Here is a 113,640-nt window from a genome sequence, read left to right as displayed (position 1 = left end):
GCCGATCGTCGTCGAGCCCATAGAGCCGGCGGAACAATCCGCCCAGCACCGCGCGGTAATCGTTCAGTACCGGGTAGTCGCGATTCTGGTTCAGCGTCGACGGGCCGATGGCTACCTGCTCGCCGACGATGCGGCCGCCCCGCACGTTGCCACCGGCCACCCAGTAGACGGTGCCATGCCCATGATCGGTGCCACGCGTGCCGTTTTCGCGGAACGTGCGGCCGAATTCGGAAATCGCCACGACCGTGGTGCTGGACCACGCCGGCCCCATTTCCTCGGCAAACCCGGCGATGCCGCGCCCGAGGTTGTCCAGCAGGTTGGCCAGTTGCCCCTGCGCGCCGCCCTGGTTGACGTGCGTATCCCAGCCGCCCACGTCGATAAAGCCGACGTTGAATTTCTCGCGCATCAGGCCGGCCATGCGGCGCGCCTCCTGCTCGAATCCGCGCGCCGTCAGCGCCCGCCGGTTGGCGGCCTGCATCTCCTGCATGCGGCCCGACATGGTGTCGCCACCGTCGGCGCGCATCGCCGCTTCATGGCGCCGCATGGCCTCGGCCTGCTCCGCCACGGTCTGGCGCAGGTCGAAACCCTCGGCAATCAGTGACTCGAAACGCGTGCCCTTGTACATCTGCGCCAGCACCTGCGTCTGGCGCGCATCGAACGGCGTGCGGCCGTTGCCCTTGAGCGAGACATTGGGCACGTTGGCCGCCCCGGCCAGCACCATCGGCAGCCCATCGGTGAATGCCACCGGTGCGGCCTGCCCGCCCATGGCCTGCGTGAGCCGGTTCAGGAATCCGCTGCCCTTCGGCACGCCGGCATCATGGCCGTCGCCGCCCTGCCCGGCCTCGATACCGTCCTGCGTCTCGAAGTGGCTGCGCGACATATCGGCGGTGCCCGCGAACGGCACGAACGCCAGTTGCTGACGCTGCCACATCGGCAGCATCGTCGTACCCAACGCCGGATGCAGCGCCCAGCCATCGACCGACAGCGCCAGCGACGCGGCCGGGTCCGGGGCGCCTCCCGGCGCCACGGGCGGGCGGATGGCGATGTTCGGGCGCGACGCACGGTAGAAATCGTTGCCGGCCGGCACCAGCACGTTGGCGGCATCGTAGCCGCCGCGCAGGAATACCAGCAGGAAGCGCGCGTCGGCCTGCGCCGGCAGCGCGAACACGCGCGAGGTCATGGCCGGCAGCGTCGCGGCCAGGCCGGCGCCGCCCATCATCCGCATCCAGTGTCGTCGATTCATCATGGCCTCCAGCGTTTTACCGTTGCATCCATTCGGGCGAACTCAGCAGCACCGAATTCCATTCCTGCTGCGAAGCGGCCTGCGCCAGCGCCTGGCGCGTGGCCGTGCCCAATGTGCCCTCGATGGTGTCGTAGAACATGCGGTTGTTCGGCATCGGAAAACCGCGCTGCGCCGCCGGCTGCCCGCCTTCGTCCGAGAACAGCCCGGCCGGCCCGCTACCGATGGCACGCGCGATCTCGAAGCGCCTGACCAGTTGACCGGAACTGGCCCACGCCGTCTCCGTCAGCGGATAGCCGTCGGGCGCCACGTGGCCGTACAGCGGCTCGCCAAGCTGGTTCAGCCAGTTGATCATGGGACGCAGGTTGGATACCGGGCGCCCGTCATAGGCCAACCGCATCGACGACACCACGAAGACCATCGGGTCCTTGAACTTGCGCGCGCCGTCCGCCACCGACCGGTCGAACCATGGCGACAGGAACAGCGTGCGCAGGACCGCGCCGATGTCGCCATCAGTCCGAGTGAAAGTGGCTGCCATCTGCGCCACCAGTTGCGGCGGCGGGTTATCGGAGACGAAGTACGTGGCAAGCCTGGACGAGACAAAGCGCGCGGTGGCCGGATCGCGGGCCAGGATCGACACCGCCTGCTCCACCTCGGCAAACCCGGCCGGCGCGATGGTATGGCCCAGCAGCGTCTTGGCGCCGAAGTCGTGGCGATTCGGATTGAATTCGAACAGGCCGTCGCTGCGGTACAACCCGGCGCGGGCGGGCCCCAGCCGTGGCGGCTCGCCGCGCACGTTGATGCCGAGCCCGGTCAGCACGCGCGCCAGTTCCTGCACGTCCTGCTGCGTGTATTGCGACCCGCTCGGGCCGCCCGCCACGCCAAGCGTATGCAGCTCCATCAGCTCGCGCGCGTAGTTTTCATTGAGGCGATTCGCGGCGCTCTGGGCGTTGTCCAGATACTCCAGCATGGCCGGCGCCGTGACCGTGGCCATCAGCAAATCGCGGAACTTGCCCAGCGCGTGGGGGCGGATCACCCGTTCCTCGAAATCGGCCAGCGCGTAGCGCACCTGGCCCTTGCCCGCATAGACGCTGAAGTGGTTCAGCCAAAACCACGTCATCTGCTCGCGCAACTGCGCGGGCGAATACAGCGCGCGCATCAGGTGGCGGCGCGTGGTGTCGACGACCAGTTCGCGGCCCTGCCGGTTCAGCGCCTCGCGGGCCTGCTGCTTCGCGGTGTCGTCGGTCAGCGCCTGGATACGCTGCCGCTCGGTTCGCAGCGCCTGCGTACGCTGCAGCGCGTCGCCCTGGCTCACCGGCAATGCGGCGATGGCTTCGGCCAGTTGCGGCGGATCGGCCAGCGGCATTTTCAGCTGCTCGTCCAGGTAGCGCTGCCGTCCGATGGTCTGCAGCCGCTGCACGCTGGCCTGGTCGGCGCCAAAGCTGACCGTGTTGAGCCAGCGCAGGTCGGTGGCCGACAGCGCGCCTTGCGGCGGCGCACCATCGGGGCGCGTCGACGCGCACGCAGCCAGCAACGTCACCCCGGCCAACAGGGCCAGCAGCCACCGCGAACCCGCCCGCCACCGCCGTATGTCGAACCGTTGGTCTGCCATGAGCGCCGTCTCCTCCCTTGCATTGCATGCCGGAATGCCGGTTTGACGTCCGACGCGCCACTTGGTTGACCGGCGCGCCGCCGATCCTGTTACGAAAACTTTCCCGAGGACTTGCACCTCCCACATTCCCGGTCTTTTTTGCATACAATTTACGGATACAATGATTGCCCATCCAACAGGATTCCGGAGACAACCCATGACCGCGAACACCGCCCAGCAAGCCATTCCCGCCCTCGAACCGCTCCAGCAATACCTGGAAGCCCATCGCACCGGCCGCGCGGAATTCATCTTCCAGGCGTTCCATGCCGATGCCCGCATCATTTCGTTCCGCGACGGCGCCCTGCACTCGCTGACGGTGGACGAATTCTCGAAGCGCTTCCAGGGCCAGCCGCAGCCGGACGAAGCGCAGCGCCGCCGCCATATCGCCAGCTTCGACGTGGTGGGCAATGCCGCCACGGCCAAGATCGTGCTCGATTACCCGGAAGTGGTGTTCACCGACTACATGAACCTGCTGCAGATCGACGGCGTCTGGAAGATCGCCAACAAGACGTTCAGCGCGGCCCCCAAGGCCCCGAAGTAACTCCGAAGTAACTCCGAAATAAAGCGGCCCTCCCGCCGTCCTCCCCGCCTGTCATCGTCGTGTCACGCAGCGTCGTGACAATGCGCAGCCATGACAGGCGCGGGAGCGTGCATGCCGTTTTGCGGCGGTGCAACGTAGATATTCCTTGACGCCTGATTTTTCGGCGCTTCAATGAAAACGTTTTCATCTGCAGCGCCCGACCGGAGAGGAATGCATGGCACCACCCCGCCGCGCCGCCCTGGCGCCCCGCCTGGCTAGCGCCGAACCCGGCCAGGGCGTGACGCTTGCCGACGTGGCGCTGGCCGCCAAGGTATCGCTGGCCACGGCGTCGCGAGTGTTCAGCCATCCGCAACTGGTACGCGAGGCCACGGCCCAGCGCGTGCACGAAGCGGCGCAGCGGCTGTCGTTCCGCCCCAACCTGCTGGGTGCCAAGCTGCGCGCCCAGCGCACACGCATCCTGGGCGTGATGCTGCCCACGCTGGACAACGCGGTGTTCGCCGAATGCTGGCGCGGCATCGAAGAGTCCGCCATGGCCGCAGGCTACTCCCTGATGCTGGTCACCAGCAACTACGATCCGTCGCGCGAACGCGAGCGCATCGAATACCTGTTGCGCCACCGCGTCGACGGCATGGTGCTGACCGTGGCCGACGCCTGCGACAGCACTGTGCTCGACCAGCTCGACCGCGAATCGGTGCCCTATGTGCTGGCCTACAACCAGGTATCGCCCGACAGCGCGCGACAGGGCCGGCATTCGGTCTCGGTGGACAACCACACCAGCGCCCGCGAGGGCGTCAACGCGCTGATTGGCGCCGGACACCGGCGCATCGTCGTGATCTCGGGTGCCTTCACCGCATCGGACCGCGCGCGCCAGCGCTTTGCCGGCTATGCCGACGCCATGCGCGCCCACGGCCTGCCGGTGCTCGATCCGGTCAACCTGCCATCACATACCGCCAGCAACGCGGCACAGATCAGCGCGCTGATGGCCGGAGCCGATGCGCCCACCGCGTTCTTCTGCACCAACGACCTGCTTGCCATCGGCGTGATCTCGGACCTCAAGCGGCTGGGCCTGCGCGTGCCGCGCGACGTCTCGGTGCTGGGCTACGACGGCATCGCGCTGGGCGCGCTCGTCGAGCCGCCGCTGGCCACCGTGGTGCAACCCAATGCCGATATCGGCACGCAAGCGATTGCCCAGTTGCTGCAGCGCCTGGCCGAAGGATCGGCCGGCGCGGATGGCAACGCCACGCTGTTGCCGCACGCGCTGCGCATCGAGGGCACCGTAGGCGCCCCCGCCACCGCAGGCTGATCCAACGCAGTCACCAACCGATTTACCGACCCGCTTCACCGACCGACCTCAACCAGGGAGCCTTACATGTCGACGCAATCCTTCTGGCGCCGTCCGCTGCGCTGGCTGGCCATCACCGCCGCCTTTGCCGCTGTCAGCCAGGGCGCTGCCGCGCAAACCGCGATCTGCTACAACTGCCCGCCCGAATGGGCCGACTGGGCCGCGCAGATTCGCGCGATCAAGGAAAAGACCGGCGTCACCGTGCCGTTCGACAACAAGAACTCGGGCCAGTCGCTGGCGCAGTTGGTAGCTGAAAAAGCCGCCCCGGTGGCCGACGTGACCTACCTGGGCGTGACCTTCGGCATCCAGGCGAAGGCCGATGGCGTGACGCAGGGGTACAAGCCCGCTCACTGGAACGATATTCCCGATGGCCTGAAGGACCCGCAGGGCAACTGGTTTGCCATCCACTCGGGCACGCTCGGCTTCATGGTCAACGTGGATGCACTGCGCGGCAAGCCGGTGCCGCAGTCGTGGGCCGACCTGCTCAAGCCCGAATACAAGGGCCTGGTGGGCTACCTTGATCCGGCCAGCGCATTCGTTGGCTACGTGGGCGCAGTGGCCGTGAACCAGGCGCTGGGCGGCACGCTGGACAACTTCGGCCCGGCCTTCAAGTACTTCCGCGACCTGCAGAAGAACCAGCCGATCGTGCCCAAGCAGACCGCCTACGCGCGCGTGCTGTCCGGCGAGATTCCCATCCTGCTCGACTACGACTTCAACGCCTACCGCGCCAAGTACAAGGACCGCGCCAACGTGGCGTTCGTGATTCCGAAGGAAGGCTCGCTGGTGGTGCCGTACGTGATGAGCCTGGTCAACAACGCCCCGCACGCCGCCGACGGCCGCAAGGTGCTCGATTTCGTGCTGTCCGACCAGGGCCAGGCGCTGTGGGCCAACGCCTACCTGCGCCCGGTACGTAACGTGCCGATGCCGGCCGAGGTGCAGTCGCGCTTCCTGCCCGCCGCCGACTACGCACGCGCCAAGCCGGTTGACTTCGGCAAGATGGCCCAGGTGCAGAAGGCGTTCAGCGACCAGTACCTGAAGGAAGTCCGCTAAGCCACCCGGCCGGCCCCGCACGATGACCCAACGATCCCCCACCCTGTTCCTGTTCGCGCTACCCGCGCTGGTCGTGTTCCTGGCCTTCTTCTGCCTGCCGATGGCACGGCTGATCGAGGTCAGCCTGACCGGCAGGGACGGCCCGGGGGTCTACTGGACCGTGCTGACCAGCGCGCGCTACCTGCACAGCCTGATGGTGACGGTGGTGCTCTCCGCGCTGGTAACGCTGGCCACGCTGGTGATCGCCGGCATTTCGGGCACGTTCCTGCAGCGCCATCGCGTGCCGGGCAAACCGGTGCTGGTGGCCATGCTGACGTTTCCGCTGGCCTTTCCGGGCGTGGTGATCGGCTTCATGGTCATCATGCTCGGTGGCCGCAACGGCCTGCTGGCCAGCATCGGCGATGTGCTGGCTGGCGAGCGCTGGACCTTTGCCTACGGGCTGGCCGGCCTGTTCGTCGGCTATCTCTATTTCTCGATTCCGCGCGTGATCCTGACCGTGATGGCCGCCGTGGAAAAGCTCGACCCCTCGCTGGAAGAAGCAGCACGGTCCCTGGGCGCCAGCCCGTGGCGCGTGGTGCGCGACGTGATGCTGCCCGCGCTGATGCCGGCCATGCTGTCCAGCGGCGCCATCTGCTTTGCCACCAGCATGGGCGCGTTCGGCACGGCCTTCACGCTGGCCACGCAGCTCGATGTGCTGCCGCTGACGATCTACAACGAGTTCACCAACTACGCCAACTTTGGCATGGCCGCCGCGCTGTCGATCCTGCTCGGCGTGGTCACGTGGGCCCTGCTGGCGCTGGCGCGCTGGTACTCCGGCGACGCGGTCGCCGCCACGGCCTGAGGATTGCCCCCAATGCGCCCATCCCAACCCCGCCGCGCCGGCTACTGGCTGCAACTCGCGCTGACGCTGCTGGTCTGCGCATTCATGACCGTGCCCGTGGTGCTGTCGGTGCTGGCCGGACTGACCAACAACATCTTCGTGGGCCTGTCCAGCGGACTGACCACGCGCTGGCTCGTGGAAGTCTGGTCGCTCTATCGCAACACCATCTTCCTGTCGCTGGGCATCGCCCTGGCCTGCCTGGCCTGCACGCTCGTGATCGGCGTGCCGGCTGCCTATTACATGGCGCTGCGCCGCAACCGCATGACGCGTCTGATCGAAGAACTGCTGATGCTGCCCGTGGCAGTGCCCGGACTGGCCACGGCGCTGGGCCTGATCCTGCTCTACGGCAGTTGGCAGGGCCTGCGCACAAGCTGGCTGTTCATCCTGATCGGCCACGTGCTGTTCACGCTGCCGTTCATGGTGCGCTCAGTGCTGGCCATCCTGTCCGCCATCGACATCCGCACACTTGAAGACGCCGCCGCCAGCCTGGGCGCCCGCCGTATGACGCGCTTCTTCACCGTGGTGCTGCCGAACTGCCGCCAGGGCATCCTGGCCGGCGCGCTGATGGTGGTCACGCTGTCGGTGGGCGAATTCAACCTGACCTGGATGCTGCACACGCCCACCACGCAGACGCTGCCCGTGGGCCTGGCCGACAGCTATGCGTCGATGCGGCTCGAAATCGGGTCGGCCTACACCATCGTTTTCTTCGTGATGATCATTCCGATGCTGGTCTTCATGCAGGCCGTCAGCGCACTGGGCGCACGCGCACGGCGCCACGCGCCCGTGGCCGAGGCCGCGCATGACGAGCCCGCCGCCCTGCCCCAGGGCACCCTGTCACCCACTGTTGCCGAGCGCCGCCATGCATGAGCCCACTCCCATCCGCCTGCGCCAGTGCGCCAAGACGTTTGCCGACGGCACGCTGGCGCTGCAACCGCTGGACCTCGATATCGGCGCCGCCGAGACCGTGGTGCTGCTGGGCCCGTCGGGCTGCGGCAAGACCACCACGCTGCGCATCATTGCCGGGCTGGAGCAGCCCGATGCCGGCGGCGAAGTTTATTTTGGCGATACGCGCGTGACCGCCCAGCCGATCGAGCAGCGCGGCGTGGGCATGGTGTTCCAGAACTACGCGCTGTTCCCGAACATGACCGTGGCCGAGAACATCGCCTACGGGCTGCGCGTGCGGCGCGTGGATGCCGCCGCGCGCAAGCGCCGCGTGGACGAGATGCTGGGCATGATGCACCTGGAGGCGTTTGCGGATCGCCGCGTCGACCAGTTGTCCGGCGGACAGCGCCAGCGCGTGGCCCTGGCCCGCGCCATCGCCGTGCAGCCGCGCGTGCTGCTGCTGGACGAACCGCTGACCGCGCTCGACGCCAAGCTGCGCGATGCGCTGCGCGCCGACATCAACCAGCTGCTGCGCAGCCTGCATATCACCGCCGTCTATGTCACGCACGACCAGGCCGAGGCGATGGCACTGGGCGACCGCATCATCGTGATGGATCGCGGCCGCATCGCGCAATCCGGCACGCCGCAGGACATCTACCGCGCCCCGGCCAATGCGTTCGTGGCCGACTTCATTGGCACCATGAATCACCTGCCCGCCACGGCCGAGGCCGGGCGCTGGCGCGTGCCCGGCGGCACGGTGCCGATGGGCCCACCCGACGATGCGCCGGTAACACCCACCGTGCGCCTGATGTTCCGTCCCGAAGACGTCGCGCTGGTGCATGCCGATGACGCGCATGTCGAAGGCACGGTGGTCACGGCGCTGTTCCTGGGCAACCACACGCGCCTGCTGGTGGACGTGGGCGCCACCGCGCCGCTGATCGTCGACACGGCGCGCCGCGACGCGTGGGGCCCCGGCACGCGCGTGGGGCTGCGCATCGATACCAATCACCTGATCACGCTCGCAGAAGCCGCATGACCCCAGCATCCTCCGCACCGTACCTGGTGGCGCAACTTACCGACCTGCATATCAAGGCCGGCGGCAAACTGTCGTACCGCATGGTGGACACCGCCGGCGCGCTGCACGCCGCCATCGACACGCTGCTGGCCGCCCCTCAACTGCCCGATATCGTGGTGGTTACCGGCGACCTGGTCGACTTTGGCGACGAACACGAATACCGCTTCCTGCGCGATATCCTGCAACGCCTGCCGATGCCCGTGAAGCTGCTGCCCGGCAACCACGACCGCCGCAGCACATTGCGCACGGTGTTTCCCGATCACGACTACCTGTTTGCCCATGGCGACGCCGAGGCGCCGGTGCACTACGCCATCGACGCCGGCCCGCTGCGGCTGGTTGGCTTCGACTGCACCGTGCCCGGCAAACCCGGCGGACGCGCCGAGCCCGACGGCCTGGCCTGGCTCGACGCCACGCTGTCGGCAGAGCCCGCGCGGCCGACGCTGGTCATGCTGCACCATCCGCCGTTCCACACCGGCATCGGCCATATGGACGTACAGGGCCTGGAAAACGCCGCCGGGCTGGAAGCGGTGATCGCCCGGCACCACCACGTGGAGCGCGTGATCTGCGGCCACCTGCACCGGCAGATCACACGCCGCTTTGGCGGCACCATCGCCATGACGGCGCCGGGACCCGCGCACCAGGTGGCACTGGATCTCGATCCGCAGGCGCGCTCGTGCTTCCGCATGGAGCCGCCCGGCTACCTGCTGCACTGGTGGCACCCGTCGCACGGCCTGGTCACCCATCTGGCAGCGATTGGCGACTACGGCGCGCGGCATCCGTTCTTTGACGCCAATGGCAAGCTGATCGACTGAGGTGATCGATTGAGACTCGGGGTCCGGTCGTCAAAACCCGGCGCCGGGCCGGTGGCATTCGGGTACCATCCTCGCTTTCGTCAAATCCGTCGGTTCCGGACCTTGGTTCCGTCAGGCGGAACCACGCTGCACCCCGACATGGACCTGCTTCTACTCAGCAATTCGACCTCGGACGACGGTTACCTCGTCCACGCCGCCTCCGCCATTACCGAACTGGCCGATGGCCGCACCCGTGCCCTCTTTGTCCCGTACGCGGGCGTGACGCGCGACTGGGACAGCTACGCCGAACAGGTGCGCGAAGCCTTCGCACCCATCGGCATCGCGGTCGATTCGCTGCACCAGCAGGCCGACCCGGTGGCTGCCGCCAACGCCGCCACGCTGTTCGTGGTGGGTGGCGGCAATACGTTCCGCCTGCTGCAGGTGCTGCGCCAGCAGGGCCTGCTCGACGTCATCGCCGGCCGGGTGCGCAGCGGCGATGCGCGCTACATCGGCTGGAGCGCCGGCTCGAACCTGGCCACGCCGACGATCCGCACGACCAACGACATGCCGGTGGTAGACCCGGGCGGTTTCGATGCGCTGAACCTCGTGCCGTTCCAGATCAATCCGCACTACTACAACCTGGAAATCGAAGGGTTCCGCGGTGAAACGCGCGACCAGCGGCTGGCCGAGTTCACCACGCTGTCGCCGGACACGCCCGTGCTGGGCCTGCCCGAGGGCGACTGGGTGCGTGTGTCGGGAAATCGCTACACGTTGCACGGCGAGCACGCCGCGCGCTGGTTCCTGGGCGCCCGCACCTGGGACGTCACGGCCGGCCCGCTCGCGCAGCCGGCCTGATCGGCCCCGATCGGTCTGATCGTCCGCGATACCGGCCCATCCCCCGGTATCGCGGACAAAAAAATACCCGCAGCCGGGAGGAGCGGGTATGAGAAGTGGTATGGACAAGTCGCGGAAATCGTCCACGGGAAAATGCTGGCACCGGCCCACTACGCTGCCAATAATCTTTCCGGACTACTCCAGACGAAGCCTCAACGGTTTCCGCGGCCTGGCCGATAACGGTGGTAAGCGCCCGATTCCACGCCCGATGCCCCCATTGGTGGCGATGGACAACGCGAACCGAATCCAGTCCAATCGACTTCATGCCGTCCCCTGCACTTTGTGCCTGCCCCCAATGTCGCGTGCCCGACTCCTGCTGATCGATGACCACACCCTGTTCCGCACCGGCCTGAAGCTGCTGCTGGCAGACAGCCCGAGCGTGGCGTCGATCATCGAGGCCGGATCGGTCATGGAAGCCGTGCAGGCGCACGCCAGCCAGCCCGTGGATATCCTGCTGCTCGATATCCAGATGCCGGGCCTGAACGGCATCGAGGGCATCAAGGTCTTGCGCCGGCACTTTGCCGCCGCGCGCATCCTGATCGTCTCCGGCACGTCCCATATCGATGCGATTCCGGCCGATGCCCGCCGCGAGATCGCCGGTTTCCTGCCCAAGTCGGCCGATGCGCTCGATATCGAAAAAGCCATTGCCTGCTGCCTGGCGGGCGGCACGCATTTCCCGGTAACTGACTGCGCCGGCCTGGGCGTCGTGGGCACCGCCCCGGCCTACGAGCCCAGCCAGCTCACGCCGCGCCAGCTTGAAGTGCTGACGCAACTGAACCTGGGGCGATCCAACAAGGTCATCGCCTATCACCTGGGGCTCTCCGAGAACACCGTGCGCGTGCATGTGGCCGCCATCCTGGAACACCTGGGCGTGGTCAGCCGCGTCGAGGCCATCCTGGAAGCGCAGCGGCGCGGCCTGGTGCAGACCCAACGCTGACCCCCACACGCCCAGCCGCGTCGACCATGGCGTTGCCTTTCTTCCCGCGCTACGACGAACCCCGCCTGCTGTCGGCGCAGATGGAGCTGATCGACCAGAGCTTTGGCATGGCCATGCTGGGGTGCGCGCTGGCGGCGATCATCCTGGGTACGGGGCTGGCGCTGACTGATGGCCATCCGGGCGGGCTGCCATGGGCTGCCGCGATGACGGTGCTCTGCGCCATCGCGCACTTCGGCCGGCTGGCCGTGCCCGACCGGCTGACCGAAGCGGGCTCGGGCCGCTACGCACGCGGCATGACGGCAATGCTGGTGCTGATTGGCGCGCTGTGGGGCCTGGCGGGCTGGCTCTATCTCGATATCCGCTCGCCGGCCGTGGTGATCTGCGTGCTGTCGCTGATCGCAGGCATGAGCGCGGCGGCGCTGGCCGTGTTCTCGGCCTGCTTGCCTGTGGCGGTGGGCTTCTTCATCCCGGCCATCGTGCCGGTCTGGGCGGTCTTCATCGTCACGCACGATATCGCCTACCTGCCGATGTTCCTGGGCACCCCGCTCTACCTGTTCGTGCTGATCGTGTTCGCACGCAACTATTCGCGCATGGCGCGCCATTCGCTGGCGCTGCGGTTCGAGAACGTGGAGCTGATTTCGCAATTGCGCGACCAGACCGCGCGCGCCGGCCAGGCCCAACGCGAGGCCGAGGACGCCAACCGCGCCAAGTCGGTGTTCCTGGCGTCGGCCAGCCACGACCTGCGCCAGCCGCTGCATGCGCTGGGGCTGTTCCTGGTGTCGCTGGGCCGCACGCCGCTGGACGAGCGCCAGCGGCAATTGCTGGACCACATCGAGGCATCGTCGGGCGCCGCGCGTGAAATGCTGAACACGCTGCTGGATTTCTCGAAGCTCGATGCGGGCGTGGTCACCCCCCGGCCCCGGCCATTTCAGCTCCAGGCGCTGCTGCACAAGCTGGAGAACGAATTCGCACCGCAGGCCAATGCGCGCGGGCTGTTCTATCGCACCCGCGACACCACGGTCACGCTGTTCGGCGACCCCACGCTGACCGAACTGATCCTGCGCAACCTGATTGCCAACGCCATCCGCTACACGCATGCGGGCGGCCTGCTGGTGGCGTGCCGCACGCGGCGCTTCCATGCATCGGTGGAAGTCTGGGATACCGGCATCGGCATCCCGGCCACGCAGCATCGCGAGATCTTTCGGGAATTCCACCAGTTGGGCAATCCCGAGCGCGACCAGCGCAAGGGGCTCGGGCTGGGGCTGGCCATCGTGGACGGCCTGGCGCGCACCATGCAGACGTCGGTGACGCTGGCGTCCACACCGGACCAGGGCTCGGTGTTCCGCCTGCGGCTGCCGCTGGCGTGGACCGCGCCCGAGGAATCGGTCCAGCCGGGCGTGGCGATGCGCCTGGATGGCCTGCGCGTGCTGGTGATCGACGACGATCCCGCCATTCGCGAAGCCATGGCCGGTCTGCTGACGGTCTGGAACTGCCCGAGCCGCACGGCCGAAACCGAGGAAGAAGCGCTGGCGCTGACCCGCGATTTCACCCCCGACCTGATCCTGGCTGACTACCGCCTGCGTGGCAATCGCACGGGACTGGAAGCCATCGCGGCCATTCGCGAGCGCACCGCACGCGACCTGCCAGCCATCCTGATCACGGGCGACACCGCCGCCGACCGCCTGCGCAACCTGCACGCGGGCGGCACCGCGCTGCTGCACAAGCCCGTGGTGCCGGGCAAACTCCACGCGGCCATCAGCACCCTGCTGCACGCCGAATGCCTGGGCGTGCAGTGCGACACCTCCGAATGGAAGCGGGCCGAACGATAAGTCCGGCCCTCATTCATGCATGTACCGTATGAATGGATCATTCCTATTAATTGGACTTAGGTCTGAGGCCCGCCCACACTGCGAGGCAGAGCGGGCCTGATTTCCGGCCACCGCGCCCCGTCCCATGACTGAAGCGAGGAGCCCCCCATGACCGCAACACATGCCGACTTGCCCAGGCACGACCTGCTGATCGGCGGCCAGCGCGTGCCGCCCGGCACGGGCCAATACTCGACCGACATCAACCCCGCCACCGAGGCGCCGATTGCGCTGGTGGCCCAGGGCAGCGCGGCCGACGTGGACAGCGCGGTCAGGGCCGCACGCGCGGCGCTGAAGCCCTGGAGCGGCATGCGCGCCGCCGATCGCGGACGCATCCTGTACCGCTTTGCGGACCTGCTGGAAGCCCACGCCGAGGAACTGGTGGCGCTGGAAAGCCAGGACGCCGGCAAGCCGCTGGCGTCGGTGCGGCGGCAAGACATGCCGGCCGTGATCGACACCGTGCGCTACTACGCGGGCTGGTGCGACAAGATCCATGGCGCCGTGATCCCGGCCCGGCCCGATGCACTGACCTATACCGTGCGCGAGCCGGTGGGCGTGGTGGCGGCCATCGTTCCGTGGAATTTCCCGCTGATGATCGGCATGTGGAAAATCGCCCCGGCGCTGGCCTGCGGTTGCACGCTGATCGTCAAACCCGCCGAGATCACGCCGCTGACCGCACTGCGCGTGGCCGAACTGGCGCTGGAAGCCGGCGTGCCGCCGGGCGTGTTCAACGTGGTCACCGGCAAGGGCAGCGTGGTGGGCAACGCCATGGTGGCGCACCCCGGCATCGACAAGGTGACCTTCACCGGATCGCCCGGCGTGGGGCGCGGCATCATGCAGGGCGCCGCCGCCAACTTCAAGCGCGTGACGCTGGAACTGGGCGGCAAGTCGGCCAACGTGATCTTTGCCGATGCCAACCTCGACGCCGCCACGCGTGCCGCGGCCTCGGGCGTCTTCTTCAACGCGGGCCAGGTATGTTCGGCCGGCTCACGCATCCTGGTGCAGCGGCAGGTGTACGACGAAGTGGTGGAACGGTTGGCCGCACGGGCCCGTGCGATCCGCGTGGGTGACCCGGCCGCGCCCGATACGACGATGGGCCCGGTGGTATCGGCCGCGCAGATGAAGACCGTGCTCGACTACGTGGACATCGGCAAGCAGGAAGGCGCCAGTGCCGTGACCGGCGGCGTGCGCGTGGGCGAGCGCGGGTTCTTTGTCGAACCCACGGTGTTCGCCAATGTGGCGCACGAGATGCGCATCTCGCAGGAGGAGATCTTCGGGCCGGTGGCCAGCGTGATTCCGTTCGACGACGAAGCCGACGCCGTGCGCATCGCCAACGGCACCGCGTTCAGCCTGGCCGCCGGCGTGTGGAGCGCCGATATCCAGCGCGTGCACCAAGTGGCGGGCGAGCTGCGCGCCGGCACCGTGTGGATCAACACCTACGGCTACACGGACGTGCGCCTGCCCTGGGGCGGCGCGGGCGATTCGGGCCTGGGCCGCGAACATGGCGACGCCGCCATCGAGAACTTCACGGAACCGAAGGCGATCTGGCTGTCGCTGCGCTAGGCCGCCAATGAAAGCGGACATACCCCGCCATGGCCTGGCGGGGTTTTTGTTTGCGGCGTGCGACTGTGCGGCTAGCTGATGAATCGCATCGGCAGCAGCGCGTAGACGAGCGTCAACACGCCTACGATGGCTGGCGATACGTACTTCAGCGCAAGACTCTGCGACTGCACGCCCAGATAGGCGTACATGCAGATAAGGATCATGGCGCAGGCAAATACGAGCCCGTCATAGACTTGCATGGATGTCTCCCAGAGTGCGTTCTTCGACTACTTCTGTGATGACGGGCGTGCTTTTGGGGCGCCCGGGTACTGCCCACTGCAATCTATTGCGCCGATGGTCGCGCCATCAGTGCGGCGCGGCAATCATGGTAATCCCTTCGTTATTGCCGTTTGAACGATGCTGCGGCGCGGCACAAACGCAACGCAAATCGCGCCGCAGCCCGAGGTGTCAGCGCTGGCCGAAATGCGCGCTGCGGAACAGCTTTTCCAGACCGCGCTGCTGCGAGCGCCAGTATTGCCTGGGCGCATCGACCTGGCCCCCAAGCTTGGCGGCGGCATGCCACGGCCAGCGTGCGTCATACAGCATCGCGCGCGCGAGCGAAATCATGTCGGCCTCGTTGTTGGCGATGATCGCGTCGGCCTGCTCGGGTTCGGTGATCAGCCCAACTGCCAGCGTCGGCAAGCCCACCTCCGCCTTCACGCGCTGCGCGTATGGCACCTGATAGCCCGGACCAAGCTTGATGGCCTGCTGCGGCGACACGCCACCGGTGCTGACGTGCACGGCCGCGCACCCGCGTGCCTTCAGTGCATGCGACAGCGCAATCGTGCCTTCGATATCCCAGCCGTTCGGCACCCAGTCGGTGGCCGACACGCGCATCCATACGGGACGCTCGGCCGGAAACGCCTCGCGCACCGCGTCGAACACTTCCAGCGGAAAGCGCATGCGGTTTTCCAGGCTGCCGCCGTACTCGTCGGTACGGTGGTTGGCGATGGGCGACAGGAACTGGTGCAGCAGGTAGCCATGGGCGCCGTGCACCTCGATGCCGTCGATGCCGAGCCGTGCCGCGCGTTTGGCGGCCGCCACGAAGTCATCGCGAATCTTGTTCATGCCCGCGCGGTCGAGCGCCGTCGGCGCAACCTCCTCCACCGCGTGCGGAACGGCCGAGGGGGCCACGGTCTGCCATCCACCGGCTTCGTCGGGACGAATCTGCGCACCGCCTTCCCACGGCGCGCGGCTCGATGCCTTGCGGCCCGCATGACTGATCTGCATCGCCACGGCAATCGGCGAATACTTGCGCACCGCGTCCAGCACGCGGCCCAGCGCGGCTTCGTTGGCATCGTTGTACAGGCCCAGGTCGGCCGGCGAGATACGGCCCTCCGGCGACACCGCCGTGGCCTCCACAATCATCAGGCCCGCGCCAGACAGCGCCATGCTGCCCAGGTGAATCATGTGCCAGTCGGTGGCCGAACCCTCTTCCGCCGAGTACTGGCACATGGGTGCGATAACGATGCGGTTGGCGAGCGAAAGATTGCCGATCTGGTACGGATCGAAGAGATGGGACATGGGGAATTTCCTTGTGGTCTGCGTGGACCCTGCCCCACGGGGCAGGCAACATCCCGGCCGATTGTAGACGTCGCCGGAAAACCGTGTTGACCCCAACCCCATCATGGAAAATCCCCGCGCTGTGGCGGGGATTCGGTGCACCTGAACGGTGTCTCAGAACTTCGGAATACGCAGCGTCTTGCTGATCATCAGGCTGCCGCTCAACACGAACAACAGTGCCATCGGATGGAACGTGCCCGCGCCGAGTTCGATCGCGCCGCCGGGCAGCGCATCGCCGATCAGCCCGCGCGACGCGCACCACGCCAGCACGCCGGTCAGCACCACGCTGGTGGGAATCGGCGTGCCCTCGAAGTACTTGACCTTGCCCTGCACCGAGCCCTCGGCCAGCGTCTCGGCCGTGACATTGAAGCGCGCCAGGCGGCTGACGCCGCAGCAGACAAAGTAGATCAGCGCCGCCAGATCCCAGCCGCCGCGCATGCCGGCCGCGAAGGCCAGCGTGGCCGGGCCGACGCCGAACGAGATGATGTCGGACAGCGAATCGAGTTCGCGGCCCAGTGCCGAATGGGCGTGGCGCCAGCGCGCGATACGGCCGTCCAGCACATCGAAAATGAACGCAGCAGGCGCCAGCGCCGCCGCGATATAGAAATGCGTGAGCGAAGGGTCGGCGACGAAATACATCGCGTAGAACACCGACCCCATGCCGCATGCCGCGTTGGCCAGCGTGAAGAAATCCGCCAGCTGCAGGTCGCGCAGCATCGAGAAATGCCGTGGGCGCTGCTGAGGGGTGGACATGCGGCGGGCTCCTTTGGCGCGTGGGCGCCAGCGTCAGGTGCGTTGGCCGGTCAAATCACGGTGTTGACGTGATGCACGGCCGGCGGCGCGGCAAAGCTGTCGCTGACCAGCTTGCGCCATTCCTGGAATTCGTCCGATTCGCGGAAATGAACCATGTGGTCTTCCACGGTTTCCCAGGCCACCACCAGCGTGTAGTGCGACGGCTGCTCGATCGAGCGCTGCAGGTTCAGTCCGTGGCAGCCGCGCGAACGCAGGAACAGCGGCTTGGCCTTGGCCACGCCGGCTTCGAACTGGGCTTCCATGCCGGGCTTGATCGTGATCTGTGCAATTTCGTGAATCATGAGGGGTCTCGATGGCGGTTGATATCGGTGCCTGTCTGACAATGTGGCGCGTTCTACCTTAGCAGATTTGCGACGCGTGGCTGCCCTGGCAGCTATTTGACCGTATGGCGCGCGAGGCTTTGCACCAGGTAGAGCACCACGAGCGCGTTGGCCACCGCCAGGCCGACATGCAGCCAGGTCGGGTGCCGCACGGCCTCGTAGATTTCCACCGGGATATAGATGCCGCCCGACCACACGCCGATCCAGTTGCCCCAGGCGCGGCCGTTCCACAGGCCATAGGCCTCGGCAAAGCGCATCAGTGCATACACGGCAGCCGAACCGCCGATGGCCCATAGCCGGCCATCGCTCGGGTTGGACATCAGCGCCAGGAAAATCTTGGGATAGTGACCGGCCGGATTCAGGTGCAGGCGGCCGACGATGGTCTCAGCCAGCGCCTGGGCGTCGGTATGCAGCAAGGCGACCAGGCCCAGCCCGGCCAAGATCACCAGCGCGCCCTTGGCGGCTTCGAACAGGGCAATGCTCTTGAGCCCCAGTGCGGGACTGTTGTGCGCCATGGCGAGTTCGTGAGAGTCAGCGAAGTCGCCATTGTGCAACATCACCGTGCCTGGCGCTCCACCATCGGCCCGCTGGCATCGATGCCGCCGCCCGCCTCCAGCGGCCCGTTCACCGTGAGCGGCCCGTCGACGTACAGATCGCCGTGCACCACCATCGACCCTTGCACGGTCAGCGGCCCATGAAAGACCTTGAGCAGTGAGCGCTCCTGCGCCGGCGGATAGCCGCGCCCCGTCGACGCAAACCACGCCGCCGTCAGCGGACCATTGGCATAGACGTGGCCATCCACGCTCAGCGTGCCATTCACGGTGGCCGGTCCTTTCACGCGTGCCGAGCCACCCACCGCGATGGAACCGGTGACCGACTGGGCCAAGGCAACGGCGGGCGCCAACACCAGCACCACCGCCGCGATCGTCGCGATCCTGCGCATTGCGGCCTCCTGAAACGAAAACTGGCGCGATGTGTCCAGTGTAGAAGCCTGGAAACATCGCGCCAGCGAAGTTTGGTGACGGATTGTTTTTTTGCTCCCCTCTCCCTCCGGGCGAGGGGCCGGGGGGTGAGGGCTGGCGGCTCAAGATGCGATGTTGGCAATTTGAACCGCTGGCCCTCTCCCCCAACCCCTCTCCCATTCATGGGAGAGGGGAGCAACCACCGAGCATGGATGCGGCTTAATTCTTCGCCACCGCTTCCGGCAGCGGGCCCCAGCCGCCGCCCAGGCTGCGCACCAGCGACACCGTCGCTGCCGCGCGCAGTCCGGCCACGGCGTTGGCGTCGCGCTGCGATTGCAGCACGGTGCGGTCCGCGTCGATCACGGTCAGGTAGTCGACTGCGCCGGCGTCGTAGCGGCTGCGCGAAATGCGTTGCGCGCGACGCGCGCCGTTCAGCGCGCCGTCGAGCGCCGTGGCCTGCTGGCTGAGCCAGCGTACATCGGCCAGGCTGTCTTCCACCTCGCGGAACGCCACGAGCACGGTCTGCTGGTAGCGCGCCACGCTTTCCTCGTGGGCGGCGCGGGCGCCGGCCAGATTCGAGCTGTTGCGGCCGCCGTCGAACACGGTCTGTGCCACCGTCGTGCCCACCAGCGGGCCGAGCATCCAGGTGCGCGACGACCACTTGAACAGGTTCGAAAGGTCCGCCGACTCGAAGCCGAACAGCGCCGTCAGCGAGATACGCGGGAAGAACGCTGCCTTGGCGATGCCGATACGCGCATTGGCCGCCGCCATCTGGCGCTCGGCCGCCGCGATATCGGGGCGACGTTCCAGCAGGTCCGACGGCAGGCCCGCCGGCACGGCCACCGGTGCCGTATCGAACGGCTTGGCGGCCAGCCCGAACTGCGACGGTGCCACACCGGTCAGCACGGCCAGTGCGTGCTCCTGGTTGGCACGGCGACGCTCGATGCCGGCCAGGTCAGCACGCGCGGTGCCCAGTTCCGACTCGGCACGGGCCGGGTCCAGGTCCGTGGTTTCGCCCGCCTCGTAGCGCTTGCGCAGCAGTGACAGCGAATCCTCACGCAACTTGATCGTTGCGTTGAGCAGTTCGCGGTCGCTGTCGAGCGTACGCAGTGCGAAGTACGCTTGCGCCGTATCGGCCTGCAGAGCGAGCTGCACTGAACGATACAGGTCTTCGGCGCCCTTCTCTTCCGCACGGGCAGCGTTCACGCTGCTGGCCACGCGCCCGAACAGGTCAAGCTCGTAGTTGGCGAACAGGCGCGCCTTGTACACGGTCTGCGGCGACACGCGCGTGCCGTCGGGCAGGCCCTGCGACGCGGCCGACGACTGCGTGCGGGTCGGGTCGAAGCCCGCCGACAGCTGCGGATACATATCGGCCTCGGTCGCGCCCGTGAACGCACGCGCCTGCTTCAGGCGGGCCGCCGCGGCGGCCAGGTCCTGGTTGTGAGCGCCAGCCGCGTCGATCAGGCGGTCGAGTTCGGCGTCGCCGAACACCTTCCACCAGTCGCCGCGCTGCTGACCCTCGGCCGGCGTGGCGGTCTTCCACTGCGCGCCCTCGGTGGCGGCCGCGTCGGCCTCCTTGAAGGTGGCGGCCGTGGGCGTCTCTGGCACCTTGTAGGTCGGTGCCAGCGAGCAACCAGCCAGCACCAGCGCGGCAGCCAGCGTTGCGAGCTTGGGCAGGTACTGCTTCATCACGATGTTGTTCATGTCTTTCACCATCACTCTGCGGATGCCACGGCGTGCGATGCCGATGCATCCGTCGCTGCCGCCTCGCGGCGTTGCTTGCGGGTTGCCAGCAGGCGCAGCGCCACATAGAACACCGGCGTCAGGAACAGGCCGAAGAACGTCACGCCCAGCATGCCCGCGAACACGGCCACGCCCATGGCATGGCGCATTTCAGAGCCGGCGCCCGAGGAGACCACCAGCGGCACCACACCCATGATGAACGCGAACGACGTCATCAGGATGGGGCGCAGACGCAGGCGGCTGGCCTCGATCGCGGCCTGCACCACGGTGCGACCCTGGTGCTCCAGTTCCCGGGCGAACTCCACGATCAGGATCGCGTTCTTCGCTGACAACCCCACCAGCACGATGAAGCCGATCTGCGTGAAGATGTTGTTGTCACCACGCGTCAGCCAGACACCGGTCATGGCGGCCAGCAGGCTCATCGGCACGATCAGGATCACCGCCAGCGGCAGCGTCAGGCTTTCGTACTGGGCGGCCAGCACCAGGAACACCAGCAGCACGCACAGCGGGAAGATCCACACACCCGCATTGCCGGCCAGGATGTCCTGGTACGTCAGTTCCGTCCATTCGAAGCCGATGCCCTTGGGCAGCGTCTCGGCCGCGATGCGCTCGGCAGCCGCCTGGGCCTGGCCCGACGAGAAGCCCGGGGCCGGGCCGCCGTTCATGTCGGCAGCGGTAAAGCCGTTGTAGCGCGTCACGCTATCGGGACCAAAGCTCTGCTTGACCTTCACCAGCGACGACAGCGGCACCATTTCGCCGGTGCTGCTGCGTGCCTTGAGCTGCAGGATGTCCTCGGCATGCTGGCGGAACTGCGCATCCGCCTGCACCTTCACCTGGTATGTACGGCCGAACTTGTTGAAGTCATTCACGTACGACGAGCCCAGGTACGTCTGCAGCGTCTCGAACACGTCGGTCACCGGCACGCCAAGCTGCTTGGCCTTGGTACGGTCAAGCTGCACGTCGAGCTGCGGCACGTTCACCTGGTAGTTGCTGAAGATGCCGGCCAGTTCAGGCGTGGCACGTGCCTTGGCCATGAACGCGCTGGTCGCGCCAAACAGCTCGTCATACCCAAGCGCGGCACGGTCCTCGATCATCATCTTGAACCCGCCGATGGTGCCCAGGCCCTGTACCGGCGGCGGCGGGAACACGGCGATGAACGCGTCCTGGATCGACCCGTACTGTTTGTTCAGGTCGGCCGCGATGGCGTTACCCGACAGCTCTGCGCTCTTGCGCTTGTCGAACGAATCCAGCGTGACGAACACGATGCCGGCGCTCGGGCTGTTGGTGAAGCCATTGATCGACAGGCCCGGGAAGGCCACGGCCGATTCCACGCCCGGATGCTTGAGGGCGATGTCCGACATGCGGCGGATCACGTCTTCCGTACGGTCCAGCGTGGCGCCGTCAGGCAGCTTGGCAAAGCTCACCAGGTACTGCTTGTCCTGCGCGGGCACAAAGCCCTTGGGCACCATCTGGAACACGCCCCAGGTCGCCACCAGCATCACGGCGTACACGCCGAACACCGAGCCCTTGCGGCGGATCACGCCCTTCACGCCACGGCCATAGCTGTCCGAGCTGCGGCCGAAGAAGCGGTTGAAGCGCGCGAAGAAGCCGCCGAAGACACGGTCCATGCCACGCGTGAGCCAGTCCTTGGGTGCGTCATGACCCTTGAGCAGCAGCGCGGACAAGGCCGGCGACAGCGTCAGCGAGTTGAACGCCGAGATGATCGTCGAGATCGAGATCGTCAGCGCGAACTGCTTGTAGAACTGGCCGGTCAGGCCCGTCATGAACGCCAGCGGCACGAACACGGCGATCAGCGTCAGCGCGATGGCGATGATCGGACCGCTCACCTCGCGCATGGCCTTGTACGTGGCCTCCTTCGGCGACAGTCCTTCCTCGATGTTCCGCTCGACGTTTTCCACCACCACGATCGCATCGTCCACCACGATACCGATCGCCAGCACCAGCCCGAACAGGCTCAGCGCATTGATCGAGAAGCCGAACGCATGCATCAGGCCGAACGTACCGACGATCGACACCGGCACCGCCAGCAGCGGGATGATCGACGCACGCCAGGTCTGCAGGAACAGGATCACCACCAGCACCACCAGCGCGATGGCCTCGAACAGCGTGTGGACCACGGCCTCGATCGAGTGACGCACGAACTGCGTGGGGTCATAGACGATGCTGTATTCCACGCCTTCCGGCATGTTCTTCTGCAGCTCGGCCATGGTGGCGCGCACGTCGTTCGAGATCTGGATCGCGTTGGAACCCGGCGACTGGAAGATCGGCAGCGCCACGGCGGACTTGTTGTCCAGCAGCGAACGCAGCGCGTATTCCGATGCACCCAGCTCAATACGGGCGATGTCCTTCAGGTACGTGACCGCACCGTCCGGCGACGTCTTGACGATGATGTCGCCAAACTCCTCCACGGTCTGCAGACGGCCCTGGGCGTTCACCGACAGTTGCAGGTCGGTGCCGGGCAGCGACGGCGACTGGCCGATCACACCGGCCGCCACCTGCACGTTCTGCTCGCGAATGGCGCGCACCACGTCAGACGCGGCCAGGCCGCGCTCGGCGATCTTCTCGGGATTGACCCAGACGCGCATCGAGTAGTCGCCGGAACCGAACATCTGTACCTGGCCCACGCCCTGGATGCGCGCCAGGCGATCCTTCACGTTGATCAGCGCGTAGTTGCGCAGGTACGTCATGTCGTAGCGGTCGTTCGGCGACTTCAGGTGCACCACCATGGTCAGGTCAGGCGAGCTCTTGACCGTGGTGATACCCAGCCGGCGCACGTCCTCGGGCAGGCGCGGCTCGGCTTGCGAGACGCGGTTCTGCACCAGCTGCTGTGCCTTGTCCGGGTCGGTGCCCAGCTTGAAGGTCACCGTCAGCGTGAGGTTGCCGTCGCTGTTGGCCTGCGAGTTCATGTAGAGCATGTCCTCGACGCCGTTGATCTGCTCTTCAAGCGGCGTGGCCACGGTCTCGGCGATCACCTTCGGGTTGGCGCCCGGGAACTGCGCGCGCACTACCACCGACGGCGGTACCACTTCCGGGTACTCCGAGATCGGTAACTTGAACATCGAGATGGCGCCGATCAGGAAGATCAGCACCGACAGCACGCCCGCAAAAATCGGGCGATCGATAAAGAATTTCGAGAGATTCATCTTGGTCTCGGCGAAAGCACTCCCCCTGGCCGTCCGCCGGAGCGGACGCCATGTACAACTTCAGGGGGAAAAGATCGGTTCGGTCTGCTGGCGCGGGGGCTCAGCTCACCTTGGCCTTGTCAGCCTTGTCGGACTTCCCGTCGTCCGCGGCCTGCTTGCGGTCGGGCGTGGTGCCGCGCGGCTCCAGCTCGCTGCGATACGCCATGGCCACGGCCTTCGGTGCAACGGTGTCGCCGGGGCGCACACGCATCAGGCCGTTCACGACGATGTTCTCGCCCGGTTGCAGACCCTTGCGGATCACGCGCAGCCCTTCGTACGTCGGCCCGAGTTCCACCTCGCGGTAGACCAGCTTGTTGGTCTTGTCCACCACCAGCACGAACTTCTTGCCCTGGTCGGTACCGATGGCGCGGTCGTTGACCAGCACGGCCGGGTGCGGCGAGCCGCCACCGAGCTTGACCTTGGCGTACAGGCCCGGCAGCAGGCGTCCGTCCTCGTTGTCGAACACGGCACGCACGCGGATGGTGCCGCTGCGCGTATCAAGCCGGTTGTCGATCGAGTGGATCTTGCCCTTGTGCGGGTTGCCGTCCTCGTTGGCCAGGCCCAGGAACACCGGCAGGTCGTTCTTCGCGCCGCCAGCGCCCGGCGCCGTGTAGCGCAGGTAGCTCTGCTCGTCGACGTCGAAGCTCGCATATACCGGCGAGACCGATACCACCGAGGTCAGCGGCGGCGACGCGGCGCCAGCGGCCACCAGGTTGCCCACCGTGATTTCGGCACGCGACACCTTGCCCGAGACCGGTGCAACGATGCGCGTGTAGCCCAGGTTCAGCTTGGCCACTTCCAGCGCCGCCTGCGCGCCGCGCACGTCGGCCACCGTTTCGCTGGCGGCGTTGATGCGTTCGTCGAACTCGCGCTTGGAGATGGCGTTGTCGTCCAGCAGACGCTGCGCACGCGCCTTTTCGGTCTGCGCATGCGAGGCACGCACCTGCGCGGCTGCCACGGCTGCATCGGCACGCGCCACTTCGGCGGCGTACGGACGCGGATCGATCGTGAACAGCGGGTCGCCCTTCTTCACAATCGAGCCTTCGCGGAAATGCACCGTTTCGATGGTGCCGGAAACGCGCGGGCGAATTTCCACGCGGTCCACGGCCTCGATGCGGCCCGAGAATTCATCCCATTCGGTGATGGTCTGGCCCACTGCCGCGGAGACTTCCACCGCCGGTGCCGGGGGCGGGGTATTGGCCTGTGCTTCCCCGCCGTGCCAGGGACGCAGTACCGAGGTTGCCACGCCCGCCCCAAGGATTGCCACGATGGCAAAGGCGATCAGCGTGCGTCGAGACTTGTCATTCATCTTTCTTCACTCCGTGTTTTCGTCGGATTTCTTCAACTGGAAAAGCAAAACTCTGGGCCGAACGCCTCCCGCCAGCCTGGATGGGCCGGAAAAACGGGAACAACAAGGGATCCTTCGCCCTGGAACGGACGAAAGCCAAGCTACTACAGGGGTGCCAGCCTCAAAGGGCGCTGGCGGGAGAATCCGGCACCGTCACTGCATTTACGGCGCCGGCCGGCGTTCGGACCGGATTACGAGGCGTCGTCGGCCTTCGCGAAACTGTCGCGCAGGAACCGCGCACCTTCTTTGACCCATGCCTGACACATCTCATGGGACTGTTCCACCCCGTCGCCACAGGCTCCGGGCATGATCAGGGCCCTGGCCGGAATCCCGGCCTTGGCCAACTTTGCGGCAAACGCTTCGCCTTCGGCGCGCAGCGCATCTTTTTCCGCTACCTGCACCAGCGTGGGCGGTAGACCCGTCAACCGCGACGCCAGCGCCGGCGCCGCATACGGGTGCACGCTCGCGGCCGGGGTCGGCAGGTAATCGCGATAGTTGCAGGCCAGCTTGCGCAGCATTTCCATCGGCACCTGGCCGCCCGACGACGCGTGCTGCAGGCACGGATCGGTCACGGGGCGGATCAGCCACTGGCCCGCCGGCTGCGGCAGGCCACGGTCACGCAGCATCTGCGCGGTGGCAATCGCCAGGTTGCCGCCGGCTTCCTCGCCGACCAGCGCAAAGCGCACTTTGTCGACCTTGAGCTTCTTGGCCTGCTTCAACACCCACGCCACGGTATTCACCGCGTCTTCGGGCGCCGCCGGGAACGGGTTTTCCGGCGCCAGCGAGTAATCTGGCGTCACCACCACGGCCGGGACCGACTCCGCCAGATCCCGCGCCAGTTCCTTGGCGGCTTCCACGCCACCGTCCACAAAGCCACCCGCGTGCAGGTACAGCATCCATGGCAACAATGGCGCACCGGCGCTCACCGGCCAATAACCTGCGGGGTAACACACGCAGACCTTCATCTCGCGATCGCCGCTGGTCACCACGTGCTGGAACACGATAGCCTCGCCCTGTTCTGCGGCCGGTTGCGCGGCGGAACTACGGGGAGTCGTGGTCTTGGTCATGGTTGTCCGGGCGACCGGCAAGGGCCGTCGATACTGTATTGCGATGCAGCGAATTATGGTGATTGACAACGATGGGATAAAGCAAGCTATTGCCAATGCACTGTTTCTGCGTTGGAATAATCATCGAAGTGAACCCACACCGCTTGAAATGGATACCCGAAATGTGATTCACTCCGGTCCTTCGGCATCTGCGCACTTGGGGAAACAGCGCAAACGCCGACGCCCCAACCCTCCACCCGTCCCCGCTCCGGCCGCCACTGGCGGACCGCCGGCAGCAAATCCAGGCCGCGCACTTGACATGCAGCGGACCAAGTCCCGCCAGACATCCTTCGGAACGTAGCCGTCTTACTCCTTTCGAAAGCAACATCATGGATCGTCTTGTCTCAATGCAGGCATTCACTCGGGTGGTGGATGTCGGCAGCTTTGCGCGTGCGGCGGAGTCGTTAGACCTCCCCAAGGCCACGCTAACCCGCCTGATACAGAACCTGGAGACCCATCTCGGCGTCAAGCTGCTGCACCGGACCACGCGCCGCATCAGCGTCACCACCGACGGCGCCGCCTATTACGAACGCTGCGTACGGATTCTTGCCGACGTCGAGGAAGCGGAGCAGTCGCTGACGCGCCACAACAACTCGCCGCGCGGCACGCTGGCCGTGGATACCACGAGCGGTCTGGCGCAAATGGTATTGATGCCTCAACTGCACGACTTCTTCAACGCCTATCCCGAACTGAAGCTGGAGCTGACCATCAACGGCAAGCCCATCGACCTGCTCAAGGAAGGCGTGGACGTGGTGCTGCGCGTGGGCGCGCTGGATGAAGCCATGGTGGCGCGCCGCATCGGCCAGGTGAAACTGGCGTTCTATGCGTCGCCGATCTACCTGCGCCGCTTTGGCACGCCGCACGACCTGACCGAACTGTCGCAGCACAAGGCCATCAACTTCCTGTCGAACCGCACCGGCCGTGAAACGCCGTGGACGCTGAGTCGTGGCGGCGAGCGCAGCGAGGTGCTGCTGCCTTCGGTGATTTCCACCAACGACGCCGACGTCTACCTGGGATGCACGCTCGAAGGGCACGGCATCGCACGGATTTCGCGCGCCATGGCTGAGCCGTACATCAACAGCGGACGGCTCGTGGAGGTCATGACCGAGTGGCAGACCGACGAATTGCCGATTTCTGCGATGTATCCGCAGAACCGGCATTTGTCCGCCAAGGTACGGGTGTTCGTGAACTGGGCCGCGGAGATTTTTTCGCGGCATCCGCACTTTGGAGCCGCGCCGCAGCAGTTGGCGGCTTGAGGGGTATCGTCTTTTCGCTCCCTGCCTTGCTTTGCCCCCCTCTCCTGCACGGCGGGAGAGGGGCCGGGGGTGAGGGCGCAGCGGTTCAAATTGCCGACATCGCAGCTTGATACGCCGGCCCTCACCCCCAACCCCTCTCCCACTTTGTGGGAGAGGGGAGCAAAACCTAGGCGGGGCGCCCCCCTCAATTCTTCCCAATCTCCTGCAAGATCCGCGTCATCAGGTAAAGCCGCGGCACGATCGAGTCGAGTTCCACGTACTCGTCGCGCGCGTGGTAGCCGAAGCCGGACAGGCCGAAGCTTTCCAGCACCACGGCCTTGCCCGAGCGTCCCGCAAAACCCGCGTCGGTGCCACCACCGGTACCCGGAATCAGGTTCAGCGGGCGGCCGTCCATCTCTGCATAGATCTGCTGCGCGCGTGCAGCCAGTTCCTTCGACCTGGCGTCGGCGACAAACGCCGGGCGCCCTTCTTCCATTGCCACCGTGGTCTGGGTTTCCGGCACCAGATGGCTGCCGTTGACCTTTTCCTGCAGCGCAGTCTGCAGCTTCTGCGCCGCGCCGCTGGCGGTGATGCGCACGTCGCCCACTGCCGTGGCGGTCTCGGGAATCTGGTTCAGCGGACCGGCTGCCTTGGCCTGCGTCCAGTTCATCTGCGATCCCGGCACGGACTTCGCCACGTCGCGCGTCTGCTGCATCTGGTAGGCCAGTTCCAGCAGCGCATTGCGGCCCAGCTCCGGCGCGGCGCCCGCGTGCGAGGCACGGCCCTTGACCTGCATCGTGGCCGTGGCGGTGCCGGCTGCCGCCAGCAGCAGCGATTCGGACTTGGCCACCGACTTCGCCACGTTGGGTTCGCACGACAGCACGAAGTCATGCAGCGCGCCATGCGCGGCGATGGTCTCGCCCGAGCCCTGCGAGCCGATTTCCTCGTCCGGGTTCAGCAGCACCGTGATCTGTGCGTAGTCTTTCCAGCCTTGCGCCTTGAGGATTTCCAGCGAGTGCAGGATTACGGCCAGGCCGCCCTTGTCGTCGGCGATGCCGGGGCCATACAGCCGGTTGCCGTCCTCGCGGATCGGCTGCGAAGCCAGGATGCCCGCCGGGTACACGGTATCCATATGGCCGATCAGCAGGATCTTGCGCTTGCCAGTGCCGGTGAACGTGGCCTTGACCATCGGCGCGGCGCTGGTCGTCATGGACAGGCGTTCGACCTTGGCACCCATCGCCTGCAGCCGTTGCGACGTGTAGTCGGCCATGCGCGTCAGGCCCTGGATATTGGCACTGCCCGATTCGATCGTCACCATGTCCTTGAGCGACTGCACCACGGCGGGCTGCGCGGCGCGCGCGGCGTCGAGCAGGGCCTTGTCCGGGCCAGCGGCCAGCGCGCCGCCGCAGATCAGTGCGGCAGCAGCGGCCGTGGCAAGGCGGCGAAGGGAAAGCGGCATGTGGTCTCCATTTTTCTTTGTATTGGGAGCTCAAATGTACCGCATGCGCTATCCCGCGGCGAGGGCCTCGCCCCGCCGCCATGAGGTCACCCTCGGGGGATCAACTGCTCAGGGTGATGTGGTTGACCACGTCCTCCACGCCTAGCACGTACCAGGCGTCGCGTTCCACCTGCTTGCGCGCGCCTTCGCTCGACGCATAGCCATCGAGCGTGACCACCCGCCCCGTGGTGCGCACGCGAATCCGCGCGGCATCGACGAACGGATCGGTTTCCAGCACGAGCTGCAGCGCCTCGCTGAGTTCCTCGTCGCTGTCGGCTTCGGCGGGCGCCACCACGATGTCGTTGATCACGTTGCGACAGCCGCGCGACCACCACGCCAGCACGCCGGCCAGCCGCATGTGAGACAGGCTGATGACCTGCCCACTGAGCATCACGGCACCGTCGTGCACCGCCACCTCGATCCATCCGCTGCGCTCGCCCACGGCTTCGCGCACGGATTCCAGCTGTCCCTTTACCTTCGCGCAGATCTTGCAATTACGGAAATCGATCGCACTCAACAGCCGCTCGCATACGGCGGCGCGCACGTCGCCATCGCCCACCATGGGTCCGGCATGCGCGATGCGCAGGTGATCGATCACGGTGGAGACGCCTTCCACGCGACGCAACCGCGCCACGGCACGGGTCTTGTCCATGACGTCGGGCACCTCGCCTTCCAGAATCAAGGCGCCGTCGGACAGCCGCAGGTGAATGGTGGGATGAAGTTGATGGCCCTGATATGGCACATGCGCCAACGCGGCTCGCGCCTGCGTCAGCACCGCTTCGCTACTCAGCATGATGTGTGTCTCCCCATTTGATGTGGAGATGGGTGGGAAGCGCGCCTCTGCCTGCAAGCACGCGTGGCGCAGCGCGGCATGACGCCGCACCACAACCGCATTATAGGAAGGGGGCCGGGCAATGTTGGCCGTGGCGCGCCGTCGGGTCGCGAGACCGTTGACGTTTCAAACGTCCGTTGCGCCCGATCCGCCCCTGGACCGGCGCGCCGCAAGTGCGCGCCAATATCCCGCAACGCCAGACAGGACGCGGGTTTCGGGCGGTTTGACTGAATTCAACATTATTCATGTCACTGCCTCTGCGCATTAAGCATTACTGAACATCGTAAATGCGACTGCCAAGTGATGCGGCCATCGCTATGATCGAGGCGTCGGTAGCAACGGAGATGCCCATGACGACGTCTTGCCGCTTTCGCGCACCGCAATGGTTCAGGCTTGCGGTCCTTGCCGCATTGAGCACCGTACCCCTGGGGCTGGGCGCAGCCACCAAGACCACCACCTTCGCGGTGCGACTGACGCTGACCGCCGACTGCACCATCAGCGCCAGCGACCTCGACTTCGGGTCACAGGGCGTATTGGCCGCCAACGTGGACCAGACTTCTTCTCTCTCGGTCACCTGCAGCAACAGCGCGCCCTACCAGGTGGGCCTGGATGGCGGCACGGCCGCGGGCAGCAGCATCGCCAACCGGCTGATGGCCGGGACCGGGGCGGCCACCGTGCAGTACCAGATCTATCGCGACAGCAACCGCACCCAGGTCTGGGGCAACACGCCGGGCACCGATACGGTGGGTGGCACTGGCAATGGCGCCGCCCAGGCCATCACGATGTACGGCCGCGTGCCACCACAGACCACGCCCGCCGCTGGCGCCTACACCACCACCGTCACCGCCACCGTCAATTTCTGATGCCGATCGCCGCCCCCAGGTGGCGGCCGGCGTCCCCTGCATGGCCAGCCCTGCTGCTTGCCGTGCAGGGCTTTTGTTCGCCGGTGCTTGCCACTTCGCTGCAGATTTCGCCCGTGCGCGTGGACCTTCCCGCTGGCCCGGGTGCCGCTGCGCTGAACCTGCGCAATGCCGCGGGCACGCCGATCCACGCGCAGGTGCGCGTCTTCCGCTGGACCCAGGCCCATGGCAACGACGTGCTGGCGCCCACCGACGACGTGGTGGCCAGCCCACCCATCGTGCGCATCGGCGTCAATGACGAACAGATGATTCGCGTGGTGCGGCCGGGCAAGGATGTCGCCCCGGCCGAGACCGCCTACCGCCTGCTGATCGATGAACTGCCCCAGCGCGACGCCCCGGCCGACCAGTCCGGCGTGCGCGTGCAGTTGCGCTATTCGGTACCGGTCTTCACGGGCACCCCGGCGGAAGCAGCCATGCCACGGTTGACGCTGTCGCTCTGGCGCGACCAGGGCGAATGGCGGCTCGCCGCGCGCAACGACGGCACGCGCCACGCCCGGCTCAGTGGCGTCACGCTGGTCAGCGGCGGCCAGCGCGCGGCCGTGGCCAATGGCCTGCTGGGCTATGCGTTGCCGGGCGCCACCCGGATCTGGACCATCCGCCTGCCCGCCGGCTTCATGGCAGCCGGCGCGCTTCGGCTGGATGCGGCCGTCAATGGCGAGTCGCAGTCGCTGCCGGTGGCAACCGGTCAACCCGATGCGGGCCCATGACATGGTTGCCCTGCGCAACGCACCCCCGCTCCCGCGCGCTCTCGCGGCTCGCCCTGATCGCCTTGACGCTGACCGCCGCACTGGAGAGCACCGCGCTCCGTGCGCAGGCCATCGACAAGGTACCCGGCCACACCGCCTACCTGGAAGTCATGGTCAACGGCGAATCGACCGGCAGCGTCGCCCGCTTCGCGGACCGCGACGGCGCACTGCTGACGCCCATCGACGAACTGCACGACCTGGGCCTGCGCGCCGACCCGGCACTGGCCGATGCCCAGGGCATGGTCGCGCTGGACCGCCTGCCCGGCGTGACCTGGCGCTATGACCGGACCATGCAGCGCGTGTACCTGACCGTGGCCGACAGCCAGCGCATGCCGGCCCAACTGGGCACACGGGCACGCGCCCGTCCGCCGGTCACGCCCGGCCTGGGCTTCGTGCTGAACTACGATGCCTACGCCCAGCCCGATACCGCGCAGCAACTGGGCCTGTACAGCGAGCAGCGGTTCTTTCATCCCGGCGGCGTGTTCAGCAATACCGGCGTGGCCACGGTCTACGACGGCAGCACCCGCTACGTGCGGCTCGATACCAACTGGACGCATGCCGACCCCACCGGCATGCAGTCCGTACTGGTGGGCGACATGATCACCGGCGCCCTGCCCTGGTCGCGCCCGGTGCGGCTCGGTGGATTCCAGGTGCGCCGCAATTTCGGGCTCAGGCCGGACCTGATCACCTATCCGATGCCCGCGCTGTCCGGTTCGTCGGCAGTGCCGGGCGCGGTCGACCTGTACATCAACAACGTGCGCCAGTACTCGGGGCAGGTGCCGAGCGGCCCGTTCGTCATCAACAATGCCCCGGCCTTGAGCGGCGCGGGCCAGGCCACCATCGTCGTGCGCGACGCGTTGGGGCGCGATGTCAGCACCACGGTGCCGCTCTACGTGGATGCGCGGCTGCTGGCGCCGGGGCTGTTCGACTACTCGATGGAGGTGGGCTTCCTGCGCACGCAGTACGGCGTGGATTCGTTCCGCTATGACTCCGCGCCGGCCGCCAACGGTTCGATGCGGTACGGGCTCAACGACATCGTGACGCTGGAAGGCCATGGCGAGGTATCGCGCGGCGTCGGCATCGCGGGCGGCGGCGTGCTGTTCAAGCTGCCGGTGACCGGCGTGCTCAACCTGTCGACCAGCGGCAGCGCATCGGGCGGCGCGCAGATTGGCATTGGCTACCAGTGGCGCACGCCGCGTTTCAGCGTGGACCTGCAAGGCACGCGCACCTTTGGCGACTACGAGGACCTGGCCGCGCGATCCGGCGCACCGATGCCGCATGCGCTCTACCGCGCCACGGTGTCGGTGCCCGTGCAGCGCAATGGCAATATCGCGGCCAGCTTCGTCAACCTGTCGGACGCCGTGTACGGCACGTCGCGCATCGGCTCGCTCTCCTGGACGGCCCAATGGAACCGGCGCACATCGATCACGGCCAGCGCCTACCGCGACTTCGCGGCCGGGTCGTCGTACGGCGCCTCGCTGACGCTGACCTACCTGATCGACAGCGAGACCACCGCATCGGCCACTGTGGGGCGCGACAGCGGCAACCCGACCATGATCGGCACGGTCGGCCATGCCACGCCCTACGAAGGCGGCTGGGGCTGGCAGGTGGCGGGCCAGAAAGGCGCCAACACCTGGCGGGGCTTTGCGCAGGCCAATTTCCGTGGCCGCTATGGCGATGTCTATGGCGCGGTGCAGGATCTGCAGGGCCGCGTCAGTACGCAGTTCGGCGCCAGCGGGTCGGTGGTGGCCATGGACGGCACCGTCATGGCCGGGCGGCGTATCGACCAGAGCTTTGCGCTGGTCTCCACCGGCGGCGTAGCCAACCTGCCCGTGCTCGTGGAAAACCGCCGCATCGGCAATACCAACGACTCCGGCCATATCCTCGTACCCAACCTGCTGGCCTACGACGCCAACCGCGTCGAGATCGATGCGCTGGCCCTGCCAGCCAATACGCGGCTCAGCTCCACGCGCCTTTCCATCGCCCCGGCGCTGCAGTCCGGCGCGCTGGCATCGTTCCACATCGAATCGTTTCGCGGCGCGCAGGTGGTACTGGTGGATGCACAGGACACACCGCTGCCGCCCGGCACGGTGATCATCCATCTGGAAAGCGGCGGCCGGACCGTGGTGGGCTACGACGGGCTCGCGTTCTTCGACGCCCTCGATGACCACAACACGTTCCATGCCGAGACCACGGCCGGCATCTGCACCGCGCGGCTCGACTACCAGGCCAGCGCCGACCCGCTGCCCCGGCTCGGCCCGATCCGTTGCGAGCAGGACCCGCCATGATGCGCGCCTGGCTAGCGTTGTGGCTGCTGCTGATGGCGCCGGGTGCCTGGGCAGTGTGTACCGCCACCGCGCCGTCGGTCGCGTTCGGCAACTACAGCCCGGTCAGCGGCAGCCCCAGCGACATCCAGGGCTCCATCACCGTGAGCTGCTCCGGCCTGGCCGTGTCCGTCCGCGTGCGCGCTTGCATCAATATCGGCACCGGCACGGCCGGCACATCGGTGTCCCCGCGTGTGCTGGCCAACGGCACGCGCAACCTGAGCTTCAATCTCTACACGGACAGCGGGCGCACGCAGGTCTGGGGCTCGCGCAGCACAGGTGCGACAGCATTGCCCGTCATGGTCGATTTCGGCGCACTGCTCGGCAACGGCAGCGCCACCGTCAATTTCTACGGCCGCGTGCTCGCCAACCAGACCGCCGCCGTCGCCGGCCCGTACTCATCTCAGTTCACGGGACTCAACGCCGAAGTGACCTACATCGAATACCTGCTGGCGCCGCCCGATTGCAGCACGCTGGCCACCAACAGCCAGCCCATCACCTTCACGGCCACCGCCACGGTGATCAACGATTGCAATATCTCCGCCACGCCACTCGATTTCGGCACCGTCGGGCTGCTCACGGCCAACGTCGATGCCTCCAGCACACTGACCGTGCAATGCACCGCTAGCGCCCCCTATTCGATTGCCCTCAACGCGGGCATCGGCAACGGCGCCAATGTCTCCGTACGCCGCATGACGCGATCCGGCGGCCAGCAGACCGTCAACTACCAGCTGTTCTCCGATGCCGGCCGCACCGTGCCATGGGGCGACGGCACAGGCGGAACCTCGACCGTCGGCGGCACGGGCACCGGCACCGCGCAGACGATTCGCGTCTATGGGCGCGTGCCGCCGCAGACGACGCCGTTGGCGGGCGCTTACGTGGATACGGTGACGGCGACGATTACGTATTGAGGGCGACTGGCCAGAGTGACGTCAGGGCCATAGCGTCTTTCGCTAGTCGTCGACCCGTTGCACCACCGATTGACGCGCCACCGCGACACCGCCGACGATAGCGGCATCCGACCCGCAAACAAGGCATAGCCCCCATGTGCGTCAACTACGCCCCCGTCCAGCGGCGCATCCTGCGCGAGATCTTTGGCGTGGAACCCCCGCCCGGCCTCTTTCCCGAGGAAACCTGGCCCGACTATGCCGCGCCCATCGTCCGCAAGAAGACCGACGCCGATGCCTGGGAGAGCGTGCTGGCATCGTTCAGCATGGTGCCAAAGCGCACGATCCCGCCGGGCACGCGTTACTACCCCACCGCCAATGCGCGGGTCGAAACCATCGGCAAGCTGTCGTCGTTTGCCCGATTCTGGAAGTCATGCCAACTCGCGCTGATTCCCGCGACGGCATTCTTCGAGCCGAACTATGAAAGCGGCAAGGCAGTACGCTGGAAAATCGGCCTGCCCGGCGGCGAACCGTTTGCGATAGCGGGCCTATGGCGCGCATGGCCCGATGGAGGCGTGTCGTTCACGATGCCGACCGTGAACGCCGACCACCATCCGCTGATGCAGCGGTTTCACAAACCCGGCGACGAGAAGCGCAGCGTCGTCCTGCTTCCTCGCGCCGAGTGGGGCGATTGGCTTGGCTGTAGCGATCCGGAGCAGGCCCGCACGTTCCTGCGCCTTTACCCTGCTGATTTGCTGGTGGCCGAGCCTGCGCCACTGCCGCCGCGAACGCGTAAGCCAGCGGAGGATGCGGAGGGGGAATAGGTGGCGTCCGACGGGATCTACCTGTCCAGCGCGTCGTGGCGGAACACTCGAAAGGCTCGCCACATCTCTCTTGCGAAGATTTCGGGCTCTTCGAACGCAGCAAAGTGCCCGCCCGCCTCCACCCGATTCCAATAGAAGATGTTGCTCCAAGCCTGTTCGGCCCAGCGGCGCGGAGGATTGAATGTTTCGGCGGGAAACAGGCTGGCACCCATTGGGATCTCGATCTTTCCGCCTCCGGAGCGCCCTGGCGAGAAGAACTCATGGCTGCCGATCGTGTGCCCCACACCTTCCCAGTACTGGCGTGAAGCAGATGTGCCAGTGCCGGTGAACCAATACAGCGAGATGTCATCCAGCATCTGATCGCGCGTCAGCGCGTCCTCCGGATTGCCTGCGTTATCGGACCAGTCCCAAAATTTCTCGTAGATCCACATCGCCAGAGCCAGAGGGGAATCGTTCAGCGCGTAGCCGATGGTCTGGGGCCGGGTGTTCATCTGGTCCGCGTAGCCGGTGCCCTTGGTAACGAAATAGTCGATGCCGGCCAGGGCCTTCAGTTTTCGTGGGCTGGGTCCTGTACGTAGCTACCCAATGATACGGCGCTAGTTCCCGACGCATTGAATATGGCGCGCCCGTCGTAGTGACGGGCACGCCAACAGGCTATGCGATGCTTTGGGAATGACTGAGATGGTCCCGTCTGAGAGCGAAGGTGAACGCTGACGCGCTTTCGCCTAGGCGCGTTGCAACTCGGTGTAGCCCTCTGCCCCACCACCAAAGAACGTGGCCGCCGGTGCATCGAACAACGGAGCGTTCGATTCCAGTCGCTCGACAAGATCCGGATTCCCGATAAACGCCTTGCCGAAGGCGATCATGTCAGCGTGGCCCGAAGCCGTAGCGCTGAGTGCGCGGGGACGGTCGTAGCCATTGTTGGCGATGTAGGCGCCCCCAAACGCAGCGCGAAGGCCCTGGACGTCGAAGGTTGCAGCACCGTTGCCGCCGTGGAGCTGTCCTTCGACGACATGCAGGTAGGCCAGCCCCATCTCGCCGAGACGGCGAACCAGGTAGCTGTGCGTTTCCATCGGCGTGCTGTCCAGCGGTGTATCTCCGACTGCCGTCGACAGCGGCGACAGGCGCAGGCCAACGCGATCGGCTCCCCAAACTTCGGCGACGGCGTCCACCACTTCCAGCGTCAGGCGTGCGCGATTCTCGATCGAGCCGCCGTAGCGGTCGTCGCGATGATTCGTGCTGTCGCGCAGGAATTGCTCGAGCAGGTAGCCGTTGGCGGCATGTACTTCCACGCCATCGAACCCCGCCTCCTTTGCCCGGCGCGCGGCATTCCGGTAGTCATCCACGATGCCGGCGATCTCCTCGATGGCCAGCGCACGCGGCATCGACGGCGGCAGGTGACCGGCTTCGGTGAAGACGCTGCCACCAGCCTGGATCGCGGACGGCGCCACCGGTGCGGCACCGTCTTCCTGAAGACTGACGTGCGACATGCGACCCACATGCCAGAGTTGCATCACGATGCGGCCACCGGCTGCGTGAACGGCATCCGTCACTTGCGACCATGCGGCCACATGCTCGTCGGTGTAGATGCCGGGCGTGTAAGCGTAACCACGGCCCTGGCGCGAGATGTTCGTGGCTTCAGTGATGATCAGGCCGGCCGAGGCGCGCTGTGCGTAGTACTCGACAGCCAGCGGCGTCTGCACGCCATCCATGCCGGCACGCGACCGCGTCAGCGGCGCCATGGCAACACGATTGCGGACATCGATAGCGCCCAGGCGGAAAGCAGAGAAAAGCGGTTCGGTAGACATAATGGCGACTCCATTTGCTGTGTGCGAGGGAGAGGTTTCGTTTCCGTGCCAGGCTTGGAAGGCAACCCCTTGGTGCATCGCAGTATGGAAGGCGCGAGATCATTCATCCAATTTACTTACTGGATTTTAGTTATATGGTTAGCGATATATGTGGACGGGCAGCGGGTTGAACCTGCGAAAGACTTCGACTCGGAATATCGCGGCGGGCACGGTCCAACCCCTGGCCCGGCGCTTCAGGCACGCATTGCCGGATTCTCTGTGCTGACACCGGGCGGTGGCCCGAGCCGGGCGGCGAACACATTCCGACAGATATCGAGGAAATCGCGACTCAGGACATTGCCTTCGGCCTGCAGCGCCGTGGCCGCGATGATGGGTAGCCGTACATCTGGCAACAGCGGAACGGCGCGCAACCCCATGGCCTCCGCACCCAGTGCGGTGGCCGCTTCGACGATGCCGACCCGCTGGCAGCGTGCGGCGAGCGCCATCACCGAGTGATAGGACAGCGCCTGCACGCTCGACTTCACGTCGATGCCGAGATCGCGGCAGGTTTGCGCAAGCAGTCGGCCGATTGGATCGCCCGGGTCCGGACCGACCAGCGCATGCTCGCCGAGAAAGGCCAGATCAATGGCATTGACCGGTGGCACGACGCTGGGCGGGCCGATGCACATGAGCCGGCTCATTGCCAGCAGTTCCTCACGCACGGCAGGATGCGGCGCGTTGTGGAACAGGATGCCGATGTCCGCGTCCAGCAGCGCGAGGTCCGCCGCCGCTTGATCGGAGTAGATGGCGCGCACGGTGATGTGCGCGTTCGGATAGCGCAGCGTCATCTCGGCAACAGCATCCGCCACGAGTGTCTCGGCGAGCGCCGGCGCCGCGATGATGCGAAGGGCATCCGAGCGCTCGCCACGCAGGTTTTCGGCCAGCTTGCGAATCGCACCGAGCTGCGCGTCGAGCTTCTCCATCTCCGGATAAAGCTGCAGCGCCTCCCGAGTGGCCACCAGACGCCCGCGCACGCGCTGGAACAACGCGTAGCCAAGCTGTCGCTCAGCGCTATGCAGAATCTGCGTGACGGCCGGCTGGCTCAGGTTTAGCAGCTCGGCCGCCGCACTGAGCGTGCCGGTGACACGAATGGCATTGATGACCTCGATATGGCGCAATCTCATCGGCACGTCTCCCCGTAGCGGCTTGGATGACCATTATGCGCCTGCGCCACCTATGCCTTGTTGGGTAGCGCGCCCGCGGTGTCATCCGCCGTATCGGCCGAATATGCGGCACGCTGCCGGCGGAAGTAGACCAGACAGACAAGCGCCAGCGCTACGGTTGCCATCACGTAGTAGGCCGGAATCATCTTGCTCCCCGTCGCTTTCGACAGCCATGCGCACGCCAGCAACGACAGCCCACCCACCACCGTGAAGTTGAGGTTGTGGACCAGCGCGAGGCCTGTGGTACGCGTACCGGGCGGGAACAGCTCCGCGAGAAAGGCCGGCATCGCACCCTGGAACACCATCACGCAGGCAGTCAGCCCCGTCACGCAGATCACGTAGACAGGCACCGTCGGCATGTTCACCATCCAGAGGAACGCTGGCACGGTAAGTACCGCGGTCAGAAGCGTACCGAGCGTGATCATGGCAAGGCGGCCATGACGATCGGACAGCGCGCCGAACACCGGTGGCAGGAGGATCTGCACCAGCGCGTAGCCCATGGCGCCATACATCGAGTCCGCGACAGACAAGCCCAGCTCCTTCTGGGCGTACAGCGGGATATAGACGCCGAGCAGATAGTTGGTCGACGCCGCCAGCGAGTACACGCCGATCGCGCATGCGATGCGCGCCTTCGCGGTGGCCAGCGTCGCACGAACAGGACTCGCCTCATGGCGTCCGTGCTTGAACTCCGGCGTCTCGTCGACGCGGCGACGTAGCCAATAGCCGAACGGCACGATCGCGAGGCCAAGAATGAACGGCAGCCGCCAAGCCCATTCAACGATCTGCTCGCTTGGCACGGAAGCCGTCAGCGCGTACGTCACCACGCTGGCCAAGCCCGTGGCCAGTCCGATGCCAACCACCTGAAAGCTGGCAAAGTACCCACGCCTGTGCCGGGGAGCATGCTCTGTGACAAACGACACCGATGTCCCGAACTCGCCGCCCGCGGAAAAGCCCTGCAGGAACTTCCCGGCCACAAGCACGACTGTGCCCGCGACGCCCCACGCCGCGTACGACGGCGCGAACGCGATCATTGCGGTACCGACGCCCATGGCCCAGATGGTCAGCATCATGCCGGCCTTGCGCCCATGGCGATCGGCATAGCCACCGATGACGAGCGCGCCCAGCGGCCGGACGAAGTAGCTCACGCCGAAGGTGGCAAGCGTAACCAGCAGTGAAGTGTAGGGATCGCCCGTGGGAAAGAACACCCTGGCTATATAGACGGCAAGAAAGCCGTAGATGAAGAGGTCGTAGAACTCCAGCATGTTGCCGACGAGCGCCGAACCGATGACGCGGCGAAAGCGGCTGCGGGTAGCCTGATCGAGTGCATGTGTTTGCGGCATGACGGACTCCGGTGTGTTCGGCGGGGCCGCCATCAAGCGGTCAGGAAATCGAAACCGGCCAGCGCAAAGGCTTCCGCCAGCGCGCGCAACTCGGCAATCGACACGTGCTCGTCGGGCGCGCCCATGTTGCGCGGCGTGAGCCCGCAAACGACGGTCGGCACGCCCGCGCGGCGGTACAGCCGCGCATCGGAAGCGCCAACGCGCATGTTCACCACCGACGGAACGCCCGAGACCTCCTCGCAACAGCGCTGCAATGTCGTGATCACGGCATGCTCCGGCGACGTCCAGCTTGGTTCGTAGCGACGGTCGATGATGGCTTCGACGCCAGGACAACGCTGCAGGATCTGCGCCAGCTCGTGCTCGACATCCGCCACACTTGTCCCCACGGGCAACCGCAGGTCCACGGTCGCCTCGGCTTCGTCCGCGACCAGATTGGGCAATCGACCGCCGCGAATCGTGCCGATGGTCATCGTGATCCGACGCAGCACATCGCTCTCGCCAGTCCCGGACAACGCTTCGGAAACGGCGCCCGCCTCACGGATCGCGGCCAGCACTGCCGGCGGTGCCGCCACTGGCATGTCACGCAGCCCCGTCATTGCATCGAGCGCGCGAAGCAGTTTCTCGATCGCGCTATCGCCCTTGTGGACATGCGCTGCGTGCGCGGACGTGCCGCGTGCACGCAGCGTCAGCCAGACCATGCCCTTCTCGCCAAAGCGCAGCACGCGCATCGAGCCGGTGTCCGCGCTGATCATCGCGTCGCCGCGTGCGTGCGGCACGTGGTCAAGGAGGTACTGCGTGCCGTCGACGCCCATGGTCTCCTCATCGCCCACGAACGTGGCCACCACCTCGCCTCGCCACGCGTGCCGGCAGTTGGCGAGCTGTCGCATCGCAACAAGAATGGCCGCGATGCCGCCCTTCATATCCGACACCCCCAGACCGAAGAGATCGCCGCCGCGCACCTCGCCCGCGGGGTCTGCGCTCCACGCCTCGGCATTGACGAGCGGAAACGTATCCATATGGCCGTTGAGGACCAGCGTACGGCCCGGACCGTTACCCTTGAGCCGCAGCACAAGGTTCATCACGTGCGGCAAGGTGCCGTAACGCTCCACGTCCACGCCGGGTATGTCTGCGGCAATGGTCGCGATGGCAGCGGCCATGGCGTGCGTGTCGCCAGGCGGGCACGCGCTGGGAACCGCCACGAGTCGGCGGGCAATGTCGATTGCGTCGGCCGAAGCCGCTCGTGTGCTAGATGCTAGCCGCGCACGTGCATCGTGCGGGCCCCCTGCTGCCGGGTTGGCCGAAGCGGTGGTATCGAGGGTGTCTTGCATGGCAATTGGACGGAGTCGAAAGGGGGATCGGTATGTGCCGCATCTCGTCGATGACGATTGCGTGAACCCATCTTCGACGCCGCAAGGTGCGCCGTCCAATTAGCAAGTCATGCGTGCCTATAAGAGAAATTGCACTCCGGCACCCTCCTGGCGCATGCCGCACCGCAATAATGATTTGCGTGCGCCACAACAGGGAAAGCAAATCTCCCCCTGCCACGAGCATTCATTTCCGCGACAACCTGAATACAGTCAGATCATCCCTCGCTCTAAACCGGATACACCTTGCCCGCCCCACCAACCGCAGCAGGCTTGCGCGAGATCTGCAGGAACAGCACCAGACCGGCCAGCGTCAGGAAGAATCCTGCCCACACTGCTGACAGCAGTCCATTGCCGTGTGTAATGGCCTGGCCGCCCGCCCAGGCGCCGATGGCGTTTGCCACGTTGAGGGCAGCCAGGTTCATGGCGCCCATCAGGGTCGGCGCATCGGGAGCGGCCTGGGTCAGCCGGACCTGGATGGTCGGGATTGCGACCATCATCGTTGCGCCTACCACGAACAGGCCAGCCATGAGGACACCGGCGTTCTGACCGCCCATTGCCAGCAGCGCCATGGCGACCAGCGCGCTGCCGAAGCCGGCGACCAGACCCCGCGTGGGGTGACGATCTGCAAGCCAGCCGCCGAGGACGTTGCCCACCGTCATGCCGACACCGAAAATGCCCAGCGCAACCGGAATCCAGCCTTCGCCGAGCCGAGCGCCGTCGGTGACGAGGGGGCCGACGAAGGTATAGACCGCGAAGATGCTGGCCACGCCTAGGGCGGCCACAACCACCATCGACCAGACTGCGGGACGGTTCAGGGCGCGAAGCTCCTGCAGCACCGGCCCGCCATCCAGCGCGCTGGAGCGGGGTACCCAGGCCAAGAGCGCCACCAGCGACAACAGGCCCAGTGCCGACACGGCCAGATACGCATTGCGCCAGCCGAGGGTCTGGCCCATCAGCGTGGCCAGCGGCGATCCCACGATGGTGGCAACGGTCAAGCCCGTCATCACCAGCGCAAAGGCCCGCCCACCCTGCCCCGGCCCGACGATGTACGACGCCACCACTGCGCCGGCGCCGAAGTAGGCCCCTTGCGGAATGCCGCTCAGAAAGCGCGCCAGCGTGAAGCTGACCAGGCCGGTCGCCATCGACGACAGCACGTTACCCAGCACGAAGACCCCCATCAACGCCAGCAACAGGTGCTTGCGGTTCAGCTTGGCGGCCAGGATCGTGACGGCGGGACCACCGAGCACCACGCCCAGCGCGTAAGCCTCGATGGCGTGCGTGGCAGTGGTCAGCTCCAGGTCCAGGCCCGAGGCAAACTGCTGGAGCAGGCCCATGCTGGCGAATTCGGACGTGCCGATCGAGAAGGTGCCGAGCGCCAGTGCCAGCAACGTCATCGTCTTGCGGTTGATCTGGCGGGCGTCGTCGGTGCGGTCCGATGTCGTAGTGGCGGGCCGGGTTGCGTGGGCTTGGTCGAGCATGACGGTTTTCCTGGGTGGTGGTTCAGGTCGGGGTTCAGATGCCATTCGGCAGCGGTGCGTCCGGATGCACCAGGCCGGCCTGGCGCACTTCGCGCCAGAAGTCGACCGGCACCTTCGCCTCCAGGGCAGCGCGGTCTTCCGCGATGCGTTCCGGCCGGCTGGCGCGCGGGATCACGGCTGCCACGGCCGGATGGGCCAGCGAGAACTGCAGGCCCGCCGCCTTCATGGTCACGTCGTGGCGATCGGCGATCGTCTTGATCGCCTGCACCCGCTCAAGAATGGCTGGCGTCGCCGGGGCGTACTCGAAGTTGGGGCCACCGACCAGTGCGCCCGAGCTGTAGGGCCCGCCCACCACGATGCCCAGGCCGCGGTCGGCCACTTGCGGCATCACCCGTTGCAGTGCCCGCGAATGGTCCAGCAGCGTGTAGCGGCCGGCCAGCAGGAAGCCGTCCGGCTGCGGGCCCTGCAGGTCGAGCAGCAGTTCGATGGGCTCGACGCGGTTCACGCCAAGTCCCCAGGCGCCGATCACGCCTTCGTCACGCAGACGGTCCAGCACCTTGAAGGCTCCCTTGCGCGCGCTCTCGAACACGCCGAGCCATTCGTCACCGTAGAAGTCCTGCGCAACGTCGTGTACCCACACGATGTCGAGCCGATCGGTCTTCAGTCGCTTCAGGCTGTCCTCGATCGAGCGCAGCGTCGCGGCCTCGGAATAGTCGTTGACGATCCGGTTGGCGCGGCCGTGGCGGAACACGTCGCCCTTCTCGCCCAGATCCCGGGCGGTGACGTCCTCCACCTCATCCAGGACCAGGCGGCCAACCTTGGTGGCCAGCACCACGCTGTCGCGGTCGCGGCCGGCCAGCACGTCGCCCAGGCGCGCTTCCGCCAGACCGGCACCGTAGAACGGCGCGGTATCGAAGAAGCGGATGCCGTCCTGCCATGCGGCGTCGACGGTTGCCTGCGCCTCGGCTTCGGGAATTGCGCGGAACATGTTGCCCAGCGGTGCGGTGCCAAAGCCCAGGCGGCCAGGGATGAGGTTCTTGAGGGACATGGTGCTCTCCGTTCGTGTTCGGTGGTGGTGTGACCGAATGATGGGCGCCGGACAGAGATTCATCCAATTTATTTCCTATAATTCAGTTTTATTGCTGACGATATATATTCAGATGCGATACGACATGAACCTGCTGCCGATCTTCGTGGCGCTGATGGAGGAACGCAGCGTGACCCGCGCCGCTGACCGCCTGGGCATGACGCAAGCGGCACTATCGAACGCGCTGTCGCGCCTGCGCATCGTGCTGCAGGACCCACTGTTCATCCGCGAGCGCTATGGCATGCGGCCCACCGCGAAGGCCGAGCAACTGGCCCCTGCACTGACCCAGGCGTTGGCTGCGATGGACATGGTGGTGCTCGGACAGCAGGACTTCGACCCGTCGCGCGCCGATCAGATCTTCACGATCGCGCCGAACAGCTACGTGGAATTCGTGTTGGTGCCAGCGCTGGTCGCCCGGCTGAGCGCACTCGCGCCGGGCATTCAGCTTCGGATGCTGCCGTTCGGCACCGACCTCGCCGAGACTGGCGTGAGCTCGGGCACCACCGCGATGGTGCTGGGCCGGCTCAGCGATGCACCCGACAACCTCGTCGTGCAACACATCGCGGACGACGGCCTGGCCTGCGTCGTGCGCACCGATCATCCGACGATCGGCAACCGGATCACGAAGTCACAGTACGAACGACTGAAGCACGTCAACGTGCTGCCCCCGGGCCGCCTGCGCGCCGGGCTGTTCCAGGCGCTGGACCGTCAGGGACTCAAGCGGGACGTGGTGGTGTCGGTCACGCATTTCGCGACCATCTCCGAGATCATCGCGGCCACCGACTATTGCGCCACGCTCCCGCAACTGATTTGCCGGCGCCTGGCCTTCGACCCGCGCCTGAAGGTAGTGCCGGCGCCAGTAGACCTGGGTACCTTTCCGCTACACATGGCATGGCACGTGCGCTATCGGCAGGACCCGGCGCATATCTGGCTGCGGTCCCTGGTCGCCGAGGTGGCCGGTTCGCTTTGATGGTGGCTCGCGACTTAGTTCACAGGCAACGCAATGCCCGCCTCCGCGAATACCTCTCGTACGGCGGACAATCCGTTCAACGCTGCCGGGAATCCCGCATAGACCGCCATTTGCATGACCACTTCCACGATCTCCGCCGGCTTGCAGCCGACATGCAATGCGGCGTGGATATGCACACGAAGCTGCGGCGCTGCATTGCCCAGCGCGCAAAGCGCCGCCACGGTAGCCAGTTCTCGTTCCCGCAAGCCGAGTCCGCCCCGGGCATAGATGTCGCCAAACGGGAACTCGACCACATACCGCGCGAAGGCCGGAAACGTCTTTGCCAGCGTTTCGACGACGTTGACACCCGTCTCGCCATCGACAGCTGCCAGCATCTGCAAACCACGTTCGTATCGTTCGGCGCTCATTGTTGTTCTCCATGAAGTGTTGGTACGGCGACTGTATGGCACGCTTCGAACATGCGGAATGACCAATCTCGTGATACCTTTTTGATATGTCTGAACGCCTCGATTCCCGATCCCTTTCCCTGTTCCTTGCGCTTGCGGACGCGCTGAGCTTCCGCCAGGCAGCGGAACGGCTGCACCTTTCCCAGCCGCCACTAAGCCGGGCGATTCGTGAGCTTGAGGAGCGATTGGGTACGCGGCTGTTCGACCGGAACACGAAAGGCGTCACGCTGACCGCAGAGGGAGAGAAGCTTGTCCCCTACGCACGCAGCGTCGCGAAGATACTGCGCGAGGCAGAACTCGCGCTCGCGGCCGAAGGGGTGCCGGCCAAGCTCAGGGTTGGCGTCACAAGCGCCGTGGAGCCGGCCTGGTTTCGTGGTCTGGCTCAACGGGTGCAAGCCGCTCACCCCGGCACGGTCGTGTCGACGTTCTCCGATACCTCGCCACGACTCGTCCGTCAGCTCCGGGCGGGCAAGCTGGACGCCGCCTTTATCGCGTTGCCGACGGAGGCGCAGGGGCTGGACGTACAGGAGCTCGACCGGCTGCCAATGATTGTCGCGATGCCTTCAGCCCACCCTCTTGCCAAGCGCAGGATCGTTGGCCTCGCGGACCTGCAGCGTGAGAAGGTCTTCTGGTTCGAGCGTGCGCGGCAGCCGGCGTTCTATGACCACTGCGAGGCGGTTTTTTCGCGGCACGGGTTCGCGCCGTCAAAGCTGAGGGAGCCGGCGGACCAACATGTCCTGCTAGGCGAGGTCGCGAATGGGCGGGGTATCGCGCTGCTGCCTCAATCGTTCACCACATTGAGGCGGGCGGGCGTCGTCTACAGGAAGCTGGTCGAAGGCGAGCAACTATCGGTTGGCATCGGACTCGCTTCGCCCACGGATCGGCCGGGCGTACGGGACCTGCTGGCAACAGCGGCCGAAGTAGATCGACATACCTGATGCCGCCATGCCCGATGCCCGATGCCGACGCGTCATCCTCTTGGCTCGATAGCGCGGAACTGGGCACACAGCCTGAACACATCTTCCGACAGCGCCTTCTGCTTCGCCTTGCCATAGCGGGTGGCCAGCTTCATCAGCTCCTTGATGTCGCGTCCGCTCGCCTTCGGATAGGCTGCGGTCAGCACATCCACCAGATCCTCGTCCAGCGTCGCGCCGCACAGCTCGGCTTGCAGGTGCCATAGGCGCGACGCATCCGTCTTGTCCGGCGTCTCATACTGGATGGTGGCAATACAGCGCGACAGGATGGCGTCATCGACATCACCGGTACGGTTGGTGGTCATGAATAGCAGGCCGCTGAAGTACTCCAGCGTACGCAGGAACTCCGCGACGATGGCGTTGTGCTCCAGGTCGTTGTCGCGGCGGCGGATGTAGACATCGGCCTCGTCCAGCAACAGCACGGCATTCCAGCGCATGGCCCGACGCAATATCTCCATGAGGCTCGCGCCCACCGATGCGGCGGTCGTACCCAACTGCCCGGAATGCACGCGATAGAGCGGCCTGCGCACGACTTCCGCGTACACCTCGGCGGTCAAGGTCTTGCCAAGGCCGGGCGCACCCTGGCAGAGGATGGTGGTGCCGCCCGATTTGCCCGGCACGAAATCCTGGACCAGCACGTCCATGTGCGAAGTCAGGATGTCGATCAGGTCGCGATGGTGGTCTGGCAGCACCAGCTTGTCGCGCAGCTCGGGCCGGTACCGGTATTCGCTCAGGTGCTGCACATGCACCCAGATGTTCCGGTGCCATTCCAGATGGAACAGATGCACGTAGCCGTGTAGCGGCATCTTTTCAAAGGCGGTGGCAACGCCGGCCTTGCGCCAGAACTCGGCGTCGCAGGTCACTTCGAAGCGGCGTTCGAGCCGTTCCTCGTCATTGATGCAGCGAGCCGCCACGCCGTCTCCAAGGCGCGCCAGCGCGACGGCGCCCTTGCCTTCCACGGTGAAGGCAGACCCCGTCGCAATGTACTGGGAACCGAAGCTGCGCTGGTAGCGCAAGAAGAGTTGCGCGTGCCGCTCGTATTCCTGGCGGAATTCCGCGCATTCCTTGAAGAATCCGAAATCGGCCAGGAGCTGCGGAATCGTCCGGTCAACGATCTCGTCTCGCGTGACGATGATCGACGTCGTCATGCCCGCACGACGCCGTGCGGGATCGGTCAGCTCCGAGTTGGCGGACAGCATGGTATTCGCCAGCATGTCGATGGCCACGTAGGCCATGCCCTGTTCGGGCTCCACGTGTCGAATGCGATGGACCAGCCACGGCAACAGCACGCCGTCGCGGCCGCGCTGATACAGCCAGCCGTCGATGACATCGCGCGACAGATAGGCAATCAGTCCCGCCACCAGCGGCTCCAGGCCGGGAATGGTGCGCGCCTGCGGCGCGTTGTAGACGTTATCCAGTGCCAGCATCTGGAAGGTCAGCTCACGCTCGTTCTGCGCCTTGCTCAGCGTGTAGAGCATATTCAGCGATTGCGCGTCAAACAGTCGCGCCGACACTGACATTCGGCCGTGACAGATGCCGTGCTCCTTGAGCTGCCGTGCCAGCGGGGATTCGGCCTCGACCATGGCAAGCAGCGGGTGGATCAGTGACTGCGGAATCTCGATGTTCATGGGTTGCACTCCGTTAGGGGCAAACGGCAAATCCCAGGGCTCACGACGGAGCGCTATGCCAGAAAGAAGCGGATGGCCTCGGTCACGATCGGCGGCTGGATCACGTGCGTGCCATTGAATTCGACATACTCGACGTCGTAACCGGCTGCCGTCAGCTTGGCGGCATTGGTGCGGCCGCTTGTCTGTATGGGCAACTGCTCGTCAACCAGCCCATGCGCGATGAAGACCCTTGGCGCGCCTTCCTGTGTGAAGACGGACATGAACCCGCCGGAGAACGCGATGACGTGGCTGGCAATGTCACCGTTGGTGATGCCGATCGACAGCGCGTAGCTCGCGCCATCCGAAAAGCCGGCAAACGCCAGTTGATCCTGGCGAATCCGGTAGCGTGACGTGACGGCCACCAGTGCCCTCTGCAGCGCCTCCAGGTCGGGCCCGTTGCCGCCGATGACTATGTCCCAGGTGGGATAGGTCGAATGCGGCGCCAGTACAAGGAAACCATGCGCGTCTGCATGCGGCTCGATGAAGGGCAGCACCTTTTCTGGAAAACCGCCGGCACCGTGAAACATGACCATCAGTGGCACGGGCCCCGGACCCAGCCCCGGCGGTACGTACAGCACGGCATCGCGCTCATCGGCAAGTCCAAGCCGGTGGCGCCCCGGGGGCAAGGGGTCCTGTGATGGCTCGGCATGCGTGAAAGACATCCGGCCTAGCAGAGAGGGATCGAACATGGCGGAGACGGGCACGATTTGGTGGTATGTAATATATCACCATTCTTGTGCATGTGGTGAGCCTGTGCGGGTCGCATGTCCTGGCATTGGCATGCAAAAAAACGACGGTCTGACCCGCTTATTTGCGAATGCGAATGGCTATCATTTATAATTCGCTCGCTTTTCATATCGGCCTTTCTCGCCTTGCCCTGACGCCCTCGTAGTCCCACATCCCGGCCGTGTTGCGCGATCCCGCCCACCCTCCGCTTTTTGCAGCGCTCCTGCGTCACTACGACGAACTGGTCGATCATGTACGCCGTCGGTTCGGCGACCGCCACTTCGCTCGCGACGTGTTGCAGGACGTATGCGTGCAATTGCTGGAGCGTCCGCCGGTCGGCGAGGTTGCGCAGCCGCTGGCGTTTCTGCGGCACGTCACCACGCATCGCGCCATCGACTGCTACCGTGCCCAGCGCACGCGACAGGCGCATGCCGATGCGTGGCAGGCCGACGGCGCAGTGACAGACGCGCAATCGCCGGATGTGGCCGACGCCATCGCCCATCGGCAGATCGTCGATCACCTGGAGCGCTGCATTGCCGCGTTGCCAAAGCGCTGTCAGGAGGTGTTTATCCTGCACCGTCTGCACGAAATGCCGCAGCAGGAAGTCGCGCTAAGATTGGGCATGTCGCGGGGCATGGTAGCCCGGCATATGGCGCGCGCCATGGCACTGCTGGCGCCTGCGTTCGACGGGATCGGGACGGCGACACCATCGCCCTCCATCCCCTCCGTGCCGCCCTCCCCCTCGCCATGAGCCATCCATCGCACCCCGTGCCAATGCCCGATTCGCCATCGCCACACGACGACCCGCTCGCGCCCTACCAGGCCGAATTGCGAGAGCGTTTTCCGTCCGTGGAAGCCATCACCGCCACAGCCGCTGCACGCCGACGCCGCCAGTCCCGCGTACGCGCCGGCGCGGCTGCCGCGCTGCTGGTGCTCGCTGGCGGCATCTGGCTGGGCGACCCGGCTTATCGCACCGAACACCTGAGCGCCGATGCAAATGCCCCGCGCACCGTGCAACTGGCGGACGGCAGTGAAGCCACCCTGGACAAAGGCACGCACCTGACCATTCGTTGGCGCCTGCGCTCGCGCGAACTGGCGCTGGAAGATGGCGAAGCGCTATTTACCGTCGCCCACGGCCTGCGCACATTCATCGTCACGGCGGGATCAACCAAGGTACGTGACATCGGCACGGTGTTCGACGTCCAGCGGTTGCCGCAACGCACGCGGGTGACTGTGATCGAGGGCGCGGTGGAGGTAGAAGCTGCCGGTGAAGTCCGGCGACTGCAGGCCAGCCAGCGTATCGACATCGGCCCGGATGGCCAGCTACCCCGCGCCACCACCGTCGACCCCGCACAGGCACTGGCCTGGCAGCGCGACAGGTTCTCGTTCGATGGCGTGCCCCTCGCCGACGCCGTGGCAGAGATGCAGGCCCTGTCGGGCATCCCCATCGTCCTGGACGATGCGCGCATCGCGCAGTTGCGCCTGTCCGGCGAATTCGATCGCGGTCAGGTGGCCGCCATCCTGCAACTCCTGCCTGGCATCCTGCCTGTGACGGTTCGCCGCGAGGCCAACGGCACGGTGCATCTGTCCAGCCGCTAGCCCGCTAAAAATTTTTTTCGCCGAAGGTGTACAAGCACGCGGCGCCGGACGGCAACTCCCATGTACAGGCCGAATCGATCGGCCTGCCCTGAGGAGTTTTCGTGATTTTCACCGTTCGTTCACAGTCCAGCGCACCGGCTTCCCGGGTTGCGACGCGGTCGCGCATTGCGCTGGTTCCCCTGCTCACCGCCATGCTTGCCGCTGGCGCCATTGCCCAGAGCGTCGCCCGTCCCATCGACATTCCCGCGCAGCCGCTGGGCCAGGCCCTGGCCGCGCTGGCACGCCAGTCCGACACCCAGATCCTGTTTGCCACGGCACTCGCCGAAGGCATTCGCGCGCCGGCCGTGCGCGGCACGCTGACGCCCGAAGACGCACTGGCCCGCATGCTCGCCGGCTCCGGTCTCCGCGTCGTCGAAAAGGGGCCGCGTACCTACTCCATCGTCCAGGCGCCGGTCGATTCCAGCGCCACCACGCTGCCGCTGGTCACCGTCAGCATGGATGCACGAGCCACCGCCACTGCCGATGGCGTGGTGCCGCTGCGCGCGGGCGGCGCCAAGACGAGCACACCGCTGATCGACACGCCGCAGACCATCAACGTGGTCACGCGCGAACAGATGGACGAGCAAGGCGTGCAGAGCGTCATGCAGGCGCTGCAGTACACGCCCGGCGTAATCAACCAGTATGGCGACACCGACGTACGCTATGACTGGCTCGCCGTGCGAGGCTTTGTGCCGCTGCGTTATCTGGACGGCCTGCGGCTGCCCTACGGCGCGCGCGGCTACTCGCAGCCCCGCATCGATCCCTATGCGCTTGAAAGCGTGGAAGTGCTGAAGGGGCCGGCCTCGGTCCTGTACGGCCAGAGTGCGCCGGGCGGCCTGCTCAACATGGTCAGCAAGCTGCCGCAGGCGCAGACGTCGCGCGAAGTGGTGCTGCAGACCGGCAGCCACGACCGCATGCAAGGTGCCTTCGACCTGACCGGCCCCATCGACGAGGACGGCAAGTTCCTGTATCGCGTGGTAGGGCTGGCACGCGACACCAATACCGAAATCGACTACCTGAACGAACGACGGCTGATGGTGGCGCCGAGCCTCACGTGGCGGCCCAGCGCCGATACGTCGCTGACGTTGATGGCCCAGTATCAGAAGATCCGCTCCGATGGCGGCGGCGCGCCGCCTGCCCTGCCGGCCGCCGGCACCCTGCTCCCGAATCCCAACGGCAGCATTCCGACCAGCCGCTTCATTGGCGAACCCGGCTACGACAAGTACGAAAGTGAACAGATGATGTTCGGCTACAAGTTCGAGCATCGCGCCAACGAGACCTGGAAGTTCCGGCAGAACGCCCGCTACAGCTATATCGATACCGATTCGCAGCGCGTGCAGGGCCTGTCCATGAATGCCGACCTGCGCACCGAGAACCGCTACGGGTGGGCGTTCCCCGAACGCAGCGGCGTGTTCTCGATCGACAACCAGGCCGAAGCGAGCTTCCGGACCGGGCCGGTGCAACACACCCTGCTGCTGGGCGCGGATTTCCAGTATGAGGGTGCGCGCTACGAGGAATCGCAGCTCGTGGCCGTGCGCGCGCTCGATGTCTTCAACCCGGTCTACGGTGCACCGGTGACCCGTCCGCCGCTGGGTACCCGCGTCGATCAGAGCCGGCGCCAGGTGGGCGGCTACATTCAGGACAGCCTCTCCATCGATCGCTGGACGCTGCTGCTGAGCGGCCGCTACGACTGGGCAGGCAGCAATACCGACACGTTCACCGCGCAAACGGGCCGGACGGTCAGCACGCGACAGAGCGACAACGCCTTCACCGGCCGCGCCGGCCTGGTGTACCAGTTCGATAGCGGCATCGCACCGTACGCCAGCTTTGCCACGTCGTTCCAGCCGCAGGCAGGCACGGGGCGCACCGGTACGCCGTTCGATCCCACAAAAGGCCGCCAGACCGAAGTCGGCGTCAAGTATCAGCCCAAAGGCGTGAACGTGTTTGTCACGCTGTCGGCCTTCGACCTTCGGCAAACCAGCGTCCTGACGCCCGATCCGCTGAACACGAACTTCAATACGCAGAGCGGTGAAGCGCGCGTGCGCGGCGTGGAACTGGAAGGCAAGGCAAGCCTGACGCGCGGACTGGACGTGGTGGCGTCGTACGCCTACACCGACACCGAGGTGCTCAAGGCCAATGCCAATGCGCGCGGCGCCACGACGCGAGGCAACGCCCTGCCCTTCGTGCCGCAACACCAGGCGTCGCTGTGGATGTACTACCAGTTCTTTGATACCGCGCTGCAAGGATTCGGGCTGGGCGCCGGCGTGCGCTACATCGGCCGATCCTACGGCGACGCAGCGAACGTCTACCGCATCCCGGCCGCCACGGTCTTCGATGCCGCGCTCAGCTACGACCTCGGCAAGTCGCCGCTGCAGCTTCGCGGGGTAAAGGTAGCCATCAACGCCACGAACCTGTTCGACCGCCGATACGTCAGCACGTGCATTTCCGCCACCGGCTGCTACTTCGGCAGCCGTCGCAGCGTGCTGGGTACGGTGAGCTACAAGTTCTGAGCGTCGGTAACGACAGGAATCGGGAGCCAATCCGCTCCCAACGCCCAACGCCGGCAGCCCTGGCGTTGGGCGTATTCACTCATCGTGACACCTCGGCGCGAATCGCAGCGCCGTGCTGGTCCAGGTCAGGTAGCGTTGCGTCGGCGCGCAACGCCTGCCCGATCGTCACGGGCAGCGCCGGCATGCGCAGCATCCGATTTCCCGGGCTGGATACGCTGACCAGTCGCTCCGGCGTGTGGGCTTCGGCATGGCGCATCGCTTCGCCCAGATCGCGCACGACGCCGCTGACGACGCCAGCCTCATTCAGCAAGACACACGCCTGCTCGGCACTCATCGTCGACAGCGCGTCGGCCAGCACCTGCCGCAAAGCCGTCCGGTTCGCCACACGCGCGGCGTTGTCGCGGAAGCGCGGGTCCTGGGCAAGCTCCGGCTTTCCGATGCACTGGCACAACCGCGCGAAGTGCTCCTGCAGATAGGCCGACAGCACGATCTTGCCTTCCTCGGTACCAATCACGTCGGCCGCTGGCGCCAGTGCCGGTTGCCCGTTGCCACACCGCGACGGCAGGGTGTCGTAGAGCTGGTGTTCGGCCCACTGCTGGCTCAGGGCGTCGGATGCCACGTCGATCAGCGACACCATGACATGTGCGCCCTGCCCGCTCACGCTACGCCGCACCAATGCAGCCAGCACGCCGGTCGCCAAGGTTCGGCCGGCCAGGACGTCGACGATCGTGAAGCCGACCCGCGTGGGATCTGCGTGCGCGTCGCCATTCATGCTCATCATGCCGCTTTCCGCCTGCGCCGCGATATCGAGTCCGGGCCGGGAAGCTGCCGGGCCGCTGTGCCCGAAGCCGTTCACCGATGCGTAGATCAGTTTGGGAAACTGCTCACGCAACTGGCTGGCGCCGAGCCCGTACTTTTCCATCACGCCTGGGCGTGCGTTCTGCAGCAGAACATCCGCGCCTTGCACGAGCGCCAGTGCTACGCCACGATCCTCGGCATCACGCAGATCGAGCACGATAGAGCGCTTTCCACGGTTGTAGGCCGAGAACATCGGTCCGCACTCATCCAACTGCCAACCGGAGCGGCGGCTTGCATCGCCACCCGGCGGCTCTACCTTGATCACGTCCGCCCCAAGGTCGGCCAGGATTTGCCCGGCGGATGGCGCCGCAATGAACTGGCCAAAGTCGATCACGCGCAGACCCGCCAGCGCGGCAGGCTCCTGACCACCAGTTTCCAAAGTTTGCATCGTTGTTCGCGTCCCTTTTTGTACTTACTCCGGCTTCACGCCGGCTGTCTCGGCGATGTGATGCCATGCCACCGTGTCGTCCGCGACCACCTTGCGGAACTGTGCTGGCGTCAGTGACGGCGACACCGGCACATTCAACGCCGTCAGACGATCACGAAAGGCGGGGGTGGCGATAGCCCGCAGCACCTCCTGGTTAAGCCGGTCCACCAATGCCTTGGGCGTGCCGGCGGGCGCGAACAAGCCATACCAGCTGGTGGTCGGAAACGGGTAGCCCTGCTCGCCCATGGTCGGCACATCGGGAAACTGCGGCAGCCGGCTGGTGCCGCTGACCGCAAGCGGAACCAGCCGACCGGCCTTGACCAGTCCGATCTGCGAGCTGACATCGACCCACCCCACCGGCAACGTGCCGGCTTGCACGTCGGTTGCCACGGCGGCTGTGCCCTTGTAGGGCGCATGGGTCATGCTGATGTTCGCCTTCTTCAGAAAGGTCTCCATGGTGAGATGGCCGCCCGAACCCATGCCCCACGACCCATAGCTCATCTCACCCGGCCGCTGCTTCGCATAGGCCACCAACTCCTTGAGGTTATGCACCGGCACCTTGGGCGAAGCGACCAGCAGGTTGCCGAAGCTGCCAATCTGGGCGATGGCTTCAAAGCGCTTCAGCGGGTCCGGGGCGCGCGTGTACAAGGACGGATTGACGACCATGGCGCCGGCATAGGTAAGCAAGAGCGTGTAGCCGTCGGGCGCGGCGGCGGCGACGTTTTCGCTGGCAATCAAGCCATTGGCACCCGGCTTGTTCTCGACCACGAATGGCTTGCCAAATGCGGTGCCAAGCTGTTCGGCAAGCACCCGTGCCAGCGCATCGGTGCCGCCTGCCGCCGCGCTGGCCACCACCAGTCGCACCGGCCGGTTTGGCCAGGCCGCCGGTTCCTGTGCCCAGGCCAGCGACGAAACCGTCGATGCCAGTGTCAGCGCCACCATGACGCCCAATCCATGCCTACGATTGCCGTTCATCCTCTGCCTCCTGTCTTGTCTTGTTGACTTGTGTCTGAGGTAATTGCCGTGGTTTCGGGCGGAAGCGCTTATTCGAAGGGCGGCTCCCCGTGCCAGTCGAAGAAGTCCGGCATATCCGTCGATACGCGGTCGACGAACGCGGCTGGTCGCTTGTCCAGAAAGCTCGCGATGCCCTCCTTCGCATCGTCCGAGCGGCCGCGCGATTGCAGTGCCCGGCTGTCGATCTTGTGCGCGTCCATCGGATGGGCAGCGCCGGCCATTCGCCAGATCATCTGACGCGCCATCGCAACCGATACCGGCGCCGCGTTGTCGGCAATTTCCCGCGCCAGGGCTTGCGCGGCCGGCAGCAGTTCGTCTGGCGCATGCAGTGATCGCACCAGGCCGCGCTCCAGCGCCTCTTCAGCGGAAAACACGCGCCCCGACAAACACCATTCGAGCGCGGTGGAGATGCCCACCACGCGAGGCAGGAACCATGACGACGCCGCCTCGGGCGTAATGCCCCGGCGCGCGAAGACCAGGCCGAACTTCGCCGAGGTCGACGCCATGCGGATATCCATCGGCAGTTGCATCGTCACGCCCACGCCCACGGCTGCGCCGTTGATGGCGCCGATGACCGGCTTCAGGCTGCGGAAGATTCGGGTGGTGACGCGGCCGCCGTTGTCGCGCCGCACGGTTCCGGCCTCGGTGCCGTAGCGCTTCTCGTAGTCAAACGTCGCACCGCGTGTCGAGAGGTCGGCGCCTGCACAGAAGGCCTTGCCGGCGCCGGTCACGATGACTGCGCGCACCGCATCGTCTGCATCGGTCGCGTCGAACGCCGCGATCAACTCGTCCGCCATCTGGAAATTGAAGGCGTTCATCTTGTCAGGGCGATGCAGCGTGATGGTGGCGATTCCATCCGCCACGTTGTACTGGAGAGTGTCGAACGCAGGACTTGTCGTCATGGGCGGAGGCGCCAGGGCCATCAGGTTGTCGGTGCCATTGACACTAGCAAGTCCGACTCTGCGCCTGCGATAACTGTTTCGCTATCTTGAACGTTCCTGGAAGGGCGTATGCCACCGTCGAAAAGCGCGGTGCGGGGATCTTGCCGAGGGGGATTGGGATGCGTGGCAGGTGTACCACGACCCCGAAGGTGACCAGGACGATGCCACGCCAGATGCCGGCGGATCGGCTGGTGATGAAGGGAGGCCCACTGCCGCCGCACGGGGCGACAAGCGGGCTGCCGCCGTCCGACCGGGTCGAACGGCGGAACCGCGACGACGCTTAGAACGCTGCGCGGGCCTGCACGTACACCATGCGCGGCGCGCCGACCAGGCGGCCGGCGTTGCTGTCGGTGGTACGCGTGTAGTAACGCTTGTCGAACAGGTTGTTGATGCCGATCGTGATGTCGGTGTTCTTGCGTTGCGGCAGCTTGAACATGGCCTGGATGTTCCAGGTGCGGAAGCCCGGGATCAGGCCGTTGCTGCCGTCAGCCGATTCCTGCACCGTGTTGGCCAGGTCGGCGTACTGCTTGCTCTGGTGCGTGGTCGAGACGTTGAACGTCCAGCTACGCCAGTCGTAGCGCGCGCCGATGGTGTCGGTGTTGCGCGAGTAGAACGGCACGTCGTTGCCCGACGTGATGCCCGACTTCTGGATGGCGCGCGTGTACGTGTAGTTGGCGTACAGGTTCAGGCCACCCAGCATGCTGCTGCGGTCGAACGTGTAGTCGATGGCCGCTTCCACGCCGTCGTGGTCGGTCGCGCCGATGTTCTGGAACGTGGCCGGGAACAGGCCCGGCACCTGCAGGATCTGGTTGTCGAACTTGATCTTGAACGCGGTCAGCTCGCCCTTGATGTAGTTGTCGGTCCAGCGCGTACCCACTTCGAACGTCTTGGCCACTTCAGGCTGCAGCGGGTTGCTCGGCGACTGCGAGTTGAGTTGCGTGTTCTGCACCGGGCCGAACGACGTGCTGTAGTCGGCAAACACCGTCCACGCGCTGCTCATCAGGTACGAGACGTTGATCGACGGCAGCGCCTTGTTGTTCAGGCTGTCCCACTGCGTGGTGGTGTTGCGCTGCTGGCGCGTGGTGTCGATATGCTCGAAACGCACGCCCGGCACGATGCGCCAGTTGCCGTATGCGATGCGGTCGTCGATGTAGACGGCGTGCGCATCGGTGGCGTTGTCGAACGTGGTGGTCGGGCCGTTCACGCCGGTCACGCGGTTCGTGTTGAAGGTGTTGTCGTCGCCGCGCTCGCGGATGTAGCGGTAGCCCACGGTCACGTCATGCGTGGTCGGGCCGACGCCAAAGCGCTGCGTGTAGCGCGGCTCGATACCGAACGTGGTGTAGTTGCGCGGCTGGTGCGCGATCACGGTGGCGCTCTGCTGCAGCGTGCTCTGGCGATAGCTCTCGTTGAAGAACGTGCGGATCTCGAATTCCTGGTTCGCGGAAATCGTGTTCACGTAGCCCAGGTCGAAGCCGTAGCGGTTGCCGCTCCAGTAGTCGTTGGGGCGCGTGTTCTGGAACGGATCGGCGTTGTACTGCGCCACGCTCAGGCCGCCCGGCGTCTTCGACTTGACGTCGTAGTACGACACCTTGCCGTACACCTGCGAGGTCGGCGTGATGTCGTAGGCAAACTTCACGGCCAGGTCGTTGACGTTGTCGTCGCTGCCCTTGCGCCATTCGCGGCCGGTCATGCCCGAATACAGCAGCGCGATGCCCAGGCCGCTATCCAGCGTGGTGCCCACGAACGCGTTGTACTGGGTGTTGTTGCCACCGCCCTCGGTGTAGATGTTCTCGCGGACCGAAGCCTCGCCGCTGAACACGCCCGGAATCGGCTTGGTGGTGAAGTTGATGATGCCGCCCACGTTCTGCGGGCCGTAGCGCACGGCGCCGCCGCTGCGCACCACGTCGATCGTTTCGATATTGCCCAGGCTCACCGGTGCGAACGACAGTTGCGGCTGGCCGTAAGGCGCCACCGCCATCGGAATGCCGTCCAGCAGCACCGTGGAACGCGGCGTGTAGCGGCCGGTCAGGCCCCGCACGCCGATGTTGAGCGAGACTGCGCTGCCGGCGGTGCCGGAGTTGTCGGTCGCCTGCACGCCGGGAATGCGGCGCATGACGTCGCCAATGCTCTGCGCGCCGCTCTGTTCGATCTGCTTCTCGTTGACCACGGTACGTGCGCCCGGGAAGGACTTCACGCTGTTCTGCAGGCCCGTACCGAGCCAATTGCCGGTTACCTGCACCGTCTCGAGCATCTTTTCCGTCTCGCCGCCCTGCACCGGCCCCGGCACGTCCTGCGCCGCTGCCGACAAGGGCGTCAGGCACAGCATCGAGACAGCCACCGCAGTGGCACACAGCGCGAAGTGGGGATTCGCAGATGACAACCCGCGACGGCTCGTACTCATGGTCTTCCTCTTGTAACTAGAAACTTACGAAAGGCCATGAATGTAAGTGATAACAGTTTGCATTTATACCCCGGCGTGCAAAAGTTACGTCCCATGTCTGCTTATTACGACAATGTGTTGCCGAAGCACGACATGAGTGCCAAAAGTGACGCATGTTGATCACTCAAAATGCCGTGACATCAACATTGCCCCTTCAGTCGATGGCGGTATGAATAGGGTGATGCACGCCCCACCTAGAGAGGGTGTGCGCCTTAAGCCCCCGCACCCATACTGACCGGCCACCGGACAAAGAGCCGGAAACAACCGGGTCAGAACAATGAATGCAGTCTCTTTTGTCGGGTACGTCGTCGCGTTTCTGATAGTCATCATCGTCGCCGCGCGCTGGATCTACCGAAATCACCCCGCCCTGCGGGACACCGAACCGTCGCCTCCGGACCCCCGACAGCCGGGCGCCAAGCGGCCAGACAGCGACGCCACGCGCGACTGAATGGCAAGCCGCCGGGAACTGCGGCGCACCTCCGTTGCCTGACCCTCTTGCGCCCGCGCCACGCGGAGTGCACGCTCGCGCCTGTGAGCCACAAGAACAAAGGGAACAAACATGGCAACTTCCAACAAGCTGCCGGCCTGGACCATCTGGTCTCCGCTGGCTGCCTGGGCCGCCTTCGGCCTGGGCGTTTTCGTGACGGGTCAAGCCTGGCTCATTGCCCTGATGGCCATCGCGCTGGCCGGTGCGGTGTTTGCCGCCGTGCATCATGCCGAGGTGGTCGCCCACAAGGTGGGCGAGCCGTTCGGCACGCTGGTGCTGGCCATCGCAGTGACGGTGATCGAGGTGGCGCTGATCGTGTCGGTGATGCTGTCGTCCGGCCCTGAAAAAGCCGGCCTGGCGCGCGACACCGTGTTCGCGGCCGTGATGATCATCTGCAACGGCATCGTGGGGATCTGCCTGTTCGTGGGCGCCCTGCACCACCGAGAGCAGGCGTTCCAGGCGCCGGGCGCCAATGCCGCCATGGCCATCCTGGTCACGCTACTGGGGCTGACGATGGTGCTGCCAAACTTCACCAGCACCGTGCCGGGCCCCGTGCTGTCGTCCGCGCAACTGGCGTTCTCTGGCGTGATGTCGCTGCTGCTCTATGGCTGCTTCGTGTTCGTGCAGACGGTGCGGCACCGCGACTACTTCCTGGTGGAAGGCAGCCGCGACGAGAGCGTGCATGCGCCGCCGCCCCCGGGAAGCGTAGCCACGGCCAGTGGCGTGCTGCTGGTGGTCTGCCTGGTGGCCGTGGTGGCGCTGGCCAAGCTGCTGTCGCCGTCGGTGGAAAAAGCCGTGGCCGATGCGGGCCTGCCGGCCGCCGTAGTGGGCGTGGTGATTGCGGCGCTGGTGTTGCTACCCGAAGCCCTGGCCGCCCTGCGCGCGGCGCGATCCGATCGCATCCAGACCAGCCTGAACCTGGCACTGGGGTCGGCGCTGGCCAGTATCGGCCTGACCATTCCCACGGTGGCCGTGGTGTTCATCACCATCGGACAACCGCTGGAGCTTGGGCTGAGCGCCAAGGAAATGGTGCTGCTGTTCCTGACGATGATCGTCGCGTCGCTGACGCTTGGGATGGGGCGCACCACTATCCTCCAGGGCGTGGTGCATATGGTGATTTTTGCGGCGTATTTGTTCTTGACGGTGGTGCCGTAGGCTGGGGGCGTTGCTAAAGGGCGTGGTTGTGGTTTGATGCGCTTGCCCTCACCCCCGCCCCTCTCCCGCTTGCGGGAGAGGGGCGCAAACCACCGGGGGGGATTACTTGTGGGACAAGAAGCCGATGACGGCGTTGCCGAAGGCTTCGGGCAGTTCCCAGTTGGACAGGTGCGCGGCTGGCAGGGCTTGATAGCGGGCGCCGGGAATCCCGTCGGCAACTTCGCGGCCTTGGGCGGAGGTGGTCGCCAGGTCGTGCTCGCCGGCGATCACCAGCACAGGCGCCTCGATGCGCGGCAGCAGGTCGCGCAGGTCCGCATCGCGTACCGCCGCGCAATTGGCGGTGTAACCCTTGGCACTGGCGGTCTCCAGCATCCGCCGCACCGGCGCCATCTCATCGCGGCGCGTCACCAGGTAGTGATCGGTAAACCAGCGCGCCAGCACGCCGTCGACGATGGCGTTCATGCCGTCGCGCTCCACCGTGGCGATGCGCGTGTTCCAGACCGACTCTGGGCCGATCAGCGCCGCCGTGTTGGCCAGCACGAAGCGCCCGAAGCGGGCCGCGTGGTGCCGCGCCAGAACCATCCCCGTCATCCCACCCATCGACAGGCCACAGAAGTGCGCCTGCGCGATATCGGCATAGTCCATGATGGCGACGACATCGGCGGCCAGATCCGCCATGCCGAACGACGCGGCCGGCAGTGCCGACCGGCCATGGCCGCGCGTGTCGTAGCGCAATACGCGGTAGTGGCGTGTCAGCGCGGCCATCTGCGGGTCCCACATTTCCAGCGTGGTCCCGAGCGAGTTCGACATGACGAGCCAGGGCTTGCCGGCGTCGCCTTCAATCACATAGTGCAGCTGTCGGGTCGGTTCAATCGGCATGGATGCCCCGCTCGCGGATCAGCGCGCCCCATTTGACCGTTTCGCGCGCCAGATGGTCCTTCAACTGGGCCGGCGTGCTGCCGATCGGTTCCGCGCCGATACCTGCCAGCCGCTGCTGCACGGACGGCTTCTTCAGCGCTTCGATCATGGCCTTGTTCAGCGTGTCGATGATTGCCGGCGGCGTCTTGGCGGGCACGAACGCGGCAAACCACGGCGACAGTTCATAGCCGGGCACGCCCGCCTCGGCCACGGTCGGCACGTTGGGCAACGCGGACGAACGCTTGCTGGTGGTTACCGCAATCGGCGTCAGCTTGCCGCTGTCGATATGGGGCTTGGCCGACGTGATGCTGTCGAACATGTAGTCCACCTGGCCGCCCAGCAGGTCGGTCATCGCCGGGCCCGATCCTTTGTACGGGATGTGCAGCAGGTCCACCTTCGCCATCGACGTGAACAGTTCGCCGGCCAGATGGATCGACGTGCCGTTGCCGGCCGATGCATAGGTGTACTTGCCGGGCTTGGCCTTGGCGCTGGCGATCACCTCCGCCACGGTCTTGGCCGGCGTCTTCGCCTTGTTGGCCACCAATACGTTGGGCACCACGGCCAGCAACGACACCGGCGCGAAGTCCTTGACCGGGTCGTAGCCGAGCTTGCCGTACAGCGCCGGGTTCACGGCCATGCCATTGGCCACGATGATCAGCGTATAGCCGTCGGCCGGCGAACGGGCCACCATTTCGGCGCCGATATTGCCGCCGGCACCGGGGCGGTTCTCCACGACGATGGCCTGGCCGAGCGTCTTCGACATGTCTTCGCCAAGCGTGCGCGCGATATTGTCCATCGCGCCGCCGGCGGGGAATGGCACCACCCAGCGGATCGGATGGTCGGGATAGGCCGCATGTGCTGGCGCGGACGCGGCGAACAGCATGGATGCGGAAAAGGCGATGGCAGCCGGCATGCGCGCCGACCGTTGCAGCAAGGACTTCATTTGTCTCCGTTCCTTCTTGTAATACGTCTTCTCATGCGGCCGATCAGCGGATCGACGACGGGTGCCGAGCCAGCGGCGTGACCTGGATCTTCATGTACGGGAACAGCGGCAGGCTGGACAGCATCGTGTGCAGTTCGTCGTTGGTTTCCACGTCGAACACGCTGTAGTTGGCGTATTCGCCCACCACGCGATACAGCGCCTGCCACTTGCCCTGGCGCTGCAGGTCCTGCGAATACGCCTTCTCGCGCGCCTTGATCTCTTCGGCCTTGTCGGCCGGCAGGTCGTGCGGAATCTGCACGTCCATCCTGACGAGGAACAGCATGGGATATCTCTCCGGTGTGTCTGCGAAATCGGGTCAGGCCGCCTTGCGGCGATAGTGCTTGAGCTTGTCCTCGTCGAGGTCCAGGCCCAGCCCCGGACCCTGCGGCAGATGCAGCGCGAAGTCCTTGAACACGGGGCGCTCGGTGACGATGTCATCCTTCACCAGCAGCGGGCCGAACAGTTCCGTGCCCCACGCCAGTTGCGGCAGCGTGCAGAAGCCGTGCGCCGCCGCGATGGTGCCCACGGCGCCTTCGAGCATCGTGCCGCCATACAGTGCAATGCCGGCCGCGTCGCCCACGGCTGCCGTGCGCAGCATGCCGAAGATGCCGCCCGACTTGGCGATCTTGAGCGCAAACACATCGGCCGCGCCCAGGCGCGCCAGTTCCATCGCGTCCTCGGGGCCGGTCACGGCCTCGTCGGCCATGATCGGCACCACGAAGCGCGCGGCCAGTCGGGCCAGCGCGGTGCGATGCTCGCGCGGGGTGGGCTGCTCGATCAGGTCGATGCCCGCGGCTTCCAGCATGGCAATGCCCGTGGCGGCTTCCGCCTCGTTCCATGCCTGGTTGACGTCGACGGTCACGCGCGCCCGGTCCCCCAGCGCACGCTTGATGGCCGAGACATGCGCCACGTCATCACGCACGCTGCGGCGGCCGATCTTGAGCTTGAACGTGTTGTGGCGGCGTTCCGTCAGGTAGCGCTCGGCTTCCTCGATATCGCGGCCGGTATCGCCGCTGGCCAGCGTCCAGAGCACCGGCAGCGTGTCACGTACCGCGCCGCCCAGCAGCGTGGACAGCGGCACGCCCAGGCGCTTGCCCTGCGCATCGAGCAGGGCCGATTCCAGCCCCGACTTGGCAAAGCGGTTACCACGCGCCACCTTGTTCAGCCGCGCCATCGCGCCGTGCACGTTCGAGGCGTCCTGCCCCACCAGCGCTGGCGCCAGGTAGGTATCGATCGCCAGCTTGATGCCCTCGGGGCTTTCGTCGCCATACGCCAGGCCGCCAATCGTGGTGGCCTCGCCAATACCCTCCACGCCATCGCTGCAGCGCAGCCGCACGATCACCAGCGTCTGCTGCTGCATCGTGGCCATAGCCAGTTGATGGGCCCGGATCGTCGGCAGATCGACCAGGATGGCTTCGACGGAGGAAATCGTTGCTGTCATACCTTTTCCATGCAAGAAGACTTGTTGAACCGAGTATGGACCTTGACTTCACTGGCGTCCAAGACCGAAGATGTCTCGATTGATACCCTACAGGTATGCTTTGACTTGCTTTGCTTTTGCTCCCCTCTCCCGCGCGCGGGAGAGGGGTTGGGGGTGAGGGCATGCGGTTCTGCTTGCTGACCAGTCGCAATTTGCACCGCCGCGCCCTCTCCCCCGGCCCCTCTCCCGAAGGGAGAGGGGAGAAAACAATCGGGATAAATTCGCCGACATGGAACTCCGACACCTTCGCTATTTCCAGACCGTTGCCCAGGAACTCAATGTGACGCGGGCGGCAGAAAAGCTTCACATGGCCCAGCCGCCGCTGTCACGGCAGATCCGGCAGTTCGAGGATGAAGTGGGGGTGGCGCTGTTCGACCGCGTGGGCCGCGGCCTGAAACTGACCGAGGCGGGCCGCTTTCTGCTGGAGCAGTCGTTGCAACTGACGCAGCGGCTGGAAGAGACGCTGGAGGGCACGCGGCGCATCGGCCGGAACGAGAAGCGCTGGTTCGGCATCGGCTTCGTGCCGTCGGTGCTGTATGGCGTGCTGCCGGAACTGATCCGCGAGCTGCGCGGCGACGACAGTGATGTGGAAGTGGGCCTGACCGAGATGATCACGGTGCAGCAGCTGGAAGCGCTGAAGTCTGGCCGGATCGACCTGGCCTTCGGGCGACTGACGTTCAATGACGCCGCGATCGTCCAGCAGGTGGTGATGGCCGAGTCGCTGGTGGCGGCCATGCCGATCACCGCCCCTGTGCCCGCCGTGCCGTTCGATGCGGAATCGCTGGCTCGCCAGCCGCTGATCCTCTACCCTGCCCGGCCGCGCCCCAGCTATGCCGATCATGTGCTGTCGCTGTTCCGTGCGCAGGGCCTGCAGCCACGCGTGGTGCAGGAAGCCAACGAACTGCAGACGGCATTGGGACTGGTGGCGGCGGGACTGGGTATCACGCTGGTGCCGTCGTCGGTGCAGCGGCTGCATCGTGATGACGTCCGCTACGTGCCCGCCGAGGCACCGGGCTTTGTCTCACCGGTGATCATGAGCTACCGGGCCGGCGATACCTCGCCGCACCTGGCGCGCGCAATTGCCTGGGTCAAGGCCCAGGCGTGAAGGCTAGGCCGATACCATCCGCGATTTGGCGGCCACCTTGCGCGCATCCTTGCGGCGCCCATACCAGCCGCCCACCACCAGCAGTACCGCCACGGCGATGATGTCGCCGGTCAGCGCCACGGGCCGCGTGGGACGACCGCCGGCCACGCCGTAGGTCAGGCCCTCGATGCCCACGGACACCACGGCACCGAGCACGAAGCAGAACAGGCTGTGGCGCCCGATCTGCACCACCGGCCCCATGAAGCTGGCCAGCCGCCCCACCCAGCCCGCGCGCACGGCCAGGTAGACCAGCCACGCCAGACCCAGGAAGCTGACCACGCGCAGTGCCGCCAGGCTCTGCTTGGGCAGCGGGAACGCCAGCGTCGGAATCCACGCGGGCAGCCAGGCTTCGTACAGGTGCGGACGCATCCACAGGTAGGCCGCCGCCATGCACACTGCCGCCACCACCACGGCGCCGGCCGTGAACGCGCGGCGCACCATGGTCTGCTGCGGCAGGATGAAGTCAGGCCGCAGCCGTGCGAGCAGGCCCATCGCAAACATCAATTGCCAGGCAAACGGATTGAAGCTCCAGCCGCGCGGCTCGCTGCTGGGCAGCAGCGGCAATAGCGTTGGCGACATGATCCACAGCGCCACGCTGCCGCAGATGAACGCCAGCGGCTGCGCGCGCGCCCAGCGAATGGCCAGCGGCGCCACGCCAATGAACACGGCATACATCGGCAGCACATCGGAAACAAACGGCTGGCGCGCCAGCCCAATCACCTGCAGCAGCGTGGCCACGGGTTGCGCCATGAAGTCGAGCGCCTCGGTGGCGCGCACGGCGGGCGCGGGAATCTTGCACATGGCCAGCACAAAGCCGAACAGCAGCATCAGCACGCCGGTCAGCACGAACGCCTTGTAGATTTCCCAGCTACGGCGGCGCAGCCGCTTGCGCGCGGCACTGGCACCGTCGCGCGCTTCCATGGCCAGGTACGCGGCGCCAGCCGAATAGCCCGCCAGGAAGACGAAGACTTCGGCGGCATCGAAAAGCTGGAAATTGCGGATCGTATAGTCGGCCAGCACACTGCCGTTGACATGGTCGACCACGATGAAGAGCAGCGCGATGCCGCGTATCAGGTCGATCTCGGTGCGCCGCTGATTGTTGTTCACTGCTGCGTTCACAGGCGTACATCCCAAAGCATGCCTGCGGCTTCGGGGGCGCCACGCGGCAATCACGGAGCGAATTTTACCGTGACCTTCAGGGTTTACCTGTACCAAACAGTGTTTCAGCAGGTTACGGATCGGAATTCGCCAAACCGCGATGTGCTGTCTGGATTATTCGGCTGCATGGTCAGATTTACCATGCGCAACAGGCTCGATATTCCAATTATCAAATCGCATTTTACGAAATCATTATTTCCAATTTCGCCTGGCGCCCACAATCTCGTGGGCTTTTCTATAATGCCCCTCGCTACAGTGCCCACCGTCCGACATCGTTCCGTCGTGCCGTAACCCGTTCGTCGAGGAGCAAGAAATGAGTTACATCCCACAGTGGCTTCATAACGAGGTCAACGATTATTTCGTCGTGCCGATCCGTACCGCGCCGCGCACGGTTTTGGACATTGGTGCCAATATCGGTGCATTTGCCCGCCGCGCTCACGCAGAATGGCCGGCCGCGCAGGTATTCTGTTATGAACCGATGCCATTCAATGTGGAAAAACTCCTGCAGAACGTGGATAGCAGCTGGTGCCAGGTCGAGCCCTACGCCGTACGCGCGGAGGCGGGAGTACAGGATATCCACATCGGAGACATGTTCGTCACCGGCGGTTTCTCACAAACCTCACGCACGACCTCGCAAACCATTCAGGTCAATTGCGTCGCAGCGGCAACACTGCCTTCCTGCGAACTGGTGAAAATCGATACCGAAGGTTCGGAAGTCGAAATTCTGACGCATTTGAATCTGGAAAAGACGCAAATCCTCATGCTGGAACACCACAGCCTTGCCGATGCGGAGACGCTCAAGCGCATGCTCTGCCGGCATTTGAACTGGTGCATGACGAAACGTCGCGCGAAGTCGGAACGGAGGTGTTTTTCCGCCGCGCCTGATTTACACGGTTACGGATAATCAAATCGCCGAATACGCGCTGTGAAGTCGTGCGAACGTTCGCCGGCCCGCAGCGACCACGGCGTCCGCATCGTGCGTGGTCTGCGCCCGCACGATCATGCCCTCGATGCAGAGAATGGCCTCCTCGGCCACTTCGGCTGGCGTGACCAACCCCAGCTCCGCGGCAATCACGGCGGCGAAGTGCTGCAGCGATTCCTTGTGGGACACGGCTTGCTCCAGCAGCCGGGGGTCGTCTCCGGCGCCGCCGCCCGATTCGGCCACCATGTTGATGAAGGCGCAGCCACGGTAGTCCTCGGTGCCGAACCATTCGCCCAGCGTGTCGGCCAGTGCGTCCAGGTTGGGCCGCGCCACCAGGCGGCGACGGACACCCGCCTCGAACCAGCCCATCCAGTAATCGTGCCGGCGCTGCAGGTACTCGAAGATCAGGTCATTCTTCGACGCAAAATGCCGATAAAGCGACATCTTCGCCACGCCCGATTCGGCAATGATGCGGTCGATGCCCGTGGCGCGGTAGCCATCGCGATAAAACAGGCGCGCGGCGGTGTCGAGAATGCGGTCGCGAGCGGAGGGAGTAGCCATGGCGCGGGTCGGTCTGGTGCGGAAACGACTGTCATTATAGGAGACAGGTCTGTCTTGTCACCTAACTCGCGTCATGCGGCATGGCTTTCGTGGCGCTCCGGCAGTTGGGGCGTGAAGCAGCGCCGCTGAATCTCGCCGCCCTTGGCCACCAGCATTGTCGCCTCCGGGATTTCCTCCCACACGCCCTGCACGTCGATCAGCGGCTCCGACAACACCAGGAATGCGTCGTCGCCGGCGGCGATGATGCGCGGATCTTCGGGATAGAGCGCCCGCAACTGCTTGAACGACGTGCTATGGAACAGCGAACGCGAGTCACGCTCGCTGGAATAGCGTGCCGCCACGATCTGCCGGCCATCGGTCACGCACACGGTCATGTTGAGCGGACACTCGATATCGTGGCGATGCCCCACTTCCTCGATCAGCCCCGCCATCTGTTCCAGCGCGCTCTGCGGATCGCGCTCCAGGCCAAACGTGAGCGCCAGGAAAAACATCACCTCGGAATCGGTCGAACCCTCAATCCAGCGGAACAGATGCGGCGCCACCGACATCATCAGGTCGCGCCGCACCACCGGGTAGTCGCGGATCAGCCCGTTATGGGCAAACAGCCAGCGCCCGAAGCGGAACGGGTGACAGTTGGTCTCCTGGGTGGGCGTACCGGTTGCCGCCCGCACATGCGCCACGAATAGCGGCGTGCGCACGGCACGCGCCGCCTCGCGCAGATTGGTGTCGCTCCAGGCAGGATGCAGGCAGCGATACCGGAACGGCAGTTCGGAATGCCGCCCATACCAGCCCACGCCAAAGCCGTCGCCATTGGTGGTGGTGTGCCCCATCCGCGCGTTCAGGCTCTGGTCGATCAGGGAGTGCTCAGGCTGAAACAGCACTGCCTCCATTGGGACGGACCGCCCCGAATAGGCCAGCCAGCGACACATGATGCGCTCCTCCGGTTGTTGAAAGTGCGTGATCTCCACTTCAGCATAGCAACTTGCTCGCTACGGCGCTGGTGCAGTGCAATTCCTACACAGTGACGCATTTCGGCATGTTCCATTGCGCCACACCCACGGCGCGGTGCGCGTATAGCCCCGGCATTATTCCTGCTTCCTTGCCGGAAATGGATACCGCATGGACCACTGGAAACCAGCTCCGGCTGCTGGAAAACGGGGATGAGTACTTCCCGCGCCTGATCGCGGCCATCGGGGCTGCGCGTCGCAGCGTGCTGCTGGAAACGTTCATCCTGTTCGAGGACGACGTGGGGGCGGCGCTGGCCGATGCGCTGGTCGCGGCGGCGCGCCGGGGTGTGGAGGTGGGCCTGACGGTCGATGGCTTTGGCACGGCCGACCTGTCGCCCGGCTACATGACGCGGCTGATGGAAGCCGGGGTCGCGGTACGGCTGTTCTCGCCGGGCCGCCGGATACTGGGCCAGCGCACCAACCTGTTTCGCCGGCTGCATCGCAAGCTTGTGGCCATCGACGGAGAACTGGCGTTCGTGGGGGGCATCAACCTGTCCGTCGAGCACCTAGTCGCCGACAGTCCCACAGCCAAGCAGGACTATGCCGTGGAGGTACGCGGGCCGGCGGCACGCGTGATCGACACGTTCATGCGCGAGGCCGTCGACGCCAACGCCGCACGCCATCCACGCAACGCACGCAAGCCGCGCGGCAACCCGTTACCGGCGCCTGATGTGGATGGCTGCGTGCCGGGCGCCGTGATGTTCGTCACGCGCGACAACCAGACGCACCGCAACGACATCGAACGGCATTACCTGAAGGCGATCCGCGCGGCCCGACGCGAGATCATCATTGCGAACGCCTACTTCCTGCCGGGCTACCGGCTGCTGCAGGCGATCTGTGGTGCGGCCCGGCACGGCGTCGATGTGTGCGTGGTGCTGCAAGGCCGGCCCGACATGCTGTGGGTCAAGCGCACGGTCGACATCCTGTATGCGCACCTGGCCGATTCGGGCGTGCGCATCTTCGAGTATTACGAGCGGCCCAACCATAGCAAGGTGGCCGTGATCGACGACGACTGGGCCACCGTCGGGTCCAGCAACCTCGATCCGCTCAGCCTGTCGCTGAATCTGGAAGCCAATCTCGTGATCCGCGACGCAGCGTTCGTGGCGTCGCTCAAGCAGAACCTGCGCGACCTGATGTCGCGGCGCTGCACGGAAGTGGTAGGCGGACAGAGCGCGCACGGCGCGTGGTGGCACGGCATTGCCGCGCCCGTGATCTTTCACTTCCTGCGCAAGTTTCCGGCGTGGGCCGGCTGGCTGCCGGCGCATACGCCCAGGATCGTGTCACCACAGGTTGCACCTGGTGGCAATCCGCCGGAGCGCCCACTTGCCGTCCACAGCGCACCGGTCCGCCGCGCACGACAGGACAGTCCATGACAACCGCAGCCAACCTGCGCCGCAATCTCCAGCGCAATATCCGATGGCCGGTGGTCAAGCGCATCGCCGGGCTGGTGTTCGTGGTGCTGGTGGCCTACCTGATCTACCGCAGCCTGAGCGGGGTCGACTGGGCGCAGGTGCTGCAGGCACTGAAGCGCTACGACGCCGCCACGCTGCTGCCGGTGCTGGGGCTGGCCTGCGTCAGCTTCTGTCTGCATGCATCGTTCGACATCCTGGGGCGGCGCTACACCGGGCACCATCTGTCCACGCCACGCGTGATGCTGATCGCCTTCATCGCCTACGTCTTCAACCTGAATGTGGGGGCCATGGTCGGCGGGCTGGGCATGCGGCTGCGGCTGTATTCGCGCGCCAATGTCAGCGGATCGCAGGTGGCCGGCATCTATACGATCGCCATCATCACCAACTGGACTGGCTACATGATGCTGGCCGGCGGGGTGCTGACGGCGATGCCGCCGATGCTGCCCGCCGACTGGGGCATCACGCCCTGGATGCTGCGCGGGCTCGGTGTGCTGATGCTGGCAGGCGGTCTGCTCTACTGGCTGGCATGCGCCAGGGCCAAGACGCGCAGCGTGCGGTTCGGGCGGCATGTGTTCCGCCTGCCCGGCTTCCGCTTTGCGCTGCTGCAGAGCTTGCTGTCGATGACCAACTGGATCGTGCTGGCCTGCATCATCGATTTACTGCTGCCAAAGGAAGTACGCCTGGCGCAGGCGCTGACGGCGCTGCTGGTGGGTGCCGTGGCCGGAGCGCTGGCGCATATCCCGGCCGGCATCGGCGTGCTGGAAAGCGTGTTCGTGGTACTGCTGCGGCCCGTGGCGCCCGAACACGTGGTGGTGGCCGCGTTAATCGCCTATCGCGCGCTCTACTACCTGCTGCCGATGGCCATTGCGACGTCGGCCTACGCTTGGATGGAACTGCGCGGAACGCGGCGGCAAAGGCGGGCGTTGGCAGAGCGGGCGCCGCCCGCATCGTAGCGGCGGCCCCGCCCTTGCCTGTCGAGATCAGGCGGCGACCTTCAAGTGCGTCAGCTTGGCCTCGGCATCGCGCAGTGCGGTGCGCAGGCCCTCTTCCACCACCGGGTGGTAGAACGGCATGGCCAGCATCTGCGTGATGGTCAGTTTCTGCTGATAAGCCCAGGCCAGCAGGTGCGCGATGTTCTCGGCGCGCGGCCCGATCCACTCGGCGCCCAGGAAGCGGCCCGTGGCGCGGTCGGCGTACACGTGCATCAGACCCCGGTTCTTCAGCATCACGCGGCTACGTCCCTGGTCTTCGAAGCTGACCTCGCCGGTGACAAAGCTGCCCTGCGTCAGGTCTGCGAAGCGCTTGCCGACCATCGCGATCTGCGGATCGGAGAACACCACGGCAATCGGTGCACGGCGCTCGAGCGGGATCAGGTTCGGCCAGCGTGCGGCGTTCTCGCCGGCAATCCGGCCTTCGTCGGCAGCCTCGTGCAGCAGCGGCAGCACGTTATTGGCATCGCCAGCGATGAAGACGGGCGCGTCGCCACATTGCAGCGTGACCGGATCGAACACGGGCACGCCACGCGCGTCGAGCGTCAGCGCGGTGTTGTCCAGCGCCAGGTTGTCCACGTTCGGGCGACGGCCCGTGGCAGCCAGCACATACGCAAAGCGTTCGGTCACCGACTTGCCGTCCGCGTCCTGGAACGTGATCCACGCCTCGTCGCCCTCGCGGCGCATGCCGGTGACGTTGGCATCGGGCAGCAGCGAGAATTCGGCGTTGAACGTCTTGGCCGCATAGGTACGGATCTCTGGATCGGACAGCGGACCAACGCCGCCACCTACGCCAAATACACGGACGCGCACGCCAAGCCGCGACAGCGCCTGGCCCAGTTCCAGGCCGATCACGCCGGGGCCGAACACGGCCACGCTTGCCGGCAAGTCATCCCACGAGAACACATCGTCGTTGATGATCAGGCGATCGCCGAACACGGCAAACGACGGCGGCACGGCCGGACGCGAACCGGTGGCGATCACCACGCGGCTGGCACGCACGATGGTGTCGTCGCCCACCTGCAGGACCGTGTTGTCGATGAATTGCGCATAACCGCGCAGACGATCGGCTTCGGGAATGCTCTCCACGCCGCGCACCACGAAGCCGACAAAGCGGTCACGCTCGCTGCGCACACGCTGCATTACCTCGCGGCCTTCGATCCGGACCGGGCCATCGACGTGCACGCCGAACGCGGTGGTGTGGCGCGCTTCGTGGGCGGCCTCGGCGGCGGCGATCAGCAGCTTCGACGGCATGCAACCCACCCGCGCACACGTGGTGCCATAGGCGCCGCCTTCGATGATCACGGCGCGTTTGCCGGCGGCGATGGCCGCACGATAGGCGGCCAGCCCCGCGGTGCCTGCGCCAATCACTGCCACATCGGTCTGAATCGTTTTCATAGCGTTTCCTGTTCGGGTTCTGCGTACTTCGCGTATTTCGGATGTTTCAATCGGCGGATGGGATGGCACCTGGCTTGCCGTGACGCGGGCAAGGCGGTGCCATCGGGTCCGGCGACTGCCGGCCCGCGCCGCCGGTGTTGGCGGTGGAGTGCGGGGGAAAAGGTGCCCAGGACACCGGTTGGGGGAACCGGGCCCGGGCGGGGGAGGATCAGGCGGCCAGGTACTGTTCCAGCGCGGCGGCGCCACCAATCAACTTGCCGTTGATGAACACCTGCGGCGCGGTCATCTCGCCGGACATGGCGCCCAGGACCTTGCCGCGGATCTTGTTGTCCAGCGGCACGTCGATGTACTCGAAGCCCTTGTCGTCCAGCAGTTGCTTGGCCTTGGCGCAGTGCGAGCAACCAACCTTCGAGAACACCACCACCTGGTCCGGACGCTTGGCGTTCGGGGCGATGTAGTTCAGCATCGTGTCGGCGTCGGACACCTTGAACGGGTCGCCCGGCTCTTCCGGCTCGATGAACATCTTGTCCACCACGCCGTCCTTGACCAGCATCGAATAGCGCCAGCTACGCTTGCCGAAGCCCAGGTCGGCCTTGTCCACCAGCATGCCCATGCCGTCGGTGAACTCGCCGTTGCCGTCGGGGATCATCACGATGTTCTCGGATTCCTGGTCCTTGGCCCATTCGTTCATCACGAAGGTGTCGTTGACCGACACACAGATGATGGTGTCCACGCCGGCGGCACGGAAGGCCGGTGCCAGCTCGTTGTAGCGCGGCAGGTGGGTCGACGAACACGTCGGGGTGAAGGCGCCCGGCAGCGAGAACAGTGCAACGGTCTTGCCGTTGAAGATGTCGGCCGTGCTCACGTCCTTCCATTCATTGTGTTCACGCACGCGGAAAGTGACGTTGGGTACGCGTTGGCCTTCACGGGATTGCAGCATTTGATATCACTCCTTGGGTTGGTCTTGCGCCACACACCGTGTGTCGTGGCGATGGAGTGCATTCTCCCGGTCCGAATGTGATCAGTAAAATTCATTGTTTCAACCTGACCCATTGAAGATTTCTATTATCAAACGTAGTAATTCGATTGAATCCTTCTATCGCGAGCGTTTCGCCTGCTTTCGCTCAAACATCGGCGTGGCTATCATGCGGGGCACACAAAAACGAAGGGACAACATCGCATGACACGCCTGCCCGTCCGACTGCCCGCAGCCACCCTGCTGGCCGCCGCACTGATCGCCATCGGCACCCTGAGCGCCACCAGCGCCAACGCCGCCTCCATCGCCAAGGCCGAGCTTGACCAGCTTGTAGTCAGCACCACGGCCGCGCCGCCGGCCAGCTTCAACGCGTTCCTGGACAGTGCCGTCAAGGCCGACCCAAAGCTGGCCGGCGCCGTGCGCGCCTACCGCGCCAAGCGGCCGCTCAAGGGTGATGACCTGACCAACATCGGCCGGCTGCTGGGCGTCTACAACCGCGTGCACAACCACCAGGCGGTGCTGGACAGCATCACCGAGATGGTGGCGCTGCGCACCGTGCGCGACGACAAGGTGCCGCAGCACGAAAATCCGGCCATCGTCGAATTCGGCAAGCTCGTGGAGCGCATGGCAAAGGATTTCGGCCTGCAGTTCCGCAACGTCGACAACCGGGTGTTCGAGGTGACGCTGCCGGGCCAGGGCAAGGAGACCTTCGGCATCCTCACGCACGCCGACGTGGTGCCCGTGGTGGCCGACGAATGGGTGCTCGACGACGGCACGAAGCTCGACCCGTTCAAGGTCACGCGGGTGGGCGACTATCTCTACGGCCGCGGCACCATCGACGACAAGGGATCGATTGCCGCCGCGCTGTACGCGATGAAGACGGTGCGTGAAAGCGGCGTGCCGCTGGCGCGCACGATTCGGCTGATGATCGAGACCACCGAGGAAACCGGTGGCGACGGCATGAAGTACTACCGCGACAAGACCGCCCTGCCCGAGTACAACATCGTGCTCGACAGCAAGTACCCGGCCGTGGTGGCCGAAAAAGGCTCGGGCGCGCTGACGGTGCGCTTTCCGGACCAGCCCGCCGATGGCAAGCAGCCTGCCATCGTGGCGATGGCGGGCGCGGCCTCGGCCAACGCGATTCCGCAGACCGCCACGGCCCGCATTACCGGCGGCGATCTGAACGCCGTGGCCACCACGCTGGAGCAGGCACGCGCCGGCTTCATCGCGCAGCACGCCGCGCAGGGCAAGTTCTCGATCGATATTGCGCGCACTGGCGATGCCATCGACGTGAAGGTCACTGGTTCGTCGGCACATGGCTCGCGCCCCGAGGAAGGCGTGAACCCCGTGCCACGGCTGGCGATGTTCCTGCAGGCGTCGGGCGTGACGTTCGCCGACAACCAGTACGCACGGGCCACGCGCTACCTGACGGACCTGTACGGCACCGGCTACCTTGGCGAAAAGCTCGACGTGGGATATCGGGACGACTTCATGGGACCGCTGACGGCCTCGCCGACGCTGATCCGCGAGCGCAACGGCAAGCTCGAAGTCACGGCCAACGTGCGCATGCCGCGTGGATCCACGCCCGATGCGCTGCGCGCCCGGATTGCCGAGCGCATCCAGCAATGGGCCGGCAGCACGCACACCACGCTGGAGATCCAGCATGAGCAGGGCGACTGGATGGCCCGCGATCCAAAGGGCGCCTGGCTGTCCACGCTGCTAAACATCTATGGCGACACCACGGGCCTGGAAGCCAAACCCGTACCGACGGCTGGCAGCACCACCGCCAAGCTGATGCCCAACGCCATCAACTTCGGCCCCGCCATGCCCGGCAAGAAGTACACCGCGCACAACGCCAAGGAGTACAAGGAAGTGGCCGACCTGAACCTCGACATGCAGATGTTCACGGAGATGCTGGTGCGCGTGGGCAACCTGCAGAAGATGCAGTAAGCGCGGTAAGCAGGAAGCCCTCGGCGGCAGGCGGCATGGACGGCTCAGCCTCCATGCCGCCGCCGAGGGTCAGAATCCCAGGTCGCTCAGGCTCGGATGATCGTCCGGCCGGCGGCCCAGCGGCCAGTGGTACTTGCGATCCGCCTCACGGATCGGGGCATCGTTGATGCACGCAAAGCGGCGCTGCATCAGGCCGTTCTCGTCGAATTCCCAGTTCTCGTTGCCATACGACCGGTACCAGTTGCCCGAGTCGTCATGCCACTCGTACGCAAATCGCACCGCGATGCGATTGCCATCGTGCGCCCACAGCTCCTTGATCAGCCGGTAGTCGAGCTCCTTTTGCCACTTGCGCGTCAGGAACGCCACGATCTGGTCGCGTCCGTTCACAAATTCGGCACGATTGCGCCAGGCGCTGTCGACCGTATAGGCCAGCGCCACACGGTTCGGATCCCGCGAATTCCAGCCGTCTTCGGCGGCACGCACCTTGGCGGCGGCGGTTTCGGCGGTGAACGGGGGCAGCGGCGGGCGAACTTCGGGTTGACTCGACATCGGCAATCTCCTTTGCATGGAAAAGGTGGGTACGACGGATTGGGTACAGCGGGAAGATCAGAAGTAGACAGATCTGTCTCATAGTGTTGGATAGACAGATCTGTATGTCAAGCGGGAAATCGTCTGGCGCGACGCAATGCCACACGTCCCGGCGCGTCAGATGCGCTGGCGGTCAAACCCGGATTCGCGCGCCAGGACGATAGCTTGCGAGCGATTCTCGACTTCGAGTTTCGAGAAGATGCTGGTGATGTGGTTTCGCACGGTTTTCTCGCACAGTCCCAGATGGGCGGCGATCTGCGCGTTGTCGCGCCCCTGCGCGATCAGCACCACGATGTCTCGCTCGCGCCGCGTCAGCGTGCCGAACGCGGGGTCGGCCGACGGCGCCGGCGCGGGCAGGAACGCGCGTACCTCGTCGATCCAGCGGTCCCAGGCCGGCTCGGTTTCCAGCAGCAGGTGGTTGCCGCTGTCCAGTGGCACGAAGCGCGCATTGGGAATAATGCTGGCGATCAACCGGCCTTCGTCGAACGGCACGCGCGCGTCGCGCACCGCGTGCAGGACCAGGGTGGGACAAGTCACCAGGGGCAGCAGGTCCACCACGTCGATCTCGTTGAAGATACGCATGAAGCGCGCCGCATTGCCCGGCGACGTGGACACCCGCTCCAGCTCGTTGAACCAGCGGTGTTGTTCCGCCGTGCCACCAGGGATGAACTGCGTGGTGAAGAACTGCCGGAACGCCGGGTTCTCCTGCCCCCAGCCGATTTCCGCGAGCCGGATCATCAGGTCGGCTTCCTCTCGCATCTCGGGGCCCTGGTTGCGCTTGAGCCGGCCGCGCGCATAGCCGCCATGCAGGATCAGATGGCTGACACGTTCGGGATGCGCCACCGCGTAGGCCACGGCAATCGACGCGCCCTGCGAGATGCCGAGCAGCGCAAAGCTCTCCACGCCCATGGCGTCGACGATGGTTTCCAGGTCGCGCAGCCAGGCGATGAACGAGAGGTCCTCGATGTGACGATCGGACAGCCCGCATCCACGTTCGTCGTACCGGATCAGTGTGTGCTGCTCGGACAGCGCACACAGCATGTGGCTCCAGACCGGGCTGCCCACGTCGAACTCGAGGTGGCTCATCCAGTTGGCGGCCTTCACCAGGGGCGGACCGCTACCCGTGATCGCGTACGCAAGGCGTACGCGGTCCGGGCTGGTGCATAGGCGAATCTGCTGCTTTAGCATCGGCATGGGCGGGTCGCGCGCGGGGCAGGTTACGAGCGGGCCGGTGCGCCGCCGTGCAACGTCTGGCAATGGCTCACCGCGTCCGGTCGTGCCGGGCGACTCACCTATCTTAGACAACGATCCCCAGCGCGCCGACATCAACACCGCCTGCCGGCCGCGCAAAGTGCGGAAGGCAAGACGCGGGGCATATGCGGCGCGCCGGATGATGTACACCACTGGGGTGTCTCGCGGCGGGGCTTGGAAGGAAGCCGGCCGCACGGCGTGCACCGTGCGGCCGGTGGAGCGCTCGGCGAGCGTCAGCTCGCGCGCATCGCGCAGTCGCCCTGCGCACCTACACTGCGCGCGCCGTCGGTGTACGCGTCGCGCGGACCCATTCGATTGCCGCCATCGCTGAACGCATCGCGCAGGCCCATACGGGCACCGTCGGTATAGGAATCGAAGGTGCCGCGCATGCACGAGGACTTGCTTACGTGCTGCGTCGAGCCATTCGACGGGACAAACACTTCGCTCCACGCGGCGTGGGCGGTCTGGGCGATGCCAATGGTCAATGCGGAAACAGCAACCAGGGTCTTTGCAACGTTCGTATACATCTCGACTACTCCAACTTGAAACTCCATCAGAAGAAAAACACGGACGGCGATGGCCGAGCCGTGGAGTCATTGTGGAAAACGAAACGAGAACGCGTACGAGACAAGGGTCCCGGTTTTGGGAGCGAGAGCGGAAAACCGGGCCCGATGCATGGGACTTTGGTCCTGTGCAGGCAAAACGACCGGGCCGGATGCGCGCGGCGGCGTCCGGAGATGACCGGCTGGCGCGGCCAACCGGTATGGCTAGCGTAGTGGCTGGCGTAAACCCTCGCCAAGGACGCATGTCCCGCTTCCCGGTGACGAATCCGATGAAAACGATTCCAGTCGGGACACCAGTCTCACGCGCGATGCTCGTCGATGGGCCGAGTATCCTGCCACGTCCTCCGTGGGACGTTTTCACGTATCAAGGAGTTTCGCAATGCAAGCTGTATCCCTTTCCGCAGACACACAACGCTACGCCCGCTGCATCGCCGCTTCACGCCGCATCCGCTGGGACATCGACCAGGACGTGATTCGCGGCCGTAATTTCGACCTTTCGCACAAGTTCATGCCCGACGGCCTGTCCCTGGTCGACGAGCTGCCCTTCCTGAGCGCATCGGAGCAGCGCTTTCTGAGCCAGGTGCAAGGCCGTACCTACGCCAACATGTTCGGGCTGGTGGAACGCTTTGTCAGCGCCAAGGTGCTGGAGTTGACCGGGCAACACGCACTGGGCGACCAGGTCGCACTGGAAGCGCTGATCCGGTTTTCCGACGAGGAACTGAAGCACCAGGAACTGTTTCGCCGTATCGAACGGCTGGCGGCACAGGACATGCCCGCCGGCTATCGCTTCGATGCCCAACCCAACGACGTGGCCGCCTTTGTGCTGGGCAAGCGCTCATGGGCCGTGCTGGCGGTGATCTGTCAACTCGAACTGTTCTCGCAGGCCCACTACCGGGCCAGCATCGGCACGGCGTCAGACCTGTCCGACCTGTTCAAGGACGTGTTCCTGTTCCACTGGCGCGAGGAATCGCAGCACGCCATCCTGGACGAGCTGGAATGGATCCGCGAGAACGAGCGGGTCAGCGATGCCGAGCGTGATGCTGCGATCGAAGACATGCTGGCCATCGTTGGCGGCTTCGACGCCATCATCCAGGCCCAGGCGCACGCCGACGCGGCCTACTTCATGCGCGTGATCCGTGGCACGGCGGATGCTCCCCGTGCGCCGGAGGTAGAGGCGGTGGTACTCAAGGCGTATCGCTGGACGTACATCGTGTCCGGCATGTTCGAACCGCGCTTCTGCAAGCTGCTTGAGGCCATGACCACCGAAGCGCAGCGCGCGCGCATCGCCGAAGGCGCGGCGCCGCTGATGTACGCGGTGCCGGCCGGCGGCGCGCCGGAGCCGGCAATGGCCGCCTGACTGGCGGCACGCAGGCCGGCTTCACCCGGGAGACTTGCTCGGGGGATTTACTCCGGGGTGATCCCGGCCTGCTTCACCACTGCAGCCCAGCGAACCATTTCCTTGCGCAGCATCGCATCGGCCTGGGTCGGGCTCATGGTCAGCGGTTCAAAGCCTTCCTTGATCAGCCGCGCCTTCAGTTCGGGCTGGGCCAGCGCTGCGTTGAGCGTCTGGTTCAGCTTCGCCAGCACGTCCTTGGGCGTACCGGCCGGGGCACTGACGATGAACCACGTTTCGAAGCGGTAGTTGGGTAGGCCGGCCTCGGCCATCGTGGGCACGTCAGGCATCAGCGGCGAGCGCTTGGGGCCAGTCACGGCCAGCGCGCGCAGCTTGCCGCCCTGCACCTGGGGCAACGCCGCCGACAGCACCGGGAAACTCATCTGCACCTGGCCGGCAATCGTATCGACCAGCGCCGGGCCACCGCCCTTGTACGGCACGTGCAGGATATCGACGCCCGCCTCGGTCTTGAACAGTTCGGCGGCCATGTGGAACGTGCTGCCGGAACCAGCCGAGCCAAAGCTCAGCTTGCCCGGCTGCGCCTTGGCCGACGCCACCAGCGCCTTGACGTCCTTGGCCGGCAGCGTGTTGCTGACCACCAGCACATGCTGCGACGTACCCATGGTGCCCACCGAGGCGAAGTCCCTGGCCGTATCGAAGGGCAGCTTGGCGAACAGTGCGGGGTTGACGGCCAGCGCCACGTTGTTGATGGCCAGCGTGTAGCCGTCGGGTTTCGACTTGGCCAACTGGTCCATGCCGATGTTGCCCGAGGCGCCGGCGCGGTTGTCGGCTACCACCGGCTGGCCCAGTTGCTTGCCCCAGGCTTCGGTGATCAGTCGGCCAGCAATATCGACGCTGCCGCCCGGTGCGAACGGCACGATCAGGCGGATCGGGCGATTGGGAAAGGCGTCGGCGGCGACGGATGGAAAGGCGGCAAGCGTGGCCGTCATCGCCGCAATGGCAATGCCCGCACGCTTCGCCAGGCTGGCGAAGGGGATACCCATGGTCTGTCTCCTGGTTGGCGCCGGGTTCTGTCCCGGTCGAATACCTGAATCACCGTTCCCGGCGTCGATTCATCGAATCATCGATTCATCGATACCGGTTCAGGCGCAGGCAGTGTAACCATGAAACAAAGCGCATGGATGTCCCGTTCAGCACGACATTGATGCCCTCAACTCACGAATGATTCGCGGCGCGCGCCGTCACACCATCGCATGTTCAAGCGCGGCCAGGTAGTGATGGATCTGCGCCACCACGGCCGCGCCCTCGCCCACCGCAGCCGCCACGCGCTTGGTTGAGCCGGACCGCACGTCGCCAATCGCAAACACGCCGGGCACGCTGGTTTCCAGCGTGTAGTCGGCGCGCTCCGTGCAGGAATGGTGGGCGTCGTAGCCGGTCAGGATAAAGCCCTTGTTGTCGGTTTCGACGTTGCAGGACCGCAGCCACTCGGTATTGGGCGCCGCGCCGATGAACAGGAACACATGGCGCATCGGCACCGCCACGCACTCGGGGCCCGACGCCTGCTCCTTGTAGCGCACAGTGGACAGCCAGCCCTCGCCTTCCATCGCCGTAATCTGCGAACGGGTATGCAGGTGCACGTTCGGCAGGCTCTTGAGTCGATCGATCAGGTAGCGCGACATGGTGGCCTCCAGCCCTTCGCCGCGCACCAGGATGTGCACTTCCGCCGCGTGCGATGCCAGGTACACCGCAGCTTGCCCCGCCGAATTGCCGCCGCCCACCAGCATGGCGTGTTCGTCCTTGCACAGCTTGGCTTCCACCGGCGACGCCCAGTAGTAGACGCCGCGCCCTTCGTACTGATCCAGCGCCTCGATGTCCGCGCGGCGGTACTGCGCGCCACTGGCCACTACCACGGTGCGCGTGGGAATGCGCCGCCCGTCGACCAGTTCCAGTTCGATCGGATTCTCGCCACAATGCAGCGCCTTGACTTCGAGCGGGATCGCCACGTGCGCGCCGAACTTCAGCGCCTGCACGAACGCGCGCCCCGCCAGCGCCTGCCCTGAAATGCCGGTCGGAAAGCCCAGATAGTTCTCGATGCGCGCGCTGGCGCCGGCCTGTCCGCCCGGCGACCGACAATCGATCACGGCCACGGACAGCCCTTCCGATGCCGCATAGACAGCGGTGGCCAGCCCGGCCGGGCCGGCGCCAACCACGATCACGTCGTAGACGTGGTCCTGAGCGAACTCGGGCACCAGCCCCAGGCAACTGGCGAGCTGGCCTTCGTCCGGCGCGCGCAGGATGCTGCCGTCGGGGCAGATCACCATCGGAAAGTCGCTCTGCGGGGCCTTGCTGATATCGACCAGGCAGGTGGAATCGGTGTCGGTCTCGATGTCGATCACGCGATGCGGATGCCCATTGCGGCGCAGGAATGCCTGCAGCGCAAGCAGCAGCGGCTCGGTGCCCTTGCCCACCAGCACCGGCCCGCCGCCCTGCTCGATCAGCCCCACCCGGCGCAGGATCAGCGCGCGCATGATCCGTTCGCCCAGGTCGGCTTCGGCCACCAGCAGCGCACGCAGGCTCGGCGGCGGAATCACCAGGATCGTGCAATCCTCAAGCACCACGGCGTCCACCAGCGCCGGCTTGCCGGTCAGCTGGCCCACCTCGGCCAGGAACTGGCCCGGGCCCTCCTCGGTGATCGCGGTGCGGTGGCCCAGCCCGTCGCGGCGGTCGATGCGCACCCGGCCCGTCAGCACGACATGCATGCCGCGACCGGTATCGCCCACCTGGAACACCAACTCGCCCGCCTTCCACGTACGCACCTCGCCGAACCGCATGATGCGTTGCACCTCGGCATGGGTCAGTGTGGGAAACATCTGGTGGCGGCGCGTTTCCAGGTTGGAAAACGGCGCGTCGAGTTCGGCCTGCGGCGGCGCGGCCCGCGTGGCATCGCTGTCAGGATTGGCGTCGAGTTCCGACGTCGCCTGGGTCATCTCCATGCTTTCCCCCGTTCCTGTGAGGTGGCCGGCGGCTGCCGGCGCGTGGTGCATCGATCGAAGACTGTCTGGCCAGCTTGCCGGCCGCGTTGCAAACGATAGTAATCCCGCCAGCGCTGAAACACATCCGGAGATTGCCAAGGGCCGCCCGTGCACCAGCATTGCGCAGGATCATGAGCGCCCAGTCGGGCTGCGAGTATGGTTGCGCACGCTACGACACTGGCATGCCACTTTCATGACTATGAAAAATCCGACTGATCTCCAGAGCTTTAAATCATGGTGAGAATATTAAGCGCTGGCTACACTGTGCCTCGCGCCTCCAGGACGCAATCTCCGTCGCCGGCCCACGAGGCTGCTGGCGGAAGACCAGACAGCCCCCAGCAAGGAGACTAGATGTACCGCGATCGCATTCGCCTGGCCGCTCTCCAGGACAGGATCATGTCGGCCGACGAAGCCGCGCGCCTGATTCAGGACGGCATGACCGTCGGCATGAGCGGGTTCACGCGTGCCGGCGACTGCAAGGCCGTCCCCGTGGCCCTGGCACGCCGCGCCGCCACTGACCCGCTGCAGATCACGCTGATCACCGGTGCCTCGCTGGGGCACGACACCGACCGCATCCTGGCCGAAAGCCATGTGCTGGCGCGCCGCATGCCGTTCCAGTCCGACGCCACGCTGCGCCGCAAGATCAACGACGGCGAAGTGATGTTCATCGACCAGCATCTGGGCGAGACCGCCGAGCAGTTGCGCAGCGGCCAGATCGGCCCGGTCGATGTCGCGGTGATCGAGGCCGCCGCCATTACCGAGACCGGCGCCATCGTGCCCACCACATCGGTTGGCAACTCCGCCAGTTTCGTGAAGCTCGCCAGAAAGGTGATCGTCGAGCTGAACCTGAACATGCCGGTCGGCCTGGAAGGGCTGCACGACATCGCCTTTCCCGTGCAGCGGCCGTACCGCCAGCCGATTCCGCTGATTGCCGTGGAGCAGCGCATCGGCCTGCCCTACATCCCGGTGGATCCGTCGCGCATCGCGGCCATCGTCATCACGCAACGAGACGACAGCCCGTCCAACGCGCTGCCGCCCGATGCCGAGACCAACCAGATTGCCGGCCACCTGAATGCGCTGCTGGAACGCGAGGTACGCGCCGGACGCCTGACGCCGTCGCTGCAGCCATTGCAAGCCGGCATCGGCACCATCGCCAACGCCGTGCTGCACGGGCTGGCCGATTCGTCGTTCCACGACCTGACGATGTATTCCGAGGTGCTGCAGGACAGCACGATCGCACTGATCGACGCCGGCAAGATGCGCTTTGCCTCGGCGGCGTCGATGACGCTGTCGGCCCCGGTGTACCGCCGCGTGCTCGATGACATCGAGCACTACAAGCGCAAGCTCGTGCTGCGTCCGCAGGAGATCAGCAACCACCCGGAGATCCTGCGCCGGCTGGGCCTGATCACCATCAACACGGCGCTGGAATGCGACATCTACGGCAACGTCAATTCCACGCACGTGGGCGGCACGCACATGATGAACGGCATCGGCGGCTCGGGTGACTTTGCGCGCAACGCCTACCTGTCGGTCTTCGTGACCAAGGCGGTGGCCAAGGACGGCAAGATCTCGAGCATCGTCCCGATGGTGACGCACGTCGACAACAGCGAGCATGACGTCGACATCCTGGTCACCGAGCACGGCCTGGCCGACCTGCGCGGCCTGGCGCCACGCGAGCGGGCCCTGCAGGTCATCAACAACTGCGCCGACCCTGCCTACCGCGACGGCCTGCTGGACTACTACCGCCGGGCCTGCCTGCGCGGCGGCCAGACCCCGCACGTGCTGGAAGAAGCGTTTGCGTGGCACACGCACTACCGCGAACACGGCACGATGCGGACAGACATCGGCAAACCCGCCAACGAACCGCTGGCGGCCTGAGTCGGTTTTACCCAGCGCTTTTCATCAGGATCCGGGGCATTCGTTCCGGGTCCGCTCCTTTCCCGCCCCCTGCTGTTCCTCTCCTTGCCAGCCCCGCAACAACACGGTCGCGCCGACCTCATGGCCGTTAATTGCACTTAAGGCGTATTTTCCCGCGGTTTCAGAAGGTTTTTGCTGTGGCGGCGGCCATCGGCGTGTCGCGGCAGAACATGCGCAAGCTCATGACCAGCTATCCTTCCTTTCCGTTGCCCGTGCACGAAGGGGCAGCTTCGGTGTGGCATCTTGCGGACGTGCTGCGCTGGCTGGCCCGGCGCGGCAACTATGACGTGGACCCCGCGCTGATCGACGTGGCCGACGTGACCATGCAGGTGAACCTGGCGCGCAGCGCCGGCAGGCTGACGCCGGCGTTCCGGCAAGAGGTGGAGGCCCTGGTCGCGTAACCGGCCACTCGGGTCGCGCCCCCCTTTTTACTGGACGAGAAGTGGCCTATCCTCTCCACACGTTCATGACATTGACTACCGGACGGGCGACGGCGCCCTGACCAAGACCAACATGGAAAAGACTGCATTCGTATTCGCTGGCGGCGGCAGTTTGGGCGCCATTGAAGTCGGCATGCTGCGCGAGCTGGTGAACTGGGGCGTCTCGGCGGACCTGGTGATCGGCGCTTCGGCAGGCGCCATCAATAGTGCTTACTTCGCCTGCAACCCGCATATCGAGGGCACGACGAAACTGGAAGGGCTTTGGCGCAGCATTACCCGATCCGAGGTGCTGCCGTGGTCGTGGCGCAGCATGCTCGGGATGATCATGGGCAATCGCGGGCACCTGGTGGAGTCGATGGCGCTGAAGCGGCTGCTGAAGCGCCATTTTGGCGAGGCCCGGGTGGAGGATGCGGCGTTGCCGCTGCACGTGGTGGCCACGGACATGCACACCGGTGCGGAAGTCGTGCTGTCGTCGGGCAATATCGTCAAGGCCGTGCTGGCCAGCGCGGCGATTCCCGGCGTCTTTCCGCCTGTGGAGATCGACGGCAGGAAGCTGATCGACGGCGGCGTGGCCAACAATACGCCGGTTTCCACCGCCATCGCGCTGGGCGCCACGCGCATCATCGTGCTGCCGGCGGGCTTTGCCTGTGCCGAGCGCCGCCCGCCCAAGGGGGCTATCGAGCACGCTTTCAATGCGCTGTCCCTGCTGGTGGCGCGGCAATTGGTGCACGACCTGGAGCGCTGGGGCGACCGCGCCCACATCGCCGTGGTGCCGCCGCTGTGCCCGCTCGATGTCTCGCCGTACGACTACAGCCGATGCGGCGAGCTGATCGACCGCGCGGCGGCAGCCACGCTAGCCTGGCTGCGTGCCGACGGCCTGTCGAGCCGACGCGTACCGGGGGCGCTGGAACCTCACGAGCACGATTCCGAGAATCCAAGCTGCAGTGCCGATATTGGCATGCCGGCAGCGGGCGCCGGCCATACCCACAGCCACTCCCACGCGGCGCACGACCACTCGACGCATGGCGGCGTCCACTGAAACCGGTCTGGCGTTGCCCGGTCCGCGCGACTGGGTGCAGCGCGATGCTTCCGCGCAGCGCATGGAACGGATCGAGGCGTTCTTCGGCGGCCATGGCTACGACATGCATCGCCATGACACCTACGCCATTGGCCATACGCTGGCTGGGGTGCAGAGTTTTGCCTATCGGCGCGGCACCACGCACAGCACGCCGGGCGGTACCATCGTGCTGCATCCCGACGAGCCGCACGACGGCCATGCCGGCACGGACGCCGGATTCCACTACCGGATGCTCTACATCGAGCCTGCGCTGATCCAGCGTGTGCTGGGCGGCAAGCCGCTGCCGTTCGTGGCAGGTGGGCGATCCAGCGACCCGCGGCTGTTTGCCGCCTCGGGCACCCTGCTGCGCGCGATGGATTACACCCTGGACCCGCTGGAGGAAGACGACGCCATCTTCGAACTGGCGCATGCACTGGCTGCCGCCGCCGGGGCGCCGCGCGGCCGGCAGGCGGTGGACTATCGCGCCGCCGAGATCGCGCGCACCTACCTGCTCGACAATCTGGAACGTACCGTGACGCTCGACGAGCTGGAGCAGGCCAGCGGCCGCGACCGGTGGAGCCTGTCGCGCGACTTCCGGGTGCTGTACGGGACCAGTCCTCATCGCTACCTGGTGATGCGCCGGTTGGAAACGGTGCGGCGCCTGGTGGCCGCCGGCCAGTCGCTGGCCGATGCGTCCGCCTGGGCTGGATTTACGGATCAGAGCCACATGACCCGACACTTCACGCGCGCCTTTGGCCATCCTCCCGGCCGCTGGCTGCGCGCGCTGCGCGGCCCCGCCGGCTGAGCCTGCACGAACGTACAAGATTGGCGGCCGGTAGGCGCGCAGACTTGGCTACCTTGATCCCTGAATTTGAAGGAACCGCCATGTCTACCACCCCCACCACGGCTCCCAACGCCGTCTCCAGCTATCACTCCATCAACTTCGCGGAAAAACTGAGCCGGTTCTCCGACCATTGGCAGCCGCGCGTGATCGCCGAGATGAACGACTACCAGTTCAAGATCGTGAAGATCGAGGGCGATTTCATCTGGCATCGGCATGCCGACACCGACGAGACGTTCATCGTGCTGGAAGGCCAGTTGCGGATCGACTTCCGCGACGGCCATGTCATGGTCAACGCCGGCGAGATGTACGTCGTGCCCAAGGGCGTCGAGCACAAGCCGATGGCGCAGGCCGAAGTCCGCATGCTGCTGATCGAACCGCGTGGCGTGGTGAATACCGGCGAAGAAGGTGGCGAGCGGACAGCCCAAAACGATCTCTGGATCTAACGCCCGCCTGTTGGGCTCGCACCAACGGTTGCCGTTGTGACTGTTGGTCAGAGCAAGCCTTCCACGCGCGATTCCGCGCTCAAATGTGACGATGTACCCGCGCCGTGAGCCGATTCTCCGGTGGCATGTTCCCTGCAATCAGACTGGCCAAGCGCGGCGCCGCGCCAGACCCTGATCACGGAGCGTATTGCTCCATCCCGGAGAACTGCCATGTTGATTCCGCCTCAGTTGCGGCCGGGCGTCGTCGCGCCGCCTCGCACAAGTCATGCCCGCGTCATCCGCTATCGCATTCGCAATGTCATCCTGCTGCTGCGCGTGCTGCTGCTCTGCTTTCATGCCGGGGCTCATGCCGAAAAAGCACTGCCGGCCCCGCCCGCACAACGCCCGGCATCGAATTTCCTGGAAGCAGTGGCCGTCGACTACGCCAACAGCCAACTGTTTCACGCCGTCGAGGGCATTGCTCCGGAGCGCGAGCCGCGCGCCGTGCGCCCCGAACCCACGCCGATGCCACAAGCCCCGGCATCCGCCGCAGCCATCGTCACGCCACCGGCAGGGAACGTGCGCCGCGTCAATGCGCAGTGAGTGCCTGCTGAGGCTGGCTGCCCGGCGCTTCGGCGGCGTGCAGACTTTACCTGCAGCCTCGCAACGCTTGCACGGCGTCTGACGGCCCCGATCCCCGCAATCCCAGTCCACACAAGCACTGGCGGCTACGGTATGGAATTTGCGCGACTTCTGGAATGGCCATCCGCATGCGTGCCTGTCGGCCGCATTGCGCATGGCGGATTCGTAACCTTCAGGAGCGCAAGATGGGTGACTACCATAGCGAGCGTTATCGCCGGGATACCTGGCGAACCGACGGAAATCGACGAACTGAAGGCCGGAGCGACGACGATCTGGGCGATCCCTGGGACGACACGCGCGGCCAACGCTGGGAAAGCGAGGACTGGCAGCCGGAAACGTCCGGCGACAGTTGGGACGAGGCGCGCCGGCGCCAGCGGCTGACGCCGGGCCAGCTCAGCGAGGGCGGCCCGGCCCCGTCCGGCTATCGCGGACAGCAGCAAGGCAGCGACCTGCGTTACGGGCTGAACGGCGGCTACGGCGATTCGCCGGATGCCGATGAAGACTGGCGTACGCGCGAGCAATACAAGAGCCGCCAATATGCTAACGAGTACGGCGACTATGGCGACCTTGGTGACTCGCGCCGCCGTGGCAACCAGGGCATGCAGCGCCGCCAGGGCGAGTTTGGCGACTACGGCAACCGTGGCGGCCAGCAGGGCGGCTTCGGTAACGCCGACCAGGCGTGGCTGCGCGAGGCCGAGCGCCGCTCGCCCTATCGAGGGCAATCCGGCAGTCGAGGCAGTGGCCACAGCGCCTATTTCAACGATCTGCGCAGCGATACCCGCTACTGGACCGAGCCACGAAACGAATGGGGCCAGACCGGGGGCGAACGCCAGCCTGGATACTACGCGCAGCGCTACGGGCGCGACTACCTCGGTTCGCGCGGCTATGACGAGGAACTGGGCTACACCTCCGATCGTGCGGAACGCCGCTGGTCGTCCGGAGACGCCGGCATGTGGCGCGACGACGACCGCCGCCGCGACGACGACGATGACCACGGCATGCTGTACAACCTCGGCCATCGCATCGGCCAGGTCGTCAGCGAGTGGTTCGGTCCCGACGAGGGTGAACGTCGCACCGGTCCGCGCGGCTACACGCGCACCGACGAACGCATCCGTGACGAGATCTGCGAACGGCTGACCTTTGCCTCGGGCATCGACGTGCGCGAAGTCTCGGTAGACGTGGACAAGGGCAAGGTCACGCTGGGTGGCACCGTGCACTCACGCGGCCAGAAGTACGATATCGAGGACCTGGCCGACAACACCTTCGGCGTGACCGAGGTGGAGAACAATATCCGCGTGCAACGGCAGGACGCCGATAGCACTGTGACCGGCGCAGGCACGGGCGGCTCCAACAGCTGGTAATCCGACACCGCCCTCCCCGACAAACAGGCGCCCGCGCGAGAGCACGGGCGCCTTTGTTTTGCCCGCCAGTCAGGCGATCAGGCGGCCAGCCGGAACACGCTCACCGCCTGTTCCATGCGCTCGGCCTGCTCCTGCAGTGCGCGCGCGGCGGCGGCCGCTTCTTCCACCAGCGCGGCATTCTGCTGGGTCACCTCGTCCATCTGCGTCACCGCCTGGTTCACCTGGGCGATGCCGCCGCTCTGTTCGTGCGAGGCACGGCTGATCTCGTCCATCATGACCGTCACGCGCTGCACCGCCGACACTACCTCGTTCATCGTAGTGGCCGTGTCGATGGCCAAGGCCGTGCCATTCGCCACGCGGCCCGCCGATTGCGAGATCAGCGCGCGGATTTCCTTGGCCGAATTGGCCGCGCGCTGGGCCAGCGTGCGCACCTCGCCTGCCACGACCGCAAACCCTCGGCCAGCTTCGCCGGCGCGCGCGGCTTCCACGGCCGCGTTCAGCGCCAGGATATTGGTCTGGAACGCGATGGCGTCGATCACGGCGATGATGTCGACGATGCGACGCGAGTCGGCCTCGATCTCGCTCATGGTCTCGCGCATGCGCCCCACCGATTCGCCGCCCGCCACGGCAATGCCGGCAGCCTCGGCGGCCAGCGTGCTGGCCTGGCTGGCGTTGCCGGCGTTCTGCTGCACGATCGATGTCAGTTCCTCCATGCTGGCCGCCGTCTGCTCCAGCGACGACGCCTGCGACTCCGTACGCTGCGACAGGTCGGCATTGCCTTGCGCGATCTGCCCGGCCGCCACCAGCACGTTCTGCGCGCTGTCGCGCGTATCGCCGATGATGCCGCGCCATGCCTCCACCAGCGTCATCAGGTGGCGCTTGACGTCGCTGAGTTCGTCACGACCGCGCGCCTCGATGCGCACGGCAAGGTCGCCGCCATTGATGCGCTCCACCAGGTGCGCCACGTCGCGCACGTCGTCGCGCATGCCCCGGCTGAAGCCCGCGAACAGATAGAGCGCGCCGCCCACCGTCAACACGGCAACGGCTACCAGCACGGCCAGCTTGCGCTGCTCGGCGGCGACGCGCTGCGCCAGCATGATGTCGGTCAGCGTTGCAAATTCGCGGCTCACGGCCGATACGGCCTCGATGGCCGCCGTGCCTTCGGCAAAGTACGCCTTGGCATCGATCGTGATGCCGGCCGAGCCGAGCATGCTGACCTTGAGCGTGCGATAGAAATTGTCCACGGCGGCCAGTTGCTTCATCGTGGCGCTCACCCGGTCCTTGTACTCCGGCGCGGCGCGCTCCACGCGTGCCATGTCGCGGCGCACCGTTTCCAGTCCGTCCTGGATCTGGTCGGCCAGCGCGGCCAGGTCTGCCTGCTGCGCGGCGTCGGAATAGCCGCCCTGCGCGATGATGCCGGCGCCCCGGCCCCGTGCCAGCGCGCTGACCTCGGCCAGCTTGGGCATCGGCGTCACCATCAGGTTGATCAGGTAGTAAGACCCGGCCTCCGGGTCGAGCGCCAGCGACGAGCGATCGGCCACATCGCCAACAAACAGCCGCGTCTGCTTGACCAGCGCCGTATGACGCTCGAACAGCGGCGTCGCGGGCGTGTCCAGGCCGAGCTTGCGGATCTGCTGCCACGCCTCGTCGAGCTTCTTCGCATCGGACACCACATTGAACGAGGTCACGGCGCCGGCTTCGCCCAGCAAGGCCGCAAGGTGCTGGGCGGCCTTGCCATCGGCGCCATCGAAGGTCGGCTTGAAGCTGGCGTTGCCCAGCAGCACGCCATTGGCAGCCCCTCGGCGCACCTGCGTTTCACGCATGAAGTCCAGCGCAACACCAACCAGCTTCAGCCCGCGCAATTCGTCCTGCGTGCCGCGCATCGATTGCACCGACTGGTTCAGCACCGCGAACAGCGCGCCGCACAGCGGGATCAGAAAGAGCACGGTCAACAAGGCCAGCTTGCGCGTGATGGTCAGGCGGGCCATCAACCGGGTAGCGGGTGTCAGAAATGCGGTCACGTCGATCCTTGTCATCGAGGGATTCATGCCCGCTGTAACGGCGCCAATTCGTTGAAATAAAGCCGTTTTTCCCGCTATTTCCGATCATTTTTGATGCCGCACAAACGCAGTGCAGATCACGCACAACGCCAGTGCCGGACGCCCAAAAAAAGCGCGGCCGGATCGCACGTTTCATGCGATCCGGCCGCGCGTTGGTGCGCGAAAAGCTCGCGTCTTACGCGGTGGCGCCGCCGTCGAGACCGATGGTCTGGCCCGAGATATAGCGGCCCGCCGGCGAAGCCAGCAGCACGGCCAGGCCGGCTACGTCGCTGGCCTCGGCGATGCGGCGCATCGGAATGCCGGCGGACAGCGCCTTCTCGCGCTCGGGGTCGCCCCACAGCGCGTCACGCGAGAAGTCCGTACGTACCGGGCCCGGGTTGATGCTGTTCACGTTGATGTTGTACTGGCCCAGCGTTTGCGCCAGGTTGCGCATCGCCAGATCGGTGGCGCCCTTCGAGATGCTATACAGCGCCAGCATGGCCGAGCCGCGTCGCGCGGCAATGCTCGACATGAAGATGATGGACCCGTCGCGGCGCTCGATCATCTGCGGCGCCAGCGCGTTGACCAGCACCAGGTTGCCGCGCACGTTGCCGGCCATCACCTCGTCGAACTGCTCCGGCCCCTGGTCGAGCATCGATCCCACGGCCGTGCTGCCGGCGGCGTTCAGCACCAGCGCGTCGACGCGCCCGAACTTCGCGAGTACCTGCTTTGCAAACTCGCGCACGCTGTCGATGCTGACGATGTCGCAGGCAATGCCGGTGGCGTCGATGCCCTGCTCGCGCAGGCCAGCCGCCACTTTCTCGGACACCGCTGCGTCGCGACCCGACACCACTACACGGGCGCCGGCCTGACCCAGGCCGCGCGCCATCTCCAGGCCCATGCCCTTGGTGGAGCCGGTAACGACCGCGACACGGCCAGACATATCGAACAGTTTGAACATGGCAGGTTCTCCTTTGGATGAGAAAGAGGTTTCAACACAACGTTGCAACAGACGATGCCGGGCAGCCATTTGAATGATGATCGACATCTATTGAATAAAGTATGTTCATCATCTAAACTGCGGTCAAGCTGAATTTTCAGAAATACGAGGAACGGAGATCGACATGGCACGCGCTTCACGGGCAGTCGCGGATCAGCATAGGACAGCCATCGAGGAAGCGTCGGCGCGACTGTTCCGCCAGCACGGGCTGCATGGGGTAACGGTGGCCCAGGTCATGGCCAGCGCCGGGCTCACCCATGGCGGCTTCTACAACCATTTCGCGTCGAAGGACGAGTTGGTAGCCATTGGCTGCGCACGTGCGTTCTCCGATGCCGCCGTCCGGTGGGAACAAAAGATCACACAGCATGGCGATGACCGGCATGCCGCGCGCCGCCAACTGATGGAGCACTACCTGAGCGAGGCCCATCGCGATGCGCCGGAAAATGGCTGCCCGGCCTCGGCCCTGGCTGGCGATGTTGCGCGGGAACCCGCCGGCAAACCCGTGCGCCAGGCGTACCTCGATGGGATCGGGCAACTACTGACCGCCTGGAAGCCGCTTGCCCTGCCAGAAGACGACGATGCCGATGCCGGCACCACGCATCGCACGGCGTTGGTGGAACTGGCCACGCTGGTCGGCGCCATCTTGCTCGCGCGCGCCACGGCGGGCGATGCGATTTCCGATGACATCCTCGCCGCGGCCCGCGTCTGGCTGCTCGAAACCGAATCCCATGCCGTACCGGCGGCCTGACCGCCACACCCAGCCCCCGCACCGACCTTTCCAACGGAGCCCCATGTTTTCGCAAGCCCTATCGAACCGGCTCGACCGGCGCGGCATTCACTATGCGTGGATCGTCGCGGCCATCACGTTCAGCGTGATGCTGACCACCTCCGCCGCGCTGGGCCTGCCCGGCGCGTTCCTGAAGCCGCTCACCACCGAAATGGGCTGGAGCACCGACAAGGTGTCGTCGATCCTGGCGTTCCGCTTTGCGCTGTTTGGCCTGATGGCGCCGTTCTCGGCCATCCTGATGGAGCGCTTTGGCGTCCGTAACGTGGTGTGCGCGGCGCTGGCCCTGATTTCCGGCGGCATGGCGCTGGCCACGGTTTCCACCGAGCTCTGGCAGCTCTTCGTGGCCTGGGGCCTGATGCTGGGCGTCGGCTCCGGCCTGACCGCCATGGTGCTGGCCGCGCTGGTGGCCAATCGCTGGTTCACCGCGAGGCGCGGGCTGGTCATCGGCCTGCTGACCGCCAGTTCGGCCACGGGGCAGCTGGCCTTCCTGCCGGTGGCGGCCTGGCTGATCGAACACATGGGCTGGCGCGTGGCCGTGCTGCCGGTGCTGGCCGCTTGCGGCGTGCTGGCCGTGGTGGTGCTGAGCCTGATGCGCAACCGTCCGTCCGATGTCGGACTGGCACCGTTTGGCGAAGTCCCGGGTGCGGCCGCAGCAGCACCCGCCCCCGCCGCCCCGATGTCGTGGTCGGGCCCGTTCCAGGTGCTGCGCGACGCCGCTCGCACGCAGACGTTCTGGATCCTGGCCGGCACGTTCTTTATCTGCGGGCTGTCCACCAACGGCCTGATCCAGACCCATTTCATCTCACTGTGCGCCGACTTCGGCATGTCGGCGGTGCCGGCGGCATCCGCGCTGGCGATGATGGGTGCGTTCGACTTTGTCGGCACCATCATGTCGGGCTGGCTCTCGGACCGCTATGACAGCCGCAAGCTGCTGTTCTGGTACTACGCGCTGCGCGGCCTGTCGCTGTTCTGGCTGCCGCATTCGGAATTCACGCTGTACGGCCTGTCCATCTTCGCCATGTTCTATGGACTGGACTGGATCGCCACCGTACCGCCGACGATCAAGCTGGCCGGCAGCACGTTCGGCCGTGAGCGCGCGCCGATGGTCTTCGGCTGGATCTTCGCGGCTCACCAGATCGGCGCCGCTGCGGCCGCATTCGGTGCCGGCCTGTCGCGCACGCTGTGGCTGACCTACTCGCCAGCACTCTATGTGGCGGGCAGCGCCTGCCTGGTGGCAGCGCTGCTGGCGCTGATGGTCCGGCGCAAGGCGCCGCAGGTGACGCCCCAGCCTGCCCAGGCCTGACCCTGTCTTTTTTGTCCTTCGCGTGGTTCAGCGTTCGTGGCTCGCCGCCACGAACGCATCGATCAATGCGGCGGCCGTGGCGCGCTTGAGCGCCGACTGCCGCACCAGCACGCCGATCTCGCGATACAGCGGCTGACCCGGCATCGGCACTTCCTTCACGTTCGGCGTCTGCCGCAACGGCACCAGCGCCGACGGAATGATCGCGCAGCCCAGCCCCTCGGCCACCATCTGCAGGATCACGGCGGGCTCGTCCAGTTCCATGCCCTCCCGCACCCACAGCCGATGCCGCCTCAGGTACCGATCCACGAGCTGGCCACCGGTCGAATGGCGGTTGTAGCGGATGAACGGCACGGTTTCCAGCAACGTCTTCAGGTTGTCCGGCGCATCGGGTGGCGCCACCGCGACAAAGCGCTCGCGGATCAGCGACACCCATTTCAGCTCCGGCGGAATGCCCAGCCGTGGCTTCACCAGCACAGCGATGTCGAGTTCGCGCGCGTCGACCTGCGTCAGCAACTGGGTCGACATGCCGGGAATGATGTTCACATGGGTCTCGGGATGGACCACCCGGAAACGCTGCATCGCCTGCGGCAACAGGCTCGACTGCACCGTGGACACCGCGCCCAGGTCCAGCGGCGCCATATCGCGCTGCCCCCGGGCGCCTTTCATCGACTCGTAGAGCCCGACCAGCCGCGACGCATCGTCCAGCATCTGGCGGCCTTCGTCGCTCAGCGTCACCGATTTGCCGGAACGGTCGAACAACGTGCAGCCCAGGTCCTCTTCGAGCCTGCGGATCTGCGTGCTGACCGCCGACTGGGTCAGCCCAAGGCGCGCGCCGGCAGCAGAGAACGAGCCGGTTTCGGCGGCCACTAGAAAGGTCTTGAAATAGCGCAGCAAGGCAGGTTTCTAGCATCGAAATCTTCGATGCTCAGTCAAGAAATGATTAGTTTCATATTACGAGTTCTGCTGATTACAATCAACGACACCCCCCAACCGTCGTCCAAGAGAGTTCCAGCGATGAACACTATCCCCCTGTTCCACCTTGCTTTTCCGGTTCACGATCTCGCCACCGCGCGCCAGTTCTATGGCGATCTGCTCGGTTGCCCCGAAGGACGCAGTTCCGACGCCTGGGTGGACTTCAATTTCTACGGTCACCAGGTGGTGGCGCACCTGTCGCCCGACGAATGCGGGCACCGTGCCACCAGCGCAGTCGACGGCGACGACGTGCCGGTGCGTCACTTTGGCGCGATCCTGCCGATGGAAGAGTGGGAGCGCCTGGCCGACAAGCTGCGCGGTGCCGGCACCAAGTTCGTGATCGACCCGCACGTGCGCTTCAAGGGCCAGGTGGGCGAGCAGGCCACGATGTTCTTCCTGGACCCGTCGGGCAACGCCCTCGAATTCAAGGCCTTCGGCGACATGAGCCAGGTCTTTGCCAAGTAAGCAGCAAACAAGCCCCCTTCCTACTAGATAACAGACAGAGAGACAGAGCGAGACATGACCGATTTCGTGATTCAACCCGCACCGCAGCCCAGCGTGGCCGTGGCTGGCAGCCAGGCCCGCTTTCCGATCCGCCGCGTGTTCTGCGTGGGCCGCAACTACGCCGCGCATGCGCGCGAGATGGGCAAGGACCCCGATCGCGAGCCGCCGTTCTTCTTCACCAAGCCGGCTGACGCCGTGGTGGCCGCGGAAGGCACCGTCGCCTATCCGCCGCTGACGGAGAACCTGCACCACGAGATCGAACTGGTGGTGGCCATCGGCAAGGCAGGCGCCAACGTCAAACCCGCGCAGGCGCTGGACCTGGTCTGGGGCTACGGCGTGGGCGTCGATCTGACGCGCCGCGACCTGCAGGACTTGGCCAAGAAAATGAGCCGGCCCTGGGACTGGTCGAAATCGTTCGACGCGTCGGGCCCGTGCGGTCCGCTGCAGCCGGTCTCAGCGATTGGCCATCCGTCGCAGGGCGCCATCTGGCTCAAGGTCAATGGCGAAACCCGCCAGCAAGGCGACCTGAACGAGCTGATCTGGCCGGTGGCCGACGTCATCGCCTATATCTCCGAAGCCATGACGCTGCAGCCGGGCGACCTGATCTTCACGGGCACGCCGGCTGGCGTAGGTGCGCTGAACCCGGGCGATGCGGTCACGGCCGGCGTCGCAGGTGTCGGCGAGATCGCTTTCACCATCGGCAAGCGCTAAAGCCACATCAGATCGTACGGTCTGCCAAGTAAAAGGCGCCGTCGCCCACCGCGGGCGACGGCGCTTTTTTCCTTCTATTTCAATGAATTACGATGCATAGGGAGCGCAACTAGAGCAAACGCTCCACCCGGTACATCGTTTTTTCTTCAAATTCTCCTTGCTTATCTATCTAGTAGTAGATAATATTCGAGCCATGGACGACGCACTGCGGCAAAACAAGACGAGCCGCAACGCAGAAGCCAAGCAATACAAGGTTGTTTGTCAGTACCGGAAGCGGTCTTTTTTTTAGCCCCCGCGATCTATCTAGCAGTAGATAGCAATCCAAAAAGACCGTCTGATTCGCAGCACAGACATCGGCCAGTGATCCACACACGAACCAGGATCGCCGGCCTTGCAAAGGAGAGCATCATGAACGCCAAGACCATCGTTACCGCCGCCGCCCTTGCCGCCGCTTTCGTTACCGGCGCCGTCCAGGCAGCCCCCGCCGCCCAGAAGACCGGCGAAGTCTACGGTTACAGCTACCGCGTGCAAGACCAGCGCAGCACCTTCACCGACGGTGCACGCCAAGGCAAGTTTGATTCGTTCAGCGAAGGTGCCCGCATCGGTAACCGCGACGCCTTCACCGACGGTGCCCGCGTAACCAACCGTGACGGCCTGGTGGCCAGCATCGGCAGCCGCGACGTGTACACCGACGGCGCACGCGTTGGCAAGGCTGACCCGTTCACCGACGGCGCGAAGGTCGGTAAGTTCGACCCGTACACCGACGGTGCCCGCACGGTAGCCGGTCTTGACCTGAAGGGTGTTTCGGCCAGCCCGGCCCGCACGGTTGATCCGTACCTCGACGGCGCCAAGGCTGCTCCGTTCGACCCGTACAGCGGCGGCGCCCACACGGTTGCCGGCCTGGATCGCACCGGCGTATCGGCCGAACCGTCGCGCAGCTTCGACGTGTACACCGACGGCGCTCTCGCCTGAGCCCACTGAGACGACGGCGGCCCCCGCAACACCGGGCCGCCATCGCAACCCAAACCTGGAGTTCCATCATGACCTTGCGTGACACAGCCCTGATCCTGGGCGGCTGGGTGGTGCTTTGCCTCACCAGCGGCGCAGTCCTCTCGCTGGTTGCGCAATCGCTGTCCGTCTGAGGCACAGACAGACCAGCGAACAAACTGGAGGGTCCGCCGCCAGGAATGGCGAGGACAATTGCCATGAAGACGCATTCCGTACGTGATCAACTGCTCGAGCACGCCTCCGTGCTGATCCGGCAACGGGGCTACAACGGTTTCAGCTATCGCGATCTCGCGGAGCTGGTAGGCGTGAAGACATCGAGCATCCACTATTACTTTCCGGCCAAGGACGACCTGGTGCTGGAGGTAGTGCGCCTGTACCGTGAACGCTCGCATGCCCGGCTGGCCGCGATCGACACCTCGCTGCCGCTGCTGGCACAGGCCGAGCAGTATGTAGGACCACTGCGCAACGACATCGAGCTGAACCAGATCTGCCTAGCCGGCATGCTGTCAGCCGAAGTGATGGCGTTGCCCGATGCGATCCGCAAGTATTTGCAGGAGCATTTCCAGGCCAACGAGACCTGGATCACGGCCCTGCTGCGCCGCGCCGAAACCGAGCGCGGCCAACCGTACCCGGTGCCGCCGCAGGCGCTGGCCAAGGTGCTGTATGGCGCGATCCAGAACGGCATCATCACTGCGCGGATGTCGGGCTCCAGCGATCGGCTGGACGCAGCGGCAGACATGCTGCTGGGTGCGGTGCGTGGTTCGATGTGCGTGGTACCCGAGCGCGAGCCGGTACCCGCGTAACAGTTTTGCCGGCGCCCCGGTTCAGGCGCCCGACGTCCGCCGACCGCTCTCCCGGCGGACGTCACCAGATTTCTCCGACGCCGGGTAAGTCCTCCCGGCGATTTTTTTGTTTACGCGGACGATTTCCTGGCGGGGGTCTTCTTTGCAGCGGGCTTCTTCGTGGCCGCTTTCTTTGCGGCGGGCTTCCTGGCTACCTTCTTCGCCGCAGTTTTCTTCGTCGCTGCCTTCCTGGCCGTTCCCGCGCTCCCGGCGTCATCCATCAAGACCCACGTCGGCGCGTGATCGCTGGCTTTCTCTTCGCCGCGCACCCATTTGTCCACGCCAGCATCGCGCATCTGTACACCCGGCCCTAGCAGCAGATGATCGATACGCAGCCCGGAATTGGTCTGCCAATGCTGACGGAAGTAATCCCAGAACGTGTAGATCTTCTCGTCGGGAAAGCGCGTGCGCAGCGCATCGGTCCAGCCCTGCGCCAGCAGGCGCCGGTAGCATTCGCGGCTTTCCGGCTGCAGCAGCGCGTCCTTGAGCCACGACCGGGTGTTGTAGATGTCGTCGTCGGTCGGCACCACATTGAAGTCGCCCGCCATGACCACCGGATGGCCGCTGTCCCACAGCGCCTGCGCATGCGTGATCAGGCGTTCGAACCACGCCAGCTTGTAGTCGAACTTGGGCCCGGGCTGCGGATTGCCGTTGGGCAGGTACAGGCAGGCAATCAGCACGCCCTCGACGGCCGCTTCGAGATAGCGGCTCTGCGTGTCGTCATCGCCGCTGGGCAGGCCGCGCCGCACCTCCACCGGATCGGCGCCCCGGGCCAGGATCGCCACGCCATTCCACGATTTCTGGCCGTGCCAGATCGCGCCGTATCCGGCCGCGCGGATCTCGTCGATCGGGAATCCCTCGTCCATGGTCTTGAGCTCCTGCAGGCAGACCACGTCCGGCGCCTCGCGTTCGAGCCAGTTCAGCAACGCCTGCAGGCGCGTGCGTACGCCGTTGATGTTGAACGTGGCGATCTTCATGGCGGGCATCGGCAAGTCCTCGGGTTCGGGTCGCTGCGACGGCCTTCCATCTTAGATTCCCGCGCGCGGATTTCCTGTCGGTGTCCGATCACTGTATATTCATACAGTCCTGCGATTCCCCACCCTGTTTGCGCCTTGTCCGACACACCCACACCACCCCGCTATACCGTTGCTGTGCGCACACTGTGCGAGTTCACGGCCAAGGCGGGCGATCTCGACCTGCGTTTCACGCCGTCGCCCACGGGGCAGGAAGGCGTGGCCGGGCATGGCGTGGTGACGAGCCGCCGCGGGCCGGGATATGAAGCGGAGGTGACACTGTCGGGCGACTTCGAAGGGCTGCGCGTGCGGGGCCGGGCCGATGGCTACAACCCGGTGACCAACCGGGTCGAGGAAATCAAGACGGTGCGCGGCGACAAGGTGGAGATTCCGCAGAACCACCAGGCACTGCATTGGGCCCAGGCCAAGATCTACGGCTGCCTGCTGTGCGAGTCGCGCAAGCTCGAGAAGATCGACGTGGCGCTGGTCTACTTCGATATCATCAGCCAGCGCGAGCGCGTGCTCAAGGAGCGTTTCGACGCGCCGGTGCTGCGTGAATTCTTCGAGGAAAGCTGCCGGCGCTTCATGCACTGGGCCGAACGCGAAGCCGCGCATCGTGTCGGCCGCGATGCAGGCCTGGCGGCGCTGGCCTTTCCGCATGGCACGTTCCGCGACGGGCAGCGCCTGCTGGCTGAATCGGTGTACAAGGCCAACGCCACCGCGCGCACGCTGCTGGCCCAGGCGCCCACCGGCATCGGCAAGTCGATCGGCACGGTGTTCCCGGCGCTCAAGGCCATGCCCACGCAGCGCATCGACAAGATGTTCTTTCTGTCCGCCCGCTCCACGGGGCGCGGCGTGGCGGTGCATGCCACGCGCCAGCTACGGCCCAATGCCGACGATACGCCGCTGCGTGTGCTGGAACTGATGGCGCGCGACAAGTCCTGCGAGCATCCCGACCTGGCCTGCCATGGCGAATCGTGTCCGCTGGCACAGGGCTTCTACGATCGCCTGCCCGCCGCGCGTGACGCCGCCAGCCGCGCGCCGCTGCTGGACCGCGCCACCACGCGCGAGATCGCGCGCACGCACAACGTCTGCCCCTACTACCTGGCCCAGGAGATGATTCGCTGGAGCGACGTCGTGGTGGCCGACTACAACTACTACTTCGATCGCAGCGCGCTGCTGTACATGCACACGGCGCTGAACGAATGGCGCGTCAGCGTGCTGGTGGACGAGGCCCACAACCTGGTGGACCGGGGCCGCGCGATGTACTCGGCCACGCTCGACCATGCGGCTTTCCGGGGCGTGCGATTGACCGCAGCGGCCGCGCTGAAGCGTCCGATGGACCGCGTCTATCGCCAGTGGAACGCGCTGGCCAAGTCTGGCGAGGCACCCTACGAAACGCGCGACGAGGAACCGGCCGCGTTTGTCGAAGCGCTAGTGCAGCTTTGCACGGCAATCATCGACGACATGAGCGAGCATCCGCAGCGGCATGACGCCACGCTGGAGCGTTTCTATTTCGACGCGATGCACTTCCTGCGTCTGGCCGAGCAGTTGACGGAGTACGGCGGCAAGCATTCGCTGTTCGACATCACGCGTACGGCGCGCAAGCGGGCCGGGGTCGATGCCGATCTCTGCATCCGCAATCTACTGCCGGCGCCCTACCTGGCCCCGCGTTTCGCGAGCGCGCATTCGACCACGCTGTTCTCGGCCACATTGCAGCCGGCCGACTACTACCGCAACCTGTTGGGCACGCCCGCCAGCGCGGTGTGGATGGAGGTGCCATCGCCGTTCCAGCCCGAGCAGCTCGACGTGCATGTCGCCCGCCATATCTCCACGCGCTACAACCACCGGCAGCGCTCGCTGCCCGCCATCGTGCAATTGATGGCCGATCAGTTTGCCCGGCGTCCCGGCAACTACCTGGCGTTCTTCAGCAGCCACGACTACCTGCAGCAGGCCGCCGCGTTGCTGGCCGAAACGCATCCCGGCATTCCAGCATGGTCCCAGGCGCGCGGCATGACCGAGGCCGGCCAGGCGGCCTTTCTCGACATGTTCGCGCCGGGTGGCCAGGGCATCGGCTTCGCGGTGCTGGGCGGCGTGTTTTCCGAAGGCGTCGATCTGCCGGGCGACCGCCTGATCGGGGCCTTCGTCGCCACGCTGGGCCTGCCGCAGGTGAACCCCGTCAACGAACAGCTACGCGAGCGGATGGAATCGACGTTTGGCCAGGGCTACGACTATGCCTACCTGTATCCGGGCCTGCGTAAGGTGGTGCAAGCCGCCGGCCGCGTCATCCGCACCCAGCAGGATCGCGGCGTGGTGTGGCTCATCGACGACCGCTACGCGCGCCCCGAAGTGCAAGACCTGTTGCCGGCCTGGTGGGAAATACATGCAACGCGCCCGCAATCCACGCTGGCGGCTTCTTCGCTCCAGCTAGCGGAATAACGCGCCAGCGGCCCGGCAAACGCGAATTGCCGGCTGGCGCGATAATCGCGTGTCACCCCACTACACGGATTGCGGAGCTGCCTCATGAGCATGACTCACACGTTTGCCACCACCGAACCTGCCCGTACCGACATCGACGCACTGCGCGGCGCCACCATCCTGGAATTCGGCACGCCCTGGTGCGGCTTCTGCCAGCGTGCGCAACCGCTGATCGAGAGCGCCTTCGGCGCGCATCCTAGCATCGACCATATCAAGGTGGAAGACGGCAGCGGCCGCCCGCTGGGCCGCTCGTTCCGCGTCAAACTGTGGCCGACGCTGGTGTTCTTGCGCGATGGCCAGGAAGTGGCCCGGCTGGTAAGGCCGAATGACAGCGGGGAGATTGTGGAGGCGATGGGGAAGATTGATGGGTAAGGGCATTTGTCACCCCGCTTTTTAGCTCCCCTCTCCCACTTCAGTGGGAGAGGGGTTGGGGGTGAGGGCAATGAGGCTCTGCTTGCCGACAGGTCGCAATTTGAACCGCCGACCCTCACCCCAGCCCCTCTCCCGCCGTGCGGGAGAGGGGAGCAAAATCAAAAACCAAAACCAAAAAAAACCAAAAACCCAACCCTCACAAATCCAGCGGCATTGCACTCGTGCACTTGATCTCATCCAGGCACACGCTCGACTTCACCCCGCTCACGCCCGGAATACGCATCAGCGTGTCGAGCAGGAAGTCCGACAGCGACTTCAGATCCTTCGCCACCACCTTCAGCACGTAGTCGATATCGCCGGTCACGGAGAAACACTCCTGGATCTGCGCCAGCTCTGCCACCAGGCCCTTGAACTTGGAGAGATCGCGGATATGGCCGCGCTCCATGGTCACGTGGATGAAGGCCGTGACGCCAAACCCCAGCGCCGTGCTGTCCAGCCTGGCTTCGTAGCGCTTGATGATGCCGCCCTCCTCCAGGCGGCGGTGGCGCCGCAGCGTCTGGGCCGGCGACAGGTTGATCGCCTCGGACAATTCCAGGTTCGATGCGCGCCCATGTTCCTGCAGTTCCGCCAGCAAGCGGCGATCGATGCGGTCCAACTCGGATTGCTGCATTCCGATTTCCTAAAATGGCAGTTTTACGAAATCTTATCTCATATCCAAGGGTTTCCCTGCGTCCCTTACGAAATCCTATTTAGCGGGGCGAGTTCTACAATTTCCTCACGTTGCGCAGCGCACCAAGCGTCCCCCAAGCCACACGCGCTGCAGCCTGACCGAAATATTATTTCTCCCCTTTCTCGCCCCCGAGCGCTCCGACCATGGCCGACCTGTTTGAAAACCCGATGCAACTGATGGGCTTCGAGTTCGTTGAATTCGCTTCGCCCACGCCCAATGTGCTGGAACCGCTGTTCGAGAAAATGGGCTTCACGCTCGTGGCGCGCCACCGTTCGAAGGACGTGCTGCTGTTCCGCCAGGGCGACATCAACTTCATCGTCAACAACGAGCCGCACAGCGAAGCCGCCTTCTTTGCCGCCGAGCACGGCCCCAGCGCCTGCGGCATGGCGTTCCGCGTCAAGGATTCGCACAAGGCGTACAACCGCGCGCTGATGCTGGGCGCCCAGCCCATCGAGATCGCCACGGGCCCGATGGAACTGCGCCTGCCGGCCATCAAGGGCATCGGCGGCGCGCCGCTGTACCTGATCGACCGCTTCGAGGACGGCAAGTCGATCTATGACATCGACTTCGAATACATCGATGGCGTGGACCGCCACCCCAAGGGCCACGGCCTGAACCTGATCGACCACCTGACGCACAACGTCTACCGTGGCCGCATGGCTTACTGGGCGAACTTCTACGAACGCCTGTTCAACTTCCGCGAAATCCGCTACTTCGACATCCAGGGCGAATACACGGGCCTGACCTCGAAGGCCATGACGGCCCCCGACGGCAAGATCCGCATTCCGCTGAACGAGGAATCGTCGAAGGGTGCCGGCCAGATCGAGGAATTCCTGATGGCGTTCAACGGCGAAGGCATCCAGCACATTGCCTTCTCGGTGGACAACCTGCTCGAAGTCATCGACAGCCTGCAACTGGCCGGCGTGGAACTGATGACGGCGCCGAACGACTACTACTACGACGCCCTGGAAACCCGCCTGCCCGGTCACGGCCAGCCGGTGGACCAGCTCAAGGCACGCGGCATCCTGCTCGATGGCACCACCGAAGGCGGCCGCCCGCGCCTGCTGCTGCAGATCTTCTCGAAGACCGCGCTGGGCCCGGTGTTCTTCGAATACATCCAGCGCTCGGGCGACGACGGCTTTGGCGAAGGCAACTTCAAGGCGCTGTTCGAATCACTCGAACGCGACCAGATCGAGCGCGGCGTACTGAAAGTCTGACGCCCGCGTGACCTGACCGGCCCTGGGTTGACCAGGATCGGTCCAATTCCCTGCTTTCCGAAGCGTGTGCCGGTAAACTCTCGGGTTTTCGCCGGCGCGCACCCCTGCGTCCGGCGTTACCCGCGCCGGCGCCTTTTTCAAAGCGCCCAGCCATAGAGGCGCGCCGCCATTCCACAAGAATGGGTAGAGGACAGACAACTCCAATGCATGCACCCGATAGCCAAGGCACGCTCCAGCGTGGCCTGAAAAATCGCCACATCCAGTTGATCGCGCTAGGCGGCGCGATCGGTACCGGCCTGTTCCTGGGCATTGCCCAGACCATCAAGCTGGCCGGCCCCTCCGTGCTGCTGGGCTACGCGCTGGCCGGCATCGTCGCGTTCTTCATCATGCGCCAGTTGGGCGAGATGGTCGTCGACGAACCAGTGGCCGGCTCGTTCAGCTACTTTGCCAACAAGTATTGCGGTCACTTTGCCGGCTTCATGTCCGGCTGGAACTACTGGGTGCTGTACATCCTGGTGAGCATGGCCGAACTGTCGGCCGTGGGCATCTACGTGCAGTACTGGTGGCCGGCCATCCCGACGTGGGTGTCCGCCCTGGGCTTCTTCGTGATCATCAACACCATCAACCTGGCCAGCGTGAAGTCGTTCGGCGAGATGGAGTTCTGGTTCTCGATCATCAAGGTCGCGGCCATCGTCGGCATGATCGGCTTTGGCGGTTACCTGCTGGCAACCGGCGGTGCCGGCCCCGAGGCTGGCGTGGCCAACCTGTGGCAGCACGGCGGCTTCTTCCCGAACGGCTTCGGCGGGCTGGTGATGGCCATGGCCGTGATCATGTTCTCGTTCGGCGGCCTGGAACTGGTGGGCATTACCGCCGCGGAAGCCGACAACCCGGGCAAGAGCATTCCCAAGGCCACCAACCAGGTGATCTACCGCATCCTGATCTTCTACGTTGGCGCGCTGGCCGTGCTGCTGTCGCTGTACCCGTGGCAGAAGGTGGTGACCGGCGGCAGCCCGTTCGTGCTGATCTTCCACGCGATGAACAGCGATATCGTGGCTACCGTGCTGAATATCGTGGTGCTGACGGCCGCGCTATCGGTGTACAACAGCGGCGTCTACTGCAACAGCCGCATGCTGCTGGGCCTGGCGCAACAGGGCAACGCCCCGCGTGCGCTGCTGAACGTGAACCGCCGTGGCATTCCGCTGACCGCGCTGGCCGTGTCGGCCGCGGCCACCGGCATCTGCGTGCTGGTCAACTACTTCATGCCGGGCGAAGCGTTTGAAATGCTGATGGGCCTGGTGGTGTCGGCCCTGATCATCAACTGGGCGATGATCAGCATCATCCACCTGATGTTCCGCCGCGCCAAGCGTGCCGAAGGCAAGACCACGGTGTTCCAGAGCCTGGGCTATCCGCTGACCAACTACCTGACGCTGGCCTTCCTGGCGGGCATCCTGGTGGTGATGTTCATGACGCCGGGCCTGCGCCTGTCTGTCTACCTGATTCCGGTATGGCTGGCCGTTCTTGGCGTAAGCTATCGCCTCCGGCAGAAAAACGCCGGCGCGGCCCTGCCCGCCGCCAGCGCCCAGATCCAGTAACCGGCCCCGCGCGGCCCGCTGCATCCGGGCCGCCGCCCCCTGAACCCGTAGCCAGACGCATCCCATGTTCGAACACATCGAAGCCTACCCCGGTGACCCGATTCTCTCGCTCAACGAGGATTTCCAGCAGGACCCGCGTACCAACAAGGTCAACCTGAGCATCGGCATCTATTTTGACGACGAAGGCCGCCTGCCGGTCATGCAGGCGGTGGCCGAAGCCGAGGCCGCGCTGCTGGCCGACATGGGCCCGCGCCCGTACCTGCCGATGGCCGGCATGGCCGGCTACCGCCAGGCCGTGCAGGCACTGGTGTTCGGTGAAGACTGCGCCGCACGCGCCGAAGGCCGCATCGCCACGCTGCAGACGCTGGGCGGTTCCGGCGCGCTGCGCGTGGGTGCCGACTTCCTGAAGCGCTACTTCCCGACCACCGAAATGTGGATCAGCGACCCGAGCTGGGAGAACCACCGCGTGGTGTTCGAGCGCGCCGGCTTCAAGGTCAACAGCTATCCGTACTACGACGCCGAAACCGGCGGCCTGAAGTTCGACGCGATGCTGGCGGCCATCGACGCCATTCCGCAGGGCGGTATCGTGCTGCTGCACGCCTGCTGCCACAACCCCACCGGCGTGGACCTGAACGAAGACCAGTGGCGCCAGGTGATTGGCGTGCTGAAGACGCGCAAGCTGCTGCCGTTCGTCGACATGGCCTACCAGGGCTTTGGCGCCGGATTGGACGACGACGCGTTTGCCGTGCGCGAACTGGCCCGCCAGAACGTGCCCTGCCTGGTGGCCAATTCGTTCTCGAAGAACTTCTCGCTGTACGGCGAGCGCTGCGGCGGCCTGAGCGTGGTCTGCGAGAGCGCCGAGCAGGCCGGCCGCGTGCTGGGCCAGCTCACCGGCGCCGTGCGCGCCAACTACAGCAACCCGCCCACCCACGGCGCCCGCGTGGTGGCACGCGTGCTGACCACCCCGGCGCTGCGCAAGAGCTGGGAAGAGGAACTGTCGGCCATGTGCCAACGCATCGCCCGCATGCGCCAGGCCATCCACGACCAGCTGCGCGAGCACGTGAGCGGCGAAAAGCTGTCGCGCTACGTCAAGCAACGCGGCATGTTCACGTACACAGGCCTGTCGGCCGACCAGGTCGACCGCCTCAAGAACGAGCACGGCGTGTACGTGCTGCGCTCGGGTCGCATGTGCGTGGCCGGCCTGAACGAAAGCAATGTGGGCGTGGTGGCGAATGCCATCGGACAGGTACTGAAGGGCTAAGGCCCGCCCCTACCCCTCGCCCTATGAAACAGCCACCTTCGGGTGGCTGTTTTTTTGCCCGGCGCCCGGACCAGTGGTGCATTTCGCGCACCGCGGTGTTGCCCGGCATGGCTCTCGATCACGCCGGGCTAGCGGCGCATACTGGCGCCGACCTCGACCGACCGCTAACGGAGCCCCACCATGCAGCCATCCCGCGAAGGCCAACGCGTTCCTGACGTCACGTTCCGCGTGCGCGAACACAATGAATGGAGGGGCGTGACCACGGCCGACCTGTTCCATGGCAAGACAGTCGTGGTGTTCTCGCTGCCGGGTGCCTTCACCCCGACGTGCTCGTCGACCCACCTGCCGCGCTACAACGAACTGGCGCCGGCTTTCCGCACGGCCGGCGTGGACACCGTCGTCTGCATGTCGGTGAACGACACCTTCGTGATGAACGAATGGGCGAAGGATCAGGAAGCCGGCAACATCGTCATGATTCCCGACGGCAACGGCGAGTTCACCGACGGCATGGGCATGCTCGTCGACAAGGCCGACCTGGGCTTTGGCAAGCGTAGCTGGCGCTATTCGATGCTGGTCCGGGACGGGGTGGTCGACAAGATGTTCGTCGAGCCCGACCTACCAGGCGACCCGTTCCAGGTGTCCGACGCCGACACGATGCTGGACCACATCGCCCCCGATGCCCGGCGCCCAGCCCAGGTGGTGGTGTTCTCGAAGATCGGCTGCCCATTCTGCGCCAAGGCCAAGCAACTGCTGTCCGACCACGACCTGGAGTTCGTCGAAGTGCCGCTGGACAACAAGATCCGCGGCAAGGTACTGGGCGCCGTGTCTGGCGAGATGACCGCGCCGCAGGTGTTCATCAATGGCCGCCTGATCGGTGGCGCCGAGGCGCTGGCGGCGCATCTGGCCGGCTAACCGTCTGGCGCGGCCGGCAACCTGCGACCGCGTTACACTGCCGGCCATGCGCGATGTCACCGAGCCTGTCCGGCGCCCCAATACCCTCACGTCTCTCTACTGGAGCGGCGACGCCCTGCGCAGTCGCCGCGTCAGCGATATCGTGCGGCATGGCGTGGTCGACATTCCCGCGCCGCCGGCACGGCTGCTGGCCGATTGGTCCCGGGAGATCGCGACGCGCATGGCACTGGAGCCCGGCGACGTCGAGACCATGCCGCTGGCCCGCGCCGGGATGCGCTGGCCCGACTACGCGCAATGCGTGCAGGCGGTGTCCGATTGGGTGGATGCCCTGGGGCTGCCCGGCATCCTGGGCGAGAGCGACGTCGCGCTGATGGTTTGCCGGGGCGCGCGCTTTCACCATGACGGTGAGCAATACGGCGGCGCGGCCTTCTGCAATCTGTTCCTGAGCGAAGACAAGGGTCAGGACGTAAGTTTTCCGTCGCTGGAACTGCGTATTCCGTTGCGGCGCGGCACGGTGCTGATCTTTGACACCTGCCAGCCGCACGGCGTGATTCCTCGCGGCGGACATGGCTTCGATCCGGCCGACTTCCCGGCGGATCGCGACGACACGCAACTGTTCCTGACCTGGGAGTTGCCGATCGAGGATGCCCGCGTTGCACGGGCGCTGCAGATCGCCTTCGACTCCGACGTGCCGGCGGCACAGGCCGCCCAGGAGGAACAGGTCACGCTGGACGGCAGCAGGGTCGAGCCGTGCCCCGCATCTGGACAATGGCGCCCCGCCGCGCCACATGGCTAACGGCTAAGGCTAACGGCAGGACGCCAGACGATCAGATGTGCGTGAACACGTCTTGCTTCGGCAGGCGCGACTTCGGCAGGCCCGCATTGAAGTCCTTCTCGCTGCGGCGGCCCAGCGCCACCAGCACGACGCTGGTCAGGCCGCGCTCGCGCAGGTTCAGCGCGCTATCCAGGGCGGCCGCGTCAAACCCTTCCATCGGCGTGGCATCGATACCGAGCATCGACGCGCCCAGCAGCAGACCGCCCAGCGCCAGGTAGACCTGCTTTTCCATCCACTGCGGCACGTCGCGCAGCGCGTAGCGGTGCAGGTCCACGTACGAGCGGCGGCTCTTGTCCTGGTTCTCGCGCGCGCCGTCGGCCTTGAAGCGGCCATCGCGTTCTTCCTGCGCCAGCACGGCTTGCAGATGCGCCTCGTCCAGATCGGCGCGCATGCACAGCGCAATCACGTTCGAGGCATCGATGATCTTGGGGCGGTTATAGGCAAACGCCTCCGTGGCGGCCTTGGCAATCGTCTCGCGGCCGGCCGGCGTCGATGCCACCACGAAGTGCCACGGCTGCGAGTTCACTGACGACGGGCTGTTGTGCAGCCAGGTCAGCAGCATGTCGACCTGCTCCTGCGGCAGGGTCTGGCCCGCTTCGTAAGCCTTGACGGTATGGCGGGACAGTACGGCGTCGGTGAGATTCATGATGGTTCCTTTCTCGGGATAGTCGTAAGTAAATGGATAGGGATGCGGGTGCGCGATGGTATCGGGTTGCGTAGGAGACGTGCCCCGGCTCAGAAGCCTTCGAGCACGATCTTGCCGCGCGAACGGCCGCTTTCGATCAGTGCGTGGGCGCGGCGCAGGTTGGCCGCGTTGATCGTGCCGAAGTGCTCGCCCGTGGTCGTGCGCAGCACGCCGTCGTCGATCAGGCCCGCCACGCGGTTCAGGATTTCGTGCTGGCGCGCCATGTCCTTGGTTTCGAACAGCGAGCGCGTGAACATCAGTTCCCAATGCAGCGACGCGGCCTTGCGCTTGAGCGGCACCACGTCCAGCGTGTCGGGGTCGTCGATCACGCCCAGGCGGCCCTGCGGCGCCAGCGCCTCGACGATCTGTGCGTAGTGTTCGTCGGTATGCGTCAGGCTGGCCACGTATTCCACATGCGGCACGCCGATGCCGCGCAGCCCTTCCAGCAGCGGACGCGAATGGTCGATGACGTCGTGCGCGCCAAGCTCGCGGATCCAGTCGCCGGTCTCGGGCCGCGACGCGGTACCGATCACGCGCAGCTTGGTCAGCCGCCGCGCAAGTTGCGTCAGGATCGATCCCACGCCGCCCGCCGCGCCGATGATCAGCAGCGACGCACCGTCGCCGCCGCCCTCGGGCACGCCCAGACGGTCGAACAGCAGTTCCCAGGCCGTCAGCGACGTCAGCGGCAGCGCCGCCGCGTCGGCGTCCGACAACGTGGCCGGCTTGCGGCCGGCAATCCGTTCGTCGACCAGGCCATATTCGGCATACGAACCGGGCCGCGTGATCGACCCCGCGTAGTAGACGGTATCGCCGGGCTGGAACAGCGTGACGTCGGCGCCGATGGCCTCCACAGTCCCCACCGCGTCCCAGCCGACGATGCGCGGCTGGTCGGTCGGCGAGCCGGCGCGCACCTTGGTATCGACCGGATTCACCGAGATCGCCCGAATCTTGACCAGCAGGTCGCGCGGCCCCGGCACGGGCTGGTCGACCTGCGCGTCGTACAGCGACCGGGCGTCGGTAATGGGCAGGCCATGCTGGCTATAGACTACGGCTTTCATTTTTACTCTCCGATAGTTTCTTCGGCGTTCCGGCCTGTGTGGCGGGCAACCGGTGCATGGATTGCATGATCGCTAACCCGCCGCTTCTGAAAAACTGGGAGAATCCGGCAGGACTTTCACTTCCACAGTGAAAATGATCAGACTCGACGACCTGCAACTGTTTGTACGCACTGCCGCACTTGGCAGTTTCTCGAACGCCGCCCGCGAGGCCGACCTGCTGCCCGGCCAGGTCAGCGCGGCCATCCAGCGCCTGGAAAGGGAGCTCGATATCCGGCTGTTCGCGCGCTCCACGCGCAGCCTGCGGCTGACCGCCGAAGGCGAGCAATACCTGCCGTATGCCGAGGAAGTGCTGGCCGTGCTCAAGGAGGGGAGCGAGCGCATGCACGGCGAGCCGCACGCGCTGCAGGGCACGCTGAAGATCGCGGCGCCGTCGGACCTGGGGCGCAACATCCTGCTGCCCCTGCTGACGGCGTTCCGCGAACAGCATCCCAGGCTCGTGCTCCGGCTGTCGCTGTCCGACCAGGTGACCGACGTGTTCCGCGACCCCGTGGACATCGCGTTCCGCTACGGTGTCTACGAAAGCGCCAGCTACGTGGCGCTGTCGCTTGCCGAGAACAACCGCCGGGTGCTGGTGGCTTCGCCGGACTACCTCAAACGACACGGCCGGCCGACATCGCTGGACGACCTGCTCATGCACCAGTGCCTGCCTTACGTGCTGGGCGGCCGCATCTACGACCGATGGACGTTTCCTGCCGCCGGCATGCGGCGGCAGATCACGGTCAAGGGCACGCTGATGTGCGACGACGCGGAGATCGCGCGGCGCTGGGCGGTGGATGGACGGGGGATTGCCTACAAGTCATGGCTCGACGTCTGCGAGGACGTTGACCAGGGCAGGCTGGAATTGCTGCTGCCGGACCAGGCCGGCGAGCCGGTGCCGCTGAACCTGGTGTGCCCGCACCGCAAGCAGTTCTCGCCGGCCGTGCGCTACCTGCATGCGGCGCTGCGCGAGCACCTGCAGGCGCTGAGCGCCCGGATGCACGCGCACACGCGCTTCTCGGGTGGCTAGTCGCCGGCCCCGGTGCGGGCGGAGTCGATGATGCCGAGCGCCTCGGCCTTGAGCACGAAGTCCGCCAGCGACCGCGCGCCCATCTTCTTCATCGCCTGGGCGCGATGGATCTTGACGGTGATCTCGCTGAGCGTCAGTTCGCCGGCAATCTGCTTGTTCAGCAGGCCGCGCACCACGTAGCCCATCACCTCTTTCTCGCGCGGCGTGAGTTCGTCGTAGCGCTGGCGCAGGTCGGCCTCGCTGCGGTCGGACTGGCGCCGCGCGGCGTCGCGCGCCAGTGCGCTTTCCACGGCGTCGAGCATGTCCTGGTCACGGAACGGCTTGGCCAGGAAATCCATCGCCCCGGCCTTCATGGCCTTGACCGACATGGCGATATCGCCGTGCGCGGTCATGAAGATGATCGGGATCGACATCTTGCTGGCCGCAAACTGTTCCTGCACGGCCAGGCCGCTCTGCCCCTTCAGGCGCACATCGAGGATCAGGCAGCTGGGCAGGTCCTGGCGGGGCGAGGCCAGGAAATCGGTGGCCGACCCGAAGGTCTCCACCTGATAGCCGACCGAGCGCAGCAGCATCGACACCGCGCGGCGCATGGACTCGTCGTCGTCCACCACGTAGACCATCGACGATGCTTCTCCGGACGGGATCGCTGTATTCATGGATTCACTTTTGTTCCGGCGCGACATTGGACGCGACGCCGGGCTGGCCAAGGGCCCCCGACGCCACGCCGTCCAGGAATTGCTGGACGGCGATGCCCTCGACAGGTTTGCAAAGGCACGCGTGCGCGCCGGCGCGCAGCGCTTCGCGGCGGATGGCTTCGGTGCAGAACGCGGTGATGAATAGTACCGGAACCTGGCTGCCTTGCGCGTTCAGCGCCCGCAGCATCTCCAGCCCGTTCATCTTCGGCATCTGCACGTCCGACAGGATGCAATGCACTTCCGCGTGTCCGTCGGAATCCAGGAACGCATGGGCCGACGCATAGGCACGTGCCTCCCAACCCAGCGAGCGGACCAGCCGGGACGTCGCCGCGCGGATGGAATCATCGTCGTCAATGATGGCGACAACCAGTTTCTTGGCCAAGGCCCCTACCTCACAACAATCTCATGGCGCCATGGTAGCGACCTCCACCGGCGCCCAACACTATGCCTTCGTATAGCGTCAGCCACCCGCCACACGGCGCCGGGTGGGGGCTCGGGGCCATCCGTGGGGCGCTCCCCAAGCCGTTTGAAAGCCCGTTGAAAGCCTGCCGCCAGCCCGCTGGGCGTCCGGCGTGCGATTGCGAAAGCGCAGATCCCGGCAGGGAATCGCCGCCGCCCCTGCCGCCGTAGTCTCAAGTCTCGGTTCACTTCCAAGGAAGACTGACATGCGCTACATCCAATTCGCCCTGGCCGCCACCTGCCTGCTGGGCGCCGTTGCCGCCCACGCCACCGACCCGGCCACCAGCCCGTTCGCGGCCGACCGCTACGACTACAACGTGCTGCCGTCGGCCAAGGCCGCGCCGCAACCGCCCGCACCGGCCAAATGCCACGGCGGCAAGCCGGCATGCCATCCGTCGCGCTAGGGGCCCTGCCGCGTGTCACGCGCGGTGGCGTGTTCCTGATGGGGCTGGCGCTGGGCTGCGCCACGGGGGTGGACTTCGTGGCCACGTCGATGCTGGCCACCGGCGCGGTGCAGATCCGCGCCGGCATCTATGCCACGCCTGACGATTTTCTCTGGTGCTTCACGTCCTACGCCGCCGCCGCGATCGTGGCCAACCTGATGCTGCGGCGCGTGTCGGACCTGATCAGCTATCGCGGCTTCTCGATGCTTGGACTGGCCATTGCCATCGGCGGCAGCCTGCTGTGCGCGGTCTCGAACAATATCGTGCAGCTATCTCTGGCGCTGGCCGTGCAGGGGCTGGGCGCGGGCGGCCTGTTCGCGGCGGCGCGCACGCTGATCCAAATGATCGCCGCCCCGCAGGAACGGCCCCGCCTGCTGTGGCCGTTCGTGATCGGCGCCATCGGCCTGCTGGCGGCCGCGCCCTGGGTCACCGCCACGCTGATCCTCGATGCAAGCTGGCGCCTGATCTTCGTGGTCCAGGCAATGACCGCTGCCGCCACGCTGCTGCTGGTATCGGTCACCTATCCGCATCGCGTCACCCCGTCCTGCACGCCGGGCCTCGATACGCTGGCGGCAATGGACTGGTACACGGTGCTGCTGCTCGGCCTGGGCGCGCTGGTGCTGGTACACGGGCTGGCCGACCTGCGGCTCTACACGGCGGCCGGTACCGCATCGGTCATCGCGGTACCGCTAGGGGGTGTCGCACTGATGGCGCTGGCCTTCCTGCGGCTGCACCGGCATCCGGACCCCTGGCTCAACACCCACCGGCTGGGCGGACGACGCTACCTGACCGGCCTGGGCTTCTACGCCACCTATTCCTTCGTGGCCGGCCTGTGGAACTACACGATTCCGATCGTGCTGCAGCTTGGACTCGGCTTTTCGTTCGCATCCACCGGCATGGTGTCGACGCTGACCGGCACGGCCGCCGTGGCGGCCTGCGTGGTCTACGTGCTGTACGGCGCCCGCCTGCCCGGATCGCGCCGCTGGCTGGCGCTGGGCTACGCAATGCTGGCCGCCGCCGCATGGATGCTGGCCACGCGCCTAAACACCGACCTGTCGCTGGACCGTTTGGTGCCGGCCCTTCTGCTGCAGAACGCCGCGCTGCCATTCACGCTGATCATCGTCGCCAAGCTGACATTCCTGGACACGCCGCTCGACGATTTTTCCCATACGTACCAGTTCAAGAACATCGTCCGCCAGGTGGCCTCGGCCGCCGGCACGGGTACCGCCGCGCAATGCCTGCAGTACGGGGAAGCGATAGCCCGCACGCATCTGGTATTCCGCGTGGACGCGTTTGGTATTGCGGCTGCGCCGCATGGTGTGGCGCTGATCAACCTGTCACAGCAAATCGACCAGCAGGCGGTGCTGGTGGCAGGGGCGAATTTGATGGCTATCGTGGCGCCGGGGTGTTTGTTGGTGGCGGGGGTGGCGTTGTGGCAGCGGTGGTTGAAGTGATTGGGTTGCCTGGCGCGTAGTTTTGATCCCCTGTCGCGCCTCGCTGTCTTGCTCCCCTCTCCCGCATGGCGGGAGAGGGGTTGGGGGTGAGGGCATGGCGGGGGCCCGTCAGAAATTTTGTGTTTAGGGCATAACATGTCGCCAAGGAGCATGTCATGCCACGTAGAACCAAGACGAGCCAGGCCGCCGATCGTGAGCTGCCGACCATTCCCGAAGATCTGATCGCC

General features: G+C 65.7%; 103 protein-coding genes (1 of these 103 only partly in view). 52 read left to right on the top strand and 51 right to left on the bottom strand.

What is annotated here, in order from left to right; genetic code table 11:
* Both MFF62_RS26330 and MFF62_RS26325 read right to left on the bottom strand, forming a co-directional pair.
* Positions 1 to 1,243 carry the 5' portion of a DUF1501 domain-containing protein gene (locus tag MFF62_RS26330; protein ID WP_238266088.1) on the bottom strand. Its footprint begins 50 nt before the window's first position, so only the first 1,243 of its 1,293 coding nucleotides appear in the window; it begins with the start codon at positions 1,241 to 1,243; its stop codon lies beyond the left edge, outside the window.
* A gap of 16 nt (positions 1,244 to 1,259) precedes the next feature.
* The gene (locus MFF62_RS26325) at positions 1,260 to 2,852 is read right to left on the bottom strand and encodes a DUF1800 domain-containing protein (protein ID WP_238266087.1); all 1,593 of its coding nucleotides are present in this window, start codon (positions 2,850 to 2,852) and stop codon (positions 1,260 to 1,262) included.
* A gap of 196 nt (positions 2,853 to 3,048) precedes the next feature.
* Here MFF62_RS26325 and MFF62_RS26320 point away from each other — a divergent pair, with 196 nt between their 5' ends.
* From MFF62_RS26320 to MFF62_RS26270, 11 genes are all read left to right on the top strand, one after another.
* Positions 3,049 to 3,432, top strand: a complete 384-nt coding sequence (locus MFF62_RS26320) for a nuclear transport factor 2 family protein (RefSeq protein ID WP_238266086.1) — start codon at positions 3,049 to 3,051, stop codon at positions 3,430 to 3,432.
* Positions 3,433 to 3,646: 214 nt separating this feature from the next.
* Positions 3,647 to 4,735, top strand: coding sequence for a substrate-binding domain-containing protein (locus MFF62_RS26315; protein WP_238266085.1), 1,089 nt, complete (start codon positions 3,647 to 3,649; stop codon positions 4,733 to 4,735).
* Between the two features lie 66 nt (positions 4,736 to 4,801).
* Positions 4,802 to 5,824 (top strand): ABC transporter substrate-binding protein, encoded by a 1,023-nt coding sequence (locus tag MFF62_RS26310; protein WP_238266084.1) that lies wholly within the window; start codon positions 4,802 to 4,804, stop codon positions 5,822 to 5,824.
* A 22-nt stretch (positions 5,825 to 5,846) separates the two neighbouring features.
* Positions 5,847 to 6,665, top strand: coding sequence for an ABC transporter permease (locus MFF62_RS26305; RefSeq protein ID WP_238266083.1), 819 nt, complete (start codon positions 5,847 to 5,849; stop codon positions 6,663 to 6,665).
* Positions 6,666 to 6,677: 12 nt separating this feature from the next.
* Entirely contained in the window at positions 6,678 to 7,571 is an 894-nt protein-coding gene (locus tag MFF62_RS26300) for an ABC transporter permease (protein ID WP_238266082.1), read from the top strand.
* Positions 7,564 to 8,622 (top strand): ABC transporter ATP-binding protein, encoded by a 1,059-nt coding sequence (locus MFF62_RS26295; RefSeq protein ID WP_238266081.1) that lies wholly within the window; start codon positions 7,564 to 7,566, stop codon positions 8,620 to 8,622. Before MFF62_RS26300 ends, MFF62_RS26295 begins: the two co-directional genes overlap by 8 nt.
* The gene (locus MFF62_RS26290; protein ID WP_238266080.1) at positions 8,619 to 9,473 is read left to right on the top strand and encodes a phosphodiesterase; all 855 of its coding nucleotides are present in this window, start codon (positions 8,619 to 8,621) and stop codon (positions 9,471 to 9,473) included. The genes MFF62_RS26295 and MFF62_RS26290 overlap by 4 nt, the downstream gene beginning before the upstream one ends.
* Positions 9,474 to 9,611: 138 nt before the next feature.
* On the top strand, positions 9,612 to 10,307 hold the full coding sequence (pepE, locus tag MFF62_RS26285; RefSeq protein ID WP_238266079.1) for a dipeptidase PepE: 696 nt from the start codon (positions 9,612 to 9,614) through the stop codon (positions 10,305 to 10,307).
* Positions 10,308 to 10,641: 334 nt separating this feature from the next.
* On the top strand, positions 10,642 to 11,283 hold the full coding sequence (locus MFF62_RS26280) for a response regulator (RefSeq protein WP_238266078.1): 642 nt from the start codon (positions 10,642 to 10,644) through the stop codon (positions 11,281 to 11,283).
* Positions 11,284 to 11,309: 26 nt separating this feature from the next.
* Positions 11,310 to 13,112: an ATP-binding response regulator gene (locus tag MFF62_RS26275; protein ID WP_238266077.1), complete on the top strand. Its 1,803-nt coding sequence runs from the start codon at positions 11,310 to 11,312 to the stop codon at positions 13,110 to 13,112.
* A gap of 147 nt (positions 13,113 to 13,259) precedes the next feature.
* On the top strand, positions 13,260 to 14,711 hold the full coding sequence (locus MFF62_RS26270; RefSeq protein ID WP_238266076.1) for an aldehyde dehydrogenase family protein: 1,452 nt from the start codon (positions 13,260 to 13,262) through the stop codon (positions 14,709 to 14,711).
* A 71-nt stretch (positions 14,712 to 14,782) separates the two neighbouring features.
* Here MFF62_RS26270 and MFF62_RS26265 read toward each other — a convergent pair whose 3' ends face one another.
* The 10 genes from MFF62_RS26265 to MFF62_RS26220 form a co-directional block, all read right to left on the bottom strand.
* Positions 14,783 to 14,950 carry a hypothetical protein gene (locus MFF62_RS26265; RefSeq protein ID WP_238266075.1) on the bottom strand — a complete coding sequence of 56 codons (168 nt, stop codon included), beginning with the start codon at positions 14,948 to 14,950 and terminating at the stop codon, positions 14,783 to 14,785.
* A gap of 208 nt (positions 14,951 to 15,158) precedes the next feature.
* Positions 15,159 to 16,274, bottom strand: coding sequence for an NADH:flavin oxidoreductase/NADH oxidase (locus MFF62_RS26260; RefSeq protein ID WP_238266074.1), 1,116 nt, complete (start codon positions 16,272 to 16,274; stop codon positions 15,159 to 15,161).
* Positions 16,275 to 16,427: 153 nt separating this feature from the next.
* Positions 16,428 to 17,066 (bottom strand): CDP-alcohol phosphatidyltransferase family protein, encoded by a 639-nt coding sequence (locus tag MFF62_RS26255; RefSeq protein WP_238266073.1) that lies wholly within the window; start codon positions 17,064 to 17,066, stop codon positions 16,428 to 16,430.
* Between the two features lie 50 nt (positions 17,067 to 17,116).
* Positions 17,117 to 17,407 (bottom strand): antibiotic biosynthesis monooxygenase family protein, encoded by a 291-nt coding sequence (locus MFF62_RS26250; protein ID WP_238266072.1) that lies wholly within the window; start codon positions 17,405 to 17,407, stop codon positions 17,117 to 17,119.
* Between the two features lie 92 nt (positions 17,408 to 17,499).
* Entirely contained in the window at positions 17,500 to 17,961 is a 462-nt protein-coding gene (locus tag MFF62_RS26245; protein WP_238266071.1) for a DUF2127 domain-containing protein, read from the bottom strand.
* 41 nt (positions 17,962 to 18,002) lie between these two features.
* Positions 18,003 to 18,389 (bottom strand): hypothetical protein, encoded by a 387-nt coding sequence (locus MFF62_RS26240; protein WP_238266070.1) that lies wholly within the window; start codon positions 18,387 to 18,389, stop codon positions 18,003 to 18,005.
* A 238-nt stretch (positions 18,390 to 18,627) separates the two neighbouring features.
* Positions 18,628 to 20,112, bottom strand: a complete 1,485-nt coding sequence (locus MFF62_RS26235; RefSeq protein ID WP_238266069.1) for an efflux transporter outer membrane subunit — start codon at positions 20,110 to 20,112, stop codon at positions 18,628 to 18,630.
* An 11-nt stretch (positions 20,113 to 20,123) separates the two neighbouring features.
* The gene (locus tag MFF62_RS26230) at positions 20,124 to 23,315 is read right to left on the bottom strand and encodes an efflux RND transporter permease subunit (RefSeq protein WP_238266068.1); all 3,192 of its coding nucleotides are present in this window, start codon (positions 23,313 to 23,315) and stop codon (positions 20,124 to 20,126) included.
* Positions 23,316 to 23,415: 100 nt separating this feature from the next.
* Complete coding sequence (locus tag MFF62_RS26225; protein WP_238266067.1) at positions 23,416 to 24,663, bottom strand: efflux RND transporter periplasmic adaptor subunit; 1,248 nt, start codon at positions 24,661 to 24,663, stop codon at positions 23,416 to 23,418.
* 230 nt (positions 24,664 to 24,893) lie between these two features.
* Complete coding sequence (locus MFF62_RS26220; RefSeq protein ID WP_238266066.1) at positions 24,894 to 25,769, bottom strand: alpha/beta hydrolase; 876 nt, start codon at positions 25,767 to 25,769, stop codon at positions 24,894 to 24,896.
* Positions 25,770 to 26,137: 368 nt separating this feature from the next.
* Between MFF62_RS26220 and MFF62_RS26215 the strand changes: the two genes are divergently transcribed.
* Entirely contained in the window at positions 26,138 to 27,064 is a 927-nt protein-coding gene (locus tag MFF62_RS26215; protein ID WP_238266065.1) for a LysR family transcriptional regulator, read from the top strand.
* A gap of 184 nt (positions 27,065 to 27,248) precedes the next feature.
* On the opposite strand, the gene MFF62_RS26210 is transcribed toward MFF62_RS26215, so the two are convergent.
* Positions 27,249 to 28,502, bottom strand: coding sequence for a M20/M25/M40 family metallo-hydrolase (locus MFF62_RS26210; protein WP_238266064.1), 1,254 nt, complete (start codon positions 28,500 to 28,502; stop codon positions 27,249 to 27,251).
* A 100-nt stretch (positions 28,503 to 28,602) separates the two neighbouring features.
* Positions 28,603 to 29,334, bottom strand: coding sequence for a BON domain-containing protein (locus tag MFF62_RS26205; RefSeq protein WP_238266063.1), 732 nt, complete (start codon positions 29,332 to 29,334; stop codon positions 28,603 to 28,605).
* 389 nt (positions 29,335 to 29,723) lie between these two features.
* Here MFF62_RS26205 and MFF62_RS26200 point away from each other — a divergent pair, with 389 nt between their 5' ends.
* The 5 genes from MFF62_RS26200 (at position 29,724) to MFF62_RS26180 (ending at position 35,074) form a co-directional block, all read left to right on the top strand.
* Positions 29,724 to 30,236: a Csu type fimbrial protein gene (locus MFF62_RS26200; protein ID WP_238266062.1), complete on the top strand. Its 513-nt coding sequence runs from the start codon at positions 29,724 to 29,726 to the stop codon at positions 30,234 to 30,236.
* An 83-nt stretch (positions 30,237 to 30,319) separates the two neighbouring features.
* Positions 30,320 to 31,000, top strand: coding sequence for a fimbrial biogenesis chaperone (locus tag MFF62_RS26195; protein ID WP_238266061.1), 681 nt, complete (start codon positions 30,320 to 30,322; stop codon positions 30,998 to 31,000).
* Positions 30,997 to 33,327, top strand: a complete 2,331-nt coding sequence (locus MFF62_RS26190) for a fimbria/pilus outer membrane usher protein (protein ID WP_238266060.1) — start codon at positions 30,997 to 30,999, stop codon at positions 33,325 to 33,327. The genes MFF62_RS26195 and MFF62_RS26190 overlap by 4 nt, the downstream gene beginning before the upstream one ends.
* Positions 33,324 to 34,274 carry a Csu type fimbrial protein gene (locus tag MFF62_RS26185; protein WP_238266059.1) on the top strand — a complete coding sequence of 317 codons (951 nt, stop codon included), beginning with the start codon at positions 33,324 to 33,326 and terminating at the stop codon, positions 34,272 to 34,274. Before MFF62_RS26190 ends, MFF62_RS26185 begins: the two co-directional genes overlap by 4 nt.
* A gap of 134 nt (positions 34,275 to 34,408) precedes the next feature.
* Entirely contained in the window at positions 34,409 to 35,074 is a 666-nt protein-coding gene (locus MFF62_RS26180) for an SOS response-associated peptidase (RefSeq protein ID WP_238266058.1), read from the top strand.
* A gap of 17 nt (positions 35,075 to 35,091) precedes the next feature.
* Here MFF62_RS26180 and MFF62_RS26175 read toward each other — a convergent pair whose 3' ends face one another.
* The 7 genes from MFF62_RS26175 to MFF62_RS26145 all read right to left on the bottom strand — a co-directional run bounded on the left by MFF62_RS26175 (position 35,092) and on the right by MFF62_RS26145 (position 43,317).
* Positions 35,092 to 35,565 (bottom strand): hypothetical protein, encoded by a 474-nt coding sequence (locus tag MFF62_RS26175; RefSeq protein WP_238266057.1) that lies wholly within the window; start codon positions 35,563 to 35,565, stop codon positions 35,092 to 35,094.
* Positions 35,566 to 35,799: 234 nt separating this feature from the next.
* A complete protein-coding gene (locus tag MFF62_RS26170) occupies positions 35,800 to 36,882 on the bottom strand; it encodes an alkene reductase (protein WP_238266056.1) in 1,083 nt (360 codons plus the stop codon).
* Between the two features lie 233 nt (positions 36,883 to 37,115).
* Positions 37,116 to 38,045, bottom strand: a complete 930-nt coding sequence (locus MFF62_RS26165; RefSeq protein ID WP_238266055.1) for a LysR family transcriptional regulator — start codon at positions 38,043 to 38,045, stop codon at positions 37,116 to 37,118.
* Between the two features lie 50 nt (positions 38,046 to 38,095).
* Complete coding sequence (locus MFF62_RS26160) at positions 38,096 to 39,424, bottom strand: MFS transporter (protein WP_238266054.1); 1,329 nt, start codon at positions 39,422 to 39,424, stop codon at positions 38,096 to 38,098.
* 32 nt (positions 39,425 to 39,456) lie between these two features.
* The gene (locus MFF62_RS26155; RefSeq protein ID WP_238266053.1) at positions 39,457 to 40,581 is read right to left on the bottom strand and encodes a M20/M25/M40 family metallo-hydrolase; all 1,125 of its coding nucleotides are present in this window, start codon (positions 40,579 to 40,581) and stop codon (positions 39,457 to 39,459) included.
* A gap of 437 nt (positions 40,582 to 41,018) precedes the next feature.
* Positions 41,019 to 42,269, bottom strand: coding sequence for an MFS transporter (locus MFF62_RS26150; RefSeq protein WP_238266052.1), 1,251 nt, complete (start codon positions 42,267 to 42,269; stop codon positions 41,019 to 41,021).
* Between the two features lie 34 nt (positions 42,270 to 42,303).
* Positions 42,304 to 43,317, bottom strand: coding sequence for an aldo/keto reductase (locus MFF62_RS26145; protein WP_238266051.1), 1,014 nt, complete (start codon positions 43,315 to 43,317; stop codon positions 42,304 to 42,306).
* A gap of 112 nt (positions 43,318 to 43,429) precedes the next feature.
* Here MFF62_RS26145 and MFF62_RS26140 point away from each other — a divergent pair, with 112 nt between their 5' ends.
* Positions 43,430 to 44,326, top strand: coding sequence for a LysR family transcriptional regulator (locus tag MFF62_RS26140; protein WP_238266050.1), 897 nt, complete (start codon positions 43,430 to 43,432; stop codon positions 44,324 to 44,326).
* Between the two features lie 14 nt (positions 44,327 to 44,340).
* Here MFF62_RS26140 and MFF62_RS26135 read toward each other — a convergent pair whose 3' ends face one another.
* Positions 44,341 to 44,733, bottom strand: a complete 393-nt coding sequence (locus tag MFF62_RS26135; RefSeq protein WP_238266049.1) for a carboxymuconolactone decarboxylase family protein — start codon at positions 44,731 to 44,733, stop codon at positions 44,341 to 44,343.
* Between the two features lie 86 nt (positions 44,734 to 44,819).
* Here MFF62_RS26135 and MFF62_RS26130 point away from each other — a divergent pair, with 86 nt between their 5' ends.
* Positions 44,820 to 45,710, top strand: coding sequence for a LysR family transcriptional regulator (locus MFF62_RS26130; protein ID WP_238266048.1), 891 nt, complete (start codon positions 44,820 to 44,822; stop codon positions 45,708 to 45,710).
* A gap of 32 nt (positions 45,711 to 45,742) precedes the next feature.
* Here the strand turns inward: MFF62_RS26130 and MFF62_RS26125 are convergent, their stop codons facing one another.
* Together MFF62_RS26125 and MFF62_RS26120 are read right to left on the bottom strand one after the other, a co-directional pair.
* A complete protein-coding gene (locus MFF62_RS26125; protein ID WP_238266047.1) occupies positions 45,743 to 47,374 on the bottom strand; it encodes an ATP-binding protein in 1,632 nt (543 codons plus the stop codon).
* Positions 47,375 to 47,427: 53 nt separating this feature from the next.
* A complete protein-coding gene (locus MFF62_RS26120; protein WP_238266046.1) occupies positions 47,428 to 48,102 on the bottom strand; it encodes an alpha/beta hydrolase in 675 nt (224 codons plus the stop codon).
* A gap of 218 nt (positions 48,103 to 48,320) precedes the next feature.
* Between MFF62_RS26120 and MFF62_RS26115 the strand changes: the two genes are divergently transcribed.
* The 3 genes from MFF62_RS26115 (at position 48,321) to MFF62_RS26105 (ending at position 52,287) form a co-directional block, all read left to right on the top strand.
* Positions 48,321 to 48,890 (top strand): RNA polymerase sigma factor, encoded by a 570-nt coding sequence (locus tag MFF62_RS26115; protein ID WP_238266045.1) that lies wholly within the window; start codon positions 48,321 to 48,323, stop codon positions 48,888 to 48,890.
* Between the two features lie 23 nt (positions 48,891 to 48,913).
* Positions 48,914 to 49,738, top strand: a complete 825-nt coding sequence (locus MFF62_RS26110; RefSeq protein ID WP_238266044.1) for a FecR family protein — start codon at positions 48,914 to 48,916, stop codon at positions 49,736 to 49,738.
* Between the two features lie 101 nt (positions 49,739 to 49,839).
* Entirely contained in the window at positions 49,840 to 52,287 is a 2,448-nt protein-coding gene (locus MFF62_RS26105; RefSeq protein ID WP_238266043.1) for a TonB-dependent siderophore receptor, read from the top strand.
* 79 nt (positions 52,288 to 52,366) lie between these two features.
* Here the strand turns inward: MFF62_RS26105 and MFF62_RS26100 are convergent, their stop codons facing one another.
* The 4 genes from MFF62_RS26100 to MFF62_RS26085 all read right to left on the bottom strand — a co-directional run bounded on the left by MFF62_RS26100 (position 52,367) and on the right by MFF62_RS26085 (position 57,928).
* Positions 52,367 to 53,533 carry a CaiB/BaiF CoA transferase family protein gene (locus tag MFF62_RS26100; RefSeq protein WP_238266042.1) on the bottom strand — a complete coding sequence of 389 codons (1,167 nt, stop codon included), beginning with the start codon at positions 53,531 to 53,533 and terminating at the stop codon, positions 52,367 to 52,369.
* Between the two features lie 24 nt (positions 53,534 to 53,557).
* Positions 53,558 to 54,547 carry a Bug family tripartite tricarboxylate transporter substrate binding protein gene (locus MFF62_RS26095; protein ID WP_238266041.1) on the bottom strand — a complete coding sequence of 330 codons (990 nt, stop codon included), beginning with the start codon at positions 54,545 to 54,547 and terminating at the stop codon, positions 53,558 to 53,560.
* A gap of 68 nt (positions 54,548 to 54,615) precedes the next feature.
* Positions 54,616 to 55,488, bottom strand: coding sequence for a crotonase/enoyl-CoA hydratase family protein (locus MFF62_RS26090; RefSeq protein WP_238266040.1), 873 nt, complete (start codon positions 55,486 to 55,488; stop codon positions 54,616 to 54,618).
* A gap of 319 nt (positions 55,489 to 55,807) precedes the next feature.
* A complete protein-coding gene (locus tag MFF62_RS26085; protein WP_238266039.1) occupies positions 55,808 to 57,928 on the bottom strand; it encodes a TonB-dependent receptor family protein in 2,121 nt (706 codons plus the stop codon).
* A gap of 598 nt (positions 57,929 to 58,526) precedes the next feature.
* On the opposite strand from MFF62_RS26085, the gene MFF62_RS26080 reads away from it, so the two are divergent.
* Positions 58,527 to 59,609: a calcium:cation antiporter gene (locus MFF62_RS26080; protein WP_238266038.1), complete on the top strand. Its 1,083-nt coding sequence runs from the start codon at positions 58,527 to 58,529 to the stop codon at positions 59,607 to 59,609.
* A 102-nt stretch (positions 59,610 to 59,711) separates the two neighbouring features.
* Here the strand turns inward: MFF62_RS26080 and pcaD are convergent, their stop codons facing one another.
* The 4 genes from pcaD to MFF62_RS26060 are packed head-to-tail and all read right to left on the bottom strand — an operon-like array spanning position 59,712 to position 62,950.
* A complete protein-coding gene (pcaD, locus tag MFF62_RS26075; RefSeq protein WP_238266037.1) occupies positions 59,712 to 60,488 on the bottom strand; it encodes a 3-oxoadipate enol-lactonase in 777 nt (258 codons plus the stop codon).
* On the bottom strand, positions 60,478 to 61,470 hold the full coding sequence (locus tag MFF62_RS26070; RefSeq protein WP_238266036.1) for a tripartite tricarboxylate transporter substrate binding protein: 993 nt from the start codon (positions 61,468 to 61,470) through the stop codon (positions 60,478 to 60,480). Before MFF62_RS26070 ends, pcaD begins: the two co-directional genes overlap by 11 nt.
* Before the next feature lie 43 nt (positions 61,471 to 61,513).
* Positions 61,514 to 61,792, bottom strand: coding sequence for a muconolactone Delta-isomerase (gene catC / locus MFF62_RS26065; protein ID WP_238266035.1), 279 nt, complete (start codon positions 61,790 to 61,792; stop codon positions 61,514 to 61,516).
* A gap of 33 nt (positions 61,793 to 61,825) precedes the next feature.
* Positions 61,826 to 62,950 (bottom strand): muconate/chloromuconate family cycloisomerase, encoded by a 1,125-nt coding sequence (locus tag MFF62_RS26060; RefSeq protein ID WP_238266034.1) that lies wholly within the window; start codon positions 62,948 to 62,950, stop codon positions 61,826 to 61,828.
* A gap of 268 nt (positions 62,951 to 63,218) precedes the next feature.
* On the opposite strand from MFF62_RS26060, the gene MFF62_RS26055 reads away from it, so the two are divergent.
* Complete coding sequence (locus tag MFF62_RS26055) at positions 63,219 to 64,094, top strand: LysR family transcriptional regulator (protein ID WP_238266033.1); 876 nt, start codon at positions 63,219 to 63,221, stop codon at positions 64,092 to 64,094.
* Between the two features lie 3 nt (positions 64,095 to 64,097).
* Here MFF62_RS26055 and MFF62_RS26050 read toward each other — a convergent pair whose 3' ends face one another.
* On the bottom strand, positions 64,098 to 65,240 hold the full coding sequence (locus tag MFF62_RS26050) for an OpgC domain-containing protein (RefSeq protein ID WP_238266032.1): 1,143 nt from the start codon (positions 65,238 to 65,240) through the stop codon (positions 64,098 to 64,100).
* Between the two features lie 364 nt (positions 65,241 to 65,604).
* Here MFF62_RS26050 and MFF62_RS26045 point away from each other — a divergent pair, with 364 nt between their 5' ends.
* The gene (locus MFF62_RS26045; protein WP_238266031.1) at positions 65,605 to 66,195 is read left to right on the top strand and encodes an FkbM family methyltransferase; all 591 of its coding nucleotides are present in this window, start codon (positions 65,605 to 65,607) and stop codon (positions 66,193 to 66,195) included.
* On the opposite strand, the gene MFF62_RS26040 is transcribed toward MFF62_RS26045, so the two are convergent.
* Together MFF62_RS26040 and MFF62_RS26035 are read right to left on the bottom strand one after the other, a co-directional pair.
* Positions 66,196 to 66,774: a TetR/AcrR family transcriptional regulator gene (locus MFF62_RS26040; protein WP_238266030.1), complete on the bottom strand. Its 579-nt coding sequence runs from the start codon at positions 66,772 to 66,774 to the stop codon at positions 66,196 to 66,198. It lies immediately after the preceding gene.
* Between the two features lie 71 nt (positions 66,775 to 66,845).
* The gene (locus MFF62_RS26035; protein ID WP_238266029.1) at positions 66,846 to 67,703 is read right to left on the bottom strand and encodes a class II glutamine amidotransferase; all 858 of its coding nucleotides are present in this window, start codon (positions 67,701 to 67,703) and stop codon (positions 66,846 to 66,848) included.
* A gap of 179 nt (positions 67,704 to 67,882) precedes the next feature.
* On the opposite strand from MFF62_RS26035, the gene clsB reads away from it, so the two are divergent.
* Both clsB and MFF62_RS26025 read left to right on the top strand, forming a co-directional pair.
* A complete protein-coding gene (gene clsB, locus MFF62_RS26030) occupies positions 67,883 to 69,154 on the top strand; it encodes a cardiolipin synthase ClsB (RefSeq protein WP_238266028.1) in 1,272 nt (423 codons plus the stop codon).
* Positions 69,151 to 70,146: a lysylphosphatidylglycerol synthase domain-containing protein gene (locus MFF62_RS26025; protein ID WP_238266027.1), complete on the top strand. Its 996-nt coding sequence runs from the start codon at positions 69,151 to 69,153 to the stop codon at positions 70,144 to 70,146. Before clsB ends, MFF62_RS26025 begins: the two co-directional genes overlap by 4 nt.
* Positions 70,147 to 70,173: 27 nt before the next feature.
* Here MFF62_RS26025 and MFF62_RS26020 read toward each other — a convergent pair whose 3' ends face one another.
* Positions 70,174 to 71,580: a dihydrolipoyl dehydrogenase gene (locus MFF62_RS26020; RefSeq protein ID WP_238266026.1), complete on the bottom strand. Its 1,407-nt coding sequence runs from the start codon at positions 71,578 to 71,580 to the stop codon at positions 70,174 to 70,176.
* 208 nt (positions 71,581 to 71,788) lie between these two features.
* On the bottom strand, positions 71,789 to 72,520 hold the full coding sequence (locus MFF62_RS26015) for a glutathione peroxidase (RefSeq protein ID WP_238266025.1): 732 nt from the start codon (positions 72,518 to 72,520) through the stop codon (positions 71,789 to 71,791).
* Positions 72,521 to 72,760: 240 nt separating this feature from the next.
* On the opposite strand from MFF62_RS26015, the gene MFF62_RS26010 reads away from it, so the two are divergent.
* Positions 72,761 to 74,506, top strand: a complete 1,746-nt coding sequence (locus MFF62_RS26010; RefSeq protein WP_238266024.1) for a dipeptidase — start codon at positions 72,761 to 72,763, stop codon at positions 74,504 to 74,506.
* A gap of 69 nt (positions 74,507 to 74,575) precedes the next feature.
* On the opposite strand, the gene MFF62_RS26005 is transcribed toward MFF62_RS26010, so the two are convergent.
* The 3 genes from MFF62_RS26005 to MFF62_RS25995 form a co-directional block, all read right to left on the bottom strand.
* On the bottom strand, positions 74,576 to 75,055 hold the full coding sequence (locus MFF62_RS26005; protein WP_238266023.1) for a nuclear transport factor 2 family protein: 480 nt from the start codon (positions 75,053 to 75,055) through the stop codon (positions 74,576 to 74,578).
* A gap of 156 nt (positions 75,056 to 75,211) precedes the next feature.
* Positions 75,212 to 76,288: an alpha/beta fold hydrolase gene (locus tag MFF62_RS26000; protein ID WP_238266022.1), complete on the bottom strand. Its 1,077-nt coding sequence runs from the start codon at positions 76,286 to 76,288 to the stop codon at positions 75,212 to 75,214.
* A gap of 290 nt (positions 76,289 to 76,578) precedes the next feature.
* Positions 76,579 to 76,872: a hypothetical protein gene (locus MFF62_RS25995; protein WP_238266021.1), complete on the bottom strand. Its 294-nt coding sequence runs from the start codon at positions 76,870 to 76,872 to the stop codon at positions 76,579 to 76,581.
* Between the two features lie 415 nt (positions 76,873 to 77,287).
* Between MFF62_RS25995 and MFF62_RS25990 the strand changes: the two genes are divergently transcribed.
* A complete protein-coding gene (locus MFF62_RS25990) occupies positions 77,288 to 78,265 on the top strand; it encodes a hypothetical protein (RefSeq protein WP_238266020.1) in 978 nt (325 codons plus the stop codon).
* A 47-nt stretch (positions 78,266 to 78,312) separates the two neighbouring features.
* Here the strand turns inward: MFF62_RS25990 and MFF62_RS25985 are convergent, their stop codons facing one another.
* Together MFF62_RS25985 and MFF62_RS25980 are read right to left on the bottom strand one after the other, a co-directional pair.
* Entirely contained in the window at positions 78,313 to 79,305 is a 993-nt protein-coding gene (locus MFF62_RS25985) for a tripartite tricarboxylate transporter substrate binding protein (RefSeq protein ID WP_404990839.1), read from the bottom strand.
* 198 nt (positions 79,306 to 79,503) lie between these two features.
* Positions 79,504 to 81,255, bottom strand: a complete 1,752-nt coding sequence (locus MFF62_RS25980) for an FAD-dependent oxidoreductase (protein WP_238266019.1) — start codon at positions 81,253 to 81,255, stop codon at positions 79,504 to 79,506.
* Positions 81,256 to 81,645: 390 nt separating this feature from the next.
* Here MFF62_RS25980 and MFF62_RS25975 point away from each other — a divergent pair, with 390 nt between their 5' ends.
* The 7 genes from MFF62_RS25975 (at position 81,646) to MFF62_RS25945 (ending at position 87,977) form a co-directional block, all read left to right on the top strand.
* Positions 81,646 to 83,172, top strand: coding sequence for an acetyl-CoA hydrolase/transferase family protein (locus MFF62_RS25975; protein WP_238266018.1), 1,527 nt, complete (start codon positions 81,646 to 81,648; stop codon positions 83,170 to 83,172).
* A gap of 221 nt (positions 83,173 to 83,393) precedes the next feature.
* Positions 83,394 to 83,612: a hypothetical protein gene (locus MFF62_RS25970; protein WP_238266017.1), complete on the top strand. Its 219-nt coding sequence runs from the start codon at positions 83,394 to 83,396 to the stop codon at positions 83,610 to 83,612.
* A 112-nt stretch (positions 83,613 to 83,724) separates the two neighbouring features.
* Positions 83,725 to 84,690: a patatin-like phospholipase family protein gene (locus MFF62_RS25965; RefSeq protein WP_238266016.1), complete on the top strand. Its 966-nt coding sequence runs from the start codon at positions 83,725 to 83,727 to the stop codon at positions 84,688 to 84,690.
* A complete protein-coding gene (locus tag MFF62_RS25960) occupies positions 84,674 to 85,513 on the top strand; it encodes an AraC family transcriptional regulator (RefSeq protein ID WP_238266015.1) in 840 nt (279 codons plus the stop codon). The genes MFF62_RS25965 and MFF62_RS25960 overlap by 17 nt, the downstream gene beginning before the upstream one ends.
* Positions 85,514 to 85,593: 80 nt before the next feature.
* Entirely contained in the window at positions 85,594 to 85,995 is a 402-nt protein-coding gene (locus tag MFF62_RS25955; RefSeq protein ID WP_238266014.1) for a cupin domain-containing protein, read from the top strand.
* 210 nt (positions 85,996 to 86,205) lie between these two features.
* A complete protein-coding gene (locus MFF62_RS25950) occupies positions 86,206 to 86,577 on the top strand; it encodes a hypothetical protein (protein WP_238266013.1) in 372 nt (123 codons plus the stop codon).
* Between the two features lie 224 nt (positions 86,578 to 86,801).
* Complete coding sequence (locus MFF62_RS25945) at positions 86,802 to 87,977, top strand: BON domain-containing protein (RefSeq protein WP_238266012.1); 1,176 nt, start codon at positions 86,802 to 86,804, stop codon at positions 87,975 to 87,977.
* A 77-nt stretch (positions 87,978 to 88,054) separates the two neighbouring features.
* Here MFF62_RS25945 and MFF62_RS25940 read toward each other — a convergent pair whose 3' ends face one another.
* The gene (locus MFF62_RS25940; protein ID WP_238266011.1) at positions 88,055 to 90,013 is read right to left on the bottom strand and encodes a methyl-accepting chemotaxis protein; all 1,959 of its coding nucleotides are present in this window, start codon (positions 90,011 to 90,013) and stop codon (positions 88,055 to 88,057) included.
* Between the two features lie 199 nt (positions 90,014 to 90,212).
* Positions 90,213 to 90,977 (bottom strand): SDR family NAD(P)-dependent oxidoreductase, encoded by a 765-nt coding sequence (locus MFF62_RS25935; protein ID WP_238266010.1) that lies wholly within the window; start codon positions 90,975 to 90,977, stop codon positions 90,213 to 90,215.
* 163 nt (positions 90,978 to 91,140) lie between these two features.
* Here MFF62_RS25935 and MFF62_RS25930 point away from each other — a divergent pair, with 163 nt between their 5' ends.
* A complete protein-coding gene (locus tag MFF62_RS25930; RefSeq protein ID WP_238266009.1) occupies positions 91,141 to 91,764 on the top strand; it encodes a TetR/AcrR family transcriptional regulator in 624 nt (207 codons plus the stop codon).
* A gap of 43 nt (positions 91,765 to 91,807) precedes the next feature.
* On the top strand, positions 91,808 to 93,106 hold the full coding sequence (locus tag MFF62_RS25925) for an MFS transporter (protein ID WP_238266008.1): 1,299 nt from the start codon (positions 91,808 to 91,810) through the stop codon (positions 93,104 to 93,106).
* Between the two features lie 27 nt (positions 93,107 to 93,133).
* Here the strand turns inward: MFF62_RS25925 and MFF62_RS25920 are convergent, their stop codons facing one another.
* The gene (locus MFF62_RS25920) at positions 93,134 to 94,000 is read right to left on the bottom strand and encodes a LysR family transcriptional regulator (protein WP_238266007.1); all 867 of its coding nucleotides are present in this window, start codon (positions 93,998 to 94,000) and stop codon (positions 93,134 to 93,136) included.
* A 120-nt stretch (positions 94,001 to 94,120) separates the two neighbouring features.
* Here MFF62_RS25920 and MFF62_RS25915 point away from each other — a divergent pair, with 120 nt between their 5' ends.
* The 4 genes from MFF62_RS25915 to MFF62_RS25900 all read left to right on the top strand — a co-directional run bounded on the left by MFF62_RS25915 (position 94,121) and on the right by MFF62_RS25900 (position 97,104).
* Positions 94,121 to 94,543: a VOC family protein gene (locus MFF62_RS25915; protein WP_238266006.1), complete on the top strand. Its 423-nt coding sequence runs from the start codon at positions 94,121 to 94,123 to the stop codon at positions 94,541 to 94,543.
* Positions 94,544 to 94,597: 54 nt separating this feature from the next.
* On the top strand, positions 94,598 to 95,293 hold the full coding sequence (locus MFF62_RS25910) for a fumarylacetoacetate hydrolase family protein (protein WP_238266005.1): 696 nt from the start codon (positions 94,598 to 94,600) through the stop codon (positions 95,291 to 95,293).
* A 408-nt stretch (positions 95,294 to 95,701) separates the two neighbouring features.
* Entirely contained in the window at positions 95,702 to 96,265 is a 564-nt protein-coding gene (locus tag MFF62_RS25905) for a copper resistance protein CopQ (RefSeq protein WP_238266004.1), read from the top strand.
* A 233-nt stretch (positions 96,266 to 96,498) separates the two neighbouring features.
* Entirely contained in the window at positions 96,499 to 97,104 is a 606-nt protein-coding gene (locus tag MFF62_RS25900; RefSeq protein WP_238266003.1) for a TetR/AcrR family transcriptional regulator, read from the top strand.
* A 110-nt stretch (positions 97,105 to 97,214) separates the two neighbouring features.
* Here the strand turns inward: MFF62_RS25900 and xth are convergent, their stop codons facing one another.
* Positions 97,215 to 98,129 (bottom strand): exodeoxyribonuclease III, encoded by a 915-nt coding sequence (gene xth, locus MFF62_RS25895; RefSeq protein ID WP_238266002.1) that lies wholly within the window; start codon positions 98,127 to 98,129, stop codon positions 97,215 to 97,217.
* Positions 98,130 to 98,255: 126 nt separating this feature from the next.
* On the opposite strand from xth, the gene MFF62_RS25890 reads away from it, so the two are divergent.
* Positions 98,256 to 100,595 carry an ATP-dependent DNA helicase gene (locus MFF62_RS25890; protein WP_238266001.1) on the top strand — a complete coding sequence of 780 codons (2,340 nt, stop codon included), beginning with the start codon at positions 98,256 to 98,258 and terminating at the stop codon, positions 100,593 to 100,595.
* A gap of 84 nt (positions 100,596 to 100,679) precedes the next feature.
* Complete coding sequence (locus tag MFF62_RS25885) at positions 100,680 to 101,006, top strand: thioredoxin family protein (RefSeq protein WP_238266000.1); 327 nt, start codon at positions 100,680 to 100,682, stop codon at positions 101,004 to 101,006.
* 196 nt (positions 101,007 to 101,202) lie between these two features.
* Here the strand turns inward: MFF62_RS25885 and MFF62_RS25880 are convergent, their stop codons facing one another.
* Entirely contained in the window at positions 101,203 to 101,676 is a 474-nt protein-coding gene (locus tag MFF62_RS25880) for an Lrp/AsnC family transcriptional regulator (RefSeq protein ID WP_238265999.1), read from the bottom strand.
* A gap of 203 nt (positions 101,677 to 101,879) precedes the next feature.
* On the opposite strand from MFF62_RS25880, the gene hppD reads away from it, so the two are divergent.
* The 5 genes from hppD to MFF62_RS25855 all read left to right on the top strand — a co-directional run bounded on the left by hppD (position 101,880) and on the right by MFF62_RS25855 (position 107,514).
* Positions 101,880 to 102,953, top strand: a complete 1,074-nt coding sequence (gene hppD, locus MFF62_RS25875) for a 4-hydroxyphenylpyruvate dioxygenase (protein ID WP_238265998.1) — start codon at positions 101,880 to 101,882, stop codon at positions 102,951 to 102,953.
* Positions 102,954 to 103,156: 203 nt separating this feature from the next.
* On the top strand, positions 103,157 to 104,545 hold the full coding sequence (locus MFF62_RS25870) for an amino acid permease (RefSeq protein ID WP_238265997.1): 1,389 nt from the start codon (positions 103,157 to 103,159) through the stop codon (positions 104,543 to 104,545).
* A 64-nt stretch (positions 104,546 to 104,609) separates the two neighbouring features.
* The gene (locus MFF62_RS25865; RefSeq protein WP_238265996.1) at positions 104,610 to 105,806 is read left to right on the top strand and encodes an amino acid aminotransferase; all 1,197 of its coding nucleotides are present in this window, start codon (positions 104,610 to 104,612) and stop codon (positions 105,804 to 105,806) included.
* 180 nt (positions 105,807 to 105,986) lie between these two features.
* Positions 105,987 to 106,718 (top strand): glutathione peroxidase, encoded by a 732-nt coding sequence (locus MFF62_RS25860; protein WP_238265995.1) that lies wholly within the window; start codon positions 105,987 to 105,989, stop codon positions 106,716 to 106,718.
* A gap of 46 nt (positions 106,719 to 106,764) precedes the next feature.
* Positions 106,765 to 107,514, top strand: a complete 750-nt coding sequence (locus MFF62_RS25855) for a hypothetical protein (RefSeq protein WP_238265994.1) — start codon at positions 106,765 to 106,767, stop codon at positions 107,512 to 107,514.
* 31 nt (positions 107,515 to 107,545) lie between these two features.
* Here the strand turns inward: MFF62_RS25855 and nfsB are convergent, their stop codons facing one another.
* Positions 107,546 to 108,199, bottom strand: a complete 654-nt coding sequence (gene nfsB / locus MFF62_RS25850; protein ID WP_238265993.1) for an oxygen-insensitive NAD(P)H nitroreductase — start codon at positions 108,197 to 108,199, stop codon at positions 107,546 to 107,548.
* 89 nt (positions 108,200 to 108,288) lie between these two features.
* Entirely contained in the window at positions 108,289 to 109,296 is a 1,008-nt protein-coding gene (locus tag MFF62_RS25845; protein WP_238265992.1) for a zinc-binding alcohol dehydrogenase family protein, read from the bottom strand.
* Positions 109,297 to 109,429: 133 nt separating this feature from the next.
* Between MFF62_RS25845 and MFF62_RS25840 the strand changes: the two genes are divergently transcribed.
* Entirely contained in the window at positions 109,430 to 110,362 is a 933-nt protein-coding gene (locus tag MFF62_RS25840) for a LysR family transcriptional regulator (RefSeq protein ID WP_238265991.1), read from the top strand.
* On the opposite strand, the gene MFF62_RS25835 is transcribed toward MFF62_RS25840, so the two are convergent.
* Positions 110,359 to 111,018: a response regulator transcription factor gene (locus MFF62_RS25835; protein ID WP_238265990.1), complete on the bottom strand. Its 660-nt coding sequence runs from the start codon at positions 111,016 to 111,018 to the stop codon at positions 110,359 to 110,361. The two genes, MFF62_RS25840 and MFF62_RS25835, sit on opposite strands and share 4 nt — an antisense overlap.
* A 4-nt stretch (positions 111,019 to 111,022) precedes the next feature.
* Positions 111,023 to 111,439, bottom strand: a complete 417-nt coding sequence (locus MFF62_RS25830) for a response regulator transcription factor (RefSeq protein ID WP_238265989.1) — start codon at positions 111,437 to 111,439, stop codon at positions 111,023 to 111,025.
* A 283-nt stretch (positions 111,440 to 111,722) separates the two neighbouring features.
* Between MFF62_RS25830 and MFF62_RS25825 the strand changes: the two genes are divergently transcribed.
* Entirely contained in the window at positions 111,723 to 111,920 is a 198-nt protein-coding gene (locus MFF62_RS25825) for a hypothetical protein (RefSeq protein WP_238265988.1), read from the top strand.
* On the top strand, positions 111,902 to 113,413 hold the full coding sequence (locus MFF62_RS25820; RefSeq protein WP_238265987.1) for an MFS transporter: 1,512 nt from the start codon (positions 111,902 to 111,904) through the stop codon (positions 113,411 to 113,413). Before MFF62_RS25825 ends, MFF62_RS25820 begins: the two co-directional genes overlap by 19 nt.
* The last annotated feature ends 227 nt before the right edge of the window (positions 113,414 to 113,640 follow it).

It is taken from the genome of Cupriavidus pauculus (genome assembly GCF_022179805.1).
GTDB lineage: Bacteria > Pseudomonadota > Gammaproteobacteria > Burkholderiales > Burkholderiaceae > Cupriavidus > Cupriavidus pauculus_E.
Note: the sequence above shows the minus strand (reverse complement) of the source record. Positions and strands in the feature narration are given on the sequence as shown.

What these genes read in the sequence shown, in the direction of transcription:
- MFF62_RS25825 (WP_238265988.1), top strand. Translation starts at nt 111,723, where the DNA reads ATGCGCTACATCCAATTCGCCCTGGCCGCCACCTGCCTGCTGGGCGCC.
- MFF62_RS26090 (WP_238266040.1), bottom strand. Translation starts at nt 55,488, where the DNA reads ATGACGACAAGTCCTGCGTTCGACACTCTCCAGTACAACGTGGCGGAT.
- MFF62_RS26280 (WP_238266078.1), top strand. Translation starts at nt 10,642, where the DNA reads ATGTCGCGTGCCCGACTCCTGCTGATCGATGACCACACCCTGTTCCGC.
- pcaD (WP_238266037.1), bottom strand. Translation starts at nt 60,488, where the DNA reads ATGCCGATTGAACCGACCCGACAGCTGCACTATGTGATTGAAGGCGAC.
- MFF62_RS26220 (WP_238266066.1), bottom strand. Translation starts at nt 25,769, where the DNA reads ATGACCAAGACCACGACTCCCCGTAGTTCCGCCGCGCAACCGGCCGCA.
- MFF62_RS26035 (WP_238266029.1), bottom strand. Translation starts at nt 67,703, where the DNA reads ATGTGTCGCTGGCTGGCCTATTCGGGGCGGTCCGTCCCAATGGAGGCA.
- MFF62_RS25965 (WP_238266016.1), top strand. Translation starts at nt 83,725, where the DNA reads ATGGAAAAGACTGCATTCGTATTCGCTGGCGGCGGCAGTTTGGGCGCC.
- MFF62_RS26155 (WP_238266053.1), bottom strand. Translation starts at nt 40,581, where the DNA reads ATGGCCGCTGCCATCGCGACCATTGCCGCAGACATACCCGGCGTGGAC.
- clsB (WP_238266028.1), top strand. Translation starts at nt 67,883, where the DNA reads ATGGATACCGCATGGACCACTGGAAACCAGCTCCGGCTGCTGGAAAAC.
- MFF62_RS25860 (WP_238265995.1), top strand. Translation starts at nt 105,987, where the DNA reads ATGCAGCCATCCCGCGAAGGCCAACGCGTTCCTGACGTCACGTTCCGC.
- MFF62_RS26145 (WP_238266051.1), bottom strand. Translation starts at nt 43,317, where the DNA reads ATGTCCCTCAAGAACCTCATCCCTGGCCGCCTGGGCTTTGGCACCGCA.
- MFF62_RS25950 (WP_238266013.1), top strand. Translation starts at nt 86,206, where the DNA reads ATGTTGATTCCGCCTCAGTTGCGGCCGGGCGTCGTCGCGCCGCCTCGC.
- MFF62_RS26185 (WP_238266059.1), top strand. Translation starts at nt 33,324, where the DNA reads ATGATGCGCGCCTGGCTAGCGTTGTGGCTGCTGCTGATGGCGCCGGGT.
- MFF62_RS26255 (WP_238266073.1), bottom strand. Translation starts at nt 17,066, where the DNA reads ATGTCCACCCCTCAGCAGCGCCCACGGCATTTCTCGATGCTGCGCGAC.
- pepE (WP_238266079.1), top strand. Translation starts at nt 9,612, where the DNA reads ATGGACCTGCTTCTACTCAGCAATTCGACCTCGGACGACGGTTACCTC.
- MFF62_RS25990 (WP_238266020.1), top strand. Translation starts at nt 77,288, where the DNA reads ATGCAAGCTGTATCCCTTTCCGCAGACACACAACGCTACGCCCGCTGC.
- MFF62_RS26300 (WP_238266082.1), top strand. Translation starts at nt 6,678, where the DNA reads ATGCGCCCATCCCAACCCCGCCGCGCCGGCTACTGGCTGCAACTCGCG.
- MFF62_RS26325 (WP_238266087.1), bottom strand. Translation starts at nt 2,852, where the DNA reads ATGGCAGACCAACGGTTCGACATACGGCGGTGGCGGGCGGGTTCGCGG.
- MFF62_RS26295 (WP_238266081.1), top strand. Translation starts at nt 7,564, where the DNA reads ATGCATGAGCCCACTCCCATCCGCCTGCGCCAGTGCGCCAAGACGTTT.
- MFF62_RS26290 (WP_238266080.1), top strand. Translation starts at nt 8,619, where the DNA reads ATGACCCCAGCATCCTCCGCACCGTACCTGGTGGCGCAACTTACCGAC.
- MFF62_RS26320 (WP_238266086.1), top strand. Translation starts at nt 3,049, where the DNA reads ATGACCGCGAACACCGCCCAGCAAGCCATTCCCGCCCTCGAACCGCTC.
- MFF62_RS25880 (WP_238265999.1), bottom strand. Translation starts at nt 101,676, where the DNA reads ATGCAGCAATCCGAGTTGGACCGCATCGATCGCCGCTTGCTGGCGGAA.
- MFF62_RS26125 (WP_238266047.1), bottom strand. Translation starts at nt 47,374, where the DNA reads ATGAACATCGAGATTCCGCAGTCACTGATCCACCCGCTGCTTGCCATG.
- MFF62_RS26140 (WP_238266050.1), top strand. Translation starts at nt 43,430, where the DNA reads ATGCGATACGACATGAACCTGCTGCCGATCTTCGTGGCGCTGATGGAG.
- MFF62_RS26130 (WP_238266048.1), top strand. Translation starts at nt 44,820, where the DNA reads ATGTCTGAACGCCTCGATTCCCGATCCCTTTCCCTGTTCCTTGCGCTT.
- MFF62_RS26250 (WP_238266072.1), bottom strand. Translation starts at nt 17,407, where the DNA reads ATGATTCACGAAATTGCACAGATCACGATCAAGCCCGGCATGGAAGCC.
- MFF62_RS26260 (WP_238266074.1), bottom strand. Translation starts at nt 16,274, where the DNA reads ATGTCCCATCTCTTCGATCCGTACCAGATCGGCAATCTTTCGCTCGCC.
- MFF62_RS26175 (WP_238266057.1), bottom strand. Translation starts at nt 35,565, where the DNA reads ATGAACACCCGGCCCCAGACCATCGGCTACGCGCTGAACGATTCCCCT.
- MFF62_RS26265 (WP_238266075.1), bottom strand. Translation starts at nt 14,950, where the DNA reads ATGCAAGTCTATGACGGGCTCGTATTTGCCTGCGCCATGATCCTTATC.
- MFF62_RS25820 (WP_238265987.1), top strand. Translation starts at nt 111,902, where the DNA reads ATGCCATCCGTCGCGCTAGGGGCCCTGCCGCGTGTCACGCGCGGTGGC.
- MFF62_RS25900 (WP_238266003.1), top strand. Translation starts at nt 96,499, where the DNA reads ATGAAGACGCATTCCGTACGTGATCAACTGCTCGAGCACGCCTCCGTG.
- MFF62_RS26100 (WP_238266042.1), bottom strand. Translation starts at nt 53,533, where the DNA reads ATGCAAACTTTGGAAACTGGTGGTCAGGAGCCTGCCGCGCTGGCGGGT.
- MFF62_RS26310 (WP_238266084.1), top strand. Translation starts at nt 4,802, where the DNA reads ATGTCGACGCAATCCTTCTGGCGCCGTCCGCTGCGCTGGCTGGCCATC.
- MFF62_RS26305 (WP_238266083.1), top strand. Translation starts at nt 5,847, where the DNA reads ATGACCCAACGATCCCCCACCCTGTTCCTGTTCGCGCTACCCGCGCTG.
- MFF62_RS26230 (WP_238266068.1), bottom strand. Translation starts at nt 23,315, where the DNA reads ATGAATCTCTCGAAATTCTTTATCGATCGCCCGATTTTTGCGGGCGTG.
- MFF62_RS26150 (WP_238266052.1), bottom strand. Translation starts at nt 42,269, where the DNA reads ATGCTCGACCAAGCCCACGCAACCCGGCCCGCCACTACGACATCGGAC.
- MFF62_RS26060 (WP_238266034.1), bottom strand. Translation starts at nt 62,950, where the DNA reads ATGACAGCAACGATTTCCTCCGTCGAAGCCATCCTGGTCGATCTGCCG.
- MFF62_RS26095 (WP_238266041.1), bottom strand. Translation starts at nt 54,547, where the DNA reads ATGAACGGCAATCGTAGGCATGGATTGGGCGTCATGGTGGCGCTGACA.
- MFF62_RS26010 (WP_238266024.1), top strand. Translation starts at nt 72,761, where the DNA reads ATGACACGCCTGCCCGTCCGACTGCCCGCAGCCACCCTGCTGGCCGCC.
- MFF62_RS26135 (WP_238266049.1), bottom strand. Translation starts at nt 44,733, where the DNA reads ATGAGCGCCGAACGATACGAACGTGGTTTGCAGATGCTGGCAGCTGTC.
- MFF62_RS26245 (WP_238266071.1), bottom strand. Translation starts at nt 17,961, where the DNA reads ATGGCGCACAACAGTCCCGCACTGGGGCTCAAGAGCATTGCCCTGTTC.
- MFF62_RS25905 (WP_238266004.1), top strand. Translation starts at nt 95,702, where the DNA reads ATGAACGCCAAGACCATCGTTACCGCCGCCGCCCTTGCCGCCGCTTTC.
- MFF62_RS26110 (WP_238266044.1), top strand. Translation starts at nt 48,914, where the DNA reads ATGCCCGATTCGCCATCGCCACACGACGACCCGCTCGCGCCCTACCAG.
- MFF62_RS25885 (WP_238266000.1), top strand. Translation starts at nt 100,680, where the DNA reads ATGAGCATGACTCACACGTTTGCCACCACCGAACCTGCCCGTACCGAC.
- MFF62_RS25930 (WP_238266009.1), top strand. Translation starts at nt 91,141, where the DNA reads ATGGCACGCGCTTCACGGGCAGTCGCGGATCAGCATAGGACAGCCATC.
- MFF62_RS26160 (WP_238266054.1), bottom strand. Translation starts at nt 39,424, where the DNA reads ATGCCGCAAACACATGCACTCGATCAGGCTACCCGCAGCCGCTTTCGC.
- MFF62_RS26080 (WP_238266038.1), top strand. Translation starts at nt 58,527, where the DNA reads ATGGCAACTTCCAACAAGCTGCCGGCCTGGACCATCTGGTCTCCGCTG.
- MFF62_RS26070 (WP_238266036.1), bottom strand. Translation starts at nt 61,470, where the DNA reads ATGAAGTCCTTGCTGCAACGGTCGGCGCGCATGCCGGCTGCCATCGCC.
- xth (WP_238266002.1), bottom strand. Translation starts at nt 98,129, where the DNA reads ATGCCCGCCATGAAGATCGCCACGTTCAACATCAACGGCGTACGCACG.
- MFF62_RS25925 (WP_238266008.1), top strand. Translation starts at nt 91,808, where the DNA reads ATGTTTTCGCAAGCCCTATCGAACCGGCTCGACCGGCGCGGCATTCAC.
- MFF62_RS26085 (WP_238266039.1), bottom strand. Translation starts at nt 57,928, where the DNA reads ATGAGTACGAGCCGTCGCGGGTTGTCATCTGCGAATCCCCACTTCGCG.
- MFF62_RS26270 (WP_238266076.1), top strand. Translation starts at nt 13,260, where the DNA reads ATGACCGCAACACATGCCGACTTGCCCAGGCACGACCTGCTGATCGGC.
- MFF62_RS25870 (WP_238265997.1), top strand. Translation starts at nt 103,157, where the DNA reads ATGCATGCACCCGATAGCCAAGGCACGCTCCAGCGTGGCCTGAAAAAT.
- MFF62_RS25935 (WP_238266010.1), bottom strand. Translation starts at nt 90,977, where the DNA reads ATGTTCAAACTGTTCGATATGTCTGGCCGTGTCGCGGTCGTTACCGGC.
- MFF62_RS26275 (WP_238266077.1), top strand. Translation starts at nt 11,310, where the DNA reads ATGGCGTTGCCTTTCTTCCCGCGCTACGACGAACCCCGCCTGCTGTCG.
- MFF62_RS26180 (WP_238266058.1), top strand. Translation starts at nt 34,409, where the DNA reads ATGTGCGTCAACTACGCCCCCGTCCAGCGGCGCATCCTGCGCGAGATC.
- catC (WP_238266035.1), bottom strand. Translation starts at nt 61,792, where the DNA reads ATGCTGTTCCTCGTCAGGATGGACGTGCAGATTCCGCACGACCTGCCG.
- MFF62_RS25975 (WP_238266018.1), top strand. Translation starts at nt 81,646, where the DNA reads ATGTACCGCGATCGCATTCGCCTGGCCGCTCTCCAGGACAGGATCATG.
- MFF62_RS25980 (WP_238266019.1), bottom strand. Translation starts at nt 81,255, where the DNA reads ATGGAGATGACCCAGGCGACGTCGGAACTCGACGCCAATCCTGACAGC.
- MFF62_RS26120 (WP_238266046.1), bottom strand. Translation starts at nt 48,102, where the DNA reads ATGTTCGATCCCTCTCTGCTAGGCCGGATGTCTTTCACGCATGCCGAG.
- MFF62_RS25995 (WP_238266021.1), bottom strand. Translation starts at nt 76,872, where the DNA reads ATGTATACGAACGTTGCAAAGACCCTGGTTGCTGTTTCCGCATTGACC.
- MFF62_RS26005 (WP_238266023.1), bottom strand. Translation starts at nt 75,055, where the DNA reads ATGTCGAGTCAACCCGAAGTTCGCCCGCCGCTGCCCCCGTTCACCGCC.
- MFF62_RS25865 (WP_238265996.1), top strand. Translation starts at nt 104,610, where the DNA reads ATGTTCGAACACATCGAAGCCTACCCCGGTGACCCGATTCTCTCGCTC.
- MFF62_RS25835 (WP_238265990.1), bottom strand. Translation starts at nt 111,018, where the DNA reads ATGAATACAGCGATCCCGTCCGGAGAAGCATCGTCGATGGTCTACGTG.
- MFF62_RS26215 (WP_238266065.1), top strand. Translation starts at nt 26,138, where the DNA reads ATGGATCGTCTTGTCTCAATGCAGGCATTCACTCGGGTGGTGGATGTC.
- MFF62_RS26020 (WP_238266026.1), bottom strand. Translation starts at nt 71,580, where the DNA reads ATGAAAACGATTCAGACCGATGTGGCAGTGATTGGCGCAGGCACCGCG.
- MFF62_RS25915 (WP_238266006.1), top strand. Translation starts at nt 94,121, where the DNA reads ATGAACACTATCCCCCTGTTCCACCTTGCTTTTCCGGTTCACGATCTC.
- MFF62_RS25970 (WP_238266017.1), top strand. Translation starts at nt 83,394, where the DNA reads ATGACCAGCTATCCTTCCTTTCCGTTGCCCGTGCACGAAGGGGCAGCT.
- hppD (WP_238265998.1), top strand. Translation starts at nt 101,880, where the DNA reads ATGGCCGACCTGTTTGAAAACCCGATGCAACTGATGGGCTTCGAGTTC.
- MFF62_RS25955 (WP_238266014.1), top strand. Translation starts at nt 85,594, where the DNA reads ATGTCTACCACCCCCACCACGGCTCCCAACGCCGTCTCCAGCTATCAC.
- MFF62_RS25910 (WP_238266005.1), top strand. Translation starts at nt 94,598, where the DNA reads ATGACCGATTTCGTGATTCAACCCGCACCGCAGCCCAGCGTGGCCGTG.
- nfsB (WP_238265993.1), bottom strand. Translation starts at nt 108,199, where the DNA reads ATGAATCTCACCGACGCCGTACTGTCCCGCCATACCGTCAAGGCTTAC.
- MFF62_RS26165 (WP_238266055.1), bottom strand. Translation starts at nt 38,045, where the DNA reads ATGAGATTGCGCCATATCGAGGTCATCAATGCCATTCGTGTCACCGGC.
- MFF62_RS26240 (WP_238266070.1), bottom strand. Translation starts at nt 18,389, where the DNA reads ATGCGCAGGATCGCGACGATCGCGGCGGTGGTGCTGGTGTTGGCGCCC.
- MFF62_RS26015 (WP_238266025.1), bottom strand. Translation starts at nt 72,520, where the DNA reads ATGCTGCAATCCCGTGAAGGCCAACGCGTACCCAACGTCACTTTCCGC.
- MFF62_RS26055 (WP_238266033.1), top strand. Translation starts at nt 63,219, where the DNA reads ATGGAACTCCGACACCTTCGCTATTTCCAGACCGTTGCCCAGGAACTC.
- MFF62_RS26235 (WP_238266069.1), bottom strand. Translation starts at nt 20,112, where the DNA reads ATGAACAACATCGTGATGAAGCAGTACCTGCCCAAGCTCGCAACGCTG.
- MFF62_RS25960 (WP_238266015.1), top strand. Translation starts at nt 84,674, where the DNA reads ATGGCGGCGTCCACTGAAACCGGTCTGGCGTTGCCCGGTCCGCGCGAC.
- MFF62_RS26225 (WP_238266067.1), bottom strand. Translation starts at nt 24,663, where the DNA reads ATGAATGACAAGTCTCGACGCACGCTGATCGCCTTTGCCATCGTGGCA.
- MFF62_RS25840 (WP_238265991.1), top strand. Translation starts at nt 109,430, where the DNA reads ATGATCAGACTCGACGACCTGCAACTGTTTGTACGCACTGCCGCACTT.
- MFF62_RS26045 (WP_238266031.1), top strand. Translation starts at nt 65,605, where the DNA reads ATGAGTTACATCCCACAGTGGCTTCATAACGAGGTCAACGATTATTTC.
- MFF62_RS26000 (WP_238266022.1), bottom strand. Translation starts at nt 76,288, where the DNA reads ATGCCGATGCTAAAGCAGCAGATTCGCCTATGCACCAGCCCGGACCGC.
- MFF62_RS25940 (WP_238266011.1), bottom strand. Translation starts at nt 90,013, where the DNA reads ATGACAAGGATCGACGTGACCGCATTTCTGACACCCGCTACCCGGTTG.
- MFF62_RS25945 (WP_238266012.1), top strand. Translation starts at nt 86,802, where the DNA reads ATGGGTGACTACCATAGCGAGCGTTATCGCCGGGATACCTGGCGAACC.
- MFF62_RS25855 (WP_238265994.1), top strand. Translation starts at nt 106,765, where the DNA reads ATGCGCGATGTCACCGAGCCTGTCCGGCGCCCCAATACCCTCACGTCT.
- MFF62_RS26210 (WP_238266064.1), bottom strand. Translation starts at nt 28,502, where the DNA reads ATGCCGCTTTCCCTTCGCCGCCTTGCCACGGCCGCTGCTGCCGCACTG.
- MFF62_RS26205 (WP_238266063.1), bottom strand. Translation starts at nt 29,334, where the DNA reads ATGCTGAGTAGCGAAGCGGTGCTGACGCAGGCGCGAGCCGCGTTGGCG.
- MFF62_RS25985 (WP_404990839.1), bottom strand. Translation starts at nt 79,305, where the DNA reads ATGGGTATCCCCTTCGCCAGCCTGGCGAAGCGTGCGGGCATTGCCATT.
- MFF62_RS26170 (WP_238266056.1), bottom strand. Translation starts at nt 36,882, where the DNA reads ATGTCTACCGAACCGCTTTTCTCTGCTTTCCGCCTGGGCGCTATCGAT.
- MFF62_RS25845 (WP_238265992.1), bottom strand. Translation starts at nt 109,296, where the DNA reads ATGAAAGCCGTAGTCTATAGCCAGCATGGCCTGCCCATTACCGACGCC.
- MFF62_RS26190 (WP_238266060.1), top strand. Translation starts at nt 30,997, where the DNA reads ATGACATGGTTGCCCTGCGCAACGCACCCCCGCTCCCGCGCGCTCTCG.
- MFF62_RS26025 (WP_238266027.1), top strand. Translation starts at nt 69,151, where the DNA reads ATGACAACCGCAGCCAACCTGCGCCGCAATCTCCAGCGCAATATCCGA.
- MFF62_RS26040 (WP_238266030.1), bottom strand. Translation starts at nt 66,774, where the DNA reads ATGGCTACTCCCTCCGCTCGCGACCGCATTCTCGACACCGCCGCGCGC.
- MFF62_RS26315 (WP_238266085.1), top strand. Translation starts at nt 3,647, where the DNA reads ATGGCACCACCCCGCCGCGCCGCCCTGGCGCCCCGCCTGGCTAGCGCC.
- MFF62_RS26200 (WP_238266062.1), top strand. Translation starts at nt 29,724, where the DNA reads ATGACGACGTCTTGCCGCTTTCGCGCACCGCAATGGTTCAGGCTTGCG.